We start from the raw sequence: 106,791 nt of genomic DNA on the forward strand, positions 1-106,791 counted from the left end.
AACGAAGGCTATGCCTTCAGACTGGATGATCGTGCACAGTTCTCGTCGTACTTCAAAAACGTCTCTCCGACCTGGTCATATATGGAACGGACAGAGCTGTTGAACAAGTACAATGATAGCTGCAACTTTTTCAACATAAAGAAACAACGCGAAGGCAAAGCAACCACTGTACCGGTGGAATCGATTAGTCAAAACTGCTTCAAGAAAGATGATACATATACAAGGTCAGTGTTTATTTGGGGCGACTCCCATGCCCAGCATTTGTACTTTGGGTTGAAGAACAATCTGCCTAGCAACTGGCAAATCCTGCAGGTTGCAAGTTCATCATGCCCAGCGAATCCAAATGCGAAAGTAGCGTCTTCCACCGACTACTGCGAGCAGTCCAACTGGTTCGCTCTCGACGCCATACAGAAAGCCAAGCCTGACGTAGTCATCGTCGCCGAGGACTGGGGACAAGATCTCGCGATGATGCGAGAAACCACTGACAAACTTAACGCTCTAGGTATCACCAGAATCATCTTCACTGGACCGGTACCCCATTGGACGTCTGACCTACACAAAATAGTTCTTAAATCGTTGTGGAAAGACACACCGTCACGCACCTTCATGGGCGTCGATAAGGAGTTTATTCAGAAGAACGATGCATTGAAGAAAGCATTCGATATCGACAATGCCAGCTATGCCGACATCATGGATTTGCTTTGCAATACTGATGGATGCCTGACCTACATTGGCTCAGACAAAAAAGAGGGACTGACGTCCTGGGACAAATCGCACCTAACGCCTATTGCGTCAGACTACGTTGCGAAAAATCTGTTGGTACGCATGGTCACTGAGACAAGCGAGCCCAACTGAAAAACGGTGGAGGGGTTCTTCCCCTCCACTCACCGCACGATTTTAGATACTTGAAGGCCGCTTCAGAGAATCGAGCCAGCCCTTAGCGTGCAACTCGATACCGCGCCCCGAGAGGTGGCAATCATCGTATCTATCATCCAGGCCAATCACATCTGTGTTAGGACCTAGATACACACCCTTCTGCTTTGTAGCGTTCCGTTGCGCTTCAAGTATTCCAGGTGAAGACGCCATAGTTCCACAGCGACTGGCCTGGGCAACAAAGAAATTCGACTCAGGGAAATACTTTTTCGTGATGGTGATAACTTGCCCCAGGCCAACTGCGTATTGGTCCGGCGACAACGTGTTATCCGACTCACCTTGATGCCACAAGAAATGCGTCACGGTTAGGCCAGACGCTTTCACCTCTGTAAGCCTTGCTTTCAACATCTCATTGAGCCTACCGCCTGACTGCCACTGCTTTAACGTCGAACCGCCAACACCTGCCGGGATGAGTACCACACCGTCAGCCAAGTGATCGTTCACCAGCTTGTCGCCGAGGTTGCTCCACACACTGCCAGATACGCCTGTGGCACCTAACAGAGGGTCAGCAGCCAGGTAGTATTTACCTTCGAAGTAATTGAACACTTTACCGGTAGTGGATTGATGGCGTTCACCGCCGTGGTTGGCCGCATTAGATTGACCAAATACAAAAGCCACAACTGTGTTTCTCGTTATCCGGGGAGCGTCAACTTCCTGCTTATCATGAAAAAAGCTCAGCTGATCATATTCATTTAACAAGAACGGATCCGGAACCGCCTTATTAATCGCAGGGACAAACATCCTTTTAATTTCTTTGACCGAAAAGAACAACGCATCTTGATTCGCGACTGAGCGCATCGCTATCGCTATAGATACCAATGACAGCAACAGCAGAAAGGCAAGCACCGCAGTAATTTTAAGAACCCGAAATCCCTTTCTACTACTTCCCTTTTCAACAGACATACGTGCCCCTTATAGAATTCAGTGAATAGTTTACAGCTTGAAACTACTGCGTGCACGGGCAAACCCCATGGGTGGAAACCGCACCTTCCTCAACCATGCCGACGGTTAAAATAGGCCCCCCAGATCTGCTGGCTGCCAGTTCATTATCACAAGCTCTCCACTGACTTGAGCCCGGCCTTGCCGTTGGTTGGTGGTGCTATAGCGGATATCCAGCGTCTCAAAATGGAAGCCATCAAAAGCCCGCCGGATGTCCGGGTGATCGTTGATGCTCACCATCACCATCACCTTCCCTTTGCCGCGTCGCATGTCCAAGTACCTACTAATCAACAAGCACGGAAAAAGGATGACGAAAGTTATGTTGCACCTGCGCTGGGACAAGGCAAGGGAGAGGCCGCAGCAGAACGCGCTGGATCAGGGCGACCCTATGCTCGCAGCAAAGATTGGAGGATTTCAGTTTCGTGACATCCGACCCAAGGCGGCATCGGAAATCATCGATATTGGCGACGCCAGCCTACTGCTGGGACATAGCAAGCAGGAGATCACCAAACGGGTTTACAGGAGGATTGGCGCCACTGCCACACCATCAAAATAGGCAAAGTTTCGGAACGCCTATCAAAAACCGGCGTCATCTACCCAAACCCCAGAAACGCAAAAGCCCCGCTAATGCGGGGCTTTTGTTTGAATGTTGGCGGGAAACCAGGGATTCGAACCCTGGAGACGCTATTAACGTCCGCCGGTTTTCAAGACTGGTTGTTTATCTATATATTACAACAAGTTAGATTTAAATCCGTTCCGCATCGTAGCATTTCCTAAACCGCTGGAAGCCCCGTAGATCAAGGGGTGCGCGTTGAGTTGCGGAAATGTTTACCCCTCCCCGGCGTCCTGCTGACCGGACACCAACCAACCCTGTCCCCCACCGCTATGCTAATCACTTCACGGAGGAACAGCCATGCCCAACTCAGACTTACTCCCTTCCCTGCTCTCAAAACTCTACGAAAACCAGCTGGCCCTAGAAGCTTCGATCATGGAGCTATCTAACTGGGTCGAGCAGCGCGGCTCCGCCGAGGTAGCCGAGAACGTGCGCGGCGCCCTGCACACCTTCGACCAGAACGAAGAGTTCATCAAGCTGACACTAGCCGTCCTGATGGCGCCTGACTGATCATCGGGTAAACCTGCATTTTCCAGTGTGCGCAACGCGGACAGGCCAAGCTGGGCGATGTGAGTTGCGGAGCTACATTTATGCACCGCGTTGAATCGCCACCACCTCAAATATGCATGCTCAAGGACAGGTCGATCTGCCTAAAAAAGACGTGGCCACCCTACGGAATCGGCCGTATTCGCCGGTCCTCAAGCCCGAAGGTCAAATTCAAGCGCGGATAGCCTCACAGGCTATTCGACGTTCCATAATCTAGAAAAAACAGCAGGCCCGAGACCGCACTCTACATTGGGGTGCAGCCTTAGTTATGTTACCGGTCCCCCCCCCTCGGCGTTCTGCTGGCCGATTACGATCAACTCAGCGAAGGCTGTCATCGCTGGCAATATTCTAAGAACTGTCTTATTTTCTCAGTCGCACACAATCGATAGGGTACCTCGTCCACCCTCACACCCACCCTGGTTATCAAAAAATGTGCATTTCAAAAAAACATCATTGGCCACCCTCTTTGATGGCCGCGCTAGCCACGATCTTTTTTGGCTATTCACCAGATACATTGGCAGCGAACTGCAGGTTTACTCTGAATGGCGAATTTACGGCTAACTTCGCTGTCGCGCCAATCGCCTTGACAGTCCCTCGAGATATACCTGTAGGCACAGTAGTTTATGAAGAGTCCATAACAGCACCACAACAAGGTTTTGCCTGCTCCTCGGCTTCGCCCTTTATTTTCGCACTTAACCCTACGCTAGGTAGCGTCGCTACCGGCAACGTCTTTCCTTTGGGTAAAACCGGGCTATCACTCAAAGTCAAAAACACACTAAATGGCTATTTAAGTGCAGACAGAATTATCGCTGGCCAGAACTACTTAGACGTCTCCAGGGCCTACACCATTGAAATTATTAAGTCGGGTGAACTGTCATCGAAAAATGAGGTTCCTGCAGGTAATCTGGGGGCGCATCGATTCGGTGACATTGACCTTGTGAAGATCAATCTGGCCAACCCAATCATTTTAAACGCCGCATCCTGCGTGACTCCGGATGTATCTGTTCAAATGGGTGATGATTATTATCTTTATGAATTCAGCAATGCCGGTGATACATCTCAACCCGTTAAGTTCAACATTGGCCTCCACCAGTGCCAGACAGGCATTCAGAAGGTCACGTATTCTCTTAAAGCCACCTCTCAAGTCATTGATCAAAAGCAGGGCATCGTAGCGTTGAATGCCAGTTCGACCGCCAAAGGCATCGGTCTGAAACTAATGGACGACGCAGGCCAGCCCCTTGCTTTGGATACCACTTATCAATTCAACGGCTTTAATACCACAGGCACAGACTTCAATATCCCTCTTTCTGCCTCTTATTACCGCCTAACCGATAGCGAACTCAAAGCTGGCACCGCAAACGCATCAGTAACATTTATAATGAGTTATCTTTAACAGCCCGACGAGCTTTTCATTAGAGGAAAGTTGAATGCTGTTCTGTTCACTCCACCAGAGGAACGCCGATGCCAAACTCAGACCTACTTCCCTCCATCCTGTCCAAGCTCTACGAAAATCAGCTGGCCCTGGAAGCCTCCATCATGGAAGTATCGAACTGGATCGAACAGCGCGGCTCAGCCGATGTGGCTGAGAACATCCGCGGCGCTTTGCACACAATCGACGAAAACGAGGAGTTCATTAAGCTGACTCTCGCAGTCCTCATGTCGCCTGACTGATCGACGGGTAACCCTGCAGTTCGTCGCCTCAAGCCTTCCGCCTAACCAAATCCAGACTACTGTGCATGCATACAGTATCTGGATATGACATACATGAGCATCGACTTGGACACAGAGGACTGGCTCGGGTGCCCCACGCCCCTCGAGATGTATCAGCACCAATGCGCGCTTCTGGAGGACGAACTCATCCAGACCGAATCGATGTTGCGAAAGGCCCGAGCCAATGTGGCCGGCCTGGTGCAGATGAATGATCTGCTCGCCGTCGGTAAGGCATCAGCGGAGGTAAAGCTGCGAGATGCCGAAGCAGAGCTAAGCCGTACAAATGTCCACTCCTCGGAAATGGCAAAAGAGATCATGGGCTTGAAAATGATCGCAAGTCAGAACGAACACTTATTTAGGGAGAATCAGCGGTTGCTGATGGAGCTGACAAATCTAACTGAGCCTTCATCCTAGCTCGTCTCTGCGTATACAGTCAGAGCTCTATCTGACAACTCGATCCAACCGGCCCCGTCAATCAGTCCATGCGACCTCAAAACGTTCGCAGCGGACATGCTCATGTCGTACCGCTCTTGAGGGGATAGAGATCCGGTCGCTGTGCTATTGCTCGGCGGGGTTGATCCCTCTAATGCATTGCCTTGCCCATTACTGATCGTCATGACGAATGCTCTTGCCCAATGTCTACCCTGTAGAGACTGAACGAAGCCTATATGTTCACCAGCCCTGACGAGCGGAGACGATCATGTGCGGAAGATTGACGCAATACCGCGGAATCCACGACTTTGTTGCGGCGCTTAGCATGCCCAATGCCCTGGCCAATTCCGTGGGCGATCAGCCAATTGAGCGCTTTAACGTCGCGCCAACGACTCAGGTTGCACTGCTCCACCTGCAGGGCGACTTGCTGCACGCCGACCCGGTCCGTTGGGGATGGCGACCACATTGGGCGAAAGACCGTGCAGCTCCAATCAACGCGCGCGTCGAGAAGGTAGCCCACGGCCCATTCTTCCGGGCGATCTGGCCTCACCGGGCTATCACCCCCATAGACGGTTGGTTTGAATGGGTAGATGAAGGCGGGCCCAAGAAGCAGCCCTACATGATCCGCCGGCGAGATGGTGCACCAATATTCTGTGCCGCTATCGGCCAGTTACCGGATGCTGATGAAGGCCCAGGCGAGCAATACGGCTTCGTGATCATCACCGCCGACAGTGCCGGAGGCATGGTGGATATTCACGACCGTCGGCCAGTGGTGCTGACTCCGGAACTGGCTCGGGAATGGCTGGACCTGGCCACACCCAAAGAGCGCGCAGAGCAGATCGTACTGCACCAGGGCGAACCTTCGGAGGTGTTTGAGTGGTTCAAGGTCGATACGGCCATAGGCAACGTGAGGAACAAAGGGCCCGAACTGATTCGCCCCCTGCGCTAAGGTTGCGAAAAATACCACATCACAAACGCTACCGCCGTAACCCAGCCCAGAGTCAGCAGAAACGAAAGGCCAGCGAGCCTCTTATCCATGGCGCCCTTCAATAAACCAAATGATCGCAATACGAACCCGCTCCGAGAGAGTAGTTCATTGATCTCAGGGTGCAATTGCACGGACGTACGCCTGGCATGCCCGCAGCGCGATCAGTCCCTGGTCGCCTGCGTCGGTGATCCCGATAATTCGTTGAGCATGCGCTGGGTCAAGTTGGGCTCGACGGGCTGCATGAACCACGCCGACGGCGCTGGGGGTGGCAGGCACGCTGCAGCCACTGGCTGAATCCGTGGCATCGAGAAGGACTGACAGCCGCACATCAGCAGTGGCAAGGCGATCGCGCAGAAGAGCCTGCTTGCGTTGTTCATTGGAAAGCTCCAGGGAGTGTTGTTGGTCGGCAGCGCTCGCTCTCTGCTCGGTGGCCAAGCGCTTATCTTGCTCGGCATTTTGCTGGCGCCATGCCTCGCTGGTGATGGCATCAAGGGCTTTCTGGTGCGCCGCGCTCTGCTTCGCGAGCTTCTCGCCCATCCGCAAGCCTTGTACCTGCCAGGTGGCGCCGGCGGCGGCGGCCATCAGCACCAGGATCAGCACCATTAGACCGGCCAGCTTCTGCACCGGCGTCATGCCAGCGCCCGCCGCACGCCTTCGGCCAGCACCGCCACTGGGTAGGCATACCCAGCATTCTCATGATGAATGATCGCCTTTACGAAGCCAGCCATCACCGCCGGCCGGGTCAGGTCAACCTCAGCACCTGGCCGGGTGCCGGTGTTCGCCTCAACGGCGCGCACGTAGGCGTCGGTGTCGTTCTCCACCGACGGCGCCCACCGGTTTATGATCGCCTTCACCGTCTTCAGGCCGTGCTTCCGCTGGTAGGTCAGCAGCACTTTCCCCAGGGCACGGATGCCGTTCTCCGCCGTATCGAACCGAGCAAAGCGCTTCTCGACGGCAGGATCTGGCTTGAGCTGGCCCTGCCATTGATTGGCAGGGTTGTAGTCGATGTTGCCGGGGTTTCGGTTGCGCACCCCGCGGGTTTCGGCATTCGGCATACTTTTCTCCAGACGAAAAAAAACCGCTCAAGGCGGCTGGTGTGTTCGGGCATCAATGAGTCAGGCGTCAGCGGCTACCGTGCTGATGGTGTCTCGGGCGGCTTTGCGGCCCGACTTGATGTCATCAGGGATAGCCTGCCCCGTCTCTATCTGTCGAAGGACGTACCAGTCGGTATCCCGCAGATAGCGGCGCGCCTCTTCAGCTGAAACTTCTTGCGCGATATCGGCAGGAGTCTTGATCTTTTCCAGCTTGCTCAAGTCAATCATTCACTTGGCTCTCCAAGGGTATTTGTTCAATCTCTATGGCAGGCGGCGAAGTATCCGGGAAGCTGACCTGCCCATTGAACACGCTCAATACCAGCGGCGTGGCTGGGTTTTTGAGCTCTTCAGGACTGTCCCATTGGACGGGTAGGCGAATGGTGACACTAAGCTCTCCGTCTACACGCTCTACGTAATCTGATTCGACAAACCATTTATTGCCAACTGCTGCACCGGGCAACCGATATCCTTCAGGGATGCCGGAAAGGTCAACATTCTCGCCGTTGATTTTGATTACATCGCCGCTCACCGACGCCTTGATGGGCCAGTCAACGAGGTCTGGCCATAGAGTGATTCGCATTATCTCCACCTCCCTTCAGCTATGTAGCGCAGCGTAAATGTTTGAGCAGTGGGGCCGTTTCGAACGTAGGCCGTGAACGAAGTCACCGAAGTCGCGACTGGGAAAATAACGCCGTAAGCGTCGACGCTTGTCGCGGGCTGAGCTGTCACTGACAGGCCGTCTATGGCCTGAAATCCGGCAGGCATGGACTGTATAATTGCGCCAACGCTGTTTGCGGCTATGACCTGGCTTGAAGTTATGGTGCTCATCATTCGCATGGCGCCACTCGCAAACTTCTGAATCGCCACCCCGCCAACGACGGTACGGCTCATCAGCCCTCCTGCGGTCTGCGGATCCAATGTAGCGTTGGATAGGGTTGCATCCTCTACCCATGGGCGCCAACCGCCCTGGAGCGTTCGAGTGAACTTGCGCCCCGGAATCGTACCTGCGCCGATGCTTTCAGTGGCCGTTTGAATGCAGCTTGTCCCGTCGAGTAGGTCGGTCTGAATGTACCATCGGCGCTGAATTGAGCCGCCCCCAAGGCTTGGATAGTTTGCGGCCGCGCACTGGTCGTCCGTGCCGCTGAAAACGCCCCGAGTCCCCCCAAGGAACGTGACGCCGTTGGCGTTTGTGATTGCAACCGGTGGGCCCAGGACGCCACCAGAGCCCGGCACAAGAAGACAGCCGGCGGTGATATCAACGTTAGACGCAGCAGGCACAAGGCCGAGAGACAACCTTGCCTCGGAAGCCGTCTTGCCCCCCGTGCCTCCCCTGTTTACAGCTAACGGAGCAGCATTTGTCGGAAGGCTATCGTAAAGTTCCTGCGTCATCGCGTTGATCTTCATGCTGGCCACTCTCGGCGGATCACCACCAAGTCCTTGTGGCGCCGTGCCGATGATGATTTCTTGTCTTGCCATGCGCTTCTCCTACATCACCATCTTGGCGGTCATAGTTGTTATCCCCAGAGACTTAGTGTTGTATCCAGGAATGTAAATTACGGCCGCAAGGATACGACTGTTTGGATAATCCCAAATCATTTGTAGATCACTTTGTTGCTGTAATGCCCGAATAACAGGCATGCTCAATGTGTTGATTAAAATATACTCGTTTTCCGTCATGGTGAAGGGTGCAGCAAAGTACACAATGCTCTGCCCCTGAGCGGTGGTGCCGCTCCCAGCGAAAGCCCAAGAGGAATTATAGTTTGCGAATAAAGCAGTTGGAGTGCCGCTGTCAAACAGTACCGTCCTCGCTCCATCTCGCAGCCTAAGTCCATAATCGCTTAAAATCTCGGCACCGAACCCCGCAGCGAAATACCGGCCATTTGGACGAACACTATTGTTATCGTATGCCCGCACCCTAAAGCCAGTCCACGCTCCCGAGCTGCCTAAAACCTCAGCCTGAGTCATGCCTATCTGCCCGCCAGCAGAGTCCGGCCTTATAAATACAAAGGGAGGCCACTGCGATGTTATCGTGAACGGAAAATATGTTACGGCGTAGAGCCCAGAGTTATTGGCGTACCTTCCTTTGCATATAACAGAAAGGCGCGTTAACTCAGAATCAATAACAACCCTATTATCTGCCGAGTTTTGAAACGTCAAACCAAAAGAGTCCGCCACTTATTTAAACCTCACTACAATAAGAATCATAGCGGTCTGGCTGACCCAACTAGCAGGGTACGAATACCCCTTCATTACTCGCCAAACTCTTACGCCACCGTTGACCACCTCGGGCTCTAATTGACTATCAGTACTATAGTTAATTGGTCCGGCCGGCATGCAAAAAACAGCAGCATTTGCAGGCGTTACTCCGGCCACTACCACATCAAAGAAAGACCCTGTTGGCGACGTCGCAGGATTTACTATCGCGCTATAAACGACTCTGCAAGTAAACGAGTTTTCATCAAGCTGGACCGCGCCATCCTCGCCCTTTACACGCATGCCATAAGTCATACTGAAAGCCTCCCCACCGTTACCCGATCAACATCATTCGCATCGAAGACCGTGAGGCCGTCGTTGTTGAGCAAGGTGGAACCGGTCGTGCCTGCGCTTCGCAGCGTGAACGTCCCCGCCTTGACGTTGATCTCCAGCAGCGGACGCCCCTTAGAGTCGACAGCCTCAGACCTCAGCGTCATACCCAGAATGATTTCCTGGATGAAGGCCATGCTGATGATTGCTTGATTGAGGACTACCTGGTTGTTCTGCACCACGAACATTGGCACCAGCTGACCGCTGACCTCATCGACCACCGCAAATCGCTGCGCGAATATGAGGAACTCCGCCTGCTCTCCATCCGATCCGAACGCAAACCCCGATGCAACTTTTTTGCCCCCAACAATCGTCTCTGCCTTGAAGGTCACCATCGACGAAACCTTCCCGTCAGTGGTGGCCTGAGCCTTACTGACCACCTCGATAGCGGCAGAGTTATCGCCTGATGCGACTTGTACCGTTTCGATTTTCTCGCCCAGCGCCTTGTCCGCATTGGCCAATGCAGTGGTCTCTAACTTGAAAGCGGCCTCATTGCTGTCGACCTTCGCTCCCATTGTCGTGACTTTCTGAGCAAGGGCTGAGGTAGCCGTTGCGGCGGTGGTAGCAACATCAAGAATGCTGGCAGCGTTCTTCCCCACCTTGGCCTCAACAATGTCCGTCCGCTGTGACTGAGCAAAATCTCGCTCAGCAATAACAGACATCAGAGACCAGGCGCCGGCGGACGAAGTGCTGTCGCCGGCACTGCCCTCCTCCGAACCTGCAGAGTCGGACTTCACCAAAGCATAAACCCCATCCAATTTCTCGGCGGTTGCTGCGACCTTCCCGTCGACCTCGTTGATAGCGGCCTTGTTCTTGCTGATCTCCAGGGCCATGGCTGCGTTGGTTTCGGCGATGGTGCCCAAGTTGAACCAGTATTTCGCGTTCGGCGGCGTCGTATTGACCGGTACCGCGGTGGTCGCCTGAAACAACTGCTGTCCCACCCGGACCATGTCGCCCTTGGCGTAGGTCTTGGATGGAACATATTCCAAGGCGTCTACCACTTCGGAGATAAGGTCTTCCAGCTCCTGCTTGGCCTTCTCCAGCCTATCGTTGACCGACCCTGGGCCATCGCCAGTGATCAGATCAATTTCTTCACGCAGGCTCTGGTACAACGCACCCTTGCCGATCTTCTCGGCGAAGTACTTGTCGTATTGAGTCTGGTCGGAGCTGGCCCGGCCATTCACTGCGCCGGGAATAGGCCAGAACGGCCCAACGTTGCCGGTGCGGTCCACCAGGCGGGCCCAGAAGTAGAAGCTCGCACCCGCCAGGATGTTCTGCATCTCATGCTTGGCCTGCGGGTAGCTAAAGTCACTCAGCTTTATCGCGGTGGCCAGATTCGGTGACTGGCTATACCAAAGCTCCGATCGTTGCGTGTCCTCCGCACCAGGTGGAAAGCCCCACTGAATGCCAATGCCATAGACCAGGCTTGTGGTGGTCAGGAACGACACTGCCGGCGGCAGGCCGACCTTGCCTTCCAGGTTGGTTAGGTTGGAGTTCTTCCAGATTGAAGATATCTCGAAGGCGCTCACCGACCGAACACGGGCCAGGTAGGCGCCCGAGTAAATGCCGGTGACATCAACGCTCGTCGCGCCCGTGCGCTGCAGCTTGATCCAGTTGCCGCTGTCCTTGCGCCACTCCACGTCATAAGCAACCGCGCCAGCAACAGCGGGCCACGAAATGTTCATAGTGCTGATAGCGATACCCTGATTCACGGCGTAGCTCGACGTCAGCATGACGCTGGCCGGCGCCGGAACCACGGTGATTGGCACAACGCTTATTGGGCGCTCTTCCAGGCGCGCGCCGGTATCGATGTGATCGAACTTGCTCGGGTCGTACTGCACCGCTGAGATTTCAAACACGCCAGGCTCCGGCCGCGCCACGCTGACCACGCGATAAAGCGGGATGGCCAGGTCGTCAGCGTCCAGCGCCCACACCAGTTCACGCTCCGGCGGCACGGAATAAGCCACGGTCACGGTGACCTGCCGACCACTGACCAACTGCACGGTGCGGCCCTCGCACTTGCCGTCCGGCAAGTTTAGGATCAGGCGATCACCAGGCTTGGCCTGGGTGTCACGGTCCAGGGTGATGACCTTGCCGCTCACCGCCGAGATACGCCCGCCCACCGGCCGGCCGGCCAGCAGTTCGTCAGCGATCGGGATCACGTACCCTGGCAGCGGGATGCGACCGTCGAGGCCGACCTTGAAGGTAACGGCCCGATCCTTGGAGTTGGTGAGCAGCGCCCATTTACCCCGGCGCTGTGCCTCTGATTCACGGGTGCAGCCGATGGCGCTGATCTCGAGCGGATTGTCGCCATAACGCCGATGGAGCTTGGCATCCGTCACGGCAGTGACGTCGGTGTCGAAGTTGTTCAGCGGATTGTCGTAGCTGATCAGCGCCCGCGTGTAGCGGGTGCGCTCCGATGCACTGGAATAAGTGAACTTGCCGTCAATGACGTTCGCCCGGGTGTAGGCGAAGTCAAAGTCGGTAGCGCGCGGCATATCGGCCAGCGTGAACACCTGGCCCTGGGCCCAGTAGGTCATGCCCCGATAGATCGCGGAGATGTCGCGTAGCAGCGACCAGGCGTCAGCCTTGCTCTGCAGGTTCAGGTTGCAAATGAATCGCGGCTCCTGGCCACCCTTACCGTCCGGCACCAGTTGGTCGCAGTACTGCGATATCCGGTACAGCTCCCACTTGTCGACCATCCACGGCTTGATGCTGCGGCCGAGGCCGAAACGGTCGTTCGTGGTGATACCGAGCGTCGCCCATGTCGGGTTGTTGGTATACGCCTCTTTGAAAGTGCCATCCCATATCCCCGTATAAGTCCGGGTCGCAGGGTCATAGTTGCTCGGTACCGACCACTTTCGAGCCTTGCAGCCCACGGTCACGGCCGGGATGCTGCGGAACTGTTCCGCCGAGAACTCAATGAAGAGCAGCGCGGTGTTCGGGTATCGAATCTTCGCGTCGATCACCTCGGTGAAGCCGGCAATCTGCATGGTGTCGGAGATTTTGTTGTTGTTCTGGTTCGCGGTCAGACGAGTGATCCGCATCAGCCAACCTGTACTCGCCCTCGGCAAATCGATGCGGCGCGTGCGCTCGTAGACGCTTGTAGTCTTTCCGGAGACGGCCTCATTCAGCACTTCCTGGTAGGCGCCGCCGTCAGTTGCCAACTCGACCTTGTAGCCAATCGTGTACCCGTTGATGTTCCCGCCCGAGTCGACCGATTGAAGTGCCGGCCAGGCAAAGCGCACGCGCACAGCAGAAAGCTGAGTGTTGGTGATGGCTCGAACCCAGGGCGTGCCACTGCGCAACTCCGTACCGATCGTTGTTTCGTTCGCGATCGACGGGATTCCTTGGACATAGGTTTGGTCTACCGCCCCGGTGCGCCATTCCCATTTAACGTTCGGGAAGTTCATGTTGCCTTGGGGGTCTTGAAGCGGAGTGTTGTCGAGGAAGATATCGCGCGCGGTAGGTGTGCCTTCGAACTCTCCCTCGCCCACGGCGATCAGCATCTTTGCCATGGCGACAGAGCGCAGGCTATCCGGCGCTTCAGTAGGTGTTTTGGGCTTATCCGATCCGCCCTTGGCGCCATAAACGTCGATTTTGTGTGCTGCGCCCATGCTTTTCTCCAGGCAATAAAAAGCCGCCTTTTGGGCGGCTGCTGTTCTGAAAGTGATAGTTACATGCGATCTTCTGCGTAGATCTCAGCGCTGATAATCGCGCCGCCCCACCGGCGCTCGCCGATGCAGAGCGGTACGGGGTTACCGGATGCCGTAGTGTTCTTGGCGCTGCCGAAGGCGTAGCCAGGGGTGTTCTCGGGCGCGGCGCTGGTTTTGAGGCCGCCGGCCTGGGGGCTTAGCATTTGGATTACGCCCCCTGCCACCAGGCCGATACCGGCGCCAATAAGTGGGGTGCCGAATGGCGTGGCCGAGAAAATCACCCCAACCACAATCAGGATCGCGCCGACGATGGTTTGAAGAATACCTCCGCGCTTGCTGCCTACAACCACTGGCGCAATGCGGATTTCTCCGGCGCCGTTGTAGCTCAATTCCTTCTCCCCGATATTGCGTTTATCGCGAAAAACAGCGAACTCAAGCCCACGCGACTTCGCATTCGACAGAAACCGCTCAAAGCCAGGAATCTGCACACATAGTGCCTTGATGGCCTCGGCGGGCGACTTTACCGCTAGCCTGAAGGACTTCCCGAACTGACGGAGTTGCCCGTGAAGACGAATCGTCGTCATCGGTTGGTAGTTGATCGCTGATGCCTGCATCACTTTCTCCGGACAATAAAAAACCGCCCGGAGGCGGCTTCATGGCTTTTTGTTCAGTTGTAATCGACATAAGGGCCAATGTAGAACCCGGACATGTCGCCGCTGATGCGGTACAGGCTTTCCTTGCCAGGCAGCACCGTCGCGACAATGGTTCGAATTGCAGCTCCTGCACACAGGCCTGAACCGGCCAGGCCAGCACCTAGATTTGACGATCCAGACGGCAAGTAAAAGGTAGCGCGCTGCCCGGTGCCGATTTTTGCAGCTCTTCGACCGTCGACATATACGACAATGTCGCAGCCCGAGCCAACGGCGCCCGAATCACGAACAACAGTGATCTTTCCGCCTTCTCCGGCGGGTTTCGATTGGAAGGCGTAAAGCTCATCGGCCGGTACCGGCTTCGCATCTCGCACCGAGATTGCCGATGAGGCACACCCCGCCAGCATCACCACCGCTACCGCCGCTATCAAAATCCGCATGTCGTTCCCTCTTTGATTTGGCGAAAGCCTAATGCTAGCCGGATGTTTTATCACCACTTCTACTTTTCAGAACGGCATCTAATATCTTCCCATATTCAGGAGCGGTCGACTCTTCATTAATCGTATTATTCGAAGGCCTAAATAAAGTCGTATAAAACAGCATTTGACTCTCATGAGAAATCGAAGAGTCTACCGCTTGCATAGCAACAAAGGTCTTAATCATTGTAGATCTTTCAAGAGACTCCGCTTCCGAGGTTAAATTAACCATCATTAACTTCACGAAAATCCTCGTAGCCCAAACACCACCTGTTGAAACCAACAAGATCACAGCAAAACCAGCCAATGTTTTGGGCAACGTTATTTCATAGCCCCAAACTATATGCGTTACACCTGCAGCATAACCATAAAGCATAGACAAAAATAAAACCGCTGCAAATACACAGGCAGATATAACAGCATACTTGCTATATCTCTTGGCGTTTTCTTTATGAATATCGCGCCTTTGCTCCCAAAACTTCACAGGTTCTGAAAGTGCGATTGCAGAAGTAGCGGCTTTTGCCAGACTAGAAATCTTTTCAGCCGCAACATCCAACTGCAACTTTATGTCCTCGGATGATTCCTCCACCGCTGTTTTTACATCTTCAAGCGAATTTTCTACAGACTTAGAAAACTGTTCAAAATTAGCATCAACGCCTTTATTATAGCCCCTCAAGAAACCATCATCCATAAGGTCTGAGATAGACCGGTATGCAAACACTACAGGCATTGCCATCCCTGTTAAAAATGAGAGCCTAAATTCTTCCGCATGCTTGTCATCATGCATTGGAAGCCTAGCAGCGCTATTAGCGGAGACGACCTCAGAGTATACCTTTTTGTTCGGAAATAAAGTCTTCCCCTTGTCAGGTTCAATCTGCTGAAGGTCATGGATGTATGTATTAATAACGTTAGATAAAAGCGGCGAAAGCCTACTATCGTTCCTTGTAGACATTGAGAGAAGTTCGCTCCAGTACTTAATTTCACTCTGCAGCCAATCAGCAAACTTCTCCCCTTTTAAATCTTTTATATTGGTGTAGCGCGCGCTACCAGCTTTCAAATCGACCATTTCAGCACTCACGAACCTATCTCCTTGGCCAAATGCCATTATCCGATTTTTTGCAATATACCCTAATATTGAAGTATGCCAAAGGATGAGAGGTTCGAAAAAAAGCAGGTGCATTCAGGTATTCTTGTGCCGCAAAAATAACCGAGTACGATCCAACCAAGGCCCACCGAATACGATGATTTCTGATGGTCTCCCATAAAGGTGATGAAGCAAAAAAGGCCCAGGACCAAAGGTTCCGGACTCCTCACCCGGCAACAATGGATTATTGTCTAGATAGATCCCAGCATGGTTTGGGTGCGCCGTCCGGCCGATCTGCATGACGATCAAGTCACCGCGCTGGGGTCGGTGGACGCGAACGAACCCAGCCGCCTCGTAGTGCTGCTCATAAAGACTTGCGTTCTCGGCGCTTTCCCACCAACCATCGGTGCGCTGGAAGGCTTCGAACTCCAGGCCCCACTCGCGGGCATACCAATCAGCGCAAACCTGCCAACAGTCCCATGCGCCGTGAACAAACGGTCGCTTGAGTAGCGGCGTGCTGCCCGTTGGCGTGATCGTGCGCATGTCGCCCTCGGGCCAGGACAGGATGTGCCAGGGCAAGGCCGTGGCCTCGCACATGGCCAAGTCATGCGGTGACGGCCTGCTGGTGGCATCAGGGTGCGAGTGGACAATGCCGATCACCTCGCCCAGGTCTTCCGCCGCAGCATAGTCTTCGGGATCGAGCCGGAATTCTTCGCTTGGCTCAGTCGCAATGTTCCTACACGGGAAATACTTCTGCTTGCGCCCGATAGCCAGCAGCAGCCCGCAGCACTCTTTCGGGTATTGAGCCGACGCATGCGCCTGGATGGCCGCGATGATGTGCTTGCGCATGGTCAGCTCCGAGCAATGAGGGATACGGCAGGGAATCCGCCAAAGGAAAGTTCGTTGTTCTCACCGAAGCGCAACTTGCAGGACGACAGACAGCCCTTGCATTGATCCTTGGCTGGATCGTCCGTAGGGTTGTCCTCGTCGTCGAACATGGCCGCGCCGGTGTAGCCGCAATCTGGCCCCCGATATCCATTCGTCATGGCCCAGTGACAGAACGTCGTCATCTGCCGGCCAGGCAGCCCGTGGTTATCGATCTCACCCGGGGAAGACAGCTCCCACACCACCGCCTCACCGTCTTCGCTGGTTTTCTGGTCGATGTACCAGATCTCCAGCGCTTCCTGGGTCGGGTCAGCGGTTGGGTTGCCGCCAGGGTAGTTTGCCGCGTCCAGGTATTGGGCCAGCGTCTCACGGACCGTCAGCTTGAACTTGAGCATGTCCTCGAAGGCCAGGCACAGCGCCGTGACTCGACCATTCACGTTGCCGGCGGCAAAAGTCGGCCGAGAAGCCGTGCCATCGCTACTCGAGGAAATACCCTCAATCTGCACCGGCCAGGCCGCGTACTCCTGGCCCTGCCAGATAATCGACTTGGCGGGCAGATCCTCTTCCGATCCCTCATAGGCCAGCAATTCCTCTGGCGTGTGCGGGATGGCGTGACCGTGGAAGCGAAGGTAATCGGCGCCGTATTCGGTCCCATCAATTTCAAACAGGCGAATCTCGCCGCCGGGCTCCAGTTTCTGGATGTCCGTGATCAGTGCCATGGGCGGTTATCTCAGGGGTGAAAGGCTTGCTGGAAGGTTGCAGTGATGGCGTAGACCTGGCCGCCTCGGTGAACCGGTTTGTAGCCGTTGCACTTGTAGAGCCCAAGCACGCCAAGTGGTGGCGTCCAGAGAAAGCCCTTTGCCCCCTTGTGCCGGTCGAGGAACTTCCTGATCTCCAGGATTCGAGATTCCATACCAGTGAAAGTCACAGGCCAGGATTCCGACTGGTTATTCAAACCATCCTCAACCGACTGCTCGTATCCGTCGGCGAACTGCTTGGAGCGCACGCGTTGGGTGATATCTCCCTCCGCGCCCTTCTCCGTTGACCAAGTGAATCGTTCGATTGCCATCAGCGCCCCTTGATTGCTTTGTTGATGACGCCACCCTGGCCCATGTCCTTGTTGCGCAGTTGCTGATACTTCTGCTCAACAAACGTTGCCAGCTCTTTGCCGAACAGGTCGTAACCGGGGGCGTCAGCCGAGGACGAAGCGTTACCCTCGCCGTCGATGTGCACCTCGACATTGATCTGCGTTGCACCTGCACCGCCGCCGCCCATGGCCATAACGCCCAGCTTGCCGCTGGATGTTCGGGTCAGCGGCATGATTGCCTCTTCCCCTGCCTCGCCCATTACACCGGTTTTGCCGTTGGCCATGCCGAACGCCGTAGGCTTGCTGACGATTGAGTTGGTGAAGGCGCCGCCGTCGGCGAACATCTGCACACCGCCCGACCAGGCACCGCCCAAGGCTTGCGGAAAGTAGGAACCGGAGTAGCCGCCGGCTGAAGCGCCAAGATTGGAAGAGCCCGCACCAGCAGACCCGGCCGCCAAGCCGTTGCCACTGGCTGCGCTACCACCGAAGTAGCTTGCCGCCGCCCCCACCAGGCTTCCCAGCAATGCCGAACTGGCCTGGCGTGTGGCAATGCGTGCCATGTCCGCCAGGATCGACTTGGTAAAGTCAGCGAACGACGCTTTGCCTGATACCGCGAAGTTAACAAGCGAGTCTTCCATTGAGCTGAAGGCATTGCCAAACAGGCTTTTCGTCTGGCCAGCGATGTTCCGCGCCGAATCCAAATAGTTGTCCCAAGCAGCTGTCGCGCCTTTGGTCCAATCACCTTGGGCGTTCTCCACATCCGCGTAGTTCTGCCGGATCTGGTCAGTGGCGGCCTTGTTCGCGTCGGCGAGCGCCTGCGACTTACGCTTGAATTCTTCCTCCGACATATTCCGCGATGGGTCGGACTTCTGGTTGGCCAGCTCCAGCGACTGCTGAGCAAACCGGTCTTGCTGGCTGTTCAGCTCGCCGCTGAGTGCGTTCTGGCGGTCACCCTGACCCACGCCGATAACCGCGCGCTGTCCGGCAAGCTCCAGAGCTCGCTGTTGCTGCCCCAAAGCCTGCACGTAGGTGCTGATCGCGCGCTCTTGCTTGGCCAAGCGCCCGGTCTCGTTGGTCGCCAGAACTTCAAGCTGGCTGTCAGCGTCCTTCTGCGCTTTGACCATCCCTGCGCGCGCGTCAGCGATCTTCTGGTCCAGCTGGATGCTTTGCGCGGCCGATGTGGTCTTCTTGCCCTTGGCAGCCTCCAGCGCCAAAATCTCGGCCTCGTAGGCTGCCGTTACCTGGTCGCGTTCGTTGCCGATGAGAGCTTGGCGCCGTAGCAGGTAATCGGCCTCTGAAATCAGGCCGGCCTTTTGTGCCGCGTCCAGTTCCTTCTGATAGTTTTTGTAGGTGTCGGTGATCGCCGCCAGGTTGTTCTTGGCGTTGTTGAAACTGGTTAAGTCGACCTGGGAACCGGCGGCCTTCTGGTCTTTGAACTTGTCGTTGATATTGGCGATGTTTTTGTCGATTGCCGATTGATCGAGCCGCGAATCCTTCGGGTCAACCTTGCGGATATCGTCAAGCTGCTGCTTGTAATCCTTTAGGGCCTCGGCGCGCTTCTGCTCGTTGGTCAGCGACGACTTCGTGAGCGCATCGACCTTCCCCATCGCAGTCACGGCGGCCTGCTGGGCTTTGGCCTGCTCGCCCTCCCATTTGGCAATGTCTGCCTGAGCTGCCTTTTCGTCCTCCAGCATGTTCAGGCGGTTTTGCCTGAACTCAATCAAAGCATCCTTGGATTTTTGGCTTTGGAATAGGCCATCCATGCCTTGAGCTTCAGCCAGTCCAGCGCGAGCATTCTCGATGTCTGAGTTGATGTCTCGGCGGCCGGCGTTTTTCAGACCATCCGCCGCCTGGGCAACAGCGTTGTAAGCCCGCTCCCAGACGCTCAGGTTTTCCAGAATCTTCGGCGTACGCTCGTTAATCGCATCGGCGTAAGACTCCGTCGCCAGCTTCACGGCGCTGGCATGGTCGCCCTGTTGCTCCAGTGCCGCGATTTGCGAGTAAACCGAGGCCGTTAGGTAGTGGTACTGCTCATTCAGCGCAGCAGAGGCCTTTACCGGGTCGTCTGCCAGTTTGGAGAATTCGGCGACGGTCTCGCTTACTGCCTTGCCGGTGGCTTCCTGCATCGACACGGCAGCCTGGGTGATACTCGTGAAACTATCGCCGGCGATCTTGCCGTTGTCGGCCAGCAGCGCCAGCACAGCGGCGGCCTGCCCGGTGGTACCGACCGTTGCGCTTACCTGCCGTGCCATATCGCCGAGTTGGCCAGCGCTCACCCCCGCGTAGTTGCCGGTGAGGATCAGCGATTTGTTGTAACTGTCCTGCTCCTCGCTGCCCTTGTAGTAGGCGTATGCGAGGCCGCCAACAGCAGCCGTTGCGAGCGCCAGCGGCCCCAGGATGGCGAGCAACCCGGCAGCGCCTGCGCCCGCCCCGGCGCCCAACTGAGCCACGGCACGAACGCCGCTACCCCAATCCCCCGACGACAACGCATTACCGAGCTGAACGACATTTTCCTGGGCCTGGCGTGTGCCGAGGCGCAACTTGTCGAAACCGGTGGTGGTCTTTTCGAGCTTGGCGTAATCCTTGTCGATCTTGCTCAGGGCGCTGTTGTACTGATCCTGGCTGATGCGCCCCTCGTCCAGGTGCTTGCCAAGCTGTTCGACCTGCGTGTCCAGCTTTGCCAGCGCAGCCCGGGCCGGATCGATAGCACCCAGCAGACTGTTCAGGGCCTTTTGCTCGTCCATGGCGGACTTGGCCAGGGCCACCTGCTGCTTATCGAGCTGGGCCGAGATCTTCGCTGCCTCGGCCTCGCCATAGGCGCCGGTCTTCGTAAGCTTCGCTAGGGCGTCACGCTGCTTTGCCAGGTCCTGGGTGGTTTTGGCACTGGTGGACAGCGACTTCTCCAGAGCCTGCATTTCGTTCATCAGCGATACGGCGGACTGCTCGGCCCGGCCGCCGGCCTTCGCCATCTCATCCAGGCTTGTTTTCGCCTGGATTGCATCGGCCGAGTCGATCTTGACGCCGAGTTCTGCAATGTTCATCGACTCACCTTGAATAAGTGCCCGTGGTTACGGGCTGTTTTCCCTTTCCTCCGCCATGACGCGCAGGGCTTCGCCTTCCAGCACCTGAAGGTCAGGGAAGATTTCAGCGAGTTTCTTTTTCTTGATGCCGAGGAACCCGGCCACGTCGCGAATGCAGGTGTAATCGAGACCGATCGCACCGCCGGCGCCGGCCCGCCACTGAGTCGACATCCTGTTGAACAGGTAGAACGCCGGCCAGTTGCAGGGCCAGACCTCGGTTACCTCTTCTAGGTCGCCCGGGGCAAGCCCGAACAGGCCCATCAGTTCAGCCGGTGCCGCCGGCGCGTAGAGTGCGCGGGCAGCGTCCGTCAGTTTCCCAAGCGGGCCTGATTGAATGCGCTCTGATAGGCATTCACGACCGCCTCAGCAGCGCCCTGGCAGGACGTCACCAGCGCCCGAATGCTCTTGTCGTCGAACTTGTCGTCGAAGCCCCAGCCGACTACCAGGTCCTTGATCTGCTGCGACTGCTGCTCAGTGTCAACAGCAACGATTTCGGAAAGCGTTGGGCTTTCGCCCAGGGCGGTCCGAGCTTCATCGCGCTTTAGGTTCCACTCATCAAACAGTGCGGCAAGCCCCGGGCGATCCCGATACTTAAAGGTGAATTCGATTTTCTCGGGATCACCTCCAACAATCGGAATCGACACGAAGGCCTTAAAAGTTGGATTTTGGGCGATTCTGATCTTTGCCATGGGTTACGCCACCGCAGTCAGGTAACGGGTCGGCTCGCCCTGCAGCGCCAGGTTCACGGTCCGGGTCAGCAGGTTGCTGCGGGAGACGGCCGGCTGGTTGGAGAACGAGGTGAAGGCGCCGTAGAACAGCGTGTCGTTGCCCGGTAGGTTCAGACGCGCGGCCTGAATGGTCTGGCTGGCATCCGCTGCGCGAAGGATGGCGTTGAACGTTTGGCCCGGGTCGTCAGCAATGGTCAGCGCCAAGCTGGCCGCTGCTTTGTCGGTTGGCATCTGGCGGCCCTGCTTGTCCTCCAAAAACACCACATCCAGGTAGTTCTGGGTGCCGCCGGTGAAATCCATATTGGTGATTTGCGGGATTTGCACCCAGGTCAGCACCTTCTTCAACGATCCGATGCCGGATCCTGCGGGGTAAACCTGCAGGTCAGTGGTGTCGATGCCTTCCAGGGTGATGGCAGTGGCAGTGGCAGCTTTTACGCGCACAACCCGATTGCCCAAGCGAGTCCAGCCGGAAGTGACAATAACGATGTCACCAGCCGAAAGCGTACCGCCCGTTACGGTGGCCACAGCTTCAGCCGCGTTGCTCAACGCCGAAAAAGGAATGTCCGGCCCGTAGGTGGCGCCGTGCTGGAAGGTGCCGCCGTCCGGAATTTTGTAGCCCATGGGTATTTCCTCTTTGCAGATATGAAAAAACCCGCTCAGTGGCAGGTTCGTTGGGTTGCCCAATGTGCGGGATCAGTTGGTGTCGGCCCGGTACAAGAACGAGATCGGGACGGTGTAGGTGGAATCGCCTGTGATGCCTGGCCCTTGATCAACTGGCGATATGGTCACAATTGTGACCGCACTCTTCGTGTCACGCGTGTAAAGAGGGAACAGGTCGATCAGTTCAGCAGCGATTGGGTTCGTCTTGGCCTTGCCGGCGCCGGCCGGCGCGATGATGCTCACCTGAAACACGCCGGTGAACAGCCGGTGATCGCCACCGAGCGTGTTGCTCGCTGTGTTACCTGGAATAGTGAACGCCCGGAGGTACGTCTCGCCCGCCGCCGGCGTGTAGGCCGTGTTCTCGAACACGATTTTCAGCTTCTCCGGCCTGGCAACGTTCCAGGCGATGAGCCTGGCCTCGTAGATCGAAGCGATGATTGCGTGACTCATACCTGGTTGTTCCTGATGGCCTCCAACACAATCTGCTGGAAGCGAGCCACGGTGACCCGGACCATGCCGCCGGGGGCCTGGGTGGAGTGGCCGAACTCCAGCGGGATCGCGTAGGGCAAGTTGTTGATGATGTAGGCCATCTGGCCTGCAGTGAAGTCGCTCATTGCAGCCACCAGTGCGGCAGTGGTTTCGGCGCCGCTCGGGTCTACATCGTCGAAGGTGACACTCTCGACAACGCCCAGCGAGATGTGCCAGTTCGCGCGGAACCGGCCACCGACGTAGCCCTCGGGCGCTTTTACGTCCATGCCGTCGTTGAGCTTACGGCCCTTCTTCAGCCTGCCACCCTTCGTGAGGTTGGCCGGATCACTGCGCAGCGCGCTGTTGTGATCGTCGACGGCTTTTTTGTACTGCGTCGCCACTGCGTTCTGCGCCCAGATCTCCGGGTTACCCACGGGAGACATGCGAATCAGGCTGCTGCCGACCTCGATGATGATTTCACGCACGCTGGCATCAATGGCTTCACCCGTCTGAGCCGCGAACTCGGCCAGGCTCAGGGCGAAGCTGCCGGAATGACCGGCGCCGGACCTGCTCACGAATGCAGCTCGTGCAGAATCAGCATGTCGGCGAGATTGAGTATTTTGAACCCCCTCCTGATAATCTGCCGAGCCACTTCAGGTACAGGCTCATAGAACCATCGCATAAGGAAATCCTTTCTATGAAGAAGCCATACACAAAGTCGCCAAGCAACCTTAAGGCCCGACTTACGCCTGGAGAACAGGCGGCCGAAAATATCGCGAAGGCAAAGGCTCGAATGCAAGCCGACTCGGCCGCAGGAATAGATCTTGCCGATAGCGCAGCAAATCTCCGCGAGACCATTGTGAATAGCTGTAAAGGATATCCGCCCCAATGGGTCATAAAGTTTGCGACGGGTATAGTGCCTTCGAACAAACAACTTTCTGACGGCGCTATCGAGCTTTTAACGACTCTAGAAAAGGATCTAAAAGCGGGAAGGGTCGACATCGATATAATAAACGACCATGGCCTACTACTTTTGGATAAGTATTTTTAAAAGTCGGCGCGAAAACTAATACTGTCGCCTAATTAATCAGAGCAGATCAGCATCCTGGTTGGCTCTCAGCGCCTAAGCTGGAGCATCCACGCTGCATCAGCAGGGTCCGCAGACACGTTCATTACCCGCAGCCCGTTGACGATATCGCCAATGGCCGGGGCAGCCGGTACCGCCGTCGGAACGCCGGCCTCCGACACGAACAGCTCGTTTTGCAGCACCAGCAGCTTCTTGTCGCTGGTCTGGATGAGGGAGCCGTCGATTTCTTTGGACAGGTAGCTGCCAAGAACGCCGCGGCCCGAGTACGTCAAGGTGGTCTCAGGCGTTTCGCCACCCAGGTCGGGGTCATACTCGCCCGCAACCTTGCGCACGCCTGTGACCGACTTGACTGCGTCGGCCAAGCCATCAGGATCTTCGAAAGCTTCGGCCAGTTCGGCCTGGATCTCTTCACGCATGCCCACGGTCAGACCCTCTTCAGCATCATCACGCCGGAGCGCGTGATCCACGGGGCCAGCAGCGCAAGGGCGAAGTTGACCCCCGCCGACTGATCCGTTGAGCCCGCCACGTAGGTTTTGCTCACCGATGTGCCGGACTGGGCCGAGACCGTCTTGCTCTGCACTTCCTTCTGCGTGGCCGTGTACAGCTTGCCCGCCCCCGCCTCTTTGGCAACCTGGGCGCCGGCTGTTTTGATCTCAGCCGGAACCGGATCAGGAACAGCCCGCTTAATCTTGGCCGTGAGCCAGGCATTGGCCATGGTCACAGCAAGGACCGGATCACCGGTGCCTGCCCAGTCAGGACCGAGCTGGGCGTCAACATCGGCGACGGTGATGTAATCGGTCATGTGCTTGTCCTTATTCCGCTGGCACCAGGGCCTGCAGGTCTTCTTTCTTGGCGGTCGCGTCGAAGGCAATACCCTTCGCGGTCAACCACTCTTTCAACTCGGGGACCTTCATTTTCAAAGGGTCGGTTTCCGGCGCTTCCTGTTCCTTGCCATCGGAAACCTTTACGCCGGCGGCTTGGTAAGCATCGAAGATTTCAGGGGCATCGCCCTCAACTACCACTTCGGTAGCGGAGCCAATGACACCGAAGAATTCGCTCAGCAGCCGGTAACAAACACCGCGCTCTTTGCCCGGCTTGTCCGTGTAGATCACTTTCATGAGTCACCTCAAAAGCACCCCGGCGCCCATAAAAACGCCAGGTTATGTAGGCCGGATTACGGCGTGGTGGTACCGCTGATGACAGCGGCGAACGGGACTTGCTTGCGGCTGAACACACGCTCCCAGTTGCCCGCGGAGGCGTACTGAGTCGCGGTCGGGCTGAGGTTCTGAGCCTCAGAGCCCTTCCAGCTGAAGCCAGCAGGCTGGAGGATGTAGGTCTTCCGCTCCCACAGCACTTCGGCACCACCGCCGTTACCGCCGCCAGGCTTACGCTCCAGCTCTACCGGCACCTTCGGCGTGCCTTCGCCGTAACCGAAAGCACCCTGGCCGAAGAACACGGACAGGTACTTGCCCGCGCCATACACCAGGGCATCGTCCATGAACACTGGCTTGCCGAGGTAGGTGGCCAGGATGATCTTGCCTTCAGAGTCACGCAGGTACTCGATGAGGTCCTGCTTGACCATCTGGTTCATCACCACCGAGTGCACGCCGATCGCGCCGAACTGGTCGGCTGCGTCGCCGGCGGTAAACGCGGCATCCTGGAAGGCGTTCGCACTGATGGTCGCGCCCGCATCGATGACCATGTCACCGCCGTTGTTCGCGATGTTCGAGGCGATGATGCCGCGAGCCGCGCCCAGGGTGTAACGCTGCCACTGGCGAGTCCAGTAGGTGCCGAAGCGGTTGCGGATCTGCTGCTGAGGCTCGGTGTTCGCCAGCTCAGCGGTTAGGTCGGTGACGCCGTAGCCTTTGTTGAGGTACAGAACGCGGGCGCGCATGCTGTCCTGGGTGACCTTGCCGACTTCGCCCTGGTCGTTCGGGTCGTCGTTGCTGATGTTCGGGGCTTCATCGGCGTTGAGATCCTGCCAGTAGCTGATCTCGGCGGTGCCCTGGCTGCCGGAGGCGATCGCATCCAGCACAGGCGAGCGAGTCACGATGCCCGACTCATATACAGCGGTCTTTTCCGGGCTGTTAACCGGCGCCAGGGAGGCGTAGTAGTCGCCGACAAAGATGTCGGTCAGTTGGGTAGTTGCCATGGATTAGGTTCCTTTGGTGGCCTGGATTTTCTTGAAGAGCTCAGGGTTGTCACGGGCGATCGCAGCGCGTTCGGTTTCCGTGTACTCACCCCACTTTTTCGTGGCCTTGCCACCTTGATCGCCGGTCGGACCGGCACCCTGCGCCCTTGGCCACAGGTGTGTTGCTGTTTCACGCAGAGATTCCGCCCATTCGAGCGGTGACAGCGGGGTCTTCCCGTCCTTCCCGTAAACGACCTCGCCGTCACGGTCGGTGGCAACTGCCTCACCGTCTTCACTGAGCTTGAAAGTGCCTCGGGCGCGCAGGATGATGTCCTCGGCAGCCTCGGGGAGCGCGCCGGCCTTGATGGCAGCAGCGCGGATTGAATCAGCCAGCACTTTGTCGCTGTACTTGGCGGCAAAGGCCTCGGCCTTGTCGGCGCGAGTCTTCTCGGCGGCCAGTTTGGCGTCGTAGTCGGTGCGCAGGCGTTCGGTGCGTTTGGTGATGACCTCGTCAAGCTTGCCCTCGGCCAGCAGGCGGGTTTCCTCGTCCTGGCCAACCTTGGTTAGCAGGGCTTTCACAGCATTGATGTCCAGACCTTCGAACTGGGTCTTGAAGCCATCCAGTTCGTTTTTGGTGGTCCGGAGTGAGCCAAGCAGCTCGGTGTTTTTGTTCTTGAGGCCCAGGGTGGCCGCTTCCACCGCTTCGGCAATCGCGGATTTAACTACCGGGTCTTCAAGATCAATCTGGTTTTCGTCTGCCACTTGGTGCACCCCTTGGGTTTGGTCGGCCCGCTTTGCAGGCATAAAAAAACCGCCCATTGGGCGGCTTGGTGTTGGATTGCTGGGCTATCAATTTCTGTTCATCGACAGCATTGAGACGGGTACTGGCTTTGAGAATTCATTAAGGCTGGTTGATACGACAACCCTTAGACCGTCAGCTCTACCGTTACAGTGAGCGCGCACGAAACTGTTGAGGGCGTTCTCAAATCCAAACTCCAAGGGAAACTGGGCCTGCTCCCCATAATTCAGACGAATAGGCAAAGAATTTCCAAAAGACATAAACCCTGTGACGTGCATAGCCTGCTTCGCATGATTTGACATGAAGGTAACGCCAGTGATCAGGACTGGTCGCTTCCCATCTGAAGTAACGTTAACGCTGGCAAACAACGCGTCCGGCCCGTGAGACATCATTCCCATTACCAATCCCACCTTCAGGCTTTCCACATCCTCTCGACGCTGCTTATCAGCAAGCCAGAGTGTGACGAGCACAGCTAAGAGCGCGCCCGTCCCAGAAACCCAGTCTCCGAGACTTCCCCATGAAGGTACGAATTTAACTGTCGACTCGGGATTTAAGTTAATGCCTGCGGTTAGCCCAAGAAACCCGGAGATCGCGCACAAAAATAAAACAACAAAGCACAGAATCCACTTCATAAAGCCTCCTATTCGGGGCGGCTTTATAACAGGTGCGTTGATTGCCTCCAACTTCACACTGACGAATCAACCACATACAGTCCGCGCATCATCAGGTAATCGGCGAACTGAGTCCTACTGGGCGCGTATGGCGGCGGACGCATGCGCAGGCCTGGCGTATCGCGGTTGAGCCGCGTGCGCCGGCCATTGGGCTCAGTGCAATGCGTTGGCTCCTCGATCTGGAAGCCCTGCTCGACAGCGTATAACTCGACGGCCAGCCGTACCTGCCCCCATTCCAGCTCAAAGGGCACGAATGTCTCGGAAAGCGTTTGGTATTCGATCTTGCAGTCACGCCGGGGCCAGGCCATTGCCTGGTCAGGATTGGCCTTGCGCCCCTTCCACTGGCGACTGTTGATGTCGGCCGCAGCGCGCAGCAGCAGTTCGACCTGCTCAGCCTCAGCTTCAGGTATCCGGAACCCGTAGTAGTCGCGGTAGAAGGTCAGCTTCTCCAGCGGCACGAAGCTATTCGCGTCTGGCCTGCCCTTCCCGTCCTCAACGATGATCTGCATCGGCTATCTCAACCTGGTGGAGCGCCGAGTGTAACGCCTGCTCGGGTGAACATGTCAGGCTCTGCTTCCTTCAGCTGCGCCAGCGTCAGTGGCTTGAATGACTTGTCGAGCTGCAGCTTTGCGAACTTCTCCGGCGTCAGCCCGCCATCACGGAACAACTTGCCTCTGACCGGCCCAAGGGCGTGATCTTGAAAGCTCGCCGGCTGTGTCGCCAACCACTCGTAATAGTTCAGGCCTGCGTCGACCTGAGCCCCACCGTTGTCGCCCACCGACGCGCGCGTGGCGTCCTTGGCGAACATCTCTGAAAGCCTGGTGGTTGGCACCGTGGTTGACCGGCAGTTGATGTGCGCCGGCGGCAGCGGGCCTTTGCCCAAGTCGAAGCGCATGCCGTCCAGGCCCTTGCATTGCTGCGAGGTCTTGCGGTCGAGCGTTGACACCCAGCTGTAGCCCAACACCACGTCACTGTTCGCCTTAAGGGTCTGCATTCGCGCCGTGGTGGCCACATGCTGGATTGCCGTCTGCACCACGGCGGCAGCGTTACGGTTGCTCACCGCCAGGATGCCGTCCGTAAAGTTCTGCGCCGCAGTGCCGCGAATCGCCTGGATGATCTGGGCGTTGGTCTGGCCCTGGCCGAAGCCGAGCCGGATAGTGTTCGTGACGCGCATCGTCTCGGTTCGCGTCCAGCCGCTGACGAAGCTCTTCAGCAGCTTGCCGCCGTCGATGCCCTTCACCTGCAGCGGATAGGAGAACACTGCCGCGCGGATCACCGTGTTTGTCGGCACCACCGCGTCTAAGGAGAGTGCATTGCTCAGGCTTTTGGCCTCAAAGCTCGACTCATACAGCGCGATATCGACCAGATCAGCCTGCACCAGGTCACCGTAGGCCTTGTAGATCTCCAGCAGCTTGCCGTCCACCCGGGCCAGGAACTGTTCAAGGCGGTCCCGGCTATAGGTGGTCAGCTCCTTGCGGGTGAGTTGCTCCCGCACCAGCTTGTCGATCTGGCGCAGGTACTTCTCGAACTTCTTGACCTCGCCGGCCTTAAGCCGCTCCAGCATTACCGAGTGGCGGGTCGTCTGCTCCAGCAGTTGGCTGTCCGCCTGCACCAGGTTTGTCGATGGCATCGTCTTTGTCCAAGTTGATCCCGGCCGACTCGCGCTCGTCGCTGATCAGGTCGGCTTCGTCTTCATATGGGCGGTCCGGCAGCTTGCCGGTGGTGAGGTACTGCCAGTAGGTGTCGGCGCTGATCGTGCCGGCCATCACACCCTTGAGCAGCTCGGCGAGCACCTGCGCGTCGACCACTGGGGTCACGAACTCAGGGTTCACCTTGAACTTAACCTGCTTGGGGTCGTAGCCCTTCCACTCAGCGGCGTACCGCAGCCCCTGCTCTACCGCCTCCGCCACCGTGATGACGATGCTGTGCAGCGTGGCGTGCTGATCGTTCTGGCGTGTTTTGCGCGCCTCGCCCGACTCGGTACCGGCGACGTCCATAACTTTGGCACCGGCCTCAAGCGCGGCGTTCTTCTGGTCGTCCATCGCCTTGCGCACGGCTTCGATACCTGCGCCCTGGAATTCCAAGTAGCCGCATTCGCCGTTCGGGCCCAGGTCCCATGCCGCAGATGGGCCGGTGACGCTCAGCTCTACAGCCTCATCCAGCCCGGAAACCCAAGGTTGCGGGTGACTGGTCTGATGCAGCGACGTGAAGTAGTCAGCGCTCAACTGGTACGACTTCAGCGCGGCGCGCGCCATGGTCAGCAGTGGAACCTCATCAACTTCGGGTGAGTTGTCGGTCGAGCCGCAGTAGATCACCGGCAAATACGCCAGGCCTTTGACCAGGCGGTTGTCGGTACCGGTTGTTCCAAGCGGCTTTTCGCCCTCGACCAGCTCACCACCTTCATTCCGCACGGCGGTGTAGCAGACCTCGTTGAGCATGAAGAACTCACGGAACACCGTATCGCAGTCATGGCTGTACCGGTCACCGCCCTTTTTGCGGAATTCCCGGAACACCGAAAGTACCAGGTCCTGCCGACCGCCTTGATCAGCCGTGTCCCAGTTGATGGCGTTGCGCGTGGCGTACGTCGAGAAATACGGCTCGCCGCTCTCGTCTATGTTCACCACCAGCGGCACCCGACCATGGGAGATCGCCTGGCGCACCATGCGGAAGAACAACTGCTTCAGGCCGAAGCCGTCGGCTGTGGCGTTGTCCTCCAGCCCTTTCAGGCCGCTGGGCAGCTCTATCTCCGGGATCAGCCGAGAAACCAGGCCCATCATTGAGCGCAGTGAGTCCCGCACCCAGTGCTCATACTGAGCGCGGGCCGTGTAATTCTCGTAGAGGTACTTGTTGCCGCCGGCGTCGAGCTTTTCCGCTTCAACCATGCCGCTCGGCTTTGGCAGATTGCGCTCATTGCGCTTCACGGCGCACTCACCCTCGAGCGCGTCGTCCATCATCTCCCACTCGGCGATGTGCGCGTCGTAGTCGGGGTTTGTCGATTGCACTGGCATCAGGCCAAGCCTCCAATTCGGCGTGTTCCGCCTGTGCGTTTGCGCCGGCCCATCGAGACGGCGAAGTAGCGGAAGGCGTCCGCGCCGTGCGATGACCAGTCGTGAAGTGGTTTGTCTTTCCAGCAGCCCCGCTTGTCGTCCCACTCCTTTCGGTAGTTCTCCAGACAGGAAATACCCAGCTCGCACTTGGACTCATCGAAGGCACAGGCCGGAAGGATCTCCCGAACCTGCTCAATGCCTTCGTCGATGCCGAGCTTTGGAACAACACTGAACTTGAGGCTGTATTTTTGCCCGTCGACCTCGTAGCCCTCCCGGGCCAGTTCGCGCCGGGTCTTGCCGTCGCTACCGAATTCGCGGTTGTCGATATCGTGCGGGCCCCAGTGATCGCCGTACGTGTACTTGCGATCCTTGAGCACCTTCATGTAATGCCGCAGGCCTTCGCCGCTGTTCTCATAGAAATCGATGACGTGGTATTCCTCGCCGACGATCCGAACGAACCAGATGGCCGTAGAGTCGCCAACGCCGATATCCCATATCGTGTGCACCGGCAGATGACTGTTGTCCGATAGCGGGCCGATCCTCTGCGCGCCATACAGCTTGGTGAACTGCTTGGCGTAGTACGCGCCCTCGATCGACTGCTGGAAGGCTTCCGCCGGCAGTGACGGGTATTCCCGTTTCATGTCGTCGCCGAGCGTCTTCTCCTTGGCCGCATACCAAGCGCGCTGGCCTGGGTTGGTGTCGATGCCATGCTTGGCGAACAACTCACTGAAGTAGTCGGTAAGGCGCTGCGGGATGACCACATCTGTCGGGTCAAGCCAGTAGGCCTTGTTCTTCCACCAGCTGAAGAAGAAAAACTTCCAATCCAGCAGGCCCAGGGCCACGCCAGACAGTTGCTGCTTCTCAGCGCTCTGCGAGTAGTCGAAGAAGTAGCCCGCCCGGCCCTCCGCCGTCGATTCAATCGTGACGAAGCAATCGGTGGCGACAGCCTCGAAGGCGCCGGTGACGATCTCGCGGGCCTTGTGCGGAAACTTGGCGCAGATCTTCCCGAACTCGGACACGTGCAGGTAGCGCAGCGTGCCGCCCCGGAAGGACGTGCTGACGTAGAGCGAGCCGCCCTTACTGAACACCAGCTCACCAGCAGCATCGTTACTCGCCGGGTTGGCAGCGCGTATTTCAGCAGGCAGGTTGTCGTAGGCATATTTGACCTTCTCCCGGAACAGGCGCTTGGCGTCGTTCAGGGTGTGGGCGATCAGGGCGCACTTGGCTGACTCGAATAGTGCCGCGTCGAGCTGGATAATGCAGCACTCAGTAGTGAAGCCAAGCTGCCGAGCCTTAAGGATGATGTTCCGGGTGTGCATCCCGTCGAAGTATTCGATCTGCTCGTCCGTCATCCGGAAGCGGACCTTCTTGCCCTGCTTGTCCGTGATGAAGTAGAGGTTGTTCAACCGCCAGCGCTTGTCCCGGAGCAGCTTCAAGTGCTCGGGCTTCATGTCAGGCATCCTTCGATAGATCGTCCATCAGTGCAGCCAGGTCGCTGACTGTTTTGTCACCGGTCTCAGTGTCGAGGTTGTAGGCCTGGCGCTCACCCTTGATAACCTTGAGCTGGGCATCGACACCGGCGTTCAGGGAGCGGGCAAAGTCGCCGGCGTTGTCTGAGGTCACATTCATATCTGCCAGCGCGTCACTGAGCTTGTCGGCGATACTGCGCCACTGAGCCAAACCGACTCGGTGTGCGAGGATCACTGCAGCAGCCTGGTCGGATGCCTCTTCGATGATTTCCGCATCGGTAACCACTTTCGACTGGTTACCTTTACTGGTTACCGCCGTGGTTACCTTCTGCTTGGTTGCCGCTCGAACCTGATCAGTCAGGTCGCGCTTCCAATCTTCTTTCTTTGCTCGCTTCAGGATGGTCGCGTGGTTTACACCATGCGTCTCACCTATGGCACGAACCGAAAGCAACCCGGCCCGGTAGGCACGTTCGATTGCCTCCCAGTCGGGTTGCTTCATGTGATTTCCTCTGTTGGCCTGCCCGATCTAGGCTCTGTCGAACTTAAGCCCTATTTTTTGACTTCTTTAACATTGACAGCTTGAACGTCCTCGACTTCACGCTGGCCCCATCATCCCACTCGCACATAGCTCGGGGCGCCGGGTCCACTCGGTAGTCCGGCGCCATCTCCACGATCCGCATTGGGTAATCAACGCCTGCGACCTCAACCCAATCACCAACCTTAAGCTCCATCACATCAACCCCTCCGTTATATTTCAGGATTGAAGGTAGCGGTGCCGATTTCAGCTTTCAAGTAGAACGTCGATCAGCTTCTGCTCACCAAGGCGCATCGCACCCAGGCATTGCAGGTCGTCACACTTGGGGCCGAGGCCGAACACGGTCACCTCTCCCTTTGCGCCGATCAGCGTCAAGGCGCCTACTGTGCACTCGGGATGCTCCCCAGCATCGAGGTCATCGGCGATCTTGCGCAGGGTCTTTGCGGCGTCGCGCCAGTCTTCTCGCTTGAACTCAAGAACCTTGACGGTCATACGGTCACCATTTGGTGTGTCTGTGCGTGTGCATGGCCGTGAAGCAGGCTCACGATCAGTCCTTGAGGAAGGCCGGCAGCTTTGGCAGCGCCCACAGCATCGGCAATAGCCTTGTCGAGAGCGACTATCGCAACGTTGATGTCTGGGCTCATTGGCAGCACGCGCCGCAGGCGGGTGACGTTGTTCATGTCTGCCCCTCTGTAATGAAACTCTGCACCAATTGGAAACCTCACCGTAACTCCGACTCATACTGGAGTGACGGTCAAGCAGGTGAACTACCCCACCCTGATTGAATCCTTTACAGTAATGGAGACTCGAACAACTGCAATCACGGAAGAAACGCCTTTGAAACTTCGTCTTTTAGTCCTACTTTCCAGCATCGCTCTGTGTGCTGAGATGCAGGCTGCACCATCCCCCGAAGCCGAAGCTGTCTTTGAACACGCAATGCTTTTAGCTGATGAAATACAGCAACGAGCTAATCAGCTGATTGAAAAAGAACAGCAGGGCAAAACTGACAAGCTCACACTGAGCCAATCAATACAGGAGGCAACGAAAGGACTTGAGACCTATGAGGACGAGCTGCGTAAAGCTAGCGCCGGAGGGCACGGCGTAGCGACTTTCATGTTGGCGAATATGCAAGAGAGTAAAGCGGCAACCTTTCTAAATGGCTATAAGGCTATGCATGTAGAGGCCTGCGCGCTTTACCAGAGCGCTGCGGATCAAGGCTTGGTTGCCGGAGCGATAATGCTGTTGCGTGACTGTGACGAGGCGTTCCTGCGATTCAAGTTCGATGACCCCGAGCTTCTTCGCAAGTATGGCCAGCTAGCCAATGCTCTAGAGCGACCAGATCCGTACTCTGACCGTTATCCATTGCCGGCGATACGCTCGTACTGCTTCAAAGATTCACTGAAAACGGAAGCCAACCGTGAACTACCCTTGACCACTATGAGGGACTTCTTCGAACCTGTTTCTCTGAGCCTGGAAAAGTTTCGCGCCGACGGGTATTACCTGTTGGCTCTTAAGGGCGATTTCGCGAACCCGACAGTTCAGGGCTATTTCAAGCAGTCGCAGACGATAGCACCTGACTGCCTAGACCCTTCCAATCTCAAGTCACTTTTCGAAAACATAGAGAGAAAAAGCCACTGACTTCAGCCATCTTTCGACACGACATGGCGCATTCGAAAACGTGGCGCGAATTACTTGTCCCTGCGCTCTATCCCACCTGGCGCGTTGTCACAGTGCAGGCAGTGCTCGCAGCTCAGCGTCCGGCATAGCCAGACCTTCACCCGCTGCCAGTAAGTGACCATGAAGATGTGGCGGGCACCGGCCAGGGCCAGGGCGACATGCAGCGTCAGGCCGGCGCTGGTCGGGCCGAAGAAGATGTTCTGGCTGCGTGCCATGACGACAAAACCGCTGATGGCGATCGTCGAGTAGATCAGCTTGCCGAGGATGCCGTCCCTCACCTTCCAGCTCAGTACGCACCAGGTCGCCCAGGCGGCGATCAGGCCGCAGGCGATGGAATTGATCAGTTCAAGATTCATGGTGGATTGCCTCCCCCGAACCGCTGGCGGATAAGCGCCCAGAGGTCAGCGGATTTGATGGCTCGATTGATGGCCGCCAGGAGCGAGCCGCCGAAGGCACCCAGCAGGAAGCCGATACCGGCGACGATCTTCGGCTCGGTCACACCCAAGTAGGTGCTGACCATGCTCGTCAGGTAGATCGAGCAGGCCATGCCGGTGATGAGGAAGATCATCCACGCACGCCAGTCGTTCAGGTCTTCCTTGTGCCACCAGCTAGCGATCACCGCCCCAACGAGGCCCGCAATCAACAATTCGAACCTGTCGATCTTGTCGAGCAGGCGCTGTAGATACTCCATGCGCTCGACTCCGTGGGGCATGTTTGAATAGGTCAGCCCCAGCAGCACTCCCAGCTCGGGGCTATGGGTGTGGCGGGGCTGAAAACGAAAAAGCCCCGCACGGTGGCGAGGCCTTAAATGGGTGCGCGACCTGAGCCGCGCTGTATATCTTGAAAGCCCCGCACTGTCACAGGGCTCCCTCCTTTGGGCGTTACTTACGCAACGGTGCCGTCAGCGTTGAGGTAGTCAAAGGTAACGTTAATGACCTGGTTGTAAGTGTTAGCCAACTTGATATAGACACCCAGACCAGCTGGAACCAAGAAAGGCTCGGTGCGCCCAGTCGTAGAGAACGCAATGACTTTGCTTGTATCGTAATTATCGACTGGTGGCGTTGCACTAAGAACCACAGTGCCACCACTCAGAGACAACGTACGCAAAATCAAACCATGAGCATTTTGCTCTGGGCCAACAAGCTTATACGGGCCAAACATGCCGTTAACGCTGGTGCTTACGAAAGTCTTGCCGATTGTTTGAATATCCATTTTTTCACCTATTGAGTCGAATGATTTGTCGCGGAGGATTCCGCTTTCATGTCGCTCAAAGGCGATTGCTCGAGGCTCGTGGCCTTCACATGATTCAACGTCCCGCATCGGGAACATTTGATCTGGAGCTCTGTAAACCCACCCGTTCGGGCGAGAAGTCTTTTGCAGTTACCGCATCTGAATTCTTTCAACATCTGCAAATTCCTTTTGCTGAATCGCCCTTTCCATGGGCAATAAAAAACCCAGCGCGATGGCTGGGTTTCTGTGTGCTATTTAGATCGAATGGCTGTAGAAAAGCGCGTAAGACTCAATGCCGTCGTTTGGCTGTTTGATGCCCGCATTTGAATAGTGAGTAGCGCGGATTCCGACTCGCTGCGTATCGCCGAATTTCAAGCCTGCGCCGATCCGATCTTCAAAGTTGAAGGAGGATCCAAATTTTTGATCGCCAGCGGTCGTGCCCGAAAACATCGCAACACCGACACCAGCTTCGATGAATGGCTTGATTTCGCCCTGTCCAAACTCGTAAACGAAAACTGGCGAGAAGGAAACAGAATGACGGGCACCTGCTTCTTTGCCCGATTCCCAATACGTGTAACCCAGATCCCAATAACCTGTCAGTTTGCCTGTCGAACTTTGCAACCAGGTCTTATCCCAACCAAAACCCAGCGCCGCTCGGGCAGTCAAGCCACTCTGACTAGTCGCACCGATAGCTCCAGATATTTCAGCAGCCTGCACACTCAGGGTTGTAAAGGAAAGCACGAGTGCAGCGAGTACTATTTTCTTCATTTTATGACCAATTAGTATTGAAAAATCAGGTAATTACGGATTTTGGAGACCCTCAGAGGATGGTCGCTTCCAAAACGTTCAATAATTTTTCAACCAGTCATTTTTCACATACATTTTGGCCGAATGCACCTATACGCATTAATTTGAAAATATTACAGGCAATAAAAAACCCGACACGGTGGCCGGGCTTTCCATTCAATCCTACAAACGCAGGAATGACAGGATGAATATATATTGGCTCACTGGATCATTTGGTGTCAAGCGGCTTGTGTATCGATGAGATCGTCTGTGTCCAGTAGCGTTTGAGCGCAAACCAGAGCCTCGTCCACTTCTCGATTGAGGACTTTGCGAATGTCGCGCCGCCACCGCTCCTGGGTTTTGATCGGATGCGGCTCATCCGACCAGTTGTCCATCTCATACCAGCCGGCCGGCAGCACGTTGGTGGAGCGCTTACCGTCCACTCCAGGAAGCATGGGCAGTGCCCAGGTCACCACGGCGCAGTGCACGAATCGCGATGGTGCCGGTGACCGTACAGATCGGGTCAGCTCAGAAATGGCTGCATGCTTGCGCTCAACATGCGTCGAGTACTTCGCCACCAGGGCCCGCCAGTGCGCCGGGGTCAGCGCCTTGTGCAGCCGTCCGAACACCCAGCAATCCTGCAGAAACATAGCCTCCTTGCCGACGATCTCCCCCTTCTGCTTGGCGCACTGCACCTTCGGCTCAAAGTCGCAGCCACCGGCCGAACTGATGGTCTCAGCCGCAAGAGCTCGAACTACTGCTGAAACAACGTTGCGATAGGTCATGCGGCTTCCCCTTTTTTCAGCTCTCTGGTCTTTGCCCGGTATTCGGCCTTGATAGCCTGCAACTGCTCGATGGTGTAGCGCTGAGGCTCATGAGGCCCTTCCAGCCAATCCACTTTGTCGGCGCCGATGCGTTTCACCAGCTCCAAACGGTAATTCACGATGTCGCCCGACTTGTGGTTGTTGCACGGTGCACACTGGCGCCACACATTGAGCGGTTCGAAGCGAAGCTCAGGGTTGCCGCCGACGGTGCGGTAGTGCCCGGCGTGCCATTGGCCGTTGTGGTGCCGTCCACAGCTCACGCACGGCAGGCCGATATCCCGCTCGCGAATCCAGGCATTGAAGGCGGTCTGCGCCTCTTTCATGTGCTGGGCGCGCGACTTGATCTTCACCTTCGCCGCGCGCAGCTCCTTGCGGCCAATATCGGCAAGCGACTTACGCGCTTTGGCCTGGTTCACATCCTTGATGGCCAGGCCGCACTTCGGGCTGCATACAGCCTGGCCCAGGCGCTGCGGCGGGAAGCTGATGCCGCATGCCGGGTTCTTGCACTTCTTCGGTTTGGGTTGCTTGGCGATCATGCAGCCTCCTTGCTGAGTAGATCAGTGAAAACCACACCTTGGCCGGTGAAATAGGCGGCGATGCGGTCGGTGTAATTGATGCCCTGGGCGCGATTGAACAGGCTGGTCACTGGGAAACCGTCGGGGCCGAACAGATGGCACTCGCCCATCATGGCCAGCTTCGTTTCATAGGGCAGATGGCGCATGACCCGGTACCACTCGGCCTGGAACCCTGCGTCCTCGTTCAACAATATCTGCACGCCAAAGTGCAGCTTGCAGTAGCGTCGAGCGTCCGCCGCATCGCCGATCTGGGTCATTTCGGCGATTCGCTTGTACATCCCGAACCACAGCCGGTTCTGGTCGAGGGTGCGGTCCTTGCCCGGGCGCAGGGAGACCACCACAAACTTTTTGTCCCGGTACATGGTGGTCAAGCATGTGATCGCCTCGGTGAGCTTGGCCTGACAGTTAACGCTGATCTTGTCGGTCATTGCGCCGCCCTCTTCTCTTCCAGTTCCTGCGCCTGCTTGATCAGCAGGGCCCGGCGATCAGCCAACTCATTGGCCGCTGCAATCCGGATCTCATCCTTTCGCTCATCGCTGGCTTTCCGCATTTCCAGCATCGAGCTCTTCAAGACCTCCAGTTTTTGGCGAAGCACGGGCTCTGCCCGGGTGACGGCACCAGAGAGCAGACCTGCAATGGCACGACCATCCTCGGTGATCGGCTCAACGCTAAGGTCTGCCAGGCACTTCTGGGCGTGTTCGTGGGGAATGCGCTTCAGCTCCATTGCCTTGGTCACAGCCTGGATGCGGCGGTTGGCGTCGAAGCCCACTGACACATGCCAGTTGACTGGTTTCGCATCCTCGCGGGCCTGGCCCACGAACCGCTGGTAGGCGTCGATGAAGGCCATGCGCGCGCCGATTTTGTCGCCGCCATCCAAGATGGGTTTCGCAGCGGCCAGGGCCAGCTGGATTTCGTCCGTCAGGACAACGGTTTCGTACTCGTCGTTGGTGGTCATGGCGATTGCCCATGCCTCGTCCTTCCCAGGGCGGCCGTCGGAGGTCTGGACACGCTGCAGGATGTCGGCCATTGCCAGCTTGCCCTTCACTTCGAAGCGGCACGCCTTCAGCGCCGCCTTGACGACGGGCACCGGGTAGGCACAGAGGTCTTCAGCCATCATCGCGGCTGTGCCAGGGTTCATTTCCTGGCCCATGGCCTCGGCGGTTGCGCAGATGGCAGCGGCCAGCCCGGCTACCTGCTGGTCATTCATTTCAAAGGTATTCATTGCGGTCACCTGCTTGGCGTTTGGCCAAAACCATCTGGGCGGCCTGCTCCGCTGCGGAATGGTTCGCTTCTGTCCGTTCCATCTGGCGGGCGGTTGTGCCGTTGACGCGCTGTCCTGTCACCCACTGGGTGTGATAGCTCTCAGCGTTGGCCAGCAGCTCGTTGAGGCTGTGGCACTTGCGCAGCACAGCGGCGTCACTGGTTTTCAGGAAATGGGCGGCAACATGGTGAGCGACATCGGCGCCGAGGCGGTCAACCAGTTGGCCGAGTTGGCCGCCGACCTTGGCATTCCACACCGGCCAGGCGCTGTAGCGTTTGCGGTAAGCCATGGCGTAGTTCGCCCAGACCTTGAAGGTTTTGCAGGTCTGGTCTTTGGGGCCAGGCATGTCGGCGGGGATCTCGACCCGTGGGGTGTCGGTGCGATCAACAACCAGCACCAAGCCGCGGGACTGAGCCGGCTTGCCGGTGGCGTCCTGCAAGTCCTGACTGGTGTCCTGATTGGTACCCTGATGATTGGTATCCTGATTTGTCGGAGATTTTTCCGACCCTTGCTCGGATTTTTTTCCGACCTTGCTCGGAGATTTATCCGAGGTAGATCGGATTTTTTTCCGACCCTTGTTGTTTGGTGGGGTCGGATATTTTTCCGACCCGTCCAGTTTCTGGTTCCACTCGACGGCCTTCTCCGTGAGGCGGAAAAGCGTAATGTTCGAAGTGCTGGAAAGCTCAATCAAACCGGCCTCCTCCAGGGCCTTCAGCATGCGGTAAGCGGTGTCCGGCTTATCAGTGAGTAGCGGCAGCTCCTCGATAATCTTGGCCTTGCTCAGCGCAAAGAAGATCCCGTCATCGGTCTTGATTGGCTTGGTCCAGCTCGGGCAGCCGTAGACGAAAGCGAACAGCAGGGCCTGCTGAGAATTCAGCCCCCACTCCAGCGCCTTCACCTGGTTAATCGTGACGGTGTATTGCATGTCAGGCCTTCCCAACCTTAGCGGCCAATTCAAGGAAGCGATCCACGTACCAGTGAGGCTGCGTCTCGCGGGGGCATTGAGGGCTGGTGAGGTTCTTGCCGTAGGCCATGCCCTTCTCGGTCACAGACCAGAAGTCCACCATTTCCTGCTTGGAGTTTTTGCGCTGGAGGACCTTGAGGAAGCCGTGAGCCTCCAATGCAAGGTTGAAGGCGCGAGCCGTGCTGGCGATGCCGCGATCTTTGATCAAGGCGGTAATTGCCTTGGTGGGCATCGAAGAGCCGCCAGCGGCATCTGGCGCGGCGTCCACGGCGTAGCCTGGGAGGAACTTGGCGTCCAGGCCGTTGTTGGCGGCGATCTTGGCCAGCATCAGCATCTTGCTGGAGTTGGCAGGCTTTAACAGGCGGTCGAAGCATTCCAAGATGGCGAGCTCGCCGACGATCTTGGAGTTGTTCGGGCCTTGAGCAGAAAAGGTGCCGGTCTTGCGAATGCTCGGCAGAACCTGGCCCACCACCCACTCTTCGAATTTCTCGGCGGCCGGCAGCTTCGACTTCATCACCAGTCGGTACAGGTCGCGCTCAGGAATGATTGTCATGAAGCCACCCCCCTGTTTCGGGGTAGTGGTCGCAGCCTTGCAATGACGGGCTACGGCGTTCTCTGGCTTGGAGTAGCCCAGTGCGTCAGCGACATCGCGCGCGACAAACCACGGATCGCCGAGCTTGTCGGTGATGACCCGGATTGCGGCGCCGTCGAAGTCGAACGGAATCACTGAGGAATCGCGCGCCACGTTTTCGGATTGCGAAGAACGTGGCGCGAGATTGGTAGTGCTATTGATATTTGGCGGGGGTTGCATATAATCGGCCTCACAAAGTGTTATCGAATTAGCCGACCTCGACCGTCGGCTTTTTTGTGCCTGTTTTTTTGTTCAGCTCTTCCTCTTAATAGTGGGAAGGCACTGCCCCAAACCTGGCGTGTCGGTAAAAGAAAAGATTCCGCATGCGAAATCTTTCAGGCGGCCTTAACCGACGCATCCATCACGTCGAGGCTCTGCCGTACGTGATGGATCTCCTGGCGGATCAGGCTCTTTTCAAAAGTGCTGACGTGGTTGTCGTCCAACGCTTCGTGCACCGCGATCGTCAGGTCTGCAACTTCCTTCCCTACGTTAATCAGCGATTTGGTGAGCGCTTGCGGCTCTGGTGCCGACTTCGATACCAGGTCAAAGCCGAACTCATTGGCCAGGGCCTGCAATGGGCGCATATCTCCGGTGTGCAGCAAGATCCCGAACAGATGCTCCACGGTCAGGTGGTGAGCCTCGTTGTCCGGATTCGCGCGCTGGAGCAGGCCAACGTGTGGAACACCCATCTTTGCAGCCAGATTCTTGGGCTCGTTGCCCTTCACTGCTGCCTGGCATGCATCCAAAAAGTCTTCCATTCGTAAAACCTCAAATTTGTTTCCGTGGCGCTCTGCCGATGCAGAAGCGATCATTTGCTCAATGGATCGGCGGACATGGATTTCAGGCGGCCTGGGCCTTCTTTGCTGCCTTGAACTTGCCCTTGGAAAGAACCTGAATCTGGTACTGCCGGGATTCGGGAATGGTTTCCCCCCACATGGTCACTGCGCTCGGGCGGATGCCCAGGGCCAGTGCCAGCTTTGTCTTGCTGCCGAAGAATTCGGCGACTTCATGCGTATTCATTGCGCATCCTCGTTCGACTCTGACGCAATTTCAGCATGCTTAAGTTATAGAGTCAACGACGTTTTCTGCCTACTGCATGCTTAAATTCAGTTAACTTAATATTGAGTCCATGGAAAGACACGAACGTATTGCCCGAGCCATACAGCTCAGCGGGAAAAAGAAGGGCGAGATTGCAGCGCTATGTGGTGTTGCAAACTCTGCCGTCACTCAATGGATCACTGGTGAGAGCAAAAGCCTCCGGCCGGAGAATCTTTACGCCCTGGCGAAAGCGACCGGCTTCCGGGCTGAGTGGCTTGCTATTGGTGAAGGTGAAGAGCGTGAGGTTTCAGAGTCAAACGTCTCCCCTGCCGCCCAGCCCACCAAATCATTCCGCTACCCGGTAGTGAGCTGGGTTGCTGCCGGCGCCTGGGCGGAAGCAGTGGAGCCCTACCCGGCTGGAATCTCGGACACCTACGAGTTTTCGGAGTATGACTCCAAAGGACCGGCGTTCTGGCTGACAGTCAAAGGTGACTCGATGACGGCGCCCGCCGGCCAGAGCATCACCGAGGGCACGCTGATCTTAGTGGACACTGAGGCTGAGGTCGCACCAGGTAAGCTGGTCGTGGCCAAGCTGCCGGACAGCAATGAGGCGACATTCAAGAAGCTGGTCAGTGACGGCGGACGGCTGTTCCTGAAACCGCTGAATCCGAGCTACCCCATCGAGGCGGTCGATGAGAACTGCAGGATCGTCGGAGTAGTTGTACAAGCCCTACAAAAATTTTACTGAACGCTATTTTTATCTGCTAATTAGAGAAATGTGAAACATTAAAAATAGAGCTAGCTTAATTAGCCCAACCACACAACAACCAAAATACGAAGCCATTAATGAAAAGCTTTAGTCAGGGACGCAAAAAAGCGTACGAAGTTTGCGAATACATTTATTTAGCAGGAACTGGAGCCGCTGGTTTATTAGGATGGATAAACGGACTCGATAGCAAGGCTAGATGGCTAGCTACCAGGCCCATCTTATGGAGCGCTATTGAATATATTCAAGAGCGCTCTGTTTATTTGTACATAATAATCGCACTGATGGTTTGCTTTAGCTTTTTCTATAGACGCTTTGGTGATCCTTGGGCTCTAGAAAAAATTCAATTCATTTTGGACGAGTATCAGGGAAAGGTTTTTGCGGCAAATAATGCTCCGAAAGATCATGACCGCGTAACAATATTTAAGCACCAGAAGAACTGCTTGCTTGCGAGACACTGGTCGGCTTCGAAATGGTATATGCCTTGGGGCGATAGGCCTGCATTTTCTAATTACCTTGTGCCATATCTTCGATCTGGACACATGTCGAAAAAAAGCAGTGCGATTTTTTACGCCCCTGATGGCAGTGATAAGGCTGAAGGTGTGGCGGCCATGGCATGGGCCAGAAAGCAGTCTGTCGTCGTGAACGACCTTCCAGAGATACGGTCTACTACCTCGAAGAGAGATATCGACAAGTATTCAAAGGCGACCAAATGTGATAAAGGTCTCCTTGAGAGGTATCAGAAGGAAGGAAGGCAGCCTCCTCGATCGATAGCTGCTATTCCTATAGAGAGAAAGGGAGAGCTGTGGGGAGTGGTGGTGCTCGATAGCAGATCGCCGTTAGGCGTTACGAATCATTCGGTGGAGAACTACACGCTCACTGTTGCTTTAATTGGTCATCTTTTGGAGAAGGCATGATGGATATCGAAACTAAGGAATGGTCCTCGGTATCGGCAAAAGCGCTAAATAAGCCGGTTACTAAAGACCGCAATGGGGTAAAAATTCATTTTATGCTATCCCCATCTGACGTGCCAGCGGCTTGGAGGTCGTTACGTGTCTCGTCGCCAGGACATCCTGACAAATTCATTATTGAATTTAAGTATCTCAGCGCTCAAGAGCCTACGAAAATCGAGGATCAGGGCAATGGGGTATCTTTTGAAGTTGGAAAAAAGAGCAAGAAAATTTACAAGATCATTCTCGACTCTAGCGACTTGTGCATGGATCGCTCCGAGGTCCAAGTAGAAATCAAAATGGGCGTAGTTGCTCAGCATGCTCTGGAAAGAACAGCAAAATCTAATGATGTTAACTCTGGAAATTTAGATGCGATAACTAGATTTCTTCAGCCAGCAGCTAAGCTTTTTAATGGACTTCATCACAGCTACTAGTATTGAGAGATCCTGAATTATGAGCCCGCTTCTTGCGGGCTTTTATTTGCATGGATTTTGGATTGCGCAGAAGTCAAAGTTATACTTCCGCTGTTGATTTGATAGGGTTAAAAAATGAAGGGAATTGGAACGTTTGCATTAATTGTCGGCGTCTGCTGGCTGATCTTCGCGCTGAGCATGGATGTGTCCGTGCCTACTGGCGCCGGCGGCCGGGTGAACAACCTGGGCCTCATGGCAGACCGCCAGGTGCACACGATTGTCGGCGGAGTGATTGCGCTCGCCGGCCTGCTCATGGTTTTGCTGGGCGGCAAAAGCACACCTGCTGCCGCCCATGCAGAGAAAGACACGCGCCCCTGCCCTATGTGTGCCGAGAGCATCAAGACTGCTGCGGTCAAGTGCAAGCACTGCGGCGAAGATGTAGAACCGGTGGCCGCTCCAAGACTGAAAAACGGATGGGTCGCCTCCACGGCGTGTCGTGACCAAGAAGAACAGCAGCGAACCATAGAAGCCATTGCAAGCACCGGTCTTCCGGTTGTTTCAATGATCGGCCTGGCGGTGGGGGCCGGTCCATTTGAAACGAAGGAGGAAGCCAAGCAGGCTCTGGCCACTATGCGCAACGGCCCCAGGCTATCCAGCGAAATCGTCTACAGGGACTCAGTGAGCGGCAAGTACCCACCGATTACCGACTGAAGCGCGCAGGCCAAGGGAGCCCGCCACGCGCGGGCTTTTTCATGCCCGCCAGAAATCACACTGAAAAATATGCATTTGTGCATGAAACTTTTGTTGCCCTATTGCCAAGATATGTCAGTGCAAATACTGTGTATGCATACAGCATTCGCAAGGAGCGAGGCATGAACCAGGCACCATACCCCACACCCAAACCGAGAAATTCCTACGAGCTTGTGGGCCGCCGCCTTCAAGGCTTGATCGCCTCTCCAAGGGTCCAGAGGATTCAGCTGGTCGAGGTTTCCAGGCGCGACGACGAAAGCCCTGAAGCCTGGCACCAGGTCATCCAAGATATCGGCGACACCGCCGGGATCAGGATTGAGCATTTGGATGACGGCGCCGTCAGGATCGGCTGGCGCGAATACTGCGATTCCTAAATGAGCCCGCCAGTGAGCGGGCTTTTTTATTGCTCTCGAATTTCAGCATTCTGAGTTTATTTATTCAGCATACTTGACACCTTAATTTCAGCTTGCTTAAATTCAACTCAAGCCAGCAGCGAACACCGCCGGCCAGCAGCGAAAGCCGCGACGTTCTTTAGCGACACCTGTTGCCGGATCACCACCGGCCCAGATTCAAAGGCAGCGATGAACCGGCCTAAACGGTTCAGAGGGTTGGCAACTGACCCGGGCGTGCAGCGTAAAGCGCCAAGAACAGTTATCCAGCGGGAGAACAAGCCGAAAGGCCCGCGGCTGGAGTGACATTTGATTCAGGCCGGCGACTGACGCCAGTAGCGAGAAGCCGGCCAACAGAAGATTTCACGTCAGCGCCTGAATCAGGCGCTTTCGGAAGCCAACTGCAGAGCAGCTACCGGCGCTTCCCTAAACCAGGGGCGCCACCATTAACAATGCGGACCCAGCCGACGGGGCTTGATCGTTCTGGCGCAGAAGGGAGATAAGTTTCGTTGATGTCCTTCGAGCATGCCGGACAAAGGCTTGGAGGCCTTTCCCAGTCAGCATGAATCGAAAAGTTTGAATTACAGCGCCAGCAGGTCTTTCGAGTCCACCTTGATTCAGCCTCCTTTGTAGAAGGTTTCGTGCGCTTTGATGGCTGGACTTTTTTCTGCTTTTTGGTGGCGCTGGCCTCTTTCGCCTGTTTTATCGCGTCCTTTGAAGCCTTGCGACTAAGTTTTTTACTGCTGCGGTCCCGGGCCATCTCCCGAAGTTCGAAGATCCTGTTCAGCAGTGCGAATTCTCTTCTGAGCTGCAACGTCACCCTATCCAACTCGTGATCAGGTCTGGCTGCATTAGCTGGCTCAGGCGTTTCGTCTTGCGAAAATTGCTTTTGAATATCGTCGCGCTTCTTGGCTCCGACACCGGCAAAGAACCGTTCTGATTCCTCGCTGAAGCCTCGTCCAGCGACATGAGCATCTGCGACGGCATCCGAGTCAGGAGCCCCCTTTAACGACCGCTGATGCTTCTTGTGGATCTTAGCGTCCATATGGAAAAGCCCGTTCCCTGGCTGCATCGCGAAATTTGCAATTGCTCGAGATTACCAGCGGCAAAGCGCTACCACCAGACCAGGCCGTCGCCAGTAGCGGGCCTGGGCACCCTTCCCCACCTCTATTACGTCAGCACTCCTCCCCCGCGCCCATCGGCAACCAGCGGGAGGAATGAGTGTTGACGAATACAGGTGAACAACACGCCTCTGGAGGCGACCATGATCCAAAGTCAGCACGCTTACTGCGACGTAGCGCTCGCAATAAACCAGCGCCGCAACATGGCTCTAGCCATTTGCCTTGGGCTGGTCGGCTCCAGCGCGCCAAAAACCTCGCCGGTCTACCGGGTCATCCCGGCAGGCAATGAGTTCTTCCACGTCGTCGATTCCACCACTGGCAAGGTGAAAGGGTTTCGCCGCAACCACAACGAAGCCTGCGCCCTCGCCCGGAGCCTGGAGACTCGCCATGCCAACCAGCTACGCGGATAGCGCCCAGGCCAGGGAATCCGACAGGCGCTGGGACTTGCCCAACTTTGGGAAGACGAACCACATAGACCTGTTCCACGAATACACGGCGGATGAGCTGGCGGAGCGCGATGCCCAGCGCCTCAGAGAGCGGGCCAGCCTCAAGCTGCGCATCGGTGCCGTCATGGCTCAGATGGAGCTTATCTGCCCGCCAGTAGGAGGTTCCGAATGAACGTCGCACAGCGAGATCATCAGAACGCTGTGAACTGGATTGAGGGCGAGATCGACAACATGATTCGCGACCTGGGCAAGGCCAATGCCAGCGCGGCGGCAACATCATGCGTCACCTTGGCCTTCATGCTGCAGGTTATCGACGACAGCGAACATCGCTACTTCCGGGCGCGCATCGACAAGATTTACGCCGACTACAACGCCTCTATCGTTTCCGCCGCTTAACGGCACCACCCCACCACAACACTTCAATGCTGCGCCAGGCGCGGCGAGGGATCGTCATGTCCACCAATCCTAAAAAAGCACCCGCACAAGAATCGCTCGAAATGAGCGAAGCCGAAGATGCGCAAAAGGCCGTATCCCCTACGGTGGCGGTTACCGACATCGCTGAATATCGGCCGCACGAAGAACAAATCGTTCGTTTGGAAACAACCTACGCGAAGCTGGTCGTGGACTGCTCAACGAGTGAGGGCCTGGCAAATGCGAAAGAAGTACGCGTCGATATCCGCGACGTGCGCTATGCCCTTGCAAACACCACCAAGACGGCGTTGGTGCCATACCAGCAAAAGGTTAAAGAAGCCCAGGCACGCGTCAACGAAGTCAAAGAGTTCGGCGAAGCGCTAAAGGCTCGCGTCCTTGTGCTGGAAGAGCCTATCGACGAAGCCATCAAGGCTGAAGAGAAACGCGTCGCCGATGCCAAGGCAGAGCGCGAGCGCATTGAGCGCGAACGCGTCGAAGGCATTCAAAGCAAGGTGACTCACTTCCGCAACGTCGTCCCGGCGTATGCAGCTCGTGCTGCCGCAGACATCGCGCCAATGCTGGAGCGCGTCAAGGCATCGGTGATCCTGTTTGACGAATACGGCGAGTTCGAAGCCGAAGCCACCATCGCCAGAGACAACGCGATTGAACAGCTGGAAACGCTGCACAAGGCCGCGCTTGAGCGTGAGGTTGCAGCTCAGAAGCTCCTTGATCAGCAGAAGGAACTCGACGACCTGCGCGCCAAGCAGAAGATCGCCGACGACGAAGCGCAGCGACTTCGGGAAGAACGCGCCGAGGAAGACCGTCTGCGGTTGAAGAAGCAGCAGGACGAGTTGGACCAGCAGCGCCGCGACATGGAAGCACAACAACGCCAGCAGCGAGAACGTGACGCGCAGTATCAGCGTGACCAGGAAGAGCTGGCCCGTCTGCGCGCCCAAGCTGCCGCGCCGGCCCCGGTCATTGCTACGGCTCCTGCCTCGATCGAAGCGAAGGCCGAGGTCGTACCAGTCAACTCACAGGCGACAAGCGCTGAACAGGACGATATGACTACGACCGCGCCAGCAGTTGACGACATTGTCGAGGTTGTCGCCCTGGGCTTTGACGTCGACCTCGAAACTGCTCGCGCCTGGCTTCGTGCCATCCGCTTCTAACCACCCTTTCCATCTCACAGCCAGCAAATCTCATGCTGGCTACGGAGGGCGCTATGACCGATACAGATCCCCAAGCACAGACAGGCCTCGCCACGTACCACGATCCGTCGCACAACGCGGCAGCGCTCATCCTTGACCCAGGAACCATGCGGTCGATGAGTGACCTAGCAATGATGATGTCGAAGGGAGTGACCACCGTCCCGAAACACCTCAAAAGTAACCAGGCCGACTGCATGGCGGTGGTGCTTCAAGCCATGCAATGGCAAATGAATCCCTTCGCCGTGGCGCAGAAGACATTCATCGTCAACGGCGGCGCATTGAGCTACGAGGCGCAGCTCGTCAACGCAGTGATTACGGCCAAGGCGCCAGTCAAAGGCAGGCTAAACTTTGAATGGTTCGGTGCATGGGAAAACGTCATCGGGAAAATGCGTGAGGTCACCAGCAAAACCAAGAAAGACGAGGACACTGGTGAATTCAAAAAATACCGCGTTCCGGCCTGGAGCTTTGAGGACGAAAAAGGGCTCGGCATTAAGGTTTGGGCTACCTTCCGGGGAGAAGACGAGCCGCGCACCTTGGAACTACTTTTGACTCAAGTCCGCACCCGCAACTCTACGCTTTGGGCGGAAGACCCCAAGCAGCAAATCGCGTACCTAGTTACAAAAAAATGGGCGCGCCTCTTCTGCCCTGACGTAATCCTTGGCGTTTACACCCCCGACGAATTTGAAGATTCGTATGGTGGCGAGTTCGACATCACCCCCGCCAAACAGACCGCGAACACCGCAGCAGCTGCCGGTGTGTCATTTGGCCCGAAATCCCCGTCGCCAGAAATCGACGGTGTATTCGCGGACCTGCTGTCCGTTGCGAAGCGCCAGGACATCGACGCCTACGCAGCAGCCTGGGCAGGCCTCAAGCCGAAGCAGCGCGCAGCAATCGGTCTAGAGTGCCATGAAGCACTCAAGAGCATGGCGGCGACCGTCGATGCTGACTTCACAGACATGACCAGCACCAGCGGCGACCAGCACCACAAAGAGGAGGCGGCGTAGTGAGAACTGAGCTTCAGGGCACAGAGAAGTGGCATGCGGATCGATCTGGCCGTGTGACAGCCAGCCGCTTCAAAGATGTGATGGCCTGGGGGAAACCTGACAAAAGTGGCAAACGCGAGCCCATGGGCGCCCGTACCTCGTACATGCGTGAGCTTTGCTTTGAGCGGCTGGCAAAGAAGTCCAAGCACAACGTCAGTAGCGCGTCTATTAAGTGGGGTCACACCGAGGAGCAAAAAGCCCAGGACGCCTACGAGATGCTAACCGGCAACATCGTCCTGCCCTCGGAGTTCATCGTTCACCCCAAGTACGACTGGTTGGGCTGCTCACCCGACGGCCTCATCAACGATGACGGGGGCACCGAATCGAAGTGCCCTTTCAACGAAGCGATACACGTCAGGACCTGGCTTGAAGGCATGCCCGAGGAACACATGCCGCAAGTCCAAGGCTGCATGTTCGTGACGGGCCGTAAATGGTGGGACTTTCTGTCATTCGATTCTCGCCAGGACGAAGAGTGCCAGCTCTACATCGAGACGATCTACCGCGACGAAGACTACATTGCCAACCTTCATAAAGAGCTGGTCCAGTTCAACCTGGAACTGAATCGCATGGTTGACGAGGTGGCAGACAAAGCCCGGGCGCAAGTCCATCGTTTAGGAGCCTGATCATGATCAGCAACCACCTCAACCTGGTTGAGCAGCAGCGTCAGCACGCCGACTCAATATCGGAGCGCACGGCGCAGTTCCTGGCGGCCGGCGGAACGATTTACCTGGGCGAAAGCCCGGCGATCAACCCGCCACCGCCGAAGCGCTCCACCAAGATCGACCCCGAGACCATTCTCAAGCGCCGCAAGCCGCCCATCACCCGGGCCGAGCGTAACGCGCTGCGCAAACTCGCGGAGGCATTATGAGCAAGCGCAAGCCGCATAACCTGCAGGCACGCATTGCCCGGTCGTGCCGCTCGCTGCTGGCATCCAATCACGTAGCGGTGGTCAACATCGACCCCAGCGGCCGCCAGGGCATGATCAATTACAAGTCGCTGAAGAACATCGCGCCGGGGAGGATCGGCCAGGCCGTCTGCGGTATCCCCCACCGGTGGACAATCTACCTCAGCGCCCTCTGCATCGACGCTCGCGGCGACCGCTACAGCAAATCCGTGGAGGTGGCGCCCGATGGCGTCTACCTCTCCGACCACTTGGAAGACGTGATCGAGCATTGCTACAAGAAGCTGCGCGACGAGGCCAACCAAAGCCAGATGGTGGCCTCGGGTTGGATTGCAATCCCTGAAGCGATCTCGCTGGACGAGGAGCACGCCGCGCGGATCTTCGAAGCTGTCGGCGCCTGGCGTCAGGTGAAGGTCGATTCATGCGCCGCATAACCCGCACCCAGCAACGCAGCTTTGGAGGATCACAACGACAAACTATCTCTTAAAACGCTTCACCCGAAACAACAACCAACCAAACTTGAAAGGAATCAACATGAAAAAGATCATCATGGCACTCGCATGCCTAGCATCCGTCACCGCAAATGCAGAGACATATTCAACATATCCGGAATCCCCTGGCACAGCTGCAGGATTCGTAACGTCTGTTGTTGAATACAACCCCGGCAGCGGAGCCTACGGCGATGGGGCGATTCAAAGTAATGTCCTTGGTGCTCCAAACGGAAACTATCTGTCCCTAGGAAAGCTGGGAAATGCTGTTTTTAAAGTCGGTCCCAATCCACTCAAAGCTGATGGAACTCCAGCGATCGATATTTACGTCTATGAGGCGGGTTGGTGGGACTCGTTCGACGTCTATATTTCAGCCAACAGTGTTTCCTACACAAAACTCGTACCGACTACTACTGCAAAAGCATCGGGCGGTTCCGGCTCATGGGTGGGCTTCAACATTGATGGTCAAGTCGATACCGCGCTCTCCTACCCTTATGTGAAGGTGGTCGATACCAGCAGCAACCCCAGCACCATTCCCGGTACAGACGGCGCCGATATCGACGGCATTATGATTACGCACGCAGCCGCTCCGACAGGAGACTATGTGATGTATGACACTGATATGTATCAGGGTAAAACCTACAACCTATACCAGGACAAAGACTCCGGGGCTGTGGGGGTGAAGGTAATTACCGCGACCGGTGCGGTTTCATACGTGCCTTTCTCAAGCGACGGCTCTCTCCTCCCGATCGCGGTCTCCGTGCAATCAGACGTCAATGGCGACTCGATCAACGACATAGATGTTTTGGTGACTCGTAAATCCGATAACGCACAGCTCAACATTTACCGAGACTTCAGCGGCGCGCTCCTCAAAGTAGTCGACAACTCCGCCATCAAGTAACACTGCGCCGCGTCGTCCGGACCCAAATATTGGGCGAGGACGACAACCGAATCAGCTGCAACCCATAAATACCGAATCGAATAAGAGGTAGGCCATGGCAGCAGTAACGCAGAAAGAACGCTCGGCCAAGACTGCCAGGAAGCGTGTAGCACTTGCCGAAGAGGAATTGAGACTCAGGGTTCGCCCCGGCACGCGCCAGGCGCTGGCCGACCTGATGGAGTGGTCAGGCATTACTGAGCAGGGCGAGGCGATGACGCTGATGATTCATCACCTCCATGCGATGGGGTCCGCGAAGTGCCAGCCTCTACTGAATCCGCCGCGCCACGAAATCGAGATATCGCAAAACGTGGCGCGGGAATTCCGAAATAAAAGCCTGCTCGCCATCCAGAAAGACCCAGGCGATGAGATTATTTCACCCAGCCATCAATGACTTTCCTTGCTTCAGCGGTCTTGGCTGATTTGGCTTCCTCATAAGTCGGCCATGAATGATCGCTGTCATTGCGCCAAGGCAAATCGCCGACTTTGAGTCGTGCGGTGATTCCATTCTGGTGCTGGGTGAAGTCGATCGTGAATTCGTAACCACGATATTCAGTAGTAAACATAGGCAGCATCGACACTTCTTCTCCTTGATCCGGCTCCATGCCGGTCACCCGTAATACCCCAACACAAACCAAAATGCCACCACCGGTAACCGGAGGGCGGCGCCTGACTGGAGATAATCCATGACCCACAACTGCGCGTACGTCCGGCAGCACTATCAGGTGCCGGCCGAAATCGGCCGCCGCGTCATTGCCTACGGGAAGCCCGGTGTCATCCTGGCAGATCGCGGCCACTACATCGGCGTGGTGCTGGATGATGACCCGAAGAAGCGCATCGGAAACTACCACCCGACCCACGAAATTCAGTACGGCGAAATGGCCGCGACCCTACCGCTCAAAGAGTGGCTGGTCCTTCCGTTCAACCATGACTGGGATGATTTGAGCTGGGACAAGGAAGCTCGGGAAGATCTGGTTCGGGTGTGGGCAGCAACCCGAAGCCAGGCCAGATACAAGGCCTATGAGCGGCTTCAGGATTACTGCCACAGCATCAAGGCGATGCTGCACTTCAAAGTTCGGCGCGCATGAATAGCAGTACGTTGTTGCGCTCAACAGGGCGTCGAGTATCTAAAGCTCCGAAATCTGAATTACGGTCAGGGCAACCTGCATCAGAGCCGCAATTGCAGCACAACTCGCTGCCCGCGCACTGATTCTACTTTGCTTCATCATGCTGGAAACCAGCTCTATCTCGCGGCCATCAACATGGTAGGTAAGCGCCGTATTGCCGAGGGGGGCATCACTAAACAAAACTTCTGCTTTGGTGGAAGCGCGCCACAATACACAGGAAGCAAGCCCAAATATTGCGGCGGCTGAACCAAACAAAACTTTGACAATTCCCAACGTATCCATCTTAGAAATCCTTTTTCGTGCCGTCACTATGCCGGTCACCCGTAGTACCCCATATCAAACCAGAGATCCACTACCCAACTCGGTGACGACATGCCGGATATGTACTCAGAGCAGCGCACGCGGCTGCTCAAAGAAAAGATCGCCTACGCCCCAGAGACCGGCTTGTTCACCTGGAGGGTAGATCACTGCCGTCGCAAGGCAGGCGAAGCGGCTGGATCAATAAAGCCCGATGGCTATGTCTACCTGAAGCTCCACGGACAAACCTACGGCGCGCACCGGGTTGCATGGATGTTGATCACGGGGTCATGGCCGGAAGGCCCAATTGACCATCGAGACGGAGACCGGAGTAACAACCGACAGACAAACCTGAGGGCCGCCACCAGAGCGCAGAACAACGCAAATGTGCCTGGTCGTGGTGCGTCAGGCCTGAAAGGCGTGTGCTACAGCAAGACTGATCACAAGTGGAAGGCTCAACTCTGTATCAATGGCAAGCAGACATGCCTGGGTTACTTCCATACGCCCGAGCAGGCTCATGCCGCATACCTATCAGCAGCCAACCAGCATCAAGGCGAGTTTGCGCACCACAGATCACGAACAGCCTGAACACCCCCCCCCATAAACGAATCACGCCAGCCGGCGAGGATCCCCTATGCCTACTCACAACATCGTCAGCATGAGCGGCGGTAAAGACAGCACGGCAACTCTGCTGGTCGCCCGCGAGCTGGAGGTGTCGAACCTCAGCGCTGTCGTCGCCGACACCGGGCATGAGCATCCAGAGACTTACGACTACATCCACTATCTGGCTGAAGCCACTGGTGTTCCCATCCGGTGGGTGAAGGCAGACTTCTCCCGGCAGATCGCCGGCAAGCGCAAGTTCATCGAGACCAAGTGGCGCGAAAAAGGTGTAGCGGAATCGGTGGTGCTTGGCGCCCTGGAAGTCCTTCACCCGACTGGCAACCCGTTCCTGGACCTTTGCCTGTGGAAAGGCCGATTCCCCAGCACCAAAGCACGCTTCTGCACCGACGAACTCAAGCGCAATCCAATCATCGAGCAGGTATACCTACCGCTCATGGACGGACAAAACATGCTGCTGTCCTGGCAGGGCGTGCGGGCCGACGAGTCGCTGAGCAGAAAATACCTGCCTGAGTGCGAGGAGGTTGGAGGCGGCCTGTTCAATTACCGGCCCATCTTGAAGTGGACAGTTGACTCCGTCTTCGAGGCTCACCGGGCCGCCGGCATCAAACCCAATCCCTTGTACCTGCAGGGCTGCAATCGCGTTGGCTGCATGCCCTGCATCATGTGTGCGAAAGACGAGCTCCGGCAGATCGCGTCCCGGTGGCCAGAGGAAGTTGACCGGGTGCGCGAGTGGGAGCGACTGGTGAGCATCGCCAGCAAGCTCGGGGCCGCCACGTTCTTCGCCACCGTCACTGACCCCACCGTACGGTCAGATGACAAGGTGAGCGCCGTCACGCACGGAATTGACAGGATCGTCGACTGGAGCAACACCGCGCGGGGCGGCCGCCAATTCGACATGGTCGACCTCATCGCCCGCACCGACAGCCAGAACATCTGCTCCTCAGCCTACGGGCTTTGCGAGTAACACTATTCCCCATCTAGCAACGCCCTACATAGTAATTTGGCGCCGCACCTACTCAAGTGTTTGGCTCCCTTTTTCAACCTCAACATTTAAATCAAGAATTTTTAATAAACGAGGCCCAACTAGAGCAAGGATCTCCTGAGCACTCGTAAACTCTGAGACTGAGAGCTCCACAGATAAACCAATAAGGCTTTTAACATTCCCTAGCGCTTTATCTTTATCTGCAAGTGCGGGTTCGGCCGCCTTTAGCCTCTGCGCCAAAGAGCCATGATCGAGTTCGAAGATTTTTAGCGCCGCCTCAGACATCGCCTCTGCTTGCCGTTGTTGGTTCGCGATCAACACATCAATCAGCTTAAATTGATTTGATAGGTAGTCTTGGACTGAAGATCTCTGAGATTCTTCTATCGAAATTTTCAACTGTGCATCTTGTCGTTCGAGCGATGAAACCTGTTGGCTATTCAGCGCTATAAACTCTTGCTTCTGGGTGTCTAGCAATTCTCGCTGCATATAAACCGTCTTAAGCACAGCGAGCAATGTCACGAAAGACACTAGAGGCCCGAAAACACCTCCCATATAACTCCCGAAGTTTGACCAGTCAGTGGAGTTATCTGACAACCCGCCACTAAATTTCAAACGATAAAAAAAAATCGCTATCGCCAGCGACACCAGAATGCTCGCGCTCGAATAGAACCAAAAACTCGTGAGCGTAGTTGAAAGTTTGTTTGGCTTCTTGTTCACGTGACCTCCATTTCATTTTTTCAAAATGATCGCATAAAGCTATCAAATGAGGCATCCCCTATGTCCGCACAACAGATCGACGAAAAGAAGCTTGAGCGCGCGATCCGCAAAATCAAGCACTGCCTGGCACTAGCCCAGAGCGCCAACGAGAACGAAGCTGCAACGGCACTTCGGCAGGCGCAGGCATTGATGCGCGAATATCGGCTGACTGAAATGGATGTGAAGTTGAGCGACGTAGGTGAGGTTGAGTCGGCCTTGTTCCGCGCCAAACGTCGACCAGCGTGGGATCGGCAGCTGAGCATCGCTGTAGCAGAAGCATTCAGCTGCACAACTCTGCGGCGCCGGACGTGGTGCTCCGCAAAAGCCCAAATCATTGAGTGCGCGACATTCGTCGGCGTTTCTCCCGCCCAGAACATCGCCCTGTACGCGTATGAGGCACTGCACACCAAGCTTACACAGGCGCGCAAGGAGTACTGCTCGGGCGTCAGGTCTGGAGTTCATCGCAGCCAGTATTCGGCAGAAACTGCCGGCGATCACTTTGCACTGGCGTGGGTCTGGGAGGTTCAAGCGAAGCTGAAAGCGCTTGTGCCTCAAGGCGAAGATGATCCGCTCGGGAGCCCCGCCACCGGCCAAGACTTAGTCGCAATTCAGGCGCAGGACAAGGCACTGATCAGCGAATATCTCGCTACCAAAGAGATCGGGGAATCCAGGAAAAGCAAAGCCGTAGAGTTGGATTTGAATGCTCAAATCGCCGGGATGCTCGCTGGCAGCAAAGTTGAACTGCACGCAGGCATCGCGCGCGGCGGCGAGGACGCCATTGCGCTATCCGTAATCGCCTGACCGCCCTCCTCCCCTTCACAGACCCGGCATGGACCGGCAATCGGCAAGAGCAAGACCGTCACCGCGTTTCGCTGGGTGGCCGGCGGCTATTGCATCAGTTGGCGAGCTGGTCAGCAAGCGCCAGGCGGTATGCCGTCTTTGTTGAAGTCCTTCAGGCGCTCCCGCTCTTCTTCGGTGGAATGCGCCGGGGTTTCTTGCTCCGTCTCGTTCTTCTTTTCTTCAGTCATCGTTATGTCCTCTGGGTGGTAGCTGTTTCGGCATCTGGTGGAATCAGCAGTTCAAATCAATCTACTCCACCGCCCGGGCATGGCCAGGCAGGTACTCCTCATGCCTACAGAAAACCGCAAGCCAGACATTCGCAGCGTAGTAACTGACTCACTGGTCGGAATGATCGCCGCCGTGACTCGAACAACGCCACCAGCGAACGAGCCGTTGCCGTCGTTCATCCAGGCGCCGATTGATCGGGCGGTAGATCGCATCAAGGCCTTCGTGCTGCCCGGTGTCACGCTCCAAGCTGCCCGCGCCAACCGTGTGTACGTGGCGGGTCCGATGACTGGCTTCGACGACTTCAACTACCCGGCCTTCAACGCCGTGGCCGATCAGTTGCGCGCCCAAGGCTACGAAGTCGAGAACCCCGCAGACCACGGCATCGTCGAGGGTGCCCAGTGGGCAGACTACATGGCCTACGACCTGACCCGCCTGGGCCTCTGCGGTGTGATCGCCCTGCTACCCGACTGGGAGAAGTCGCAAGGCGCCCGCCTGGAAGTCCTGATCGCCGAACGCCTCGGCATGACGGTTGTGAATGCCCATGAACTGGTAACGAGGGAGAATGCCGCAGTACCAACATTTTCCAAGCTGATGTAAAAAGTACAGCTGCCATTTAAGACATTCACTGGATTCCGACCAACCCATGCTGATCATTCGTACTGGAACAGTTTTGACTGGCGAATACGCCGGTTGGGCGATAGAAGTTCGGGATGACCGCGCAGGTGAAACCGGAGGTTATTACCTGTTCCTGGTCCAGAACGAATCAAATGGTTTCGATTCTTGGTTTGAACTCATAGAGCAGCTGCACGAACAAATTTCAGAACTCAACGTTCGCTGGAATTAGCGCCTCACTCTTTCGCCCCCCTCCCCCTTCAAAGTCAGCCGCTATAGCGGCAAGGACGAAGTCATGCCCGAAGAAACTGTCTTGATACGGCCACTGCCGGTTGAACGTGACTCCACCGGTTGCTGGACCCACCCAGCTTGGCCATCGACTGATGATGAGCTGATTCCATACGCCTGGTTCACAGATCGGGGGCTGGAGGTTCGTGAGCGGAATTTCGAGGACGACGCCCCGGATCAGTTGCAGGCGGCCTGGTTTGCCAGCGGTATCGCCGACTGTTCGGCCTGGGCACCAACACAACCTGCTGGTGCCGGCTGGTTCATCTTTTCGATCCACGACACTGACGATGGCCCTATCTGCGTGTGGGTGCGACAGGCGGTGACGCCATGAGCCGCAGCGGATATTGCGATGACGGCGAAAACACCTGGGCTTTGGTCTGCTGGAGAGGCGCCGTGAACTCAGCGCTGCGGGGCAAGCGCGGCCAGGCCTTCCTGAAAGAATTGGCAGAAGCGATGGACGTAATGCCTGTTAAGCGCCTGGTGACCGAAGAGCTTCAGGCGGAAGGCGAATTCTGCACGCTTGGGGTTGTTGGCAATGCGCGCAGCCTGGACATGTCGGTGATTGATCCAGATGACTCGCAGGCCGTCGCGAACAAGTTTGGTCTGGCCGAAGCCATGGTCCGGGAAATCGTGTGGGAGAACGACGAACACCCAGGCGTTTACGGGCTCAGGGCGGATGGCACCACCGGATGGCGGCCTGAAACGCCGGAAGAGCGCTGGACCAGGATGCGCGAATGGGTCGAAGCGCAAATCAAGCGGGTGATGCCATGATCGCCACCCTCTGGTTCGCCTACGTGTTCATCTACAAGGGGCCAAGGCCATGAACATCTATCGACACACCTTCGCAGCCGTCTGCCCTTCCGATGGCGAGACGATCATTTACCGGCTAGAGCTGAAGTCGACGGTCATGATCCACGTCGAGCACATCCGCGCGTCGACAGCCCTGATCAAAAAGGGTTGGCACGAACAGATCGCCGACCGCCTGGCTGAATCCCTGGGCGGCGATCAGACCATCATCGCCACGCACCAGGGCGTTGAAATTCAAACAGTGAGGCTTAGAGGATGATTGCGTACCACGGCACGCCAGTCGGAGGCACCCGCCAGGACGGCGCCCGGTTCCTTGCCGGCCGGCATGCCCTGGTGCCTTTCCCGCGCCAGGACGACATGGGCATCGTGGCCGATGTGTGCCAGTCGTTCGTGTTCGACAACGGTGCATTTTCTGTCTGGAAGAAAGGCGGAAAGCTGGATGACGACCAAGGCCGACCAGCATGTCGCCTCCACGGCCTTCGGATGCTAGACCCTGCAATATTTCAAAGTCTGCCATTCGCATCAGCCGACAGCACGAACGCCGCGGTGAACGGCGGGAGTATCAGCCGGTTCGGCATGTACGCCCCACCAACTGCCGGCCAGCGCGCCAACGTCATCGCGGACCGCATCGAGCCCCACAACAGTTCCCCGATCTGGCAGCGAGAAGCCCAGGCCGAAATGGCGCTGTAACCCAATCCCCCTACATGCCTGCCGGTGAGCATCAAGGCTGTTTCTTGCTCTTCGCCAAGCCACAAACCATCAAAACTAAACCGGTAATCCACAGGGCTGTCGCAGTCATCGCAATGCCGCAGATTACCAACGGGATCCCAGTCAAAAACAAAGGGTTTCTAAACGCCTTATCCATTTCGCGCCACCTGTAAGAATTTTTTCTCATTAAAGCACAAGTGCCTGCCGCAAAGCGGTGGGCCACTTTCTGCCGCCCAGCGCGGCAAGGACACCACTATGGAAATTCAAAGCGAAACCCTTGCCGAGGAAGAGATCGCGGCAATCACCGGTTACATGATCCCGTCAGGCCAGATCGCCTGGCTCAATCGAAACGGCTGGAAGTATGTGCTGACCCGCGCGCGCCGACCTGTAGTAGGCCGCGTCTACGCCCGCATGAAACTGGCAGGCGTAAAACCATCAGCAGAGAATGTCGCGGCCGAAGCCTGGTCACTGGATCTGTCAAAAGTAGGATAAATCGATGCGAGCAAAAAAGGCGGCAAACAGGGACCTGCCGCCGCGAATGATTCGGCGCGTGCGCACGCTGAAAGGCGGCAAAGAGTGGGTTGGGTATTACTACGACGGGAGGAATGAAGACGGGAAGCGGGTGGAAATTCCGCTCGGGGGTGACTTGGATATCGCCAAGGCTGAATGGGCAAAGCTCGATTGCAAGCCGGTTCCGAAAAAGAACGCTCTCCTGGGCCAGGTGTTCGACCGATACGAGCGGGAGATCATCCCAGGCAAGGCGCCCAAGACACAAAGCGATAACCGGCTGAGCCTGAAACAGCTGCGCAATCTGTTCAGTGACGCGCCTATCGATGCGGTTACGCCGCAGATTATTGCGCAGTACCGCGACAGTCGCACCGCCAAGGTTCGAGCCAACCGGGAGATCTCCCTGTTGTCACACATCTACAACATCGCACGCGAGTGGGGACTGACTGAGGCCAACCCCGCCGCCGGTGTGCGTAAGAACAAAGAGGCGCCGCGCGATTTCTACGCCAGCGAGGAAATCTGGAGCGCTGTATACGCGGTGGCAGCCTCAGAGCTGCGCGATGCAATGGATCTGGCATACCTGACTGCCCAGCGCCCGGCTGACACGCTGTCAATGCGGGAGGCCGACGCGGTTAACGAATTCCTGCAGGTATCCCAAGGCAAGACGTCCAAGAAGCTGCGGATCCGCCTGACGGCCGCCGGTGCGCTGAATGATTTGGGCATGCTGGTTGAGCGCCTGATTGCGCAGAGACGCGCGCGGGGGGTTCGAAACCCTTATCTGATCGTCACGGAGGACGGGAGGCAAGTGACCAAGCACATGCTGCGACTGCGTTTTGACGATGCGCGCGACAAGGCAATCGTCATCGCCAGGGGCGCAGCTGATGGGGTGTTGGCCGCGAGTATTCGGCAGTTCCAGTTCCGTGACATCCGTCCGAAAGCGGCCAGCGAAATCCTGGACCTGGGTGATGCCAGCCGACTGCTGGGGCACACCGACAAACGCATAACCGAGACGGTTTACAGGCGTGTCGGGGAGATCGTGAAACCGACCCGCTGACATCGAGTTGCGGAAACTGCCTGAAATGATGCGGAAACGATTAGGTGTTTAACTGAAAGCATCGTCAAACCCCAGAAACACAAAAGCCCCGCTAGTGCGGGGCTTTCGTTTGAATCTTGGCGGGAAACCAGGGATTCGAACCCTGGAGACGCTATTAACGTCCGCCGGTTTTCAAGACCGGTGCATTCAACCACTCTGCCAATTTCCCTTGTGCATCACAGGATTATAGTAGCCCATCCCGTCTCAGCGGGCGCCATAATACCCGAATGAAACACACTGTCAAACTCTTGCCATCGCTTGTTACAGAGCGTCTGTTATGATCTTTGCGACTGAACGTTTCAAAACCGAAGGAGTGTCGCCATGCGCGAACAGAATTACGCAGTGAATGGTAACGCGCAGGCTGAGCAGCTTGAAGTCAGCCGCGTGTTGCGCAACACCTATGGCCTGCTCGCCCTTACCCTCGCATTCAGCGGCGTGATGGCGTTCGTGGCCCAGCAGATGCGCGTCGGCTACCCGAATATCTTTGTCGTGCTGATCGGCTTCTATGGCCTGTTCTTCCTGACCAACAAGCTGCGTGACTCGGCCTGGGGCCTGGTGTCGGCGTTTGCCTTGACCGGTTTCATGGGCTTTATCCTCGGCCCGATCCTCAACCGTTACCTCGGCATGGCCGGCGGCGCGGAAGTGGTCAGCTCGGCGTTTGCCATGACCGCACTGGTGTTTGGTGGCCTGTCGGCCTACGTGCTGATCACCCGCAAGGACATGAGCTTCCTGGGTGGTTTCATTACCGCTGGTTTCTTCGTGTTGCTGGCGGCTGTGGTTGCGAGCATGTTCTTCCAGATCAGCGGCCTGCAATTGGCGATCAGCGCAGGTTTTGTGCTGTTCTCCTCGGTGTGCATCCTGTTCCAGACCAGCGCGATCATCCACGGTGGTGAACGTAACTACATCATGGCGACCATCAGCCTGTATGTGTCGATCTACAACCTGTTCATCAGCTTGTTGCAGATCTTCGGCATCATGAGCCGCGACGACTGATTGTCAGCACAATAAAAAATGCCCCGCATCGAAAGATGCGGGGCATTTTTGTTTGAAGGGGCTTAATACTGGTTGGGCTCCATTTCCAGATCGACCTTGAAACGCTCTGCAATGTCGCGCTGGATACGCTGGGCCAAGTTCGCAATATCGTGCCCTGTGGCATCGCCATAGTTGACCAACACCAGCGCCTGCAACTTGTGCACGCCGGCATCGCCGTCACGGAAACCCTTCCAGCCTGCCTTGTCGATCAGCCAGCCGGCCGCAAGCTTCATCTGCCCATCGGCCTGCGGGTACGCCACCAGGTCCGGATAGCGCGCCTGCAGCTCAGCCGCCAGCACCTGGGACACCAGCGGGTTCTTGAAGAAGCTGCCCGCATTGCCCAGCTCGGCCGGATCGGGCAGTTTTTCCCGGCGGATGCTGCAGATCGCGCGGCTGACGTCACTCGGTGTTGCCTCGGTGATCCCCTGCCCCGCCAGGCGCTGCTGCACCGGACCGTAGTCGAGTTTCAGGCGGCTGGCGCGGCTCAGGGCAAAGCGCACCCGCAAGATCAGCCAGCGCGCGGTCTCGTGTTTGAACAGACTGTCGCGGTAGGCAAAGTTGCATTCTTCCAGGCTGAAATCGCGCAACTCGCCGGTGTGACGATCCAGAGCGGTCAGGCCGGCGAATACATCCTTGATCTCGACACCGTAGGCGCCGATATTCTGCATGGGCGCGGCGCCAACGGTGCCGGGGATGAGGCTGAGGTTTTCCAAGCCGCAGAAGCCTTGTTCCAGGGTCCATAGCACGAACGGATGCCAGGCCTCGCCGGCTTCGGCCTCGACCACCACCTGCGTGCCGTCGTCGTGCAACACACGGATGCCCTGGCTGGCCATGCGCAGCACCAGCGCCGGAATGTCCTGGGTCAACAGCAAGTTGCTACCGCCGCCGATCACCAGCAGCGGCACCGCGTGTGCCGCCGAATAGGCCAAGGCCTCACGGACATCATCGTCGCTGCGGGCCTCGGCGAACAGCTGGGCACGCACGTCAATGCCAAAGCTGTTGAATGGCTTGAGCGACACCTGCGCAAGCACCTGCAAGGTCATAACCGCCCCTTCAATTCGATCACCAATAAATCACAGGCACGTTCAATCAGGTCCAGGACCCGTTCAAAGCCTTGTTCGCCTTCGTAATACGGGTCCGGCACTTCGTCCACTTCGGCGTCGTAACGGCGCAGGAAAAGGTCCAGCTCAGCCTTGCCCTGGCCCGGCTGCAGGGCCTTGAGGTTGCGCAGATTGCTGTGATCCATGGCCAGGATCAGGTCATAGCGCGCAAAGTCGGCGCGAGAAACCTGCTGGGCACGCTGGGCCGACAAATCGTAGCCGCGCACCAACGCCGCACGCTGGCTGCGCTGGTCCGGCGGGTTGCCGACATGCCATTCACCCGTCCCGGCGGACGCGACCTCGACCTGCCCCGCCAGCCCCGCTTCGCGCAATTTATGGCGCAGCACGCCTTCTGCGGTGGGCGAGCGGCAGATATTGCCCAAGCAGACAAACAGAACCTCCATCAGGCCCCCAGCAGGCGACGGACGCGCTCAAGGTCTTCCGGAGTGTCAACACCGGCCGGCGGTGCTTCCAGCGCATCGCCCACGTGGATGCGCACGCCATGCCACAGGGCCCGCAGTTGCTCCAGGGACTCGGTATTTTCCAGCCAGCATGGGCCCCAACTGACGAAGTCATGCAGGAAACCGGCGCGGTAGGCGTAAATGCCGATATGGCGACGGTAAGGCACGCCCTCCGGCAACACGTCAGGCTGCTTGGCGAAGGCGTCGCGCGCCCAAGGCAAGGTCGAACGGCTGAACGTCAGCGCCAGGCCGTTGATGTCACTGACTACCTTTACCACGTTCGGATTGAACAGGGTCTCGATGTCTTCAATCGGCTCGGCCAGGGTCGCCATGCGTGCTTCGCCATGGGCGGCCAGGTTGGCGGCCACCTGGTCGATCACACTGGGCGGGATCAGGGGTTCGTCGCCTTGCACGTTGACCACGATGGCGTCAGGCGCCAGGCCAAGCTGGGTGGCGACTTCGGCCAGGCGGTCGGTGCCAGAGTTATGGTCTTCGCGGGTCAGCACCGCCTCGGCACCGAAGCCCTTGCAGGCTTCGATGATGCGCGGGTCGTCGGTGGCCACCACCACGCGCTCGGCGCTGCTCTTGCAGGCCTGTTCCCACACCAGCTGGATCATCGGCTTGCTGCCGATCAGTTGCAGCGGCTTGCCCGGCAGGCGGGTCGAGGCGTAGCGGGAAGGAATGACAACGGTAAAGGCGGTGGTCATTTATCCAGGCGCTCATCGGTGGTCAGGGTGCGAGCTTCGCTTTCCAGCATCACCGGGATGCCATCACGGATCGGGTAAGCCAGGCCGGCGCCTTTGCTGATCAGCTCGGTTTTGTCGGCGCTGAGCTTGAGCGGGCCTTTGCAGATCGGGCAAGCGAGGATATCGAGCAATTTGGTGTCCATGAGTGTTTCCTGGAAAGCAGCGGTTTAAGGCAAAAGGCGGGCAGGCAACAGACGCATCAGCTGCGTGTCGAACCAGGCGACGAACGCCGGCGACGGCAGTGCATCCACCGCAAGGTACCACCAGTCGGGCTGGGCAAAGGCGCGGCACTTCACCGCGTCCTTCTCGGTCATGACCAGCGGCAATGACGGCGTAAAATTCAGGACTTCGGCGCTGTAAGTCGCGTGGTCGGCAAACCCATGGGGTATCGGCTGCCAGTGTAGCGTTTCAAGGGTATTGAAGAAACGTTGCGGGTTGCCGATGCCGGCAACCGCATGCACCTGCTGACCTGCTGGAAAATGATCCACCGGCTGCCGCTCGCCGGTCAGCAGGTTGACCAGTGCGGTGGGCTGCAAGCGAAAGGCGAAACCATCGTCTCGATCACTGGCGGCGCCGTTGTACAACAGCGCATCGACGCTCTGCAGACGTTCAACAGGCTCACGCAACGGTCCCGCCGGCAGGCAACGGCGGTTGCCCAGGCCCCGGGCAGCGTCGATCAGCACCAGTTCAAGGTCACGGGCCAGGCGGTAGTGCTGGAGACCGTCGTCGGAGAGGATCAGGTCCAGGGTTTCGCTGGCCAGCAGCGCCTGGACCGCACGGCTGCGATCGGGGTCAATCATCAACGGCACGCCGCAGCGCTGCACGATCAACAAGGGCTCATCACCCGCCACTTCGGCGCTCTGGCTGCCTTCGACCCGCCATGGCAACTGCGGCGGCTTGGCGCCATACCCTCGACTGACCACACCTACGCGCAAGCCGCTGCGTCGGCAGTGTTCGATCAGCCACAGGATCAACGGCGTCTTGCCGGTGCCACCCACGGTGATATTACCGACCACCACCACCGGCACCGGCGATTGATAGATCTCGCCCTCACCCGCCAGGAAGCGTGCACGCTTGCGCTGCACCACCCGGCGATACAAGGACTCCAGCGGCCGCAACAGCGCAAGCGCCGGATGGCCCTCGTACCAGGCCTTGAGCAAACGATCAGACAGGGCCATCAGGGTTGGCCCGCCGCCTCGACAGTGGTCATGCGCAAATGGCTGAAACCGAGTTTGCCGGCGGCGTCCATTGCGGTGATCACGGCCTGGTGCTGGGTCTTGCCATCAGCACTGATCGACAGCGGCAGCTTAGTGTCGCCGCCGGACTCTTTCTGCAAGGCATCCATCAGGCTGGCCAGGTCGTTTTTCTCGAGTAACTGGTTATTCACCGAAAACACCCCGTCGGCGCTGATGGCGATGTCCAATTGCTTGACTTGCTGGTCCTCGGCCGGCGAACCGCTCACGGCCTCCGGCAGGTCGACGCGCAGTTCGGTCTGCCGGGTGAAGGTGGTGGTGACGACAAAAAACAGCAGCAGGATAAACACCACATCGATCAGCGACGCGAGGTTGATATCGACGTTTTCCCGTTGCTTGCGGCGAAATTTCACGCTTTGCCCCCAACCAGGTCCACGTCACGGTCGCCCTGCACCACTTCCACCAGTTTGATGGCTTCCTGCTCCATGCCCACCACAAGCTCATCGATACGGCGTTGCAGGAAGCGGTGGAAGAACACCGAGGGGATACCCACCATCAGGCCTGCGGCCGTGGTGATCAGCGCCTTGGAGATACCACCGGCCAGTACGGCCGCGTTGGTGGTCATGCCGGAGCCCATGAACGAGCTGAAGATATCGATCATGCCCAACACCGTACCGAGCAAGCCGAGCAACGGCGCCATGGCGGCGATGGTGCCGAGGGCGTTGATGTAGCGTTCCAGTTCATGGATGACGCGGGCGGCGGCTTCCTCGATGCACTCTTTCATAATCTCGCGACCGTGCTTGGAATTGGCCAGCCCGGCAGCGAGGATCTCACCCAACGGGGAATTGGCGCGCAGCTCCTTGAGTTTTTCCTTATCGAGCTGTTTGTTCTTGATCCAGGACCAGACCTGCCCCAGCAAATGCTCGGGGGTCACGCGGCTGGCGCGAAGGGTCCACAGGCGTTCGGCGACGATGCCGAGTGCGGCGATAGAACTCATGATGATCGGCAACATCATCCAGCCGCCGGATTTGACCAATTCCCACACAGTGAATATCCCCTCGAAAAAGTGCGCCACTTTACCATATAGGTGCGTCGACCACAGACCCCATCGGCCGCGGCTAGGGTAACCGCTCGCGCCAGAACCGGCGTTGACTGCGCGCAACTATCGGGGGCGTAAAAGCACCCAACTGCAGACGTACAGCGCCCTGCTCGGCGCTGTCATATACCTGGCTGCCCAACCGCTGGTAGCGTTCCATCACCTGTGGATGGGGATGGCCGAACGCATTGTTGCGCCCTCGCGAGATCAGCACGGATCGCGGAGCAAGCCGTTCCACAAAGGGCCAGGACGAAGAACTGCGACTGCCATGGTGCGGCGCTTGCAGCCAATCGGTGGGCACCGCCAGCGGTGACGCAAGCATGGCCTGTTCCGCCGCACGGCCAATATCACCGGTCAGCAGCAGGCGCTCGCCATTGGCCTGCACCTGCAAGACGCAGGACTTCGCGTTGCCACTTATGGCGTCCGGCCACTGCCAGAGTTCGAAGGTCACACCGTCCCAGATCCAGCGCTCGCCGCTGGTGCAAGGCTGGGTGGCGAGCGATGGGGGCAGACCTTCAATTTCTCCGCCCACCACACGCTTGATCGGCATGCCATTGGCAATCGCCGCTGCACCCCCGGCGTGATCGGCATCGGCGTGGCTGAGCAGCAGCATATCCAGCTCTCCTACCCCGAGCTTTCGCAAAGACGGCAGTACCACGCGCGCACCCAAGTCGAATGTGCCGGAACGCGGGCCGGCGTCGTAGAGCAACGTGTGATGACGGGTGCGCAAAATCAACGATTGCCCCTGGCCGACATCAAGCTGCGTCACCTCCACCTGTCCGTCGGGCACCAGCGCTCGTGGGGGAAACACCGCCAGCAGAAACATCGGCCAACCCAACACACGAAACGGCACGCCCTTGGGCAGCAGGAGCAGCACTGCGCCCAGCAGACTTACCAACCAATACCCCAGCGGTACATCGGCCGGAATCCAGGCCGGCATCTGTCCGGCGAGCCACGCCAAGCCGTTGAACAAGGCACCCAGTGCCCCGCCCGCCAGCCACAGCAGACCTTCCCCTACAAACGGCAACGCCAGCAATGCAGTGCCCAACAAGGCCAGCGGCAACACCACCAGGCTGATCCATGGCACCGCCACCAGGTTGGCAAACGGCGCACTCAGGCTAATGGGCAGCCCCAACACCAGCAAGGCCGGAAACAACCCGATGGCAATCAACCACTGCGGCCGAGTCCACACCTGCCACAGGCTCCAGGGTCCCAGACGGCCACCAAACGCCAGGATCAGCACCGCAACCGCCGCAAAGGACAGCCAGAACCCCGGCTGCAAGCTGGCCAACGGCTCCAGGATCAGCACCCCATTGAGCGCCAGCAACAAAGGCCACCACAGCCCCAGGTGACGCAAGCGCAATCGCCACAACAACACCAGCCCAACCATCACGCAGGCGCGCTGCACCGGCACGCCAAATCCAGCCAGCAAGCCGTAACCCAGCGCCGTAGTGAACGCCAGCCCACAAGCCCAGGGCAGCCATGGCCAGGTTCGAGGCCAGCATCCATAGCGCGCCAAGCCAGCGATCAAACCGTAAATCAACCCCGCCAGCAGGCCGATATGCTGGCCGGAGATGACCAGCAAATGCACAGTCCCTGTATCCTGCAGCACCTGCCAATCAGCAGCCGCCAATCCAGAGCCATCGCCCAACACCAGGGCAATCAGGCCAGCCTCCCGGCCTTGGGCGTCCACCGCAAGCAAACGCTGACGCACACTGTCGCGCCAGGCGTTGGCAGCCGGTGCCAGGCGCTCTCCATCCTTTACCGTACCGGTGGCGCCAATGCGCTGGGCCAGCAGCCAAGCCTCCTGATCAAAGCCGTGGAAGTTCAGCAACCCGGCGGGCCGCTTGAGGGTGACGGCCAGGCGCCAGCGTTCACCGCTGCGCACGGGCGGCCCGCCACGCCAGGACACCCGGATGTGCGTGGGCAACCGGGCATTACGCGACCGACTGTCGGTCAGTACAAAGCGCACGCCCTCGTCCGTCTGTTGCGGAAGCCCGCTGACCCGCCCTTCCACCCAGCGCGTCTGACCGTCCAGTACTGGCTTGAGGCGATCATCCAGCGCCCACTGCGCGCTCATGCACGCCCAACTCAGCCCAAACAGGAAAAAAGCCAAGGGATACGTGCGAAACGGCAACAGCATCAGGGCCAGCACCAGCAAGGCGATCAGCCAACCGGTCGTCGGCAATGCCGGTAAAAAGCGCAAGGCCAGCAGCCCCAGCGCAAACGCGCACATCCCTGTCCTCATGAATCATCCTTTTCAAGTGATCCACTCAGTCTTAGCCGGATGCCCAGCACGGCCTATGATGTTTTGTCACAAAGTCTGAATTTTCTGTTTATAGAATGCGGGCATACTTGCCCCTCGAACTGACCTGGACCCCTTATGCCCCGGCGCTTATTCAAACGATACATGCCTGACCCCAGCAGTATCAGGGAACACAAGTCATTACAGTTCCTTGGCACCTTGCTGCATGACCCGAACCTCTGGCACCTGAACCGGCACTCGGTCGCGCGCGCAATGGCTGTGGGTTTGTTCGCGGCTTTTATTCCCATTCCGTTACAGATGCTGCTGGCCGCCGTCCTGGCGATCACCGTGCGCGGCAATATGCCCATCGCGGTCAGCCTGGTATGGCTGACCAACCCGATCACCATGCCGGTGGTGTTTATCTGCACCTACATGACAGGCGCCTGGTTGATGAATGTGCCCCCGCGCAGCTTGCCGGATGACCTGACCTGGGAATGGATCAGCGGCCAATTGAGCACGTTATGGCAGCCGTTCCTGCTGGGTTCAGTGGTGTTGGGGCTGGTGCTGGGTGCGCTCGCGTATTGCCTGACCATGGGCTATTGGCGCTGGTGGGTGGCCCACCAATGGAAAAAACGCAAACAGCGTCGCGCCTAGCAAGCCCGCAGACGCAGATGCACCCGCAGCCCTTTTCCGGTGTTTTGCGCCCACAAGCTACCGTCCTGGCGCTGCACGGCGTTGCGCGCGATGCTCAAGCCCAGGCCGAAGCCACCATCGCCGGGGCGTGATCCGTCCAGGCGGGTGAACGGTGCGAAGATCCGTTCCAGGTCCCCGTCATCGATCCCGCCGCCCTCGTCCTCCAGCCATACATGCCAATAGTCACCTTCGCGACGCCCATCCAGGCTGACCACACCGCCCACGGGTGAATGGCGAATGGCATTGCGCAGAATGTTTTCCAAGGCCTGGGCCAACGCATTCAGGTTGCCGCGCACCCAGCATTCCGGGCCGAGCAGACACGGCAGGCGCGACGCGGGCCAATCGCTTTCGAAGCATGCGTTTTCGCGCAACATATCCCACAGCGCTTGAAGCTGGATATCTTCCTGGGGCAGCGGCGCCCGCTCGGTGTCCAACCACGCCAGTTGCAGGCTGTCTTCCACCAGGCGTTGCATCGCATCGATCTCACGGCCAAGCCGCTCGCGCAGTTGCGTCAGGTCCTGCTCACTGTCACACGCCACGCGCAGGCGGCTCAGCGGCGTGCGCAGCTCATGGGACATGTCCCGCAGCAGTTGCTGCTGCAATACCACGGTGCCCTGCAAGCGCTCGGACATGTGGTCGAACGCGCGGCCCAGCTCACCCAATTCATCCTGACGACTGGTCGCGTCGTGGGACAGCCGCGTGTTCAACTGGTCAGCACGCCAGGCGTTGGCCTGCTCACGCAGTTGATTGAGGGGCATGATCAGCAGCCGATACAGGCCGACGCACAGCAACAGGGTAAACAGGCCGGGGATCACGCCATTGGTCACCACCCGCCAGAACAGTTGGTAGCGCCCCGGCATGAAGCGCTGCGGCAACTCGATCACCAGCGAGCCTGCGTTGGGGTCGACCGGAAACGGGATTTTCAGCCACGGCAGACCTTTGGCATGCCGGCTCACCGGCCAGTCCAGGCCACGCAGAAAGGTCAGGCGCTGGCTTTCCTTGTCGGTCAGCGGGTAGCTGCTCAGCGATTGCAAGTCATTGCCGATCACGCCGATCCAGGTGGTTTCGCGCTCGCCCATCTCCTGCAGCCACGCATCGACGCCAGCATTGCCGTCTCGGTTCCAGGCCTGCTCCGCTCGCAACGCGTAACCACTCAAGGTGATCCGCGCTTCATCGGACAGGTAGGCGTTCTTCTGCTCCATGTAGCGCCCCCACGACCAACTGAGCCAGATCATCAGCAAACAGAAGGCGATCAACAGGCAGGCCAGCTTCCAGAATAACGAGTGCTTGCCCGGCAGGCCTTTAAAGGGCCGTTTAAAGGCTGTCATCAGCACTGCTCAGCACATAGCCCTTGCCCCACACCGTGCGCACTTCGCGCTCGGTGTAGCCGATGGCCTTGAGCTTGCGGCGGATCTGGCTGATATGCATGTCGAGGCTGCGGTCATGGGGCGCATAACCACGTTGCAGCACCTGCTGGTAAAGGAAGGGTTTGCTGAGGACTTCTTCAGCGTTGCGATGCAAAGTTTCCAGCAGGCGATATTCACTGCGGGTCAGGCCAGCCCGATGTTCCAGGTGGCAGACATCGCACAGTTCATCGTCGAAGCGCAGGGTGCGGGTATCGTCACCTGCGGGTGCCAGGCTCGGCAATGGGCGTCTGTCCAAGGCGACACGGCGCAGGATGGCCTCGATGCGCACGCGCAGCTCGATCATGCTGAACGGCTTGGGCAGGTAGTCATCGGCGCCCAGGCGAAAACCGCTGATGCGATCGGCCTCAGCCCCCAGTGCCGACATCAGGATCACCGGGATCGAATGGCTCTGGCGCAGATGGGTCAGGATCGACAACCCGTCCAGCCCTGGCAGCAGAATGTCCATCAACACCACGTCGAACACCTGGTCGCGCGCCATCTGCAGGCCTTGCTGGCCGTTCTGGCACCAGGTGACATGGAAACCACAGCGCCCCAGGTGCTCATGGACATAAGCGCCCAGCACGGGGTCATCTTCGATGGTCAGGATACTGGGTAGGCCAGTTGCTACAGGATTCATTAGTATCTGCAAGTCATTCTCAATGACTGATTATTCAAGATAACCCCGCAGCAGGCAATCGCCACTGGCCGCCAAATGCCTTCAAGATTGCCGTATGTCATTAATTTGCAAGATTCCTCGCCGCGCAAATGGCTACACTGCGCAGGTGGCGCGGGCCGGATGCCCGCGCAATTCCGTAGATATCAATGTGGTAGCAGGAGAGTGGCGTGCTGACAAGAATGGGGATAAAAGGCCGCGTACTGTTGCTGACCTTATTACCGACCAGCCTGATGGCCTCGTTGCTGGGCGGTTATTTCACCTGGATGCAGCTCTCGGAACTGCAGACCCAATTGCTGCAACGCGGCGAAATGATCGCCGAACAGTTGGCGCCCCTGGTCGCGCCCGCCCTCAGTGCGCGCAACACCGATTTGCTCGAGCGCATCGCCACTCAATCCCTGGAACAGCCGGACGTGCGTGCCGTGTCTTTCCTCAGCCCGGATCGCGCGCCCCTCGCCCACGCCGGCCCGACCATGCTCAACCAGCCGCCGGTCGGTAACAGCTCCCATTTATTGCAGCGCACCGGCAATGACGCCACCCGCTATTTGCTGCCGGTGTTTGGCCGTCACCGCAACCTCGCCGGCGAACTGATCCCGGATGAAGCCGACCGCCTGCTGGGTTGGGTCGAGGTGGAACTGTCCCACAACGGTATGTTGCTGCGTGGCTACCGCAGCCTGTTCGCCAGCTTGTTGCTGATCGCCATCGGCCTGATCTGCACCGCGGCGCTGGCACTGCGTATCAGCCGCACCATCAACTCGCCCATCGGCCAGATCAAGCAAGCCGTGGCCCAACTCAAGGACGGCAACCTGGAAACCCGTTTGCCGCCCTTGGGCAGCCAGGAACTGGACCAACTCGCCTCGGGCATCAACCGCATGGCCGAGACCTTGCAGAACGCCCAGGAAGAATTGCAACACAGCATCGACCAAGCCACCGAAGACGTGCGCCAGAACCTGGAAACCATCGAGATCCAGAACATCGAGCTGGACCTGGCGCGCAAGGAGGCCCTGGAGGCCAGCCGCATCAAGTCGGAGTTCCTGGCCAACATGAGCCATGAAATCCGCACGCCGCTCAACGGCATTCTCGGTTTTACCCATTTGCTGCAAAAAAGCGAGCTGACCCCGCGCCAGCTCGACTACTTGGGCACCATCGAAAAGTCCGCCGACAACCTGCTGGGCATCATCAACGAGATCCTCGACTTCTCGAAAATCGAGGCCGGCAAACTGGTGCTCGACAGCATCCCGTTCAACCTGCGCGACTTGCTGCAAGACACCCTGACCATCCTCGCCCCCGCCGCCCATGCCAAACAGCTGGAACTGGTGAGCCTGGTGTACCGCGACACGCCACTGGCGCTGGTGGGTGATCCGCTGCGCCTCAAGCAGATCCTTACCAACCTGATCAGCAACGCGATCAAGTTCACCCGCGAAGGCACCATTGTCGCCCGGGCGATGATCGAGGACGAGCAGGAAGACAGCGTGCAATTGCGCATCAGCGTGCAGGACACCGGCATCGGCCTGTCCAGCCAGGACGTGCGCGCGCTGTTCCAGGCCTTCAGCCAGGCCGACAACTCGCTGTCGCGCCAACCCGGCGGCACGGGGTTGGGGCTGGTGATTTCCAAGCGCCTGATCGAACAGATGGGCGGTGAAATCGGCGTCGACAGCACGCCAGGCGAAGGCTCGGAATTCTGGATCAGCCTGAACCTGCCCAAGACCCGTGACGATGTCGAAGACCTGCCTTCCGCGCCGCTGCTGGGCCATCGCGTGGCGGTGCTGGAAAACCACGAATTGGCACGCCAGGCGCTGCAACATCAACTGGAAGACTGCGGCCTGGAAGTCACGCCGTTCAATAGCCTGGAAAGCCTGACCAACGGCATTACCAGCGCCCATCAGACTGAGCAGGCCATTGACCTTGCGGTGCTCGGCGTGACCGCCAATGACATTCCGCCCGAGCGCCTCAACCAGCATCTATGGGACCTCGAACATTTGGGCTGCAAAGTGCTGGTGCTGTGCCCGACCACCGAACAGATGCTGTTCAACCAATCCGTGCCCAATCCCAACAGCCAATTGCAGGCCAAACCGGCGTGCACACGCAAGCTGCGTCGCGCGCTGTCCGACCTGATCAGCCCGCGCCCTTCGCGCAGCGAACCGGGCGAGCCGTTGTCCAGCCGCGCGCCGCGTGTGCTGTGCGTGGACGACAACCCGGCGAACTTGCTACTGGTACAGACCCTGCTGGAAGACATGGGCGCACGGGTGCGCGCCGTGGAAAGCGGGTATGCCGCCATCGACGCGGTGAAACAGGACACCTTCGACCTCGTGCTGATGGACGTGCAAATGCCCGGCATGGACGGCCGCCAGAGCACCGAAGCGATCCGCCAGTGGGAAAGCGAGCGCAGCGGCACGCCATTGCCGGTGGTCGCTCTCACCGCCCACGCCATGGCCAACGAAAAACGCGCCTTGCTGCAAAGCGGCATGGACGATTACCTGACCAAACCCATCAGCGAGCGGCAACTGGCCCAGGTCGTGTTGAAGTGGACCGGCCTGGCGCTGCGCAATCAAGGCCCGGAACGTGCAACGGATGGCCTCGGTCCCGGCGTACAAGTGCCCGTACTGGACCATGAAGAGGGCCTGCGCCTGGCCGCCGGCAAGGCTGATCTGGCGGCGGACATGCTCGCCATGTTGCTCGCCTCCCTGGAGGCCGACCGACTCGCCATCACCCTTGCCCGTGACGCCAATGACAACAACGCCCTGATCGAACGCGTGCACCGCCTGCACGGCGCCACCCGTTACTGCGGCGTACCGCAGTTGCGGGCTGCGTGCCACCGCGCCGAAACCCTACTCAAGCAGGACGACGCCAAGGCCCAGCATGCGTTGGACGAACTGGACATGGCCATTGCCCGACTCGCCAGTGAAGCGCGGGTCAACGCCTGACTTTTTACAGGAACAGGCTTTTGTGGTGAGCGAGCTTGCCTCGCGCGGGGCAAGCCCGCTCACCACAAAAGCCTGCTCATTCATTTGTAATTGCAGGGAGCTTTTCCATGCGCGTCATTCTTTTCAGCAGCCAGACCTACGACCGCGACAGTTTTCTCGGCGAACCCCTGCCGCCCGGCCTGGAACTGCAGTTCCAGCCCGCCCGCCTCAACCTCGACACCGTGGCCCTCGCCGAGCATCACGACGTGGTCTGCGCCTTTATCAACGACGACCTCAGCGCCCCGGTCCTGGAGCACCTGGCCAAGGGCGGCACGCGGTTGATCGCGCTGCGTTCGGCGGGCTACAACCATGTGGACCTGGCCGCCGCCACGCGCCTGGGCCTGACCATCGTGCGCGTGCCGGCGTATTCGCCCCATGCGGTGGCCGAGCATGCGGTCGCGCTGATCCTCGCCCTCAACCGTCGCCTGCACCGCGCTTATAACCGCACCCGCGACGGTGATTTCAGCCTGCACGGCCTCACCGGTTTCGACCTGATGGGCAAGACCGTCGGCGTGGTCGGCACCGGGCAGATCGGTGCCACCTTCGCCAAGATCATGGCCGGCTTCGGTTGCCAGTTACTCGCCTACGACCCCTTCCCCAACCCGCAAGTGCAGGCCCTGGGCGCGCGCTACGTGAGCCTGCCCGAACTGCTGGACCAGGCGCAGATCATCAGCCTGCATTGCCCGCTGACGGCCGACAGCAAGCACTTGATCAATGCCCGTTCCCTGGCGCAGATGCAGCCAGGCGCGATGCTGATCAACACCGGTCGCGGCGGTCTGGTGGACACCCCGGCGCTGATCGAAGCGCTCAAGGACGGTCAGCTCGGCTACCTGGGGCTGGATGTGTATGAAGAAGAAGCCCAGCTGTTCTTCGAAGACCGCTCCGACCTGCCCCTACAGGACGACGTCCTCGCGCGCCTGCTGACCTTCCCCAACGTGATCATCACCGCCCACCAGGCGTTTCTCACCCGCGAAGCCCTGGCGGCCATCGCCGGCACCACCTTGGCCAACATCGCGGCCTGGGCCGACGGCCAGGCGCAGAACCTTGTCGAAGGATGATCAGCGGTCACATACCAGGCTCATGATGAGCCAGCACCCGTGATAGGATGCCGCGCCTATTTGGAGGATCCATGGCCGAACACGATTTCCGCTTCAGTTTGCTGAGCCCGCAACACACCCTGATCGAATGCCGCGCCCTGGTGCCGGGCCGTTACCAGGTCACCGGCAACGGTGGTTCGATCAAGCATGGCGACGTGTTGATCGTCTCCCTGCGCGGCAGTAAAACCCTGTCGATGCGCCTCACCGTCGAAGGTGATGCGCGCTACTCCATCCGCCCGGCGGGCCAGTGGGTCGCCATGGCCCAGGGGCCGAAATTCGGCGAGTTGGAGATTCACACCTGGAAGGTCAACTGCGACAGCTGCGATGCGGTGTTGGAGTTCGAATTTGCGGTGGAAACCAAGCTGACCAAAGCGCCGCTGCAACCCGCCGCCAATGCACGCATTGCCGAATTGGGCTGGGCCAGCGAGGGCGACAAGCACCGCTGCCCGAAATGCCAAAAGGCCGCGCAATGAAAGGCCTGCTTCTGCTCGCCGCCGTCGGAGCGGCCCTGACGGGCTGCGCCGGGGATGCAGTCAAGCTCAAGCAGGATCACAGCTACGTGGTCGAATGGATTGGTGAACGGCCGCTGATGGACTACGCGCACCTGACCGTCACCCTCGGCGCCGATGGCCGTGCCTACGGCAACGGCGGCTGCAACCACTGGTTCGCGCCCTACACCGTCGACGGCGAAAAGCTCAGCTTCGGCCAGATCGGCAGCACCCGTAAACTCTGCGCCGAGGCCTTGATGGAGCAGGAACACCGCTTCTTCCAGGCCCTGCAAGGGGTGCAGCGCTGGGACATCTCGCCGATCGAACAGACGCGGTTCTGGCCGGCCGAAGGCAAGCCGATTCGTCTGTGGCTGGAAGAAGGCTAACCCTAGCCTTTCACGATCAAAATGTGGGAGCGGGCTTGCTCGCTCCCACATTTGTTTTGAGTGGCTGCTTTACCCGCGCAAGGCCTTGAGTTTTGCCAATACGCCTTCCGCCGTTTGCTCACCCATCAACGTCTCACGCACCTTGCCCTTGTCATCGATGATGTAGGTCACCGGCAACGCTTCGCTGCGCGGGATATCGAAGATCTCTTCCGGATTCTGCGCCAGCACCGTGAACTTGATGCCCAGCTTGTCGCTGGCGGCTTTCAGCTCTTCGCCCTGCACGTTGTCGAAGTTGACCCCGAATACGCCAACGTTCTGCGCCTTCAGTTGCTCGGCCAAGGCATTGAGCTCGGGGATTTCCGTGCGGCACGGACCACACCATTCGGCCCAGTAGTTGACCACCAGCCACTGCTTGTCCAAGCGTTCGGAAGCCACCTTCTTGCCATATTGGTCAACGCCGTAATCGTTACCGCAGCCGCTGAGCAGCAGGGTTGTGATGATCGCCAATGCACCGATCAGTCGCCTTGTCATGGGGTAATCCTTCGCAAAAATGAACGTTGGCTGCGACCTATCGCCTCTTACGGTTTAAGGACAGGTCGCTGCGCGGGTAGAATACCCGCCACCTTACGCAAGATGCGACCCGCACATGACCGATCTGACGCTTTATCACAACCCGCGCTGCTCGAAATCCCGCGGTGCGCTGGAACTGCTCGAAGCCCGCGGCCTTACCCCCAACGTGGTGCGCTACCTGGAAACCCCGCTGAACGCCGCGCAATTAAAGGCGCTGCTGGGCAAGCTGGGCATCAGCGCCCGCCAACTGCTGCGCACCGGCGAAGATGAATACAAGGCGCTCAACCTCGCCGACGCCAGCCTCAGCGAAGCGCAGTTGATTGCCGCCATCGCCGAGCACCCGAAGCTGATGGAACGCCCGATCCTGGAAACCGCCGACAAAGCCATCATTGGCCGTCCGCCGGAAAACGTGCTGGAGATCCTACCGTGACGTCGCCCTATGTGCTGGTGCTGTATTACAGCCGCAATGGCTCGGTGAGCGAAATGGCCCGGCAGATCGCCCGGGGCATCGAGCAAGGCGGTATGGAAGCGCGACTGCGCACCGTGCCGGCGATCTCCACCGAGTGCGAAGCCGTGGCGCCAAGCATCCCGGACGAAGGCGCGCTGTATGCCAGCCTGGATGACCTGAAGCACTGCTCCGGCCTGGCCCTCGGCAGCCCGACCCGTTTCGGCAACATGGCCGCGCCGCTCAAGTATTTCATCGACGGCACCAGCAACCTATGGCTCACCGGCGCCCTCGTCGGCAAGCCGGCCGGGGTGTTCACCTCCACCGCCAGCCTGCACGGCGGTCAGGAAACCACGTTGATGTCGATGCTGCTGCCGCTGCTGCACCACGGCATGCTGATCACCGGCCTGCCCTACAGCGAACAAGCGCTGCTCGATACCCAGGGCGGTGGCACCCCGTATGGCGCCAGCCATCACGCCGGCCCCGATGGCAAGCGCATGCTCGATCAACATGAAATCGCCCTGTGCCGCGCCCTTGGCCTGCGCCTGGCGACTACCGCTACCTTGCTGGAGAGCGGCAGTGGCCAGAAAGCCTAAGGTCCTGCCACCCCAAGCGTGGCTCGAGCCGCGGGTCAAGCTGGCACGCGTGCTCAGCCTGCTGGCGTTTTTGGGCCTGGTGGGTCTGCTGTGCGTGTATTACCTGTTCGTCGCCGACCTGCATGGCGCGCGGCCTTGGGTGATCCTGCTGATCGAACTGGTGCCGCTGCTGGTGCTGACGCCGGGCATGCTGACGGGCAGCGCGCGCGGGCATTCGTGGATGTGCTTTGTGGTGAACCTGTATTTCATCAAAGGCGCGCTGGCGGCGTACGACCCGAACCGGCAGTGGTTCGGGGTGCTGGAGATGCTGGCGAGCCTGGCGGTGTTTTGTACGGCGTTGTTGTATGTTCGCTGGCGGCATCAATTAAATCGCCGCCTGGCTGAAGCCCGGGTCGCCTGAAAGTCAGTCTTCGCGAGCAAGCCCGCTCCCACAGGGAGATGCGTTCCAAATGTGGGAGCGGGCTTGCTCGCGAAGGCATCACCCCGGTCTCAATGATTCACTGTGTAGGCCAGCATCATCGACAACTGGCACATTGGCCGCCCACTCTCGGCGTGCCATTGGTTGAACGCGCCCTGCACCGTCGCCAGGTCGCGCAGGCTGGTCGGTGCCTTGTCGACGATCTTCTGCGCGTTCAACGCCGCCACCACGTCATAACTCGGCACAAAAGTGTCCTTGCCGACCATGCGCAAGAAGCGCGGCGCTGATAGGCCGCCGAGCTGATGTCCGTGCTTACTCAGGTACTTCCATAGCCCGACGATATCAGTCACCGGCCAATCGGCGATAAACGCGCCGAAGCTGCCCTTCTCCTGCTCGATGTCGAGGATCATCTGCGCATTGCGCGGCACGCTCTTGAGCTTGCCCAGGTGACGGATGATGCTGGTGTCCTGCATCAAGCGCTCCAGGTGCTCAGCGCCCATCAACACGACTTTTTCCGGGTCGAAGCCGAAAAACACCTTTTCGAACGCCGGCCACTTGGCATCCACCACGCTGTGCTTCAAGCCCGCACGAAACACGCGCAGCGCCAGGGTCGACAGGTAGCGATCATCGCTGATCTTGCGCAGTTGCGCCGGGGTCTTGGCTACAGGCAGATGGGCTTCCAGCTCGGCTGCCGAACCGAAGCGGTTCAGACAGTATTCGTGAAGCCACTTGTAATCGCGCATGCCCTCTCCTGGCAGTTGAATTGATAACGGCGCCCGCGAGCGCCGTGTGTCAGAGCATTGAAATGGCTCAGAGGTTCACCACATTGACGAAGCGCGAGGCGGCGGTTTCATCAATTTTCAGGCTGGTGAAGTCGAACAGGTTGCGGTCAGCCAACTGCGACGGCTGCACATTCTGCAGGCTGCGGAAGATGCTTTCGGTGCGGCCTGGGGTCTTGCGCTCCCAGTCCACCAGCATTTCCTTGACCACCTGGCGCTGCAGGTTTTCCTGGGAGCCACACAGGTTGCACGGAATGATCGGGAATTGCTTGAAGTCGGAGTAGGCCTGGATGTCCTTCTCGTTGCAATACGCCAGCGGGCGGATCACCACGTTACGCCCGTCATCGGCGCGCAGCTTGGGCGGCATGGCCTTGAGCGAGCCGTTGAAGAACATATTGAGGAAAAAGGTCTCAACGATATCGTCGCGGTGGTGACCCAGGGCCATCTTGGTCGCGCCGATTTCATCCGCGAAGGTGTACAGCGTGCCACGGCGCAGGCGCGAGCACAGCGAGCAGGTGGTCTTGCCTTCCGGAATCAGTTCCTTGACCACCGAGTAGGTGTCTTTCTCGACGATGTGGTACTCGACGCCCAACTCCTTGAGGTAGGCCGGCAGCACATGCTCAGGGAAGCCCGGTTGTTTCTGGTCCATGTTGACGGCAACGATCTCGAACCGGATCGGCGCGACCTTTTGCAGGTGCAGCAGCACGTCGAGCATTGTGTAACTGTCTTTGCCGCCGGAGAGGCAGACCATGACCTTGTCGCCGTCCTCGATCATGTTGAAATCGGCGACCGCTTCACCGGCCAGGCGACGCAGGCGTTTTTGCAGTTTGTTCTGGTTGACCGTAAGAGTGCCCATGGCGCTTGGATCCGCTAGAGGTGTGTGACGAAAAGCCGGGTATTTTACGCAAAAAAACCATCAAAAGGGCCAGCGGTAAAAGACCCCACCGCGATTAAGCCCAATGTTTACAGCGCAATTTGCTCTAAAGGCCCTACAGTTATTCCGGTCATCACTTCCTATACTGCGACTAGAGGTCGCACATCTATCCAGACCTTTGAGGCCATTTGGCCCGTGGGCGCTCCGATGGGGGGCGATGGTAATAACGACAGGAGTGACTGGCATGATCCATCACGTCGTGGGGCTGTTTACCCATCCCGACCAGGAATGGCGGGAAATCCGTGGCGATAAAGAAGAAAGCATCGGCCACATGTACCTCACTCACACCTTGATTCTTGCGGCGATCCCTGCCGTTTCCGCCTTTATCGGCACCACCCAGGTCGGCTGGGTCATCGGCAATCGTGCGCCGGTGATGCTGACCCAGGAAAGCGCCTTGTGGATGACCATCATGTCCTACGCCGCCATGCTCGGTGGCGTGGCGGTGATGGGGGCGTTCATTCACTGGATGGCGCGCACCTACGACGCCAATCCCAGCATGGCACGCTGCGTAGCCTTTGCCACCTACACCGCTACGCCACTGTTTATCGGTGGGCTGGCCGCACTCTATCCGCATATGTGGCTGGGCATGGTCGTGGGCACGGCGGCCATCTGCTACACGGTGTACTTGCTCTATGTGGGGCTGCCGACCTTCATGAACATCGACCCGGATGAAGGCTTCCTGTTTTCCAGCTCGGTTCTGGCCGTGGGCCTGGTGGTACTGGTGGCGATCATGGCGTTTACCGTGATCGTCTGGGGGCTGGGCGTGGGCCCGATCTACACCAACTGACCGTTTAAAACCTTAGGCAAAGCCACCGCAAGGTGGCTTTGTGCATCATGCATGACCATTCGGCGCCTGACAGATTCGGAAACACCCAGCTTTGCGGCATACTGGACGTCTCTGGAGATATGTACAGCATGCCCGAGCAACTCAATACCCGCGTCGAAGATTGTTTCCTACAAGCCGAATCCTTTTTCAAACGAAGCTTCAAACGCCCCCAGGTCAGCCTCAAGCTGCGGGGCCAGAAGGCCGGTGTCGCGCATTTGCACGAGAACCTGCTGCGTTTCAACCCACAGTTGTACCGTGAAAACAGCCAACACTTCCTGAAACAGACTGTGGCCCATGAAGTGGCGCACCTGATTGCCCACCAATTGTTTGGCGAACGCATCCAACCCCACGGCGAGGAATGGCAATTGATCATGCGCGGGGTTTACGAACTGCCGCCGGATCGTTGCCACACTTATGAAGTTAAGCGTCGCCAGGTGACTCGCTATATCTACCGATGCCCGTGTGCGGACAGTGACTTTCCGTTCTCGTCACAACGCCATGGCATGGTGGCTCAGGGGCGGCGGTATTTGTGCAGGCGGTGCCGGCAAACCTTGGTGTTTACGGGGGAAACGCGGGTGGAGTGACTCTTCTGTAGAAGCTGGCTTGCCGGCGATGGCGCCCTCAAGATCGCCATCGCTGGCAAGCCGGCTCCTACAGAATTGTGCCGTTTTTTCGCCAGGCGTCTATCCGCTGAACACTGAATCCCAACTCCGCCAGCACTTCCTCACTGTGCGCCCCCACCTCGACACCGATATGTCGGGGCGGCGGCAAACCCTCGGAAAACTTCAAAGGACAGGCCAGTTGCGCCTGGGTCGACCCATCACCCCGTGGCACCTGGCTGACCAATTGCCGCGCCTTGAGCTGTGGATGCTCCACCGCCTCACTCAGGCTCAGCACCGGCTCCACGCACGCATCCACCGCGGCGAACAGCGCGCACAGCTCATCAAAGCTGCGCTTTTCAAATTCAACTTGCAGCGCCACCTTGAGCTTGGGTGACAAACCCAGCGCCGCCAACTCCGGCCGCCCCAGCGCCGCGCAGAGCTGCTGCATAAACCCGGGCTCCAGGCTGCCCACCGACATCCAGCGGCCATCCCGCGAGCGGTAGTAATCGTAAAAGCTGCCGCCATTGAGCACATGACTTTCCCGCTCCGGCTCCACCCCGCACGCCAGGTAACCCGCGCCTGCCATGGCGTTCAGGCTGAACGAGCAGTCGGTCATGCTCACATCCAGGTATTGACCAACACCGCTCTGCTGCCGCGCGATCACCGCCGCGAGCAACCCCACCACCGCATGCAGCGAACCACCGCCCACATCCGCTACTTGCACGCCCAATGGCAGCGGCCCGCTGTCCTGGCGCCCGGTGTAGCTGGCCACGCCGGCCAATGCCAGGTAGTTGATGTCGTGCCCGGCGCGGTCCTTATAGGGCCCCGTCTGGCCGTAGCCGGTGATCGATACATAAATCAGCCGGGGATTGATCGACTTCAATGCCTCATAACCCAGACCCAGACGCTCCATCACGCCCGGTCGGAATTGTTCGAGCAGGATGTCGTAGTCCTTCACCAGCGCCCGCACGATCTCCAGCGCCTCGACCTGCTTGAGGTCCAGCGCCAGGCTGCGTTTATTGCGGTTGAGGTAGGCGTGGCTGGCCGATGTGCCCTGATCATGGGGCGGCAGCACTCGCAACAGGTCCATGCGCGTAGGCGACTCGATACGCAGCACCTCGGCGCCCATGTCCGCCAGCATCAGGGAGGCAAACGGGCCGGGCAGCAGGGTGGAAAAATCCAGCACTTTGAGGGAAGCCAAGGGACCTGACATGGGCACTCCATTTCCGTTTCGACTGCCCACAGACTAGGCAGCCCTGCGCCTGCCGGCAATCGCCGAAACAGTCACCGACAGTGACCGTTTTGATCACGGCGGGCTTTTTCGTGGCGGCGGCTTTATCATTGGCCCACGTTTGCTTGCAGAGTGTTCCATGAAGTTTGCGATTGCCCTGTTTTCCGCCGCCCACGCGCCCTCCTCGCGCCGCGCCCTGCTGTTCGCCCAGGCGGCGCTGGCCGGCGGGCACGAGATTGTGCGGTTGTTTTTCTATCAGGACGGCGTGTACAGCGCGTCCAACAACATCGTCGCGCCCCAGGATGAGCAAGACATCGCCCGCCAATGGCGTGAGTTTGTCAGCCAGCACCAACTTGATGGCGTGGTGTGCATTGCCGCTGCGTTACGCCGTGGCGTTCTCAACCAGGAGGAAGCCACGCGGTATCAGCGCACAGCGGTGAATCTGGATGCGCCCTGGGCGCTGTCTGGCCTGGGGCAATTACATGATGCGATCCAGGATGCCGACCGCCTGATCTGTTTTGGAGGGCCGTGAGATGTCTAAATCCTTATTGGTGATCAGCCGTCAGGCACCGTGGTCCGGGCCGAGCGCACGGGAAGCGCTGGACATCGTGCTGGCCGGTGGCGCGTTCGATCTGCCCATCGGCTTGCTGTTCATGGATGACGGCGTGTTCCAGCTCGCTGCGCACCAGAACGCCAAGGCCGTGCAACAAAAGGACCTCAGTGCCAACCTGCAGGCACTGGGGCTGTTCGGCATCGACGATGTATTTGTCTGCCGCCACAGCATGGCCGTGCGTGGCTTGACGCCGCCCACCGAGGCGCATCCGTTGAGCAACGATGCGATTTCCCAATTGATTGACCGTTACGACCAGGTGATTACCCTCTGATGTCGACTTTACACGTGGTGTCTCACTCCCCGTTTTCCGATAGTCGCCTCGACAGCTGCCTGCGTATCTGCGGCGCCGAGGACGCGATCCTGCTGTGCGGCGACGGCGCCTATGGGCTCCACGCCCCCGCCCTGCACACCAAGGGCGTGAAGGTGTTTGTGCTGGCCGAAGACATGCAGGCGCGCAATCTGCCGCTGCCGGACTGGGCCGACAGCGTGGACTACCCAGGTTTCGTGCAACTGTCGATCGACTACGACAAGGTCAACACCTGGCTATGAACACCCTGACCGTAGGCGCACGTACCCTGGAACTGGACAAGGACGGATATTTGGCCGACCTGAACGACTGGTCCGCAGACGTCGCCCATGCCCTGGCTGCCGCCGAGGCGCTGGAACTCACCCCGGCCCACTGGGAAATCCTCGCACTGCTGCGCCAGTTCTATGCCGAATTCCAGCTGTCCCCGGCTACGCGTCCGCTGATCAAGTACACCGCCTTGAAGCTCGGCCCGGAAAAGGGCAACAGCCTGCACCTCAACAAACTGTTCAACGGCACTCCCGCCAAACTCGCCGCCAAGCTGGCGGGCCTGCCCAGGCCGACGAATTGCTTATGACCGATTTTGCCCCACTGACCCTTGAAACCCCTGCCGAACATCCGTTTGCGCAGTTCGTGCGCATCCTGGGCAAAGGCAAGCGCGGCGCGCGCAACCTCACCCGCGAGGAAGCCCGCGAAGCCATGGGCATGTTGCTCGACGAAAAGGTCGAAGACACCCAGCTCGGCGCTTTCCTGATGCTGTTGCGCCACAAGGAAGAAAGCCCGGAAGAACTCGCCGGCTTCACCGAAGCCGTGCGCGAACGCCTGGATGCCCCGGCGCTGAACGTGGATGTCGACTGGCCGACCTATGCCGGCAAGAAGCGTCATCTGCCGTGGTATCTGCTGGCGGCCAAATGCCTGGCGCAGAACGGTGTGCGCATCCTTATGCACGGTGGCGGCGCGCATACGGCCGGACGGCTGTACACCGAGCAATTGCTCGAAGGCTTGCAGATCCCACTGTGCCGCAACTGGCAGCAGGTCGAGGCGGCTTATGCGCAAGGCAACCTGGCGTTTATCCCGCTGGGCGACTGGGCGCCACAGTTGCAGCGCATGATCGACCTGCGCAACACCCTGGGTCTGCGCTCGCCAATCCATTCCCTGGCGCGTTTGCTCAATCCCTTGAATGCGCGCCTGGGCCTGCAGAGTATTTTCCATCCGGGTTACCAGGGCGTGCACCGCGATGCCAGCGGCTTGCTCGGCGACAACGTGATCGTGGTGAAGGGCGACGGCGGCGAGATCGAGATCAACCCCGACTCGGCCAGCCACCTGTACGGCACCACGGGCGGCGAAAGTTGGGACGAAGAGTGGCCCGCCCTCTCCGCCCAGCGTCACGTCAAGCCGGCCACGCTCGAACCTGAGCACCTGAAGGCGTTGTGGCGCGGCGACGTCGAAGACAGCTATCCGCAACTGGCCTTGATCGCGACCATGGCCCTGGCCTTGCGTGGCCTGGGCCATTCACGGGAACAGGCGTTTGTCCTGGCCCAGCAATACTGGGATGCGCGGGAAAAATCGATTTAATCGATAATTAACCCCCGGTCTTTGCGCTTTTAAATCGAACTCAGCCCTTTAGACTGGCCTCCAACGCTTATTAGCCAAGGAGCCAGTCATGGGTTTGCTGATCGAAGGACACTGGAAAGACCAGTGGTACGAAAGTAGCGCAGACGGCGCATTCCAACGGGAACAGGCGCAACGCCGCAACTGGGTGACCGCCGACGGCGCGCCAGGCCCGAGTGGCGAAGGTGGATTCAAGGCCGAGGCCGGTCGCTACCACCTCTATGTCTCTCTCGCCTGCCCGTGGGCCCATCGCACCCTGATTCTGCGCAAGCTCAAAGGACTGGAAAGCCTGATCGACGTGTCCGTGGTCAGTTGGCTGATGCTGGAAAACGGCTGGACCTTCGACAAGGCTCACGGCTCCACCGGCGACAAGCTGGATGATTTCGACTTCATGCACCAGCGCTACACGGCTGACACGCCCGACTACACCGGGCGCGTCACCGTGCCGGTACTGTGGGACAAGAAGCTCAAGCGCATCGTCAGCAATGAATCGGCGGAGATCATCCGCATGTTCAACAGCGCGTTTAATCAATTGACCGGTAATACCCTGGACTTCTACCCCGAGCCGCTGCGCGCAACCGTCGACGCGCTGAACGAGCGCATTTACCCCGCCGTGAACAACGGCGTGTATCGCGCAGGCTTTGCCACCTCGCAGCAGGCGTATGAACATGCGTTCGATGATGTGTTTGCGGAGCTGGATCATCTGGAGCAGCACTTAAGCGACCACCGTTACCTGGCCGGCGAATACCTGACCGAGGCGGATGTGCGGCTGTTCACCACGCTGATTCGCTTTGATGCGGTGTATTACAGCCACTTCAAATGCAACCTGCGCAGGATTGCGGATTATCCGAACCTGTCGAATTGGTTGAGGGAGATGTACCAGTGGCCGGGCGTGGCCGAGACGGTGGATTTCGCGCACATCAAAGGGCATTACTATGCCAGCCACCGTACGATCAATCCGACGGGGATTGTGCCGAAGGGGCCGTTGCAGCGATTTGATGGGCAGCATGATCGGGCACAACTGAACGGCAAAAGTGTCTGGAGCTGATCAGTCACTGTGGTGAGCGGGCTTGCCCCGCGCTGGGCTGCGCAGCAGCCCCCAAAACCAGACGCCGAGTTCTTTCTGAAAGAACTCGGCGTTTTTTAGTAGGGCTGCTTCGCAGCCCAGCGCGGGGCAAGCCCGCTCACCACAGAAAGCCTGCTCTCCACAGCAGGCTTACCGGCCACCATAGCGTTCTCAGACCTGGGACTGTGCGCCTTCAAACCACTTGAGCTTCTCGCGCAACACCACCACCTCACCGACGATCACCAGTGTCGGCGCATGCACTTCATGCTCCGCCACCATGCGTGGCAGATCCGCCAGGGTGCCGGTAAACACGCGCTGGTTGGACGTGGTGCCCTGCTGGATCAACGCTGCAGGGGTATCCGATGCACGGCCATGCTTGATCAGTTGTTCGCAGATGATCGGCAAGCCAATCAAACCCATGTAGAACACCAGGGTCTGCGAAGGCCCCACCAGGTCATCCCAGGGCAGGTCCGACGTCCCGTCCTTTAAATGCCCGGTAATGAAACGTACGGACTGCGCATAGTCACGGTGAGTCAGCGGAATCCCGGCATACGCCGCGCAACCGCTGGCCGCCGTGATCCCCGGCACCACCTGGAACGGGATGCCGTGGGCCGCCAATTCCTCGATCTCTTCGCCCCCCCGGCCAAAGATGAACGGATCGCCACCCTTGAGGCGCAGCACGCGCTTGCCTTGCTTGGCCAGGCCCACCAATTGCTGGTTGATCTGGTCTTGCGGCACGGCGTGATCAGCACGGCGTTTGCCGACGTAGACACGCTCGGCGTCACGGCGGCACAGCTCGAGAATCGCGGGCGCTACGAGCCGGTCATACAGCACCACATCGGCTTGCTGCATCAGGCGCAGGGCGCGGAAGGTCAGCAGGTCGGGATCACCCGGGCCTGCACCCACCAAATAGACTTCGCCCGGTGCATTCGGCGGTGCGCCGTTGACCTTTTCGATCAACAGGCGCTCAGCTTCATCGCCCTGTCCAGCCAATTGGCGGTCGGCAATCGGGCCTTGGAAGACCTCTTCCCAGAATGCGCGGCGCTGCTGCACATCCGGGTACAAACCTTTGACCTGAGCACGAAACCGCGCCGCCAACCCGGCCAACTGGCCGTAAGTGGACGGAATCCAGGTTTCCAGCTTGGCCCGGATCAGGCGCGCCAGCACCGGCGCATCGCCGCCGCTGGACACCGCGATCACCAAGGGTGAACGGTCGACAATCGCCGGGAAGATCACGCTGCACAAGGCCGGCGCATCCACCACATTGACCGGCACGCAACGGCGCTTGGCATCGCTGGACACTTGCGCGTTCAACGGCTCGTCGTCTGTGGCCGCGATGATCAAGGTGCAACCGTCGAGGTCCGCCTCCTGATAACCGCGCAAAATCAGTTCCCCGCCACTGCCCAGTACCAGCTCTTTGAGCTGGTCTTCGATCTGGGGAGCAACCACCCGCAGCAACGCACCGGCATCGGCCAGCAGCCGAGATTTGCGCAAGGCAATCTCCCCGCCACCGACGACCAACACACGACTGCCGCGCAGGTTATGAAACAGCGGCAAAAATTCCATTTAGCGGATGACCTCAACGCCCGCCATGTAAGGCTTGAGCACTTCCGGTACACGGATCGAGCCGTCAGCCTGCTGGTAGTTTTCCAGCACCGCCACCAGGGTACGGCCTACGGCCAAACCGGAACCGTTGAGGGTGTGGACCAGCTCCGGCTTGCCGGTTTCCGGGTTACGGAAGCGCGCTTGCATGCGACGGGCCTGGAAATCACCGCAGTTGGAGCACGACGAAATCTCGCGGTACTTGTCCTGGCTCGGCACCCACACTTCGAGGTCGTAGGTCTTCACGGCGCTGAAACCCATGTCGCCGGTGCACAGTGCCAGCACGCGGTACGGCAGCTCCAGCAGTTGCAGGACGCGCTCGGCGTTGGCGGTCAGGCCTTCCAGGGCCTCCATGGAAGTCGACGGCTCGACCACCTGCACCATCTCGACTTTGTCGAACTGGTGTTGGCGGATCATGCCGCGGGTGTCGCGGCCCGACGCACCGGCTTCGCTGCGGAAGCATGGGCTGTGGGCCACGAACTTGATCGGCAGTTGCTTGGCATCAAGAATTTCGCCGGCGACGATGTTGGTCAACGACACTTCGGCGGTCGGGATCAGGTACAGGTCGGCTTCGCCGTCCCGGCTGATCTTGAACAGGTCTTCTTCGAACTTCGGCAACTGGCTGGTGCCCATCAGCGCCGGCGCCTGCACCAGGTACGGGGTGTAGGCTTCCTCGTAACCGTGTTCGCCGGTGTGCAGGTTGATCATGAACTGCGCCAGGGCACGGTGCATGCGCGCGATCGGACCGCGCAGCAACGCAAAGCGCGCGCCGGACATCTTGGCGGCAGTTTCGAAATCCAGGCCGCCGGTCAATTCGCCCAGGGCAACGTGGTCCTTGATCTCGAAATCAAAGGCGGTTGGCGTACCCCAACGGCGCACTTCAACGTTGCCGTCTTCGTCTGCGCCAATCGGCACGGATTCGTGCGGGATGTTGGGGATGCCCAGCAGGATCGAATCCAGCTCGGTCTGGATCTTGTCCAGCTCGACCTTGCCGTCGGACAGCTCGGTGCCCATGCGCTCGACATCCGCCATCAGCGGGGCGATGTCTTCGCCGCGCTGCTTGGCCTGACCGATGGATTTGGAACGCGCATTACGCTCAGCCTGCAGTGCTTCGGTGCGGGTCTGGACGGTCTTGCGCTGTTCTTCCAGCGCTTCGATGCGCGCAACATCCAAGGCAAAGCCACGGGATGCCAGGCGGTCCGCTACGTCCTGAAGGTTGCTACGTAACAGTTTGGAATCGAGCATGTCGGTCTCTCGTTTATCAAAGTTTGGTCAAGGACAGGCCAGCCCAGGTGGCGAGCAGCCCGCCGAACACGCTGATGCCCAAGTACCCGAAGGCTATCAGGGCCTGCCCGCTTTCCAGCAGGCGCAGCGTATCCAGTGAAAAGGATGAAAAGGTCGTCAGACCGCCTACAAAGCCGACAATCAAGCCGGCGCGAATTTCAATCGGTACTTCCGGGCGCAACAGGAACCAGCCGTACAACAGCCCGATGATCAGGCAGCCGACCAAGTTGACCGCCAGGGTCGCCGCATAAAAATGCTTCGGCCAATTGGCGCTGACCCATGTACCAGCGGCGAAACGCAATAATGTACCAGCGATGCCGGCTGCGGACACGGCAAGAATCGTCTTGAGCACTACTTTCTCCGCTGTCTGGGGCTGAGTCGATCGAGTTGGGCGAGGTGATTGAGCTTTTCGCCGATCTTCAGCTCCAGGCCACGGGGCACCGGCTGATAGAGCGGGAGTGGCTCAAGGTCATCGGGAAAGTAGTCTTCACCGGCCGCATAGGCATCCGGTTCATCGTGGGCGTAGCGGTATTCATCACCGTAGCCCAACTGTTTCATCAGCTTGGTCGGCGCGTTGCGCAGGTGCATCGGCACTTCGAGGGAGCCGTATTCGGCGGCGGCGCGCAGGGCGGACTTGAAGCCCATGTACACCGCGTTGCTCTTCGGCGCGCAGGCCAGGTAGGTGATGGCCTGGGCCACCGCCAGCTCACCTTCCGGGCTGCCGAGGCGCTCCTGCACGTCCCAGGCGGCGAGGCACAGGCTCAATGCGCGCGGGTCGGCGTTGCCGATGTCTTCGCTGGCCATACGCACGACGCGGCGTGCGAGGTAAAGCGGGTCGCAGCCGCCGTCGATCATGCGCGCGAACCAGTACAGCGCGCCGTCCGGGTTGGAGCCGCGCACGGATTTGTGCAGCGCCGATATCTGGTCGTAGAAGGCTTCGCCGCCCTTGTCGAAGCGCCGGCGCGTGTCGCCGAGCAGGCTTTGCAGGAGGTCGACGCCAATCTCGCTGCCGTCTTCGGCCAGGTCGGAGGCGTTCTCTACTAAGTTGAGAAAGCGGCGCCCATCGCCATCGGCGGCGGTAAGCAGAATCTTGAAGCCCTCTTCGCTCACACTCAGTTGCCGCTTGCCCAGCCCTTTGTCTTCATTCAGGGCACGGTGCAGCAACTTCTGCATCGCCGCTTCGTCCAGGCTTTTCAGCACATAGACCCGCGCACGCGACAGCAAGGCGTTGTTCAATTCAAACGAAGGGTTTTCCGTGGTGGCACCGATAAAAATCAGCGTTCCATCTTCCACATAGGGTAGAAACGCATCCTGTTGTGACTTGTTGAAACGATGCACTTCGTCGACAAACAGGATGGTGCGCTTACCGTACTGCCCGGCCTGCTGCTTGGCGACTTCCACCGCCTGGCGGATCTCCTTGACCCCCGCCAATACCGCCGAGACCGTTTCGAAGTGCGCATCCGAGACCTTCGCCAGCAGCCGCGCCAAGGTAGTCTTGCCCACCCCCGGCGGCCCCCAGAAAATCATCGAGTGCAGCGCACCCTGCTCCAGGGCTTCGCGCAAAGGCTTGCCGCGAGCGAGCAAGTGTTCCTGACCGACGTACTCATCCAGGTTGGTCGAACGCAAGCGCGCGGCCAGGGGCTGGGCAATCGGGTCACTTCGAAACAGGTCCATGGGCAGCGTGTTATTCCTGGATCACATCGGCACCCTTGGGGATGTCGAACTTGAACTTGGACGCAGGCACCGGCTGGTTGGCCTTGACTCCGGAGAACAGGATATCGGTGCGTTGGCCAACACTGTCGACCAGGCGCATGTTGTTGATCACGCCATTGCCGAACGACAGGGACAATGTGTCAAACAGCGTGTCCTTGGATTTCGGCTTGAGGGTGAACTCGATCACGTTGCTGGTTTGCTTGGAGGTGATGTCGAAGCTGTCATTGATCTTCGACACATCACCCGACAGCAGCAGCGCCGGAGTCTGGTTCAGGCGCGGGTCAAGCTTCTTGATGGTGGCTTGTTCCAGGTCCGGGTCCCACAGGGTGACCTTCTGGCCATCAGACACGATGGTCTGCTCAGCCTTGCCTTCGGTGTGCCAGTAGAACAGGCCAGGACGCTGCACGGCCATTTCGCCTGCGGTTTCCTGCAACTGGGTGCCGCCGGCATCCAGGGTCAGTTGGGAGAAGCGCGCAGTCAGGGTCTGGGATTTGTCCAACAGGTTCTTCAGGCTGGCCACGGAAGCCGGGTCAGCGTGGGCCGAAACAGCAGTCAGGGCCAGTGCCGGCAACAACAGCATGCGGATAAGGCGCATGGGAGTCCTCATTGAGTGTTCAGGGCGTGCCGCGTGCTGCCACGCGGCACGGGATCAGTCGCGCATCTGCCCGGGGGCAATGACTTCGCGCGAGCCGTTGGTGTTCATTGCAGTGACGACACCGGCCATTTCCATGGCTTCGATCATGCGGGCGGCGCGGTTGTAGCCGATTTTCAATTTACGTTGCACCGCGGAAATCGAAGCGCGACGGCTTTCCAGTACGAAGGCCACGGCCTCGTCGTACAGCGCGTCGGTTTCAGCATCATCGTCACCACCGCCGCCGCCATTTTCAAAGCCGCTGCCGGCTTCTTCGACGCCGTTGAGGATGTCGTCGTTGTATTCCGGTGCGCCGCGCAGTTTCCAGGCTTCCACCACGCGGTGTACTTCATCGTCGGAAACGAAGGCACCGTGGACCCGGATCGGCAGGCTGGTGCCCGGCGGCATGTAGAGCATGTCACCGTGGCCGAGCAGTTGTTCGGCGCCACCCTGGTCGATGATGGTCCGCGAGTCGATCTTGCTCGATACCTGGAACGCCATTCGCGTAGGAATGTTGGCCTTGATCAAGCCCGTGATCACGTCCACCGAAGGACGCTGGGTGGCGAGGATCAAGTGGATACCGGCGGCACGGGCCTTCTGGGCGATACGTGCGATCAGTTCTTCGACCTTCTTGCCGACGATCATCATCATGTCGGCGAATTCGTCGACCACCACCACGATGGTCGGTAGCTTGGTCAGTTTCGGCGCTTCGTCATGGATGCTTTCGCGCTTGTACAACGGGTCATCGATGGTCTCGCCGCGCTCTTGGGCTTCCTTGATCTTGGCGTTGAAGCCCGACAGGTTACGCACGCCCATCTTCGCCATCAATTTGTAGCGGCGCTCCATCTCGGCGACGCTCCAGCGCAGGGCGTTGGCGGCGTCCTTCATGTCGGTGACCACTGGGCACAGCAGGTGCGGAATGCCTTCGTAGATCGACAGCTCCAACATCTTCGGGTCGATCATGATCAGCTTGGCGTCTTCCGGGCCCGACTTGAACAGGATCGACAGGATCATCGCGTTCACCCCCACCGACTTACCGGAACCGGTGGTACCGGCCACCAGCAGGTGAGGCATCTTCGCCAGGTCGGTGATCACCGGCTTGCCGCCGATGTCGTGGCCCAGCGCCAGGGTGACCGGCGATTTGAAGTTGTCGTATTCCGGCGTCGACAGCACCTCGGAGAAGCGCACGATCTGGCGGTCTTCGTTGGGAATCTCGATACCTACGGTGGTCTTGCCGGGGATGACTTCCACAACACGTACGCTGGTTACGGCCAGGGAACGCGCCAAGTCTTTCGCCAGATTGGAAATACGGCTGACCTTGACGCCGGCGGCCGGCTGGATTTCGTAACGAGTAATCACCGGGCCGGGATGGATCGAGTCCACCGACACTTCGACGCCGAATTCCTTGAGCTTGATTTCCAGCAGGTGGCCGACGGCCGCCAGGGATTCCGGGGAATAGTTGAGTTGTTTCTTTTCGGCCGGGTCGAGGATCGAGATCGGCGGCAACGTGCCTTCAACCGCACTGTCGACGAACAGCGGTGCCTGTTTCTCTTTCTGCACGCGATGGCTCGGCTCTGGGGCCTTGGGCGGTGCCGGGGCAATCACCGGCGGCACCTGCTTCTCGCGGTCCGACATGTGCTTGCTCAGGGCCTGTTCGCGTTCGATCAGGCGTTCCTTGACCTTGGCCTGCTCGCGCCGATCCGGCGTACTCGGCGCCACCACCTCGTTGACGCGGGTATCTACCTCGCGCAATTGGGCGACCATGCGCTTGCGATCGACCCGTGCCGCCCACCAGCGGTTGGCGGCGCCCTGGAACAACTCCAGCAGGTCGAGGGTGATCTTGCCGGTCACGTCCATTACCTTGAACCACGACAGGTCGGTGAACACGGTGAGGCCGAACAGGAACAGCGCGATGAACATCAGCGTGCTGCCTTGGATATTCAGGGTCCTGCGTGCCAAGTCACCGAGGCTTTCGCCCAACGCCCCGCCCGCGCCCGCCGGCAAGCCGGTCGGTGCATGAAAATGGATATGCGCCAGCGCCGCACCGGACAGCACCAGAAACACCAGGCCAATCAGGCGCCAGGAGAATAGCCAACCGCTCCACTGCCACGGTTCATGACGCTGGCGGAAGATCTGCCAGGTCTTGATCGCCAGCAGCAACGGGAAGATATAAGCGAAGTAACCCAGCACCATGAACAGGATATCGGCGCTGTAGGAACCGGCAGGCCCGCCGAAGTTCTGCACGTCTTCGATCTTGCTGTTGTGGCTCCAGCCCGGATCGTCCTTGCCATACGTGAGCAAGGCCATCATCAGGAACAGGCACAGCGCGCCGATAGCGATCAGCGCGCCTTCCTTGAGACGATAATGCAGGTGCTGGCGCCAGGCCGGCACGACTGCTGCTTTAGGTGTTGCGGCGGATTTCTTCAAAACGGGTCTTTTCCTGCGCCTTTAGCGCGTCCATCTGTTGAATGACTGCAAATACTGCCCAATCCGAGCAGCTGAAAAATGAACGTGCGTCGTTGAATCTACTTTTAACATTGGGCGCTTGCTGGATGAAATGACGAAAGCGCCACAATGCCCGCATTGTACGGGTTTGTGCCGGCGATGCCACGTCCCTGCCCTTCACTCGGCAGCATAGCCAATTTAGTGTCACAACATGTTCAATTTGAGCATGCATTGTCTTTGCTGACAAAGGCTTATGCGCTGTTTTTATCAATCCAGGCAAGCTTGGCAAATGGCCTGCATGGCACAGACCCGATTACGACCACGCCGCCGAGGCAGAGTTGCAGAAACACCTGCTCACGCTAATCCACCTCAATAGCCGATTCGGGCTGGCCCGATGGCGCCATGTCGACAATAATCAGCACTGCGCAAGCAGGTGTCATACCTGCCATCCCCTCCCCTTCCGTAAGCCTGGATGCCATGCTGACCTGGTTACAACGCGATTCACTGACATTCCCTCCACTGGCCAAGGCCATGCGCGAACCCAATGGCCTGCTGGCTGCCGGTGGCGATCTTTCGGCCGAACGCCTGGTACAAGCCTATCGCCACGGCTGCTTTCCGTGGTTTTCGGACGGCCAGCCGATCCTCTGGTGGTCACCCGACCCGCGCACGGTGATATTCCCCGACGAGCTGCATGTGTCCCGCAGCCTAGGCAAATTGTTGCGCCAGCAGCGCTACAGCGTGACCTTCGACCAGGATTTCGCCGCCGTCATCCAAGCCTGCGCCGCACCGCGCGCGTATGCCGATGGCACTTGGATCACCGAGAGCATCCAGAGCGCTTACCTGGAACTGCACCAGCGCGGCTACGCCCATTCGGTGGAGGTCTGGGACGACGGCAAACTGGTGGGTGGTTTGTATGGCCTGGCGATGGGCCAGCTGTTTTTCGGCGAGTCCATGTTCAGCCGTGCCGATAACGCCTCGAAATTCGGCTTTGCCACGCTGACCCGCCAACTACAGGAATGGGGCTTTGTATTGATCGACTGCCAGATGCCCAACGATCACCTGCACAGCCTGGGTGCCCGCGCCATATCCCGCAGCGACTTCGCAGGTTTCCTGCGCGACCATCTGGATCAGCGCAGCGCTGGACCGTGGGTTTCCTAGGCGACTTCCGCGCTCCTGGCTTACACTTATTTCAAAGCTTATCCGAGGGTTGATCATGACCGAGTTGGCGCGTTTGAAGTTTTATGCCACTCAACCCCACTCTTGCAGCTATCTGCCCGACGAGCAGGCCACCACACTGTTCCTCGACCCCAGCCAGCCTATGGACGTGCATGTGTATGCCGACCTGTCGGAGATGGGCTTTCGGCGCAGTGGCGATCATCTGTACCGGCCTCATTGCCAGAACTGCAATGCCTGCGTCCCGGCACGCATTCCCGTGGCGCAGTTTCTGCCGGACCGCAACCAGAAACGCATCCTTAAGCGCAACGCCGACCTGACGGTGATGCCAACCAAGCCACGCTTCACCGAAGAATATTTCGACCTTTACCAGCGCTATATCGAGGAACGCCACGCCGACGGCGATATGTTCCCGCCCAGTCGCGACCAGTTTTCCACGTTCCTGGTACGCGACCTGCCCTTCTCGCGCTTCTATGAGTTTCGCGCCGACGGCCGGTTGGTGGCAGTGGCCGTGACCGATTTGCTGCCTAACGGCCTGTCGGCGGTCTACACCTTCTACGAGCCTGCCGAAGAGCGCCGCAGCCTGGGACGCTTTGCAATCCTGTGGCAAATCGGCGAAGCACTGCGCCTGGAACTGGAGGCGGTGTACCTCGGCTACTGGATCAAGAACTGCAAAAAGATGAACTACAAGACCCAATATCGGCCCATAGAACTGCTGATTAATCAAAGATGGGTCGTGCTTAACTAGAACCCCTTGGCTTAAACACCCTTTTTCGGGCACAATGCACGCCGCTTTTGCCTGGCGCAGTTGCACCGGGCCATTCACTGGATACCGAGGGCTTTACTGCATGTCGAAAGAAGACAGCTTCGAAATGGAAGGCACTGTCGTCGACACCCTGCCCAACACCATGTTTCGTGTGGAGTTGGAAAATGGGCACGTCGTAACCGCGCATATCTCCGGCAAGATGCGCAAGAACTACATTCGTATTCTTACCGGTGACAAAGTGCGCGTCGAGCTGACGCCCTATGACTTGAGCAAAGGGCGCATCACTTACCGCGCTCGCTAAGCAAGTCAATACAAAACGCCCGGTTATGCCGGGCGTTTTTGTGTGCGCGCCATTTTCATGCGCGCGCTCTTGTAGGAGCCCGGCTTGCCGGCGATGGCGACCGTGAGGCAAGCGCCGATCTTGCGGGCCTCATCGCCGGCAAGCCGGACTCCTACAGGTGGCGCGGCGTTCGCGGGATAGCAAAAAGGCGCCTTTCGGCGCCTTTTGCATTGTTGCGGTCAGCTATCAGGCCATTTCAGCCGTGGTTTCGAACTCGAAGGTCAGCTCGCCATCCTTCAGGTCGATGTGCACCACGCCGCCATGGTCGGAAAGTTCGCCGAACAGGATCTCTTCGGCCAATGGCCGCTTGATCTTGTCCTGGATCAGACGCGCCATTGGGCGAGCGCCCATTGCCGCATCGTAGCCGCCCTCGGCGATCCAACTGCGCGCCGCTTCCGTGACATCCAGCTGCACGCGCTTGTCTTCCAGCTGCGCCTGAAGCTCGGTGAGGAACTTGTCCACCACGCTTTTGATGACCTCATGGCTGAGGCGACCAAACTGGATAATGGTGTCCAGACGGTTGCGGAATTCCGGCGTGAAGCTCTTCTTGATCACTTCCATTGCATCGGAAGAGTGATCCTGATGGCTGAAGCCGATCGAAGCCCGCGCGGCCGTTTCGGCACCGGCGTTGGTGGTCATGATCACGATCACATTGCGGAAGTCCGCCTTGCGCCCGTTGTTGTCGGTCAAGGTGCCGTGGTCCATCACCTGCAGCAGCAGGTTAAAGACTTCCGGGTGGGCCTTCTCGATTTCATCGAGCAGCAGCACGCAATGCGGTTGCTTGGTAATCGCCTCGGTCAACAGACCGCCCTGGTCGAAACCGACATAGCCCGGAGGCGCACCGATCAGGCGCGACACGGTGTGACGCTCCATGTATTCGGACATGTCGAAACGGACCAGCTCAATGCCCATGGCCTTGGCCAACTGCCGCGCCGCTTCGGTCTTGCCGACGCCGGTCGGGCCAGCGAACAGGAACGAACCAACGGGCTTGTCCGGCGACTTGAGGCCCGCACGCGACAACTTGATCGCGGTGGACAGCGCATCGATGGCCGCATCCTGGCCGAACACGGTGAGCTTGAGGTCGCGCTCCAGGTTACGCAGCAGCTCCTTATCGGAACTGTTGACGTGTTTAGGCGGAATCCGCGCGATCTTCGCCACGATGTCCTCGACCTGAGCCACATCAATGCGCTTCACACGCTTCTCAACCGGCTGCAGGCGCTGGTAGGCACCCGCCTCGTCGATCACGTCGATGGCCTTGTCCGGCATGTGCCGGTCATTGATGTAGCGCGACGCCAGCTCAGCCGCTGAACGCAGGGCTTCATCGGTGTACTCGATGCCATGGTGCGCCTCGAAACGCCCCTTGAGGCCACGCAGGATGCCGATGGTGTCTTCAACCGAAGGCTCGGACACGTCGACTTTCTGGAAGCGACGCGCCAGGGCACGGTCTTTTTCGAAGATGCCGCGAAATTCCTGGAACGTGGTCGAGCCGATGCAACGGATATCCCCCGACGACAGCAGCGGCTTGAGCAGGTTGGAGGCGTCCATCACCCCACCGGAAGCCGCACCGGCGCCAATGATGGTGTGGATTTCATCGATGAACAGGATCGCCTGCGGGCGTTTTTTCAGCTCGCCGAGGAGCGCCTTGAAGCGCTTCTCGAAATCGCCACGGTACTTGGTCCCGGCGAGCAACGCACCCAGGTCCAAGGAGTAGACGACGCTATTGGCCAGCAGGTCAGGCACCTGGTTATCCACGATGCGCTTGGCCAAGCCTTCGGCAATTGCGGTCTTGCCCACGCCCGCCTCACCCACCAGCAACGGGTTGTTCTTGCGACGACGTGCAAGGATCTGCGCTACGCGCTCAACTTCAAGCTCACGCCCCACTAGCGGATCGATCCGCCCCTGGCGCGCCAGTTCGTTGAGGTTGCTGGCATAGGCATCCAGTGGATTGCCCGAAGAAGAAGACTCACCGCCCTCGTCGTCCTGCATATCCTGCTCACCCTCGGAATGATCGCCGTGCCCAGGCACCTTGGAGATACCGTGGGCGATGTAGTTGACGACATCGATACGCGCAACGCTCTGCTGTTTCAGCAGGAACACTGCCTGGCTTTCCTGTTCGCTGAAAATCGCCACAAGCACATTGGCGCCTGTGACCTCACGCTTACCGGAGCTCTGAACATGGAACACGGCACGCTGAAGCACCCGCTGGAAGCCCAGGGTTGGCTGGGTTTCACGGTCTTCATCGTGGACTGGAATAAGTGGCGTCGTGGAGTCGATAAACTCCTGCAGGTCATGCTTGAGTTTGTCGAGGTTGGCGCCGCACGCACGCAAAACGGTGGCGGCAGCTTCATTGTCCAAAAGTGCCAGCAGCAGGTGTTCGACGGTCATGAATTCATGACGCTTCGAACGAGCCTCCTTGAAGGCAAGATTGAGGGTGACTTCGAGCTCGCGGTTTAACATAGCTTCACCTCATACCCAAGTGGTCGGCGTTAACCGTCCTTCTCGATTTCACAGAGTAGCGGATGCTGGCTTTCCCTGGCGTACTGGTTGACCTGCATGGCCTTTGTCTCGGCGATGTCGCGGGTAAACACTCCACATACTGCCCGTCCTTCTGTGTGAACGGCCAGCATTACCTTGGTCGCCAACTCGCGGTTCAGGTTAAAAAACACCTCGAGCACTTCGACCACGAAATCCATCGGTGTGTAGTCATCATTGAACAAAACCACCTTGTACATCGGCGGCGCCTGTAAGGCAGGCTTGGCCTCCTGAACAGCAATGCCTGCAGAACCGTCGTCATCATGTTCCTGATCCGGTCGATCCTGATTGAATGTTAGTCGAATCTGGCTGTTTGCATGCATGGAAAGAAAGGTTCGTCAGTGGTTCAAATACAGTGGTGGGGGCGACCTGTCAGAATTTCAACTACTGACCGATCGGTCGCCTTGACTATCGGCGAAACGGTGTTACAACCAATAGAACCCACAGTGGGTAAAAAAGGTCCGCGCAGTCAACCTTATTTATTCGGGTTAGGACGGATAAACTGGATGATACTCCAGTGATGGAGTCTGGTGCAGAGGGATATGGGCATGGCAAGCGGTAAGGTCAAGTGGTTCAACAATGCCAAAGGGTACGGCTTCATTATTGAAGACGGCAAGGATGAAGACCTTTTTGCGCATTACTCAGCGATCAAAATGGAAGGTTATAAAACGCTGAAGGCGGGGCAGCCGGTCTCCTTTGACATTATTCAGGGGCCCAAAGGCAAGCACGCAGTCGACATCAGTGCGCCAGTCACCATCGGCACAGCCAAAGAGGGCGTCGCTCAAAAATCAAAAGAGCAATTAGCCTAATCGACCACCGAGCAGGCGCCCAATAAAAAACCGGCCATTCCGTTTACGGTATGGCCGGTTTTTTTACCCCCTTCGCTTACATGTGCGAGATCAGCGCATCACCGAAGCCAGACGAAGACACCAGGATGGCACCGTCCATCAGACGCTCGAAGTCATAAGTCACAGTCTTGGCAGAAATCGCACCATTGGTGCCCTTGATGATCAAATCCGCCGCCTCGGTCCAGCCCATGTGCCGCAGCATCATCTCGGCTGACAGAATCAACGACCCCGGATTCACCTGATCCTTGCCCGCATATTTAGGCGCAGTACCGTGGGTCGCTTCGAACATCGCCACGGTGTCCGACAGGTTCGCGCCCGGCGCAATACCGATACCGCCCACCTCCGCCGCCAATGCGTCGGACAGGTAATCACCATTCAGGTTAAGCGTCGCGATCACATCATACTCGGCCGGACGCAGCAGGATCTGCTGGAGCATGGCGTCGGCAATGGCGTCCTTGACCACCACATTCTTGCCGGTCTTCGGGTTCTTGAACTGCATCCACGGGCCGCCGTCGAGCAGTGTGGCGCCAAATTCTTCGGCCGCCACTTCGTAGGCCCACTCCTTGAAGGCACCTTCGGTGAACTTCATGATGTTGCCTTTGTGCACGATGGTCAGTGAGTCGCGGTCGTTATCCACTACATATTGCAGGGCTTTACGCGCCAGGCGCTTGGTCCCTTCCTTGGAGACCGGCTTCACGCCAATCCCGCAATCCTGGTCGAAACGGATCTTGGTGACGCCCATTTCTTCCTTGAGGAACTTGATCACCTTGATCGCTTCGGGTGAGCCCGCCTTCCACTCGATGCCGGCATAAATGTCTTCTGAGTTTTCACGGAAAATAGTCATGTCCACGTCGCCAGGCTTCTTGACCGGACTGGGCACGCCTTCAAACCAGCGCACCGGGCGCAGGCATACATACAGGTCGAGTTGCTGACGCAGGGCCACGTTCAACGAACGGATGCCGCCGCCGACGGGGGTGGTCAGCGGCCCCTTGATGGAAACCACGTAATCCTTGACCGCATCCAGGGTTTCCTGGGGCAGCCAGGTGTCCTGGTCGTAGACTTGAGTCGCTTTCTCGCCGGCATATACCTCCATCCAGGAGATCTTGCGCTTGCCGCCGTAGGCCTTTTCAACAGCTGCATCGACTACCTTGATCATCACCGGGCTGATGTCGACGCCGATACCGTCACCTTCGATGTAAGGGATGATCGGTTGGTCAGGAACATTGAGAGAATGGTCTGCATTGACGGTGATTTTGTCGCCGACTGCCGGAACCTGAATCTTCTTGTATCCCATGCTGAACTCCATCTATGGATTGAACATCTGGCTGCGTTCGAGCCTACTCCAGATAAATGGCGACTGAAACCTCACGCCATGCTCATTTGCATCGAAAACAGCATAATTTGTCGCCTACAAGCCTGAAAGCAAAGGCAAAATCGCCAATCTCGAGCACATCGTGCGACTTTGGTCGCAACCTGGGCCCTGCGACCTTTAGACCAATGGACGACACACCTTTTGTATGAAGGCTCGGCGTAAGCATAGCGACCTATGTATAATGCCGCCGCTGACCAAAGAGTCACGACGGCCGACCGCTCTATAACAGTGCCCTCCGCCAGAAAAGCCGGACTAAACAATAGTCCACCCGCTTGACGCTCGACTGATGCAACCCAACATCACCGCGAAGAAACCTCGACATTTCGCTCATGGATGACTTTGAACGAACGCGCTCCACCCGGCGCATCTCGAGTTTCTGCGCACGCTTTCAGCAAAGAAGAGAGTTAATCCGAATATGCCCACCCGCTCGAAGATCATCTACACCTTCACCGACGAAGCCCCGGCCCTCGCCACCTATTCACTGCTGCCTATCGTAGAGGCCTTCACCGCTTCCGCTGATATTGCCGTGGAAACCCGCGACATCTCCCTCGCCGCGCGCATCCTCGCAAGCTTCCCCGAGCAACTGGGCGCCAAGGCTATCCCGGACCACCTCGCCGAACTGGGCGACCTGGCCGTTACGCCCGAAGCCAACATCATCAAGCTGCCTAACATCAGCGCCTCGACCCCGCAGCTGCAAGCCGCGATCAAGGAACTGCAGGCCCAGGGCTACGCCCTGCCGGACTACCCGGAAACCGTAACCACCGACGCGGAAAAAGAAACCCGTGCACGTTACGACAAGGTCAAGGGCAGCGCCGTGAACCCGGTACTGCGCGAAGGCAACTCCGACCGCCGCGCGCCGCTGTCGGTCAAGAACTACGCACGCAAGCACCCGCACAAGATGGGCGCCTGGGCTGCCGACTCCAAGTCGCACATTGCCCACATGAACAGTGGCGATTTCTACGGCAGCGAAAAAGCCGTGCAGATCGAAACCGCTGACGCTGTCAAAATCGAGCTGATCGCCCAAGACGGCACCGCCACTGTCCTGAAGGAAAAGACTTCGGTACAGGCCGGCGAAATCATCGACACCGCCGTACTGAGCAAGAAAGCCCTGCGCGCATTCATCGCCGCTGAAATCGAAGACGCCAAGAAGCAAGGCGTGCTGCTGTCGGTTCACCTGAAAGCCACCATGATGAAGGTCTCCGACCCGATCATGTTCGGCCAGATCGTTGCCGAGTTCTACAAAGACGCCCTGACCAAGCACGCCACCGTGCTGGAGCAGATCGGCTTCAACCTGAACAACGGCATCGGCGAACTGTACGCTCGCATCAAGGCCCTGCCGGCCGAGCAGCAAGCGCAGATCGAAGCTGACATCCAGGCCGTATACGCGGCTCGCCCGTCCCTGGCGATGGTCAACTCCGACAAAGGCATTACCAACCTGCACGTGCCAAGCGACGTGATCGTCGACGCCTCGATGCCGGCCATGATCCGTGACTCCGGCAAGATGTGGGGCACCGACGGTCAACTGCACGACACCAAGGCTGTGATCCCGGATCGCTGCTACGCCACCATCTACCAAGCGGTCATCGAAGACTGCAAGGCCAATGGCGCCTTCGACCCAACCACCATGGGCAGCGTGCCAAACGTTGGCCTGATGGCGAAGAAAGCCGAAGAGTACGGCTCCCACGACAAGACCTTCCAGATCAAGGCTGACGGCGTAGTCCGCGTCACCGACAGCAAGGGCAGCCTGCTGATGGAACAGAAAGTCGAAGCCGGCGACATCTTCCGTATGTGCCAGACCAAAGACGCGCCGATCCAGGACTGGGTCAAACTGGCCGTCAACCGCGCCCGCGCCAGCAACACCCCGGCCATTTTCTGGCTGGACCCCAAGCGTGCACACGACGGCGTCGTGGTCGAGAAAGTTCAGGCTTACCTGAAAGACCACAACACCGAAGGCCTGGACATCCGCATCATGTCGCCGGTCGACGCGATGAAGTTCACCCTGGAGCGCACCCGCAAGGGCCTGGACACCATCTCGGTGACCGGCAACGTACTGCGCGACTACCTGACCGACCTGTTCCCGATCATGGAACTGGGCACCAGCGCCAAGATGCTGTCGATCGTGCCGCTGATGAACGGCGGTGGCCTGTTCGAAACCGGCGCCGGCGGCTCGGCACCGAAGCACGTGCAGCAACTGGTGGAAGAGAACTTCCTGCGCTGGGATTCCCTGGGCGAGTTCCTGGCCCTGGCCGCATCCCTTGAGCATTTGGGTGTGACGTACAACAACCCGAAAGCCCTGGTACTGTCCAAGACCCTGGACCAGGCCACCGGCCAGTTCCTCGACAACAACAAGTCGCCATCGCGCAAAGTCGGCAACATCGACAACCGCGGCAGCCACTTCTACCTGGCGCTGTACTGGGCTCAAGCCCTGGCCGCCCAGACCGAAGACACTGCACTGCAAGCGCAGTTTGGCGAACTGGCCAAGACCCTGACCGCGAACGAAGCAACCATCGTTGCCGAACTCAACGCCGTGCAGGGCAAGCCAGTCGACATCGGCGGCTACTACGCGGCGAACCCGGAGCTGACCAGCAAAGCCATGCGCCCAAGCAACACCCTCAATGCGGCAATTGCCAAGTTGAAGTAAGGTTGTAAGGCTGCAAAAAAGCCCCGGCCCTGTGCCGGGGTTTCTGTTTTTACTCTTTAACTGAAAAAACTGAATCAAAATGTGGGAGCGGGCTTGCTCGCGAATGCGGTGGTCAGCCTACACCTGCAGCGACTGACACTCTGCATTCGCGAGCAAGCCCGCTCCCACATTGACTGCAATCCTGCCCAAAGACCGCGTCGCATTCTTCATTGAGACTTTCCATGACCTGGCAACCCCACATTACTGTCGCCACCATCGTCGAAGACAACGGCCGCTTTCTGATGGTCGAAGAGCTCAAAGGCGGCCGCGCGGTATTGAATCAGCCTGCCGGCCACCTCGACCCACACGAAACCCTGACCGAAGCTGCCATCCGCGAAACCCTCGAAGAAACCGGCTGGGACGTCGAAGCCACCGGCATCGTCGGCATTTACCTGTACACCGCCCCCAGCAATGGCGTGACCTACCAGCGTGTGTGCTTCATCGCCAAAGCCCTGAAACACCACCCTGACTATCAACTCGACGAAGGCATACTGCGTGCCCGCTGGCTGACCCGCGACGAACTGATGGAGCTGCGCGACGACTGGCGCAGCGAGCTGATCATCCGCTGTATCGATGATTATCTGGCCGGCCAGCGCCACAGCCTCGAATTGATCCGCCCTTCTCTTTAGCCTTGAAGGCCTGAGCCTGATAGAATCGCGTCCTTTTTCAAGACACCCGTTGAAACCCTATGCGTGATCCAGCCCCTTCTGACACACAAAAGAAGCGCGTCATCGTCGGCATGTCCGGCGGCGTGGATTCTTCCGTTTCCGCCGTTCTGCTCATGGAGCAGGGTTATGAGGTGGAAGGCCTGTTCATGAAGAACTGGGAAGAAGACGATGGAACGGAATACTGCACCGCCATGGACGACCTTGCGGACGCCCAGGCCGTGTGTGACAAGATCGGTATCAAGCTGCACACCGCCAACTTCGCCGCTGAGTACTGGGACAATGTGTTCGAGCACTTCCTGGCCGAATACAAGGCAGGCCGCACGCCGAACCCGGATATCCTGTGCAACCGTGAAATCAAGTTCAAGGCGTTTCTCGACTACGCCATGATGCTCGGCGCCGACCTGATCGCCACTGGCCACTACGTACGCCGCCGCGATATCGATGGCCGCACCGAGCTGCTCAAGGGCCTGGACCCGAACAAGGACCAGAGCTACTTCCTGCACGCCGTCGGCGGTGAACAGATCGCCAAGACCCTGTTCCCGGTGGGCGAGCTGGAAAAACCCGAAGTGCGCAAGATCGCCGAGAAACACGGCCTGGCCACCGCCAAGAAGAAGGATTCCACCGGGATCTGCTTTATCGGCGAGCGCCGCTTCAGCGACTTCCTCAAGCAGTACCTGCCGGCGCAACCGGGCGAAATCCATACCACCGAAGGTGAAGTCATCGGCCGTCACCATGGCTTGATGTACCACACCATCGGCCAACGCCAGGGCCTGGGCATCGGCGGCTTGAAAGATGCCGGTGAAGAACCGTGGTACGTGCTGGTCAAGGACCTGGAAAACAACGTGCTGATCGTCGGCCAAGGCAACGAGCATCCGCTGCTGTTCTCCGGCGCCCTGCTGGCTTCGGAAATCTATTGGGTCAACCCGATCGACCTGAGCACCCCGCGCCGCCTGACCGCCAAAGTGCGCTATCGCCAGAGCGACCAGCCTTGCACCCTGGAAAAAACTGCCACCGGCTACCGCGCCACCTTTGATGACCCGCAACGCGCGGTGACGCCTGGCCAGTCCGTGGTGTTCTACGACGGCGAAATCTGCCTGGGCGGCGGCGTGATTGAAGTGGCCGAAGCCTGGAGCAAATCGGCATGAGCCCGACCCAGGAGCAATTGACAGCGCTAGGTGGGGTCTTTCTCGCCGCTGTACTGGTGGACAAGATCGCCAAGACCGGCCAGGTCACCGAGGCCGGCCTGACCTGCATGCTCGGCAGCCTGCTGATCCGTGACCCCAAGGACACGTTGGAAGTCTACGGCGGCGACGACCTCGCGCTGCGTGAAGGCTATCGCGCGTTGATCGGCGCACTGGAACGCGACCCCAGCACCCTGCAGCGCGAGCCGCTGCGCTACGCCCTGTCGATGCTCGGTCTTGAGCGTCAACTGGCCAAGCGCGACGACATGCTGGAGGTCATCGGCAAGCGCTTGCCACAGATTCAATCCCAGGTGGAACACTTCGGCCCAGCCCACGAAAACGTGATCGCGGCCTGTGGTGCGCTGTACCAGGACACCTTGAGCACCTTGCGCCAACGCATCCAGGTCCACGGCGACATGCGCAACCTGCAGCAACCGAACAACGCCTCGAAAATCCGCGCCCTGCTCCTGGCCGGCATTCGTTCGGCGCGGTTATGGCGCCAGTTGGGCGGTCATCGTTGGCAATTGGTGATCAGTCGTCGCAAATTGCTCAAAGAGCTTTACCCGTTGATGCGCAACGAATAAGTCGCACCAGCAGGCCTTTTTCAAGCCGTTACGCGTAATACGCCGGTCAGTTGGCAACGGACCGGCGGATTTTTTCATGTATGATACGCGCCCCATTTCGTTGCCCGACTGTCCGAGAACACCCCATGCAGCTCTCTTCGCTCACTGCGGTTTCCCCTGTAGACGGCCGCTACGCCGGCAAAACCCAGGCCCTGCGCCCTATTTTCAGCGAATACGGCCTGATCCGTGCTCGTGTACTGGTTGAAGTGCGTTGGCTCCAGCGCTTGGCCGCTCATCCCGCCATCAGCGAAGTGCCGGCGTTCTCCGCGCAAGCCAACGCTGTGCTCAACACCCTGGCGGAAAACTTCTCCCTGGAGCACGCCGAGCGTGTGAAAGAGATCGAGCGCACCACCAACCACGACGTCAAAGCCATCGAATACCTGCTCAAAGAGCAAGCGGCCAAGCTGCCGGAACTGGCCCAGGTCAGCGAGTTCATCCACTTTGCCTGCACCAGCGAGGACATCAACAACCTGTCCCACGCGCTGATGCTGCGCGAAGGCCGTGATGACGTGATGCTGCCGCTGATGCGCCAGACCGCCAACGCCATCCGCGAGCTGGCTATCCGCTTCGCCGACGTGCCGATGCTGTCGCGCACCCACGGCCAACCGGCTTCGCCGACTACCCTGGGCAAAGAACTGGCCAACGTGGTGTACCGCCTGGAGCGCCAGATCGCTCAAGTCGCTGCCGTACCGCTGCTGGGCAAGATCAACGGCGCCGTGGGCAACTACAACGCCCACATCTCGGCCTACCCTGAGATTGACTGGGAAGCCAACGCCCGCGCCTTCATAGAAGACGAACTGGGCCTGGGCTTCAACCCGTACACCACGCAGATCGAACCCCACGACTACATTGCCGAGCTGTTCGACGCCATTGCGCGCTTCAACACCATCCTGATCGACTTCGATCGCGATATCTGGGGCTACATCTCCCTGGGCTACTTCAAGCAGCGCACCATTGCCGGTGAAATCGGTTCGTCGACCATGCCGCACAAGGTCAACCCGATCGACTTCGAAAACTCCGAAGGCAACCTCGGCATCGCCAACGCACTGTTCCAGCACCTGGCCAGCAAGTTGCCGATCTCCCGCTGGCAGCGCGACCTGACCGACTCCACCGTACTGCGCAATCTCGGCGTGGGCTTCGCTCACAGCGTGATCGCGTACGAAGCCAGCCTCAAAGGCATCAGCAAGCTGGAGCTCAACGAGCAGAAGATCGCCGCTGACCTGGACGCGTGCTGGGAAGTCTTGGCCGAGCCGATCCAGACCGTGATGCGTCGCTACAACATCGAAAACCCGTACGAGAAGCTGAAAGAATTGACGCGCGGCAAGGGCATCAG

General features: G+C 58.5%; 134 protein-coding genes, 1 tRNA gene and 1 pseudogene (2 of these 136 running past the window's edge). 62 read left to right on the forward strand and 74 right to left on the reverse strand.

Annotation, left to right across the window (positions count from 1 at the left end):
• Positions 1-855, forward strand: the 3' end of a protein-coding gene (locus RB216_RS16905; protein WP_308907590.1) for an acyltransferase family protein. It extends 1,152 nt beyond the left edge of the window; the window shows 855 of its 2,007 coding nt (coding positions 1,153-2,007); the start codon falls outside the window, past its left edge; its stop codon occupies positions 853-855.
• Positions 856-897: 42 nt separating this feature from the next.
• Here RB216_RS16905 and RB216_RS16910 read toward each other — a convergent pair whose 3' ends face one another.
• Both RB216_RS16910 and RB216_RS16915 read right to left on the reverse strand, forming a co-directional pair.
• Positions 898-1,836 (reverse strand): sialate O-acetylesterase, encoded by a 939-nt coding sequence (locus RB216_RS16910; RefSeq protein ID WP_308907591.1) that lies wholly within the window; start codon positions 1,834-1,836, stop codon positions 898-900.
• 105 nt (positions 1,837-1,941) lie between these two features.
• Positions 1,942-2,142, reverse strand: a pseudogene (locus RB216_RS16915) (DNA adenine methylase); the annotation flags it as partial.
• Here RB216_RS16915 and RB216_RS16920 point away from each other — a divergent pair.
• From RB216_RS16920 to RB216_RS16945, 6 genes are all read left to right on the forward strand, one after another.
• On the forward strand, positions 2,102-2,428 hold the full coding sequence (locus tag RB216_RS16920; RefSeq protein ID WP_308908910.1) for a site-specific integrase: 327 nt from the start codon (positions 2,102-2,104) through the stop codon (positions 2,426-2,428). The pseudogene RB216_RS16915 and the gene RB216_RS16920 overlap by 41 nt on opposite strands.
• A gap of 357 nt (positions 2,429-2,785) precedes the next feature.
• Positions 2,786-2,995 carry a hypothetical protein gene (locus RB216_RS16925; protein WP_308907592.1) on the forward strand — a complete coding sequence of 70 codons (210 nt, stop codon included), beginning with the start codon at positions 2,786-2,788 and terminating at the stop codon, positions 2,993-2,995.
• A gap of 466 nt (positions 2,996-3,461) precedes the next feature.
• A complete protein-coding gene (locus RB216_RS16930) occupies positions 3,462-4,424 on the forward strand; it encodes a fimbrial protein (protein WP_308907593.1) in 963 nt (320 codons plus the stop codon).
• Between the two features lie 68 nt (positions 4,425-4,492).
• A complete protein-coding gene (locus RB216_RS16935) occupies positions 4,493-4,702 on the forward strand; it encodes a hypothetical protein (RefSeq protein ID WP_308907594.1) in 210 nt (69 codons plus the stop codon).
• 93 nt (positions 4,703-4,795) lie between these two features.
• Entirely contained in the window at positions 4,796-5,155 is a 360-nt protein-coding gene (locus RB216_RS16940) for a hypothetical protein (protein WP_308907595.1), read from the forward strand.
• A gap of 286 nt (positions 5,156-5,441) precedes the next feature.
• Positions 5,442-6,122 carry an SOS response-associated peptidase family protein gene (locus RB216_RS16945; RefSeq protein ID WP_308907596.1) on the forward strand — a complete coding sequence of 227 codons (681 nt, stop codon included), beginning with the start codon at positions 5,442-5,444 and terminating at the stop codon, positions 6,120-6,122.
• A 153-nt stretch (positions 6,123-6,275) separates the two neighbouring features.
• Here RB216_RS16945 and RB216_RS16950 read toward each other — a convergent pair whose 3' ends face one another.
• From RB216_RS16950 to RB216_RS17035, 18 genes are all read right to left on the reverse strand, one after another.
• Positions 6,276-6,794: a lysis system spanin subunit gene (locus tag RB216_RS16950; RefSeq protein ID WP_308907597.1), complete on the reverse strand. Its 519-nt coding sequence runs from the start codon at positions 6,792-6,794 to the stop codon at positions 6,276-6,278.
• On the reverse strand, positions 6,791-7,216 hold the full coding sequence (locus RB216_RS16955; RefSeq protein ID WP_308907598.1) for a structural protein: 426 nt from the start codon (positions 7,214-7,216) through the stop codon (positions 6,791-6,793). The genes RB216_RS16950 and RB216_RS16955 overlap by 4 nt, the downstream gene beginning before the upstream one ends.
• A gap of 60 nt (positions 7,217-7,276) precedes the next feature.
• A complete protein-coding gene (locus RB216_RS16960) occupies positions 7,277-7,483 on the reverse strand; it encodes a hypothetical protein (RefSeq protein WP_305385253.1) in 207 nt (68 codons plus the stop codon).
• Complete coding sequence (locus RB216_RS16965) at positions 7,476-7,835, reverse strand: hypothetical protein (protein WP_308907599.1); 360 nt, start codon at positions 7,833-7,835, stop codon at positions 7,476-7,478. Before RB216_RS16965 ends, RB216_RS16960 begins: the two co-directional genes overlap by 8 nt.
• Positions 7,836-8,740: 905 nt before the next feature.
• Positions 8,741-9,220 carry a hypothetical protein gene (locus RB216_RS16970; protein WP_308907600.1) on the reverse strand — a complete coding sequence of 160 codons (480 nt, stop codon included), beginning with the start codon at positions 9,218-9,220 and terminating at the stop codon, positions 8,741-8,743.
• 539 nt (positions 9,221-9,759) lie between these two features.
• Positions 9,760-13,455 carry a TipJ family phage tail tip protein gene (locus tag RB216_RS16975; protein ID WP_308907601.1) on the reverse strand — a complete coding sequence of 1,232 codons (3,696 nt, stop codon included), beginning with the start codon at positions 13,453-13,455 and terminating at the stop codon, positions 9,760-9,762.
• 59 nt (positions 13,456-13,514) lie between these two features.
• On the reverse strand, positions 13,515-14,108 hold the full coding sequence (locus RB216_RS16980) for a tail assembly protein (RefSeq protein WP_177049345.1): 594 nt from the start codon (positions 14,106-14,108) through the stop codon (positions 13,515-13,517).
• A 53-nt stretch (positions 14,109-14,161) separates the two neighbouring features.
• Positions 14,162-14,584 (reverse strand): hypothetical protein, encoded by a 423-nt coding sequence (locus RB216_RS16985; protein ID WP_177049343.1) that lies wholly within the window; start codon positions 14,582-14,584, stop codon positions 14,162-14,164.
• 34 nt (positions 14,585-14,618) lie between these two features.
• Positions 14,619-15,698, reverse strand: a complete 1,080-nt coding sequence (locus RB216_RS16990; protein ID WP_177049341.1) for a DUF6161 domain-containing protein — start codon at positions 15,696-15,698, stop codon at positions 14,619-14,621.
• Between the two features lie 102 nt (positions 15,699-15,800).
• The gene (locus tag RB216_RS16995) at positions 15,801-16,553 is read right to left on the reverse strand and encodes a C40 family peptidase (protein WP_177049339.1); all 753 of its coding nucleotides are present in this window, start codon (positions 16,551-16,553) and stop codon (positions 15,801-15,803) included.
• A gap of 2 nt (positions 16,554-16,555) precedes the next feature.
• On the reverse strand, positions 16,556-17,308 hold the full coding sequence (locus tag RB216_RS17000) for a phage minor tail protein L (RefSeq protein ID WP_308907602.1): 753 nt from the start codon (positions 17,306-17,308) through the stop codon (positions 16,556-16,558).
• Positions 17,309-17,319: 11 nt separating this feature from the next.
• Positions 17,320-17,658 (reverse strand): phage tail protein, encoded by a 339-nt coding sequence (locus RB216_RS17005; protein WP_308907603.1) that lies wholly within the window; start codon positions 17,656-17,658, stop codon positions 17,320-17,322.
• A complete protein-coding gene (locus tag RB216_RS17010; protein WP_308907604.1) occupies positions 17,658-20,717 on the reverse strand; it encodes a phage tail tape measure protein in 3,060 nt (1,019 codons plus the stop codon). Before RB216_RS17010 ends, RB216_RS17005 begins: the two co-directional genes overlap by 1 nt.
• 27 nt (positions 20,718-20,744) lie before the next feature.
• Positions 20,745-21,017, reverse strand: a complete 273-nt coding sequence (locus tag RB216_RS17015) for a DUF1799 domain-containing protein (RefSeq protein ID WP_003218369.1) — start codon at positions 21,015-21,017, stop codon at positions 20,745-20,747.
• 47 nt (positions 21,018-21,064) lie between these two features.
• Positions 21,065-21,445 carry a phage tail assembly chaperone gene (locus RB216_RS17020; RefSeq protein ID WP_308907605.1) on the reverse strand — a complete coding sequence of 127 codons (381 nt, stop codon included), beginning with the start codon at positions 21,443-21,445 and terminating at the stop codon, positions 21,065-21,067.
• A gap of 3 nt (positions 21,446-21,448) precedes the next feature.
• On the reverse strand, positions 21,449-22,105 hold the full coding sequence (locus RB216_RS17025; protein ID WP_308907606.1) for a phage tail protein: 657 nt from the start codon (positions 22,103-22,105) through the stop codon (positions 21,449-21,451).
• Positions 22,106-22,177: 72 nt separating this feature from the next.
• Complete coding sequence (locus RB216_RS17030) at positions 22,178-22,594, reverse strand: phage tail terminator-like protein (RefSeq protein ID WP_308907607.1); 417 nt, start codon at positions 22,592-22,594, stop codon at positions 22,178-22,180.
• Entirely contained in the window at positions 22,591-23,187 is a 597-nt protein-coding gene (locus RB216_RS17035) for a hypothetical protein (RefSeq protein WP_308907608.1), read from the reverse strand. Before RB216_RS17035 ends, RB216_RS17030 begins: the two co-directional genes overlap by 4 nt.
• A gap of 2 nt (positions 23,188-23,189) precedes the next feature.
• Between RB216_RS17035 and RB216_RS17040 the strand changes: the two genes are divergently transcribed.
• The gene (locus RB216_RS17040) at positions 23,190-23,663 is read left to right on the forward strand and encodes a hypothetical protein (RefSeq protein WP_308907609.1); all 474 of its coding nucleotides are present in this window, start codon (positions 23,190-23,192) and stop codon (positions 23,661-23,663) included.
• Positions 23,664-23,728: 65 nt separating this feature from the next.
• Here the strand turns inward: RB216_RS17040 and RB216_RS17045 are convergent, their stop codons facing one another.
• From RB216_RS17045 to RB216_RS17105, 13 genes are all read right to left on the reverse strand, one after another.
• Entirely contained in the window at positions 23,729-24,121 is a 393-nt protein-coding gene (locus RB216_RS17045; RefSeq protein ID WP_308907610.1) for a hypothetical protein, read from the reverse strand.
• 2 nt (positions 24,122-24,123) lie between these two features.
• Entirely contained in the window at positions 24,124-24,501 is a 378-nt protein-coding gene (locus RB216_RS17050; protein ID WP_308907611.1) for a hypothetical protein, read from the reverse strand.
• Between the two features lie 10 nt (positions 24,502-24,511).
• Positions 24,512-24,817 carry a HeH/LEM domain-containing protein gene (locus RB216_RS17055; protein ID WP_308907612.1) on the reverse strand — a complete coding sequence of 102 codons (306 nt, stop codon included), beginning with the start codon at positions 24,815-24,817 and terminating at the stop codon, positions 24,512-24,514.
• A 56-nt stretch (positions 24,818-24,873) separates the two neighbouring features.
• Positions 24,874-25,851 carry a major capsid protein gene (locus tag RB216_RS17060; RefSeq protein ID WP_308907613.1) on the reverse strand — a complete coding sequence of 326 codons (978 nt, stop codon included), beginning with the start codon at positions 25,849-25,851 and terminating at the stop codon, positions 24,874-24,876.
• Positions 25,852-25,854: 3 nt separating this feature from the next.
• Positions 25,855-26,592, reverse strand: a complete 738-nt coding sequence (locus RB216_RS17065) for a hypothetical protein (protein WP_308907614.1) — start codon at positions 26,590-26,592, stop codon at positions 25,855-25,857.
• Between the two features lie 87 nt (positions 26,593-26,679).
• Entirely contained in the window at positions 26,680-27,261 is a 582-nt protein-coding gene (locus RB216_RS17070; RefSeq protein WP_308907615.1) for a hypothetical protein, read from the reverse strand.
• A gap of 53 nt (positions 27,262-27,314) precedes the next feature.
• Complete coding sequence (locus tag RB216_RS17075; RefSeq protein WP_308907616.1) at positions 27,315-27,809, reverse strand: DnaT-like ssDNA-binding protein; 495 nt, start codon at positions 27,807-27,809, stop codon at positions 27,315-27,317.
• A gap of 8 nt (positions 27,810-27,817) precedes the next feature.
• Complete coding sequence (locus RB216_RS17080) at positions 27,818-28,930, reverse strand: minor capsid protein (RefSeq protein ID WP_372514691.1); 1,113 nt, start codon at positions 28,928-28,930, stop codon at positions 27,818-27,820.
• Positions 28,848-30,308: a DUF4055 domain-containing protein gene (locus RB216_RS17085; RefSeq protein ID WP_308907617.1), complete on the reverse strand. Its 1,461-nt coding sequence runs from the start codon at positions 30,306-30,308 to the stop codon at positions 28,848-28,850. Before RB216_RS17085 ends, RB216_RS17080 begins: the two co-directional genes overlap by 83 nt.
• The gene (locus tag RB216_RS17090; protein WP_308907618.1) at positions 30,308-31,798 is read right to left on the reverse strand and encodes a terminase; all 1,491 of its coding nucleotides are present in this window, start codon (positions 31,796-31,798) and stop codon (positions 30,308-30,310) included. Before RB216_RS17090 ends, RB216_RS17085 begins: the two co-directional genes overlap by 1 nt.
• A 1-nt stretch (position 31,799) precedes the next feature.
• Positions 31,800-32,315: a hypothetical protein gene (locus RB216_RS17095; RefSeq protein ID WP_308907619.1), complete on the reverse strand. Its 516-nt coding sequence runs from the start codon at positions 32,313-32,315 to the stop codon at positions 31,800-31,802.
• Between the two features lie 282 nt (positions 32,316-32,597).
• Complete coding sequence (locus tag RB216_RS17100; protein ID WP_308907620.1) at positions 32,598-32,843, reverse strand: hypothetical protein; 246 nt, start codon at positions 32,841-32,843, stop codon at positions 32,598-32,600.
• Positions 32,840-33,031, reverse strand: coding sequence for a hypothetical protein (locus RB216_RS17105; protein ID WP_308907621.1), 192 nt, complete (start codon positions 33,029-33,031; stop codon positions 32,840-32,842). The genes RB216_RS17100 and RB216_RS17105 overlap by 4 nt, the downstream gene beginning before the upstream one ends.
• 82 nt (positions 33,032-33,113) lie before the next feature.
• Between RB216_RS17105 and RB216_RS17110 the strand changes: the two genes are divergently transcribed.
• Positions 33,114-33,989, forward strand: a complete 876-nt coding sequence (locus RB216_RS17110; RefSeq protein WP_308907622.1) for a hypothetical protein — start codon at positions 33,114-33,116, stop codon at positions 33,987-33,989.
• 50 nt (positions 33,990-34,039) lie between these two features.
• On the opposite strand, the gene RB216_RS17115 is transcribed toward RB216_RS17110, so the two are convergent.
• The 13 genes from RB216_RS17115 to RB216_RS17175 form a co-directional block, all read right to left on the reverse strand.
• On the reverse strand, positions 34,040-34,384 hold the full coding sequence (locus RB216_RS17115; RefSeq protein ID WP_308907623.1) for a hypothetical protein: 345 nt from the start codon (positions 34,382-34,384) through the stop codon (positions 34,040-34,042).
• Positions 34,381-34,719 (reverse strand): hypothetical protein, encoded by a 339-nt coding sequence (locus RB216_RS17120; RefSeq protein ID WP_048399001.1) that lies wholly within the window; start codon positions 34,717-34,719, stop codon positions 34,381-34,383. Before RB216_RS17120 ends, RB216_RS17115 begins: the two co-directional genes overlap by 4 nt.
• 194 nt (positions 34,720-34,913) lie before the next feature.
• Positions 34,914-35,240: a hypothetical protein gene (locus RB216_RS17125; RefSeq protein WP_308907624.1), complete on the reverse strand. Its 327-nt coding sequence runs from the start codon at positions 35,238-35,240 to the stop codon at positions 34,914-34,916.
• Between the two features lie 8 nt (positions 35,241-35,248).
• A complete protein-coding gene (locus RB216_RS17130) occupies positions 35,249-35,434 on the reverse strand; it encodes a zinc finger domain-containing protein (RefSeq protein WP_081044268.1) in 186 nt (61 codons plus the stop codon).
• A gap of 79 nt (positions 35,435-35,513) precedes the next feature.
• Complete coding sequence (locus RB216_RS17135; protein ID WP_308907625.1) at positions 35,514-36,026, reverse strand: acyloxyacyl hydrolase; 513 nt, start codon at positions 36,024-36,026, stop codon at positions 35,514-35,516.
• A 257-nt stretch (positions 36,027-36,283) separates the two neighbouring features.
• The gene (locus RB216_RS17140) at positions 36,284-36,829 is read right to left on the reverse strand and encodes a hypothetical protein (protein WP_308907626.1); all 546 of its coding nucleotides are present in this window, start codon (positions 36,827-36,829) and stop codon (positions 36,284-36,286) included.
• Positions 36,826-37,404, reverse strand: a complete 579-nt coding sequence (locus tag RB216_RS17145) for a recombination protein NinG (protein WP_308907627.1) — start codon at positions 37,402-37,404, stop codon at positions 36,826-36,828. Before RB216_RS17145 ends, RB216_RS17140 begins: the two co-directional genes overlap by 4 nt.
• Positions 37,401-37,871: a hypothetical protein gene (locus RB216_RS17150; protein WP_034097502.1), complete on the reverse strand. Its 471-nt coding sequence runs from the start codon at positions 37,869-37,871 to the stop codon at positions 37,401-37,403. The genes RB216_RS17145 and RB216_RS17150 overlap by 4 nt, the downstream gene beginning before the upstream one ends.
• Positions 37,868-38,665, reverse strand: coding sequence for a hypothetical protein (locus RB216_RS17155; RefSeq protein WP_308907628.1), 798 nt, complete (start codon positions 38,663-38,665; stop codon positions 37,868-37,870). The genes RB216_RS17150 and RB216_RS17155 overlap by 4 nt, the downstream gene beginning before the upstream one ends.
• Complete coding sequence (locus tag RB216_RS17160; RefSeq protein ID WP_308907629.1) at positions 38,652-39,629, reverse strand: phage replication protein; 978 nt, start codon at positions 39,627-39,629, stop codon at positions 38,652-38,654. The genes RB216_RS17155 and RB216_RS17160 overlap by 14 nt, the downstream gene beginning before the upstream one ends.
• 1 nt (position 39,630) lies before the next feature.
• Positions 39,631-40,479: a BRO-N domain-containing protein gene (locus tag RB216_RS17165; RefSeq protein WP_308907630.1), complete on the reverse strand. Its 849-nt coding sequence runs from the start codon at positions 40,477-40,479 to the stop codon at positions 39,631-39,633.
• A gap of 155 nt (positions 40,480-40,634) precedes the next feature.
• Complete coding sequence (locus RB216_RS17170; RefSeq protein WP_167655232.1) at positions 40,635-41,057, reverse strand: phage regulatory CII family protein; 423 nt, start codon at positions 41,055-41,057, stop codon at positions 40,635-40,637.
• 82 nt (positions 41,058-41,139) lie between these two features.
• On the reverse strand, positions 41,140-41,319 hold the full coding sequence (locus RB216_RS17175; protein ID WP_058415369.1) for a Cro/CI family transcriptional regulator: 180 nt from the start codon (positions 41,317-41,319) through the stop codon (positions 41,140-41,142).
• 109 nt (positions 41,320-41,428) lie between these two features.
• On the opposite strand from RB216_RS17175, the gene RB216_RS17180 reads away from it, so the two are divergent.
• The 5 genes from RB216_RS17180 to RB216_RS17200 all read left to right on the forward strand — a co-directional run bounded on the left by RB216_RS17180 (position 41,429) and on the right by RB216_RS17200 (position 44,590).
• On the forward strand, positions 41,429-42,085 hold the full coding sequence (locus RB216_RS17180) for a LexA family protein (RefSeq protein WP_058419783.1): 657 nt from the start codon (positions 41,429-41,431) through the stop codon (positions 42,083-42,085).
• A 98-nt stretch (positions 42,086-42,183) separates the two neighbouring features.
• Positions 42,184-43,020: a GAF domain-containing protein gene (locus RB216_RS17185; RefSeq protein ID WP_308907631.1), complete on the forward strand. Its 837-nt coding sequence runs from the start codon at positions 42,184-42,186 to the stop codon at positions 43,018-43,020.
• On the forward strand, positions 43,017-43,487 hold the full coding sequence (locus RB216_RS17190; RefSeq protein WP_308907632.1) for a hypothetical protein: 471 nt from the start codon (positions 43,017-43,019) through the stop codon (positions 43,485-43,487). The genes RB216_RS17185 and RB216_RS17190 overlap by 4 nt, the downstream gene beginning before the upstream one ends.
• A gap of 114 nt (positions 43,488-43,601) precedes the next feature.
• The gene (locus RB216_RS17195; RefSeq protein ID WP_308907633.1) at positions 43,602-44,177 is read left to right on the forward strand and encodes a hypothetical protein; all 576 of its coding nucleotides are present in this window, start codon (positions 43,602-43,604) and stop codon (positions 44,175-44,177) included.
• A 161-nt stretch (positions 44,178-44,338) separates the two neighbouring features.
• Positions 44,339-44,590 carry a DUF1654 domain-containing protein gene (locus RB216_RS17200; RefSeq protein ID WP_308907634.1) on the forward strand — a complete coding sequence of 84 codons (252 nt, stop codon included), beginning with the start codon at positions 44,339-44,341 and terminating at the stop codon, positions 44,588-44,590.
• Between the two features lie 427 nt (positions 44,591-45,017).
• On the opposite strand, the gene RB216_RS17205 is transcribed toward RB216_RS17200, so the two are convergent.
• Entirely contained in the window at positions 45,018-45,650 is a 633-nt protein-coding gene (locus RB216_RS17205) for a hypothetical protein (RefSeq protein WP_308907635.1), read from the reverse strand.
• A gap of 219 nt (positions 45,651-45,869) precedes the next feature.
• Here RB216_RS17205 and RB216_RS17210 point away from each other — a divergent pair, with 219 nt between their 5' ends.
• The 10 genes from RB216_RS17210 (at position 45,870) to RB216_RS17255 (ending at position 51,554) form a co-directional block, all read left to right on the forward strand.
• Positions 45,870-46,136 (forward strand): hypothetical protein, encoded by a 267-nt coding sequence (locus RB216_RS17210; protein ID WP_372514692.1) that lies wholly within the window; start codon positions 45,870-45,872, stop codon positions 46,134-46,136.
• On the forward strand, positions 46,114-46,344 hold the full coding sequence (locus RB216_RS17215) for a hypothetical protein (protein ID WP_058419777.1): 231 nt from the start codon (positions 46,114-46,116) through the stop codon (positions 46,342-46,344). The genes RB216_RS17210 and RB216_RS17215 overlap by 23 nt, the downstream gene beginning before the upstream one ends.
• On the forward strand, positions 46,341-46,568 hold the full coding sequence (locus RB216_RS17220; RefSeq protein WP_308907636.1) for a hypothetical protein: 228 nt from the start codon (positions 46,341-46,343) through the stop codon (positions 46,566-46,568). Before RB216_RS17215 ends, RB216_RS17220 begins: the two co-directional genes overlap by 4 nt.
• Before the next feature lie 56 nt (positions 46,569-46,624).
• Entirely contained in the window at positions 46,625-47,752 is a 1,128-nt protein-coding gene (locus RB216_RS17225) for a hypothetical protein (RefSeq protein WP_308907637.1), read from the forward strand.
• Positions 47,753-47,805: 53 nt separating this feature from the next.
• Positions 47,806-48,795, forward strand: a complete 990-nt coding sequence (locus RB216_RS17230) for a RecT family recombinase (RefSeq protein ID WP_308907638.1) — start codon at positions 47,806-47,808, stop codon at positions 48,793-48,795.
• On the forward strand, positions 48,795-49,457 hold the full coding sequence (locus tag RB216_RS17235) for a lambda exonuclease family protein (protein ID WP_308907639.1): 663 nt from the start codon (positions 48,795-48,797) through the stop codon (positions 49,455-49,457). Before RB216_RS17230 ends, RB216_RS17235 begins: the two co-directional genes overlap by 1 nt.
• Positions 49,458-49,459: 2 nt before the next feature.
• The gene (locus RB216_RS17240) at positions 49,460-49,702 is read left to right on the forward strand and encodes a hypothetical protein (protein WP_308907640.1); all 243 of its coding nucleotides are present in this window, start codon (positions 49,460-49,462) and stop codon (positions 49,700-49,702) included.
• On the forward strand, positions 49,699-50,169 hold the full coding sequence (locus tag RB216_RS17245) for a hypothetical protein (RefSeq protein WP_308907641.1): 471 nt from the start codon (positions 49,699-49,701) through the stop codon (positions 50,167-50,169). The genes RB216_RS17240 and RB216_RS17245 overlap by 4 nt, the downstream gene beginning before the upstream one ends.
• A 100-nt stretch (positions 50,170-50,269) precedes the next feature.
• Positions 50,270-51,124, forward strand: a complete 855-nt coding sequence (locus tag RB216_RS17250; RefSeq protein WP_308907642.1) for a hypothetical protein — start codon at positions 50,270-50,272, stop codon at positions 51,122-51,124.
• Positions 51,125-51,218: 94 nt separating this feature from the next.
• Positions 51,219-51,554, forward strand: coding sequence for a hypothetical protein (locus RB216_RS17255; RefSeq protein WP_308907643.1), 336 nt, complete (start codon positions 51,219-51,221; stop codon positions 51,552-51,554).
• Here the strand turns inward: RB216_RS17255 and RB216_RS17260 are convergent.
• Positions 51,532-51,765, reverse strand: coding sequence for a hypothetical protein (locus RB216_RS17260; protein WP_170045005.1), 234 nt, complete (start codon positions 51,763-51,765; stop codon positions 51,532-51,534). The two genes, RB216_RS17255 and RB216_RS17260, sit on opposite strands and share 23 nt — an antisense overlap.
• 81 nt (positions 51,766-51,846) lie before the next feature.
• Between RB216_RS17260 and RB216_RS17265 the strand changes: the two genes are divergently transcribed.
• The gene (locus RB216_RS17265; RefSeq protein ID WP_308907644.1) at positions 51,847-52,248 is read left to right on the forward strand and encodes a hypothetical protein; all 402 of its coding nucleotides are present in this window, start codon (positions 51,847-51,849) and stop codon (positions 52,246-52,248) included.
• Positions 52,249-52,287: 39 nt separating this feature from the next.
• On the opposite strand, the gene RB216_RS17270 is transcribed toward RB216_RS17265, so the two are convergent.
• The gene (locus tag RB216_RS17270; RefSeq protein ID WP_308907645.1) at positions 52,288-52,569 is read right to left on the reverse strand and encodes a hypothetical protein; all 282 of its coding nucleotides are present in this window, start codon (positions 52,567-52,569) and stop codon (positions 52,288-52,290) included.
• 90 nt (positions 52,570-52,659) lie between these two features.
• On the opposite strand from RB216_RS17270, the gene RB216_RS17275 reads away from it, so the two are divergent.
• Together RB216_RS17275 and RB216_RS17280 are read left to right on the forward strand one after the other, a co-directional pair.
• Positions 52,660-53,172: an HNH endonuclease gene (locus tag RB216_RS17275; protein ID WP_308907646.1), complete on the forward strand. Its 513-nt coding sequence runs from the start codon at positions 52,660-52,662 to the stop codon at positions 53,170-53,172.
• A 46-nt stretch (positions 53,173-53,218) separates the two neighbouring features.
• Positions 53,219-54,169: a phosphoadenosine phosphosulfate reductase domain-containing protein gene (locus tag RB216_RS17280; protein WP_308907647.1), complete on the forward strand. Its 951-nt coding sequence runs from the start codon at positions 53,219-53,221 to the stop codon at positions 54,167-54,169.
• Between the two features lie 48 nt (positions 54,170-54,217).
• Here the strand turns inward: RB216_RS17280 and RB216_RS17285 are convergent, their stop codons facing one another.
• The gene (locus RB216_RS17285; RefSeq protein WP_308907648.1) at positions 54,218-54,904 is read right to left on the reverse strand and encodes a hypothetical protein; all 687 of its coding nucleotides are present in this window, start codon (positions 54,902-54,904) and stop codon (positions 54,218-54,220) included.
• A gap of 60 nt (positions 54,905-54,964) precedes the next feature.
• Between RB216_RS17285 and RB216_RS17290 the strand changes: the two genes are divergently transcribed.
• The 9 genes from RB216_RS17290 (at position 54,965) to RB216_RS17330 (ending at position 59,987) form a co-directional block, all read left to right on the forward strand.
• On the forward strand, positions 54,965-55,744 hold the full coding sequence (locus tag RB216_RS17290) for a DUF2786 domain-containing protein (RefSeq protein ID WP_308907649.1): 780 nt from the start codon (positions 54,965-54,967) through the stop codon (positions 55,742-55,744).
• A gap of 327 nt (positions 55,745-56,071) precedes the next feature.
• Positions 56,072-56,608, forward strand: a complete 537-nt coding sequence (locus RB216_RS17295) for a DUF4406 domain-containing protein (protein WP_308907650.1) — start codon at positions 56,072-56,074, stop codon at positions 56,606-56,608.
• A gap of 46 nt (positions 56,609-56,654) precedes the next feature.
• The gene (locus tag RB216_RS17300; RefSeq protein ID WP_308907651.1) at positions 56,655-56,855 is read left to right on the forward strand and encodes a hypothetical protein; all 201 of its coding nucleotides are present in this window, start codon (positions 56,655-56,657) and stop codon (positions 56,853-56,855) included.
• A 63-nt stretch (positions 56,856-56,918) separates the two neighbouring features.
• Positions 56,919-57,242 (forward strand): hypothetical protein, encoded by a 324-nt coding sequence (locus tag RB216_RS17305; protein WP_308907652.1) that lies wholly within the window; start codon positions 56,919-56,921, stop codon positions 57,240-57,242.
• Positions 57,239-57,682 carry a hypothetical protein gene (locus RB216_RS17310; RefSeq protein ID WP_308907653.1) on the forward strand — a complete coding sequence of 148 codons (444 nt, stop codon included), beginning with the start codon at positions 57,239-57,241 and terminating at the stop codon, positions 57,680-57,682. The genes RB216_RS17305 and RB216_RS17310 overlap by 4 nt, the downstream gene beginning before the upstream one ends.
• A 49-nt stretch (positions 57,683-57,731) precedes the next feature.
• Positions 57,732-57,977, forward strand: coding sequence for a hypothetical protein (locus RB216_RS17315; protein WP_308907654.1), 246 nt, complete (start codon positions 57,732-57,734; stop codon positions 57,975-57,977).
• A complete protein-coding gene (locus RB216_RS17320) occupies positions 57,974-58,408 on the forward strand; it encodes a hypothetical protein (RefSeq protein ID WP_308907655.1) in 435 nt (144 codons plus the stop codon). The genes RB216_RS17315 and RB216_RS17320 overlap by 4 nt, the downstream gene beginning before the upstream one ends.
• Positions 58,409-58,681: 273 nt before the next feature.
• Complete coding sequence (locus tag RB216_RS17325; RefSeq protein ID WP_068936822.1) at positions 58,682-58,918, forward strand: DUF4224 domain-containing protein; 237 nt, start codon at positions 58,682-58,684, stop codon at positions 58,916-58,918.
• Between the two features lie 4 nt (positions 58,919-58,922).
• Positions 58,923-59,987: a tyrosine-type recombinase/integrase gene (locus RB216_RS17330; RefSeq protein WP_308907656.1), complete on the forward strand. Its 1,065-nt coding sequence runs from the start codon at positions 58,923-58,925 to the stop codon at positions 59,985-59,987.
• Between the two features lie 117 nt (positions 59,988-60,104).
• Here RB216_RS17330 and RB216_RS17335 read toward each other — a convergent pair.
• Positions 60,105-60,195 (reverse strand) — tRNA-Ser (locus tag RB216_RS17335).
• A gap of 152 nt (positions 60,196-60,347) precedes the next feature.
• On the opposite strand from RB216_RS17335, the gene RB216_RS17340 reads away from it, so the two are divergent.
• Positions 60,348-61,019, forward strand: coding sequence for a Bax inhibitor-1/YccA family protein (locus tag RB216_RS17340; protein ID WP_016977342.1), 672 nt, complete (start codon positions 60,348-60,350; stop codon positions 61,017-61,019).
• A 62-nt stretch (positions 61,020-61,081) separates the two neighbouring features.
• Here the strand turns inward: RB216_RS17340 and murB are convergent, their stop codons facing one another.
• From murB to RB216_RS17380, 8 genes are all read right to left on the reverse strand, one after another.
• On the reverse strand, positions 61,082-62,101 hold the full coding sequence (murB, locus tag RB216_RS17345; RefSeq protein WP_068936826.1) for a UDP-N-acetylmuramate dehydrogenase: 1,020 nt from the start codon (positions 62,099-62,101) through the stop codon (positions 61,082-61,084).
• Positions 62,098-62,562: a low molecular weight protein-tyrosine-phosphatase gene (locus RB216_RS17350; RefSeq protein ID WP_010209653.1), complete on the reverse strand. Its 465-nt coding sequence runs from the start codon at positions 62,560-62,562 to the stop codon at positions 62,098-62,100. The genes murB and RB216_RS17350 overlap by 4 nt, the downstream gene beginning before the upstream one ends.
• A complete protein-coding gene (gene kdsB, locus RB216_RS17355; RefSeq protein WP_028616766.1) occupies positions 62,562-63,326 on the reverse strand; it encodes a 3-deoxy-manno-octulosonate cytidylyltransferase in 765 nt (254 codons plus the stop codon). The genes RB216_RS17350 and kdsB overlap by 1 nt, the downstream gene beginning before the upstream one ends.
• On the reverse strand, positions 63,323-63,508 hold the full coding sequence (locus RB216_RS17360) for a Trm112 family protein (protein ID WP_003174668.1): 186 nt from the start codon (positions 63,506-63,508) through the stop codon (positions 63,323-63,325). Before RB216_RS17360 ends, kdsB begins: the two co-directional genes overlap by 4 nt.
• A gap of 24 nt (positions 63,509-63,532) precedes the next feature.
• A complete protein-coding gene (gene lpxK / locus RB216_RS17365; RefSeq protein ID WP_028616767.1) occupies positions 63,533-64,543 on the reverse strand; it encodes a tetraacyldisaccharide 4'-kinase in 1,011 nt (336 codons plus the stop codon).
• Positions 64,543-64,971, reverse strand: coding sequence for a flagellar polar localization protein PocB (pocB, locus tag RB216_RS17370; protein WP_010209650.1), 429 nt, complete (start codon positions 64,969-64,971; stop codon positions 64,543-64,545). Before pocB ends, lpxK begins: the two co-directional genes overlap by 1 nt.
• Entirely contained in the window at positions 64,968-65,603 is a 636-nt protein-coding gene (gene pocA, locus RB216_RS17375; protein ID WP_016978182.1) for a flagellar polar localization protein PocA, read from the reverse strand. The genes pocB and pocA overlap by 4 nt, the downstream gene beginning before the upstream one ends.
• A 73-nt stretch (positions 65,604-65,676) precedes the next feature.
• Entirely contained in the window at positions 65,677-67,902 is a 2,226-nt protein-coding gene (locus RB216_RS17380) for a DNA internalization-related competence protein ComEC/Rec2 (RefSeq protein WP_308907657.1), read from the reverse strand.
• Between the two features lie 135 nt (positions 67,903-68,037).
• On the opposite strand from RB216_RS17380, the gene RB216_RS17385 reads away from it, so the two are divergent.
• Entirely contained in the window at positions 68,038-68,553 is a 516-nt protein-coding gene (locus tag RB216_RS17385) for a DUF2062 domain-containing protein (protein WP_012724913.1), read from the forward strand.
• On the opposite strand, the gene RB216_RS17390 is transcribed toward RB216_RS17385, so the two are convergent.
• Positions 68,550-69,920 (reverse strand): histidine kinase sensor domain-containing protein, encoded by a 1,371-nt coding sequence (locus tag RB216_RS17390; protein WP_122683830.1) that lies wholly within the window; start codon positions 69,918-69,920, stop codon positions 68,550-68,552. The two genes, RB216_RS17385 and RB216_RS17390, sit on opposite strands and share 4 nt — an antisense overlap.
• The gene (locus tag RB216_RS17395; RefSeq protein WP_308907658.1) at positions 69,907-70,635 is read right to left on the reverse strand and encodes a response regulator transcription factor; all 729 of its coding nucleotides are present in this window, start codon (positions 70,633-70,635) and stop codon (positions 69,907-69,909) included. The genes RB216_RS17390 and RB216_RS17395 overlap by 14 nt, the downstream gene beginning before the upstream one ends.
• A gap of 206 nt (positions 70,636-70,841) precedes the next feature.
• Here RB216_RS17395 and RB216_RS17400 point away from each other — a divergent pair, with 206 nt between their 5' ends.
• From RB216_RS17400 to RB216_RS17415, 4 genes are all read left to right on the forward strand, one after another.
• Positions 70,842-73,595, forward strand: coding sequence for a response regulator (locus RB216_RS17400; RefSeq protein WP_028616771.1), 2,754 nt, complete (start codon positions 70,842-70,844; stop codon positions 73,593-73,595).
• Between the two features lie 107 nt (positions 73,596-73,702).
• Complete coding sequence (locus tag RB216_RS17405) at positions 73,703-74,692, forward strand: 2-hydroxyacid dehydrogenase (protein ID WP_308907659.1); 990 nt, start codon at positions 73,703-73,705, stop codon at positions 74,690-74,692.
• Between the two features lie 71 nt (positions 74,693-74,763).
• Positions 74,764-75,204, forward strand: a complete 441-nt coding sequence (locus RB216_RS17410; RefSeq protein ID WP_028616773.1) for a hypothetical protein — start codon at positions 74,764-74,766, stop codon at positions 75,202-75,204.
• Positions 75,201-75,605 carry an META domain-containing protein gene (locus RB216_RS17415; RefSeq protein WP_033896805.1) on the forward strand — a complete coding sequence of 135 codons (405 nt, stop codon included), beginning with the start codon at positions 75,201-75,203 and terminating at the stop codon, positions 75,603-75,605. Before RB216_RS17410 ends, RB216_RS17415 begins: the two co-directional genes overlap by 4 nt.
• Positions 75,606-75,674: 69 nt before the next feature.
• Here RB216_RS17415 and RB216_RS17420 read toward each other — a convergent pair whose 3' ends face one another.
• On the reverse strand, positions 75,675-76,136 hold the full coding sequence (locus RB216_RS17420; protein WP_028616775.1) for a TlpA disulfide reductase family protein: 462 nt from the start codon (positions 76,134-76,136) through the stop codon (positions 75,675-75,677).
• Between the two features lie 115 nt (positions 76,137-76,251).
• Here RB216_RS17420 and arsC point away from each other — a divergent pair, with 115 nt between their 5' ends.
• The 3 genes from arsC to RB216_RS17435 are packed head-to-tail and all read left to right on the forward strand — an operon-like array spanning position 76,252 to position 77,616.
• Entirely contained in the window at positions 76,252-76,605 is a 354-nt protein-coding gene (arsC, locus tag RB216_RS17425; RefSeq protein ID WP_028616776.1) for an arsenate reductase (glutaredoxin), read from the forward strand.
• Positions 76,602-77,216, forward strand: a complete 615-nt coding sequence (wrbA, locus tag RB216_RS17430; protein ID WP_028616777.1) for an NAD(P)H:quinone oxidoreductase — start codon at positions 76,602-76,604, stop codon at positions 77,214-77,216. Before arsC ends, wrbA begins: the two co-directional genes overlap by 4 nt.
• Entirely contained in the window at positions 77,200-77,616 is a 417-nt protein-coding gene (locus RB216_RS17435) for a DUF2069 domain-containing protein (protein ID WP_028616778.1), read from the forward strand. Before wrbA ends, RB216_RS17435 begins: the two co-directional genes overlap by 17 nt.
• Positions 77,617-77,705: 89 nt before the next feature.
• Here the strand turns inward: RB216_RS17435 and RB216_RS17440 are convergent, their stop codons facing one another.
• Together RB216_RS17440 and ttcA are read right to left on the reverse strand one after the other, a co-directional pair.
• Positions 77,706-78,377 (reverse strand): DNA-3-methyladenine glycosylase I, encoded by a 672-nt coding sequence (locus RB216_RS17440; RefSeq protein WP_028616779.1) that lies wholly within the window; start codon positions 78,375-78,377, stop codon positions 77,706-77,708.
• Between the two features lie 67 nt (positions 78,378-78,444).
• Complete coding sequence (gene ttcA, locus RB216_RS17445) at positions 78,445-79,269, reverse strand: tRNA 2-thiocytidine(32) synthetase TtcA (RefSeq protein ID WP_028616780.1); 825 nt, start codon at positions 79,267-79,269, stop codon at positions 78,445-78,447.
• A 262-nt stretch (positions 79,270-79,531) separates the two neighbouring features.
• Between ttcA and RB216_RS17450 the strand changes: the two genes are divergently transcribed.
• The gene (locus RB216_RS17450) at positions 79,532-80,134 is read left to right on the forward strand and encodes a Yip1 family protein (protein ID WP_016977555.1); all 603 of its coding nucleotides are present in this window, start codon (positions 79,532-79,534) and stop codon (positions 80,132-80,134) included.
• A gap of 128 nt (positions 80,135-80,262) precedes the next feature.
• Entirely contained in the window at positions 80,263-80,757 is a 495-nt protein-coding gene (locus RB216_RS17455) for a SprT family zinc-dependent metalloprotease (protein ID WP_010209629.1), read from the forward strand.
• A gap of 67 nt (positions 80,758-80,824) precedes the next feature.
• Here RB216_RS17455 and RB216_RS17460 read toward each other — a convergent pair whose 3' ends face one another.
• Positions 80,825-81,988 (reverse strand): CaiB/BaiF CoA transferase family protein, encoded by a 1,164-nt coding sequence (locus RB216_RS17460; RefSeq protein ID WP_308907660.1) that lies wholly within the window; start codon positions 81,986-81,988, stop codon positions 80,825-80,827.
• Between the two features lie 157 nt (positions 81,989-82,145).
• On the opposite strand from RB216_RS17460, the gene tusD reads away from it, so the two are divergent.
• The 6 genes from tusD (at position 82,146) to RB216_RS17490 (ending at position 85,582) form a co-directional block, all read left to right on the forward strand.
• On the forward strand, positions 82,146-82,538 hold the full coding sequence (gene tusD / locus RB216_RS17465; RefSeq protein WP_016977549.1) for a sulfurtransferase complex subunit TusD: 393 nt from the start codon (positions 82,146-82,148) through the stop codon (positions 82,536-82,538).
• Between the two features lies 1 nt (position 82,539).
• Positions 82,540-82,890: a sulfurtransferase complex subunit TusC gene (gene tusC, locus RB216_RS17470; RefSeq protein WP_028616782.1), complete on the forward strand. Its 351-nt coding sequence runs from the start codon at positions 82,540-82,542 to the stop codon at positions 82,888-82,890.
• Positions 82,890-83,168, forward strand: a complete 279-nt coding sequence (gene tusB, locus RB216_RS17475) for a sulfurtransferase complex subunit TusB (RefSeq protein ID WP_028616783.1) — start codon at positions 82,890-82,892, stop codon at positions 83,166-83,168. The genes tusC and tusB overlap by 1 nt, the downstream gene beginning before the upstream one ends.
• Positions 83,165-83,500, forward strand: coding sequence for a TusE/DsrC/DsvC family sulfur relay protein (locus tag RB216_RS17480; protein WP_122683840.1), 336 nt, complete (start codon positions 83,165-83,167; stop codon positions 83,498-83,500). The genes tusB and RB216_RS17480 overlap by 4 nt, the downstream gene beginning before the upstream one ends.
• A complete protein-coding gene (locus RB216_RS17485) occupies positions 83,497-84,498 on the forward strand; it encodes a glycosyl transferase family protein (RefSeq protein ID WP_028616785.1) in 1,002 nt (333 codons plus the stop codon). The genes RB216_RS17480 and RB216_RS17485 overlap by 4 nt, the downstream gene beginning before the upstream one ends.
• Before the next feature lie 88 nt (positions 84,499-84,586).
• A complete protein-coding gene (locus RB216_RS17490; RefSeq protein ID WP_068936844.1) occupies positions 84,587-85,582 on the forward strand; it encodes a glutathione S-transferase family protein in 996 nt (331 codons plus the stop codon).
• A gap of 189 nt (positions 85,583-85,771) precedes the next feature.
• Here RB216_RS17490 and cysG read toward each other — a convergent pair whose 3' ends face one another.
• The 6 genes from cysG to RB216_RS17520 are packed head-to-tail and all read right to left on the reverse strand — an operon-like array spanning position 85,772 to position 93,257.
• Complete coding sequence (cysG, locus tag RB216_RS17495) at positions 85,772-87,166, reverse strand: siroheme synthase CysG (protein ID WP_308907661.1); 1,395 nt, start codon at positions 87,164-87,166, stop codon at positions 85,772-85,774.
• On the reverse strand, positions 87,167-88,447 hold the full coding sequence (gene serS, locus RB216_RS17500; RefSeq protein ID WP_028616788.1) for a serine--tRNA ligase: 1,281 nt from the start codon (positions 88,445-88,447) through the stop codon (positions 87,167-87,169).
• Positions 88,448-88,463: 16 nt separating this feature from the next.
• On the reverse strand, positions 88,464-88,838 hold the full coding sequence (gene crcB / locus RB216_RS17505) for a fluoride efflux transporter CrcB (protein WP_028616789.1): 375 nt from the start codon (positions 88,836-88,838) through the stop codon (positions 88,464-88,466).
• Entirely contained in the window at positions 88,838-90,160 is a 1,323-nt protein-coding gene (locus RB216_RS17510; protein ID WP_308907662.1) for a replication-associated recombination protein A, read from the reverse strand. Before RB216_RS17510 ends, crcB begins: the two co-directional genes overlap by 1 nt.
• A gap of 10 nt (positions 90,161-90,170) precedes the next feature.
• Positions 90,171-90,794: an outer membrane lipoprotein periplasmic chaperone LolA gene (gene lolA / locus RB216_RS17515; protein ID WP_016975527.1), complete on the reverse strand. Its 624-nt coding sequence runs from the start codon at positions 90,792-90,794 to the stop codon at positions 90,171-90,173.
• A gap of 54 nt (positions 90,795-90,848) precedes the next feature.
• On the reverse strand, positions 90,849-93,257 hold the full coding sequence (locus RB216_RS17520) for a DNA translocase FtsK (RefSeq protein ID WP_028616791.1): 2,409 nt from the start codon (positions 93,255-93,257) through the stop codon (positions 90,849-90,851).
• A 495-nt stretch (positions 93,258-93,752) separates the two neighbouring features.
• On the opposite strand from RB216_RS17520, the gene aat reads away from it, so the two are divergent.
• From aat to infA, 3 genes are all read left to right on the forward strand, one after another.
• Complete coding sequence (gene aat / locus RB216_RS17525; protein WP_028616792.1) at positions 93,753-94,433, forward strand: leucyl/phenylalanyl-tRNA--protein transferase; 681 nt, start codon at positions 93,753-93,755, stop codon at positions 94,431-94,433.
• Positions 94,434-94,488: 55 nt separating this feature from the next.
• Positions 94,489-95,196, forward strand: a complete 708-nt coding sequence (locus tag RB216_RS17530; RefSeq protein ID WP_028616793.1) for an arginyltransferase — start codon at positions 94,489-94,491, stop codon at positions 95,194-95,196.
• Positions 95,197-95,296: 100 nt separating this feature from the next.
• Positions 95,297-95,515 carry a translation initiation factor IF-1 gene (gene infA / locus RB216_RS17535; RefSeq protein ID WP_002553999.1) on the forward strand — a complete coding sequence of 73 codons (219 nt, stop codon included), beginning with the start codon at positions 95,297-95,299 and terminating at the stop codon, positions 95,513-95,515.
• Positions 95,516-95,740: 225 nt separating this feature from the next.
• Here infA and clpA read toward each other — a convergent pair whose 3' ends face one another.
• Together clpA and clpS are read right to left on the reverse strand one after the other, a co-directional pair.
• Positions 95,741-98,011 carry an ATP-dependent Clp protease ATP-binding subunit ClpA gene (gene clpA, locus RB216_RS17540; RefSeq protein WP_028616794.1) on the reverse strand — a complete coding sequence of 757 codons (2,271 nt, stop codon included), beginning with the start codon at positions 98,009-98,011 and terminating at the stop codon, positions 95,741-95,743.
• Between the two features lie 29 nt (positions 98,012-98,040).
• Positions 98,041-98,409: an ATP-dependent Clp protease adapter ClpS gene (gene clpS, locus RB216_RS17545; protein ID WP_005789091.1), complete on the reverse strand. Its 369-nt coding sequence runs from the start codon at positions 98,407-98,409 to the stop codon at positions 98,041-98,043.
• 219 nt (positions 98,410-98,628) lie between these two features.
• Here clpS and cspD point away from each other — a divergent pair, with 219 nt between their 5' ends.
• Positions 98,629-98,895 carry a cold shock domain-containing protein CspD gene (gene cspD, locus RB216_RS17550; protein WP_028616795.1) on the forward strand — a complete coding sequence of 89 codons (267 nt, stop codon included), beginning with the start codon at positions 98,629-98,631 and terminating at the stop codon, positions 98,893-98,895.
• A gap of 76 nt (positions 98,896-98,971) precedes the next feature.
• Here the strand turns inward: cspD and icd are convergent, their stop codons facing one another.
• Positions 98,972-100,228 (reverse strand): NADP-dependent isocitrate dehydrogenase, encoded by a 1,257-nt coding sequence (gene icd / locus RB216_RS17555; protein WP_068938123.1) that lies wholly within the window; start codon positions 100,226-100,228, stop codon positions 98,972-98,974.
• Between the two features lie 493 nt (positions 100,229-100,721).
• Here icd and RB216_RS17560 point away from each other — a divergent pair, with 493 nt between their 5' ends.
• The 5 genes from RB216_RS17560 to purB form a co-directional block, all read left to right on the forward strand.
• Positions 100,722-102,947 (forward strand): NADP-dependent isocitrate dehydrogenase, encoded by a 2,226-nt coding sequence (locus RB216_RS17560; RefSeq protein ID WP_308907663.1) that lies wholly within the window; start codon positions 100,722-100,724, stop codon positions 102,945-102,947.
• Positions 102,948-103,168: 221 nt separating this feature from the next.
• Complete coding sequence (locus RB216_RS17565) at positions 103,169-103,615, forward strand: NUDIX hydrolase (protein WP_028616798.1); 447 nt, start codon at positions 103,169-103,171, stop codon at positions 103,613-103,615.
• Positions 103,616-103,674: 59 nt separating this feature from the next.
• The gene (gene mnmA / locus RB216_RS17570) at positions 103,675-104,799 is read left to right on the forward strand and encodes a tRNA 2-thiouridine(34) synthase MnmA (protein WP_028616799.1); all 1,125 of its coding nucleotides are present in this window, start codon (positions 103,675-103,677) and stop codon (positions 104,797-104,799) included.
• On the forward strand, positions 104,796-105,419 hold the full coding sequence (gene hflD / locus RB216_RS17575; RefSeq protein WP_028616800.1) for a high frequency lysogenization protein HflD: 624 nt from the start codon (positions 104,796-104,798) through the stop codon (positions 105,417-105,419). The genes mnmA and hflD overlap by 4 nt, the downstream gene beginning before the upstream one ends.
• 125 nt (positions 105,420-105,544) lie before the next feature.
• A protein-coding gene (gene purB, locus RB216_RS17580; protein WP_028616801.1) for an adenylosuccinate lyase crosses the window boundary here: on the forward strand, positions 105,545-106,791 show its 5' portion. 124 nt of this gene lie beyond the right edge of the window; the window shows 1,247 of its 1,371 coding nt (coding positions 1-1,247); the start codon lies at positions 105,545-105,547; the stop codon falls past the right edge of the window.

Source organism: Pseudomonas canadensis, assembly GCF_030980095.1.
In the GTDB taxonomy this organism is placed as follows: Bacteria; Pseudomonadota; Gammaproteobacteria; order Pseudomonadales; family Pseudomonadaceae; genus Aquipseudomonas; species Aquipseudomonas canadensis.

Excerpts from the sequence above, each read along its gene's own strand:
- RB216_RS16910 (WP_308907591.1), bottom strand. The coding sequence starts at position 1,836 with ATGTCTGTTGAAAAGGGAAGTAGTAGAAAGGGATTTCGGGTTCTTAAA.
- RB216_RS16920 (WP_308908910.1), top strand. The coding sequence starts at position 2,102 with ATGCTCACCATCACCATCACCTTCCCTTTGCCGCGTCGCATGTCCAAG.
- RB216_RS16925 (WP_308907592.1), top strand. The coding sequence starts at position 2,786 with ATGCCCAACTCAGACTTACTCCCTTCCCTGCTCTCAAAACTCTACGAA.
- RB216_RS16930 (WP_308907593.1), top strand. The coding sequence starts at position 3,462 with ATGTGCATTTCAAAAAAACATCATTGGCCACCCTCTTTGATGGCCGCG.
- RB216_RS16935 (WP_308907594.1), top strand. The coding sequence starts at position 4,493 with ATGCCAAACTCAGACCTACTTCCCTCCATCCTGTCCAAGCTCTACGAA.
- RB216_RS16940 (WP_308907595.1), top strand. The coding sequence starts at position 4,796 with ATGAGCATCGACTTGGACACAGAGGACTGGCTCGGGTGCCCCACGCCC.
- RB216_RS16945 (WP_308907596.1), top strand. The coding sequence starts at position 5,442 with ATGTGCGGAAGATTGACGCAATACCGCGGAATCCACGACTTTGTTGCG.
- RB216_RS16950 (WP_308907597.1), bottom strand. The coding sequence starts at position 6,794 with ATGACGCCGGTGCAGAAGCTGGCCGGTCTAATGGTGCTGATCCTGGTG.
- RB216_RS16955 (WP_308907598.1), bottom strand. The coding sequence starts at position 7,216 with ATGCCGAATGCCGAAACCCGCGGGGTGCGCAACCGAAACCCCGGCAAC.
- RB216_RS16960 (WP_305385253.1), bottom strand. The coding sequence starts at position 7,483 with ATGATTGACTTGAGCAAGCTGGAAAAGATCAAGACTCCTGCCGATATC.
- RB216_RS16965 (WP_308907599.1), bottom strand. The coding sequence starts at position 7,835 with ATGCGAATCACTCTATGGCCAGACCTCGTTGACTGGCCCATCAAGGCG.
- RB216_RS16970 (WP_308907600.1), bottom strand. The coding sequence starts at position 9,220 with ATGACTCAGGCTGAGGTTTTAGGCAGCTCGGGAGCGTGGACTGGCTTT.
- RB216_RS16975 (WP_308907601.1), bottom strand. The coding sequence starts at position 13,455 with ATGGGCGCAGCACACAAAATCGACGTTTATGGCGCCAAGGGCGGATCG.
- RB216_RS16980 (WP_177049345.1), bottom strand. The coding sequence starts at position 14,108 with ATGCAGGCATCAGCGATCAACTACCAACCGATGACGACGATTCGTCTT.
- RB216_RS16985 (WP_177049343.1), bottom strand. The coding sequence starts at position 14,584 with ATGCGGATTTTGATAGCGGCGGTAGCGGTGGTGATGCTGGCGGGGTGT.
- RB216_RS16995 (WP_177049339.1), bottom strand. The coding sequence starts at position 16,553 with ATGCGCAAGCACATCATCGCGGCCATCCAGGCGCATGCGTCGGCTCAA.
- RB216_RS17000 (WP_308907602.1), bottom strand. The coding sequence starts at position 17,308 with ATGGCACTGATCACGGACATCCAGAAACTGGAGCCCGGCGGCGAGATT.
- RB216_RS17005 (WP_308907603.1), bottom strand. The coding sequence starts at position 17,658 with ATGGCAATCGAACGATTCACTTGGTCAACGGAGAAGGGCGCGGAGGGA.
- RB216_RS17010 (WP_308907604.1), bottom strand. The coding sequence starts at position 20,717 with ATGAACATTGCAGAACTCGGCGTCAAGATCGACTCGGCCGATGCAATC.
- RB216_RS17015 (WP_003218369.1), bottom strand. The coding sequence starts at position 21,017 with ATGGGCCTGTTCGGGCTTGCCCCGGGCGACCTAGAAGAGGTAACCGAG.
- RB216_RS17020 (WP_308907605.1), bottom strand. The coding sequence starts at position 21,445 with ATGGCAAAGATCAGAATCGCCCAAAATCCAACTTTTAAGGCCTTCGTG.
- RB216_RS17025 (WP_308907606.1), bottom strand. The coding sequence starts at position 22,105 with ATGGGCTACAAAATTCCGGACGGCGGCACCTTCCAGCACGGCGCCACC.
- RB216_RS17030 (WP_308907607.1), bottom strand. The coding sequence starts at position 22,594 with ATGAGTCACGCAATCATCGCTTCGATCTACGAGGCCAGGCTCATCGCC.
- RB216_RS17040 (WP_308907609.1), top strand. The coding sequence starts at position 23,190 with ATGCAGCTCGTGCAGAATCAGCATGTCGGCGAGATTGAGTATTTTGAA.
- RB216_RS17050 (WP_308907611.1), bottom strand. The coding sequence starts at position 24,501 with ATGACCGATTACATCACCGTCGCCGATGTTGACGCCCAGCTCGGTCCT.
- RB216_RS17055 (WP_308907612.1), bottom strand. The coding sequence starts at position 24,817 with ATGAAAGTGATCTACACGGACAAGCCGGGCAAAGAGCGCGGTGTTTGT.
- RB216_RS17060 (WP_308907613.1), bottom strand. The coding sequence starts at position 25,851 with ATGGCAACTACCCAACTGACCGACATCTTTGTCGGCGACTACTACGCC.
- RB216_RS17070 (WP_308907615.1), bottom strand. The coding sequence starts at position 27,261 with ATGAAGTGGATTCTGTGCTTTGTTGTTTTATTTTTGTGCGCGATCTCC.
- RB216_RS17075 (WP_308907616.1), bottom strand. The coding sequence starts at position 27,809 with ATGCAGATCATCGTTGAGGACGGGAAGGGCAGGCCAGACGCGAATAGC.
- RB216_RS17080 (WP_372514691.1), bottom strand. The coding sequence starts at position 28,930 with ATGCCATCGACAAACCTGGTGCAGGCGGACAGCCAACTGCTGGAGCAG.
- RB216_RS17085 (WP_308907617.1), bottom strand. The coding sequence starts at position 30,308 with ATGCCAGTGCAATCGACAAACCCCGACTACGACGCGCACATCGCCGAG.
- RB216_RS17090 (WP_308907618.1), bottom strand. The coding sequence starts at position 31,798 with ATGAAGCCCGAGCACTTGAAGCTGCTCCGGGACAAGCGCTGGCGGTTG.
- RB216_RS17095 (WP_308907619.1), bottom strand. The coding sequence starts at position 32,315 with ATGAAGCAACCCGACTGGGAGGCAATCGAACGTGCCTACCGGGCCGGG.
- RB216_RS17100 (WP_308907620.1), bottom strand. The coding sequence starts at position 32,843 with ATGACCGTCAAGGTTCTTGAGTTCAAGCGAGAAGACTGGCGCGACGCC.
- RB216_RS17105 (WP_308907621.1), bottom strand. The coding sequence starts at position 33,031 with ATGAACAACGTCACCCGCCTGCGGCGCGTGCTGCCAATGAGCCCAGAC.
- RB216_RS17115 (WP_308907623.1), bottom strand. The coding sequence starts at position 34,384 with ATGAATCTTGAACTGATCAATTCCATCGCCTGCGGCCTGATCGCCGCC.
- RB216_RS17120 (WP_048399001.1), bottom strand. The coding sequence starts at position 34,719 with ATGGAGTATCTACAGCGCCTGCTCGACAAGATCGACAGGTTCGAATTG.
- RB216_RS17125 (WP_308907624.1), bottom strand. The coding sequence starts at position 35,240 with ATGGATATTCAAACAATCGGCAAGACTTTCGTAAGCACCAGCGTTAAC.
- RB216_RS17130 (WP_081044268.1), bottom strand. The coding sequence starts at position 35,434 with ATGTTGAAAGAATTCAGATGCGGTAACTGCAAAAGACTTCTCGCCCGA.
- RB216_RS17135 (WP_308907625.1), bottom strand. The coding sequence starts at position 36,026 with ATGAAGAAAATAGTACTCGCTGCACTCGTGCTTTCCTTTACAACCCTG.
- RB216_RS17140 (WP_308907626.1), bottom strand. The coding sequence starts at position 36,829 with ATGACCTATCGCAACGTTGTTTCAGCAGTAGTTCGAGCTCTTGCGGCT.
- RB216_RS17145 (WP_308907627.1), bottom strand. The coding sequence starts at position 37,404 with ATGATCGCCAAGCAACCCAAACCGAAGAAGTGCAAGAACCCGGCATGC.
- RB216_RS17150 (WP_034097502.1), bottom strand. The coding sequence starts at position 37,871 with ATGACCGACAAGATCAGCGTTAACTGTCAGGCCAAGCTCACCGAGGCG.
- RB216_RS17155 (WP_308907628.1), bottom strand. The coding sequence starts at position 38,665 with ATGAATACCTTTGAAATGAATGACCAGCAGGTAGCCGGGCTGGCCGCT.
- RB216_RS17160 (WP_308907629.1), bottom strand. The coding sequence starts at position 39,629 with ATGCAATACACCGTCACGATTAACCAGGTGAAGGCGCTGGAGTGGGGG.
- RB216_RS17165 (WP_308907630.1), bottom strand. The coding sequence starts at position 40,479 with ATGCAACCCCCGCCAAATATCAATAGCACTACCAATCTCGCGCCACGT.
- RB216_RS17170 (WP_167655232.1), bottom strand. The coding sequence starts at position 41,057 with ATGGAAGACTTTTTGGATGCATGCCAGGCAGCAGTGAAGGGCAACGAG.
- RB216_RS17175 (WP_058415369.1), bottom strand. The coding sequence starts at position 41,319 with ATGAATACGCATGAAGTCGCCGAATTCTTCGGCAGCAAGACAAAGCTG.
- RB216_RS17180 (WP_058419783.1), top strand. The coding sequence starts at position 41,429 with ATGGAAAGACACGAACGTATTGCCCGAGCCATACAGCTCAGCGGGAAA.
- RB216_RS17185 (WP_308907631.1), top strand. The coding sequence starts at position 42,184 with ATGAAAAGCTTTAGTCAGGGACGCAAAAAAGCGTACGAAGTTTGCGAA.
- RB216_RS17190 (WP_308907632.1), top strand. The coding sequence starts at position 43,017 with ATGATGGATATCGAAACTAAGGAATGGTCCTCGGTATCGGCAAAAGCG.
- RB216_RS17195 (WP_308907633.1), top strand. The coding sequence starts at position 43,602 with ATGAAGGGAATTGGAACGTTTGCATTAATTGTCGGCGTCTGCTGGCTG.
- RB216_RS17200 (WP_308907634.1), top strand. The coding sequence starts at position 44,339 with ATGAACCAGGCACCATACCCCACACCCAAACCGAGAAATTCCTACGAG.
- RB216_RS17205 (WP_308907635.1), bottom strand. The coding sequence starts at position 45,650 with ATGGACGCTAAGATCCACAAGAAGCATCAGCGGTCGTTAAAGGGGGCT.
- RB216_RS17210 (WP_372514692.1), top strand. The coding sequence starts at position 45,870 with ATGATCCAAAGTCAGCACGCTTACTGCGACGTAGCGCTCGCAATAAAC.
- RB216_RS17215 (WP_058419777.1), top strand. The coding sequence starts at position 46,114 with ATGCCAACCAGCTACGCGGATAGCGCCCAGGCCAGGGAATCCGACAGG.
- RB216_RS17220 (WP_308907636.1), top strand. The coding sequence starts at position 46,341 with ATGAACGTCGCACAGCGAGATCATCAGAACGCTGTGAACTGGATTGAG.
- RB216_RS17225 (WP_308907637.1), top strand. The coding sequence starts at position 46,625 with ATGTCCACCAATCCTAAAAAAGCACCCGCACAAGAATCGCTCGAAATG.
- RB216_RS17230 (WP_308907638.1), top strand. The coding sequence starts at position 47,806 with ATGACCGATACAGATCCCCAAGCACAGACAGGCCTCGCCACGTACCAC.
- RB216_RS17240 (WP_308907640.1), top strand. The coding sequence starts at position 49,460 with ATGATCAGCAACCACCTCAACCTGGTTGAGCAGCAGCGTCAGCACGCC.
- RB216_RS17245 (WP_308907641.1), top strand. The coding sequence starts at position 49,699 with ATGAGCAAGCGCAAGCCGCATAACCTGCAGGCACGCATTGCCCGGTCG.
- RB216_RS17250 (WP_308907642.1), top strand. The coding sequence starts at position 50,270 with ATGAAAAAGATCATCATGGCACTCGCATGCCTAGCATCCGTCACCGCA.
- RB216_RS17255 (WP_308907643.1), top strand. The coding sequence starts at position 51,219 with ATGGCAGCAGTAACGCAGAAAGAACGCTCGGCCAAGACTGCCAGGAAG.
- RB216_RS17260 (WP_170045005.1), bottom strand. The coding sequence starts at position 51,765 with ATGGAGCCGGATCAAGGAGAAGAAGTGTCGATGCTGCCTATGTTTACT.
- RB216_RS17265 (WP_308907644.1), top strand. The coding sequence starts at position 51,847 with ATGACCCACAACTGCGCGTACGTCCGGCAGCACTATCAGGTGCCGGCC.
- RB216_RS17270 (WP_308907645.1), bottom strand. The coding sequence starts at position 52,569 with ATGGATACGTTGGGAATTGTCAAAGTTTTGTTTGGTTCAGCCGCCGCA.
- RB216_RS17275 (WP_308907646.1), top strand. The coding sequence starts at position 52,660 with ATGCCGGATATGTACTCAGAGCAGCGCACGCGGCTGCTCAAAGAAAAG.
- RB216_RS17280 (WP_308907647.1), top strand. The coding sequence starts at position 53,219 with ATGCCTACTCACAACATCGTCAGCATGAGCGGCGGTAAAGACAGCACG.
- RB216_RS17290 (WP_308907649.1), top strand. The coding sequence starts at position 54,965 with ATGTCCGCACAACAGATCGACGAAAAGAAGCTTGAGCGCGCGATCCGC.
- RB216_RS17295 (WP_308907650.1), top strand. The coding sequence starts at position 56,072 with ATGCCTACAGAAAACCGCAAGCCAGACATTCGCAGCGTAGTAACTGAC.
- RB216_RS17300 (WP_308907651.1), top strand. The coding sequence starts at position 56,655 with ATGCTGATCATTCGTACTGGAACAGTTTTGACTGGCGAATACGCCGGT.
- RB216_RS17305 (WP_308907652.1), top strand. The coding sequence starts at position 56,919 with ATGCCCGAAGAAACTGTCTTGATACGGCCACTGCCGGTTGAACGTGAC.
- RB216_RS17310 (WP_308907653.1), top strand. The coding sequence starts at position 57,239 with ATGAGCCGCAGCGGATATTGCGATGACGGCGAAAACACCTGGGCTTTG.
- RB216_RS17315 (WP_308907654.1), top strand. The coding sequence starts at position 57,732 with ATGAACATCTATCGACACACCTTCGCAGCCGTCTGCCCTTCCGATGGC.
- RB216_RS17320 (WP_308907655.1), top strand. The coding sequence starts at position 57,974 with ATGATTGCGTACCACGGCACGCCAGTCGGAGGCACCCGCCAGGACGGC.
- RB216_RS17325 (WP_068936822.1), top strand. The coding sequence starts at position 58,682 with ATGGAAATTCAAAGCGAAACCCTTGCCGAGGAAGAGATCGCGGCAATC.
- RB216_RS17330 (WP_308907656.1), top strand. The coding sequence starts at position 58,923 with ATGCGAGCAAAAAAGGCGGCAAACAGGGACCTGCCGCCGCGAATGATT.
- RB216_RS17340 (WP_016977342.1), top strand. The coding sequence starts at position 60,348 with ATGCGCGAACAGAATTACGCAGTGAATGGTAACGCGCAGGCTGAGCAG.
- murB (WP_068936826.1), bottom strand. The coding sequence starts at position 62,101 with ATGACCTTGCAGGTGCTTGCGCAGGTGTCGCTCAAGCCATTCAACAGC.
- RB216_RS17350 (WP_010209653.1), bottom strand. The coding sequence starts at position 62,562 with ATGGAGGTTCTGTTTGTCTGCTTGGGCAATATCTGCCGCTCGCCCACC.
- kdsB (WP_028616766.1), bottom strand. The coding sequence starts at position 63,326 with ATGACCACCGCCTTTACCGTTGTCATTCCTTCCCGCTACGCCTCGACC.
- RB216_RS17360 (WP_003174668.1), bottom strand. The coding sequence starts at position 63,508 with ATGGACACCAAATTGCTCGATATCCTCGCTTGCCCGATCTGCAAAGGC.
- lpxK (WP_028616767.1), bottom strand. The coding sequence starts at position 64,543 with ATGGCCCTGTCTGATCGTTTGCTCAAGGCCTGGTACGAGGGCCATCCG.
- RB216_RS17380 (WP_308907657.1), bottom strand. The coding sequence starts at position 67,902 with ATGAGGACAGGGATGTGCGCGTTTGCGCTGGGGCTGCTGGCCTTGCGC.
- RB216_RS17385 (WP_012724913.1), top strand. The coding sequence starts at position 68,038 with ATGCCCCGGCGCTTATTCAAACGATACATGCCTGACCCCAGCAGTATC.
- RB216_RS17390 (WP_122683830.1), bottom strand. The coding sequence starts at position 69,920 with ATGACAGCCTTTAAACGGCCCTTTAAAGGCCTGCCGGGCAAGCACTCG.
- RB216_RS17395 (WP_308907658.1), bottom strand. The coding sequence starts at position 70,635 with ATGAATCCTGTAGCAACTGGCCTACCCAGTATCCTGACCATCGAAGAT.
- RB216_RS17405 (WP_308907659.1), top strand. The coding sequence starts at position 73,703 with ATGCGCGTCATTCTTTTCAGCAGCCAGACCTACGACCGCGACAGTTTT.
- RB216_RS17410 (WP_028616773.1), top strand. The coding sequence starts at position 74,764 with ATGGCCGAACACGATTTCCGCTTCAGTTTGCTGAGCCCGCAACACACC.
- RB216_RS17415 (WP_033896805.1), top strand. The coding sequence starts at position 75,201 with ATGAAAGGCCTGCTTCTGCTCGCCGCCGTCGGAGCGGCCCTGACGGGC.
- RB216_RS17420 (WP_028616775.1), bottom strand. The coding sequence starts at position 76,136 with ATGACAAGGCGACTGATCGGTGCATTGGCGATCATCACAACCCTGCTG.
- arsC (WP_028616776.1), top strand. The coding sequence starts at position 76,252 with ATGACCGATCTGACGCTTTATCACAACCCGCGCTGCTCGAAATCCCGC.
- RB216_RS17440 (WP_028616779.1), bottom strand. The coding sequence starts at position 78,377 with ATGCGCGATTACAAGTGGCTTCACGAATACTGTCTGAACCGCTTCGGT.
- ttcA (WP_028616780.1), bottom strand. The coding sequence starts at position 79,269 with ATGGGCACTCTTACGGTCAACCAGAACAAACTGCAAAAACGCCTGCGT.
- RB216_RS17450 (WP_016977555.1), top strand. The coding sequence starts at position 79,532 with ATGATCCATCACGTCGTGGGGCTGTTTACCCATCCCGACCAGGAATGG.
- RB216_RS17455 (WP_010209629.1), top strand. The coding sequence starts at position 80,263 with ATGCCCGAGCAACTCAATACCCGCGTCGAAGATTGTTTCCTACAAGCC.
- RB216_RS17460 (WP_308907660.1), bottom strand. The coding sequence starts at position 81,988 with ATGTCAGGTCCCTTGGCTTCCCTCAAAGTGCTGGATTTTTCCACCCTG.
- tusD (WP_016977549.1), top strand. The coding sequence starts at position 82,146 with ATGAAGTTTGCGATTGCCCTGTTTTCCGCCGCCCACGCGCCCTCCTCG.
- tusC (WP_028616782.1), top strand. The coding sequence starts at position 82,540 with ATGTCTAAATCCTTATTGGTGATCAGCCGTCAGGCACCGTGGTCCGGG.
- tusB (WP_028616783.1), top strand. The coding sequence starts at position 82,890 with ATGTCGACTTTACACGTGGTGTCTCACTCCCCGTTTTCCGATAGTCGC.
- RB216_RS17480 (WP_122683840.1), top strand. The coding sequence starts at position 83,165 with ATGAACACCCTGACCGTAGGCGCACGTACCCTGGAACTGGACAAGGAC.
- RB216_RS17485 (WP_028616785.1), top strand. The coding sequence starts at position 83,497 with ATGACCGATTTTGCCCCACTGACCCTTGAAACCCCTGCCGAACATCCG.
- RB216_RS17490 (WP_068936844.1), top strand. The coding sequence starts at position 84,587 with ATGGGTTTGCTGATCGAAGGACACTGGAAAGACCAGTGGTACGAAAGT.
- cysG (WP_308907661.1), bottom strand. The coding sequence starts at position 87,166 with ATGGAATTTTTGCCGCTGTTTCATAACCTGCGCGGCAGTCGTGTGTTG.
- serS (WP_028616788.1), bottom strand. The coding sequence starts at position 88,447 with ATGCTCGATTCCAAACTGTTACGTAGCAACCTTCAGGACGTAGCGGAC.
- RB216_RS17510 (WP_308907662.1), bottom strand. The coding sequence starts at position 90,160 with ATGGACCTGTTTCGAAGTGACCCGATTGCCCAGCCCCTGGCCGCGCGC.
- lolA (WP_016975527.1), bottom strand. The coding sequence starts at position 90,794 with ATGCGCCTTATCCGCATGCTGTTGTTGCCGGCACTGGCCCTGACTGCT.
- aat (WP_028616792.1), top strand. The coding sequence starts at position 93,753 with ATGCTGACCTGGTTACAACGCGATTCACTGACATTCCCTCCACTGGCC.
- RB216_RS17530 (WP_028616793.1), top strand. The coding sequence starts at position 94,489 with ATGACCGAGTTGGCGCGTTTGAAGTTTTATGCCACTCAACCCCACTCT.
- infA (WP_002553999.1), top strand. The coding sequence starts at position 95,297 with ATGTCGAAAGAAGACAGCTTCGAAATGGAAGGCACTGTCGTCGACACC.
- clpA (WP_028616794.1), bottom strand. The coding sequence starts at position 98,011 with ATGTTAAACCGCGAGCTCGAAGTCACCCTCAATCTTGCCTTCAAGGAG.
- clpS (WP_005789091.1), bottom strand. The coding sequence starts at position 98,409 with ATGCATGCAAACAGCCAGATTCGACTAACATTCAATCAGGATCGACCG.
- cspD (WP_028616795.1), top strand. The coding sequence starts at position 98,629 with ATGGGCATGGCAAGCGGTAAGGTCAAGTGGTTCAACAATGCCAAAGGG.
- icd (WP_068938123.1), bottom strand. The coding sequence starts at position 100,228 with ATGGGATACAAGAAGATTCAGGTTCCGGCAGTCGGCGACAAAATCACC.
- RB216_RS17560 (WP_308907663.1), top strand. The coding sequence starts at position 100,722 with ATGCCCACCCGCTCGAAGATCATCTACACCTTCACCGACGAAGCCCCG.
- RB216_RS17565 (WP_028616798.1), top strand. The coding sequence starts at position 103,169 with ATGACCTGGCAACCCCACATTACTGTCGCCACCATCGTCGAAGACAAC.
- mnmA (WP_028616799.1), top strand. The coding sequence starts at position 103,675 with ATGCGTGATCCAGCCCCTTCTGACACACAAAAGAAGCGCGTCATCGTC.
- hflD (WP_028616800.1), top strand. The coding sequence starts at position 104,796 with ATGAGCCCGACCCAGGAGCAATTGACAGCGCTAGGTGGGGTCTTTCTC.